Raw genomic sequence first — 113422 nt, 5'->3', positions numbered from 1 at the left:
GCTCATTTGTGCCTCGACCCACTGCGTACCGGCGACCATGTATTGCAGGATGAACGCCACCGACATCACCAGCCCGGCGACAAATCCGCCGCCCGGCTGATTGTGTCCGCGCATGAACAGGTAGAACGACACCACCAGCGCAATCGGCAATAGCAGACGCACCAGCACCGCCGGGACCATCATGAAGCCGAGCGCGGTGTCGCTGGCCGAACGCGGGTTGACCAGGTCGGTGACCACGTCCGGTGCCAGCAAGCGCTGCTGGGCCGGCAGTTGCAGGCTTTCTTTTGGGGGGCGGAAGCGGCGCAGCAGGGCGAACACCGTCAATGCCACAGCGACCAGCACGGTAATTTCACCCAGGGTGTCGAAACCACGGAAGTCCACCAGCATCACGTTGACCACGTTGCTGCCACCGCCCTCAGGCAGGGCGCGACTGAGGTAGAACGAGGAAATGTCATTCGGCGTCTGCCGCGTGAGCATTGCGTAGGACAGCAACGCCATGCCGGCGCCGACCGCAATCGACAGCATCAAGTCGCGCACACGGCGAATGCGTGCCTTGCGCAGCGTGCTCGGCAGTGGCGAAACCTCTTCGATCCGCCGTGGCAACCAGCGCAGCCCCAGCAGGATCAGCACGGTGGTCACCACTTCGACGGCCAATTGCGTCAGCGCCAGATCCGGAGCGGAGAACCAGACGAAGGTCACGCAGGTCATCAAGCCACAGACGCTGACCATGGTCAGCGCGGCGAGACGGTGATACTTGGCCTGCCACGCGGCGCCGAGGGCGCAAGCAATTGCCAGCAGCCACAGGGTCACGAAAACGATCGAGCCCGGAATCTTCGGCCGGTCACCCCAGCTCAGGCTGCTGTGCAGCATCGGAATCAGGCCCGCGAGCACTGCCGCCAAGACCATCAGGAACAACTGCATTTGCAGGCGTCGGGTGCCGAGTCGGCGTTCAACGCGCCGGGCCATGCGCATCATCACTACCAGGCTGCGCTCGAACAGACGCTTGCCGTTGAAGCGTCCCACCAGTGGCGGGTATTTGAAGCGGCCGTGTCTGAACTGATTACGCAGTAACAGGTAAAGCACGATGCCACCGGACATGGCGATCAGGCTCATGATCATCGGTGCGTTCAGGCCGTGCCAGATTGCCAGGCTGTACTCCGGCAAGGTGCCACCCACTACGGGCTGCGCGGCGGCGGCGAGCAGCGGGCCGACCACTTGTGCCGGGAAAATCCCCACGATCAGGCAGGTAAACACCAGCAACTCGACCGGTGCACGCATCCAGCGCGGCGGCTCGTGCGGGGTGTGGGGCAGGTCGGTTGCCGGTGGGCCGAAGAACACATCGACGGTGAAACGCAGGGAATAGGCGACGCTGAATGTACCGGCAATGGTTGCGACAATCGGCAGCGCGGCTTCAACCCACGCCGTGGCATTGATGAACACGGTTTCGGCGAAGAACATCTCTTTCGACAGGAAACCGTTGAGAAGTGGCACGCCGGCCATCGACGCGCTGGCAACCATCGCCAGCGTTGCGGTAAACGGAATCAGCTTGATCAGACCGCTGAGCTTGCGGATGTCGCGGGTGCCGCTCTCGTGGTCGATGATGCCCGCGGCCATGAACAGCGAGGCTTTGAACGTGGCGTGGTTGAGGATATGGAATACCGCGGCAACGGCAGCCAGCGGACTGTTCAGGCCCAGCAGCAACGTGATCAGGCCCAGGTGGCTGATGGTTGAGTAGGCGAGCAAGCCTTTGAGGTCGTTCTGGAACATTGCGCAATACGCGCCGAGCAACAGCGTACACGCGCCAGCGCCGCTGACGATGTAGAACCATTCCTCACTGCCGGACAGCGATGGCCACAGGCGTGCGAGCAGGAAAACCCCGGCCTTGACCATGGTCGCCGAGTGCAGATACGCCGAGACCGGCGTGGGCGCCGCCATAGCGTGGGGCAGCCAGAAGTGGAAGGGAAACTGGGCGCTTTTGCTTAAGGCGCCGATGAGAATGAGGGGTAACAGGATTGGGTAGAGGGCATGTGCGCGAATCAGGTCGCCGGCGGCCAGGACCTTGTCAAGGTCATAGCTGCCGACGACATGGCCGAGGATCATGACCCCCGCCAGCAGGCATAGTCCGCCGGCGCCTGTGACCATCAGCGCCATGTAGGCGCCACGACGGGCATCGGAGCGGTGGTGCCAGTAACCGATCAGCAGGAAAGAGAAGAGGCTGGTCAGCTCCCAGAAAAACACGATCTGGATGAGGTTGCCGGAGATCACCAGGCCAAGCATGGCGCCCATGAACGCCAGGAAAAATGCGAAGAATCGCGGCACCGGGTCGTCCGGTGACATGTAGTAGCGGGCATATAAAGAGACGAGTGAGCCGATCCCGAGTACCAGTATCGAGAACAGCCAGGCGAAACCGTCCATGCGCAGAACGAAGTTCAGCCCGAGACTGGGTAACCACATGAATTCTTCGCGAATGACGCCGCCATTGGCGATCTGCGGGTACAACAAAGCGACCTGGACGACGCCGATCAGAGCGACCAGACCTGCCAACAGGGATTCGGTGTTACGCGCATTGTGTGGCAGCACCGCTGCCAGACAGCTGCCAATGAATGGCAGAAGCAGTAGAACTATCAGGGACATAGGCTTCTAATCTGCGGAAGTTTGTGAAGCATCATACGTGCCAGCTCCCCGATCACCAAACGCCAGGATGTCTCAGAATCCTACAAAGTAGTCTGGATATTTGTGTTTGGCCTTGTTTCAAGGGCGAAAAAAGATCGCAGCCTGCGGCAGCTCCTACAGAAAAACGTATTCCAATGTAGGGGCTGGCGAAGGCTGCGATCTTTTGATCTTCAAGATCCTCAGCGCTCAGTCTCGCGGTCAAAATCCTCCAGCACTTCCTCCGAATGCTTACCCTTGGTCTTCAACTCACTGACGATCACCGCCGCCACAATCAACCCGGCGCCCAACAGAGCAATCGCCGGCAAACGCTCGCCAGCAAGCCGCCCGACAATCCCTGCCCATACCGGCTCACCGGCATAGATCAGCGTCGCTCGCGTCGGCGAAACACTCTTCTGCGCCCAGTTCATCGCTACCTGAATGGCCGCACTCGCCGCGCCCAGGCCCAAAGCTGTTGCGAGCAGCAGCCAGGAAAAATCCGGAAGCGCTTCGCCAGTCGGCACCACCATCAAAAATGACAACACCGAGGTCGTTGCCAGTTGCACCACGGTCACCCGGCGCACATCCACCTGGCCGGCGTAGGTGCTGATCAAAATGATTTCAGCTGCAATGGCTACGGCGCTGATCAGTGTGGCGATTTCACCGGGGCTGAAGTTCAGCGAGGCTCCGGACGGCCCCGACAACAGCATCAATCCGGTAAACGCCAGCATGATGCCAATGCTCGGCATCAAGCCCGGTCGCCGCCCCAGCACCAGCCATTGCAGCAACGGCACGAACGGGACGTACAACGCAGTGATGAACGCCGACTGACTGCTAGGAATTGTCTGCAACCCGACCGTCTGCAGGCCGTAACCGAGCATGATTGCTACGCCAATGAAGGCGCCGGCCTTGAGTTCGAACAAGGTCAGCTCACGCAGGTGTCGCCACGAAAAAAGCGCGACGATGGCCGCTGCGGCGGCAAAGCGCAGGCCGACGAAGAACATCGGGCCGCTGACGGTCATCGCATGCTGCACCAGCAAAAAGGTGCCGCCCCAGATCATGGTGATCACCACCAGCACCCACTCGGCCTTGCTGAAGCGGGAGAAACGAGAGGGGGTGTCGGAGCGATTCACTGACGTCATGTCCTTGCGCGCGGGAGAAAGAGCGACGCACAATGCGCCAAATGTTGCGCAGTATACTGCCCAACCCCACCGAGTGAGCAATATAGTGCACAAAGATTCCAGCCAACGCGCCTCCGTCCTGCAACACGTCAGCCAGAACGTCCGGCGCTTGCGGCACGCTGCCGACATGAGCCAGACCGCGCTGGCGGAAAAGTCCGGAGTGAGTCGGCGGATGCTGGTGGCGATCGAGGCGGGCGAAAAGAACGTCAGCCTGACCACCCTCGATCGCGTCGCCGAAGCACTCGATGTTGCCTTCAGCGATTTGATCCAGGCCCCTGACGCGCGCGATCCGAGCCGCATCAACGAAGTGGCGTGGGCCGGGAGCATGCCCGGCAGCAAAGCCGTGTTGCTGTCCAAAGCCACCGCTACCCGCGAAGTCGAGCAATGGGAATGGTGCCTGCAACCAGGCGAGGTCTATCCGTCGCAACCGGACGCCGATGGCTGGAGTGAACAGATTTATGTATTTGAGGGTTGCCTGACGTTGATGCTTGGCGATCATGCGCAACAGATCGGCACGGGGGAGTTCTTCATGTTTGCCAGTAATCAGCCGCATGCTTATCGCAATGATGGGCCGGTGGCGGCGCGGTTTGTGCGTAATGTGGTGATTTGAATGAACCAGCACGCAGACTTTCTGATCATCGGCGGTGGCCTCAGCGGCACGATGCTGGCGGTGCAGTTGTTGCGTCGGCCAGGCCAGCGGCGGATTCTGGTCATTGAGCCGCGCGCGGAGCTCGGCCGTGGTGAGGCCTATAGTGCGGTGGAGTTGGGCCACACGCTCAATGGCAACGCGGCGCGGATGAGCGTCGATCCGGATAACCCGGATGACCTGACGCAATGGCTGGCCGAGCACATCGCTTCGGGCGGCTGGCCCGAGTCTGCCGAGCAACAGGTGCCGGTCAGTGAATTGTTCCCGCCGCGCGGACTGTTCGGCGTTTACGTGCAGCAGCGTTTAGCCGAAGCACGAGAGGACGGCGCGCAGCAGGGTTCGACCGTCGAGCACATCCTCGCAGAAGCCGTCGATCTGCAAATCGATACGGATTCAGTGCAGCTCACCCTGGACAATGACCAACAATTGCACGGCGCGTACGCAGTACTCGCCACCGGCATGTTCCCGGCCGCGCGCACACCGCAGACGCAATCCAGTGGTCTCAACGCTGCCGCTCTGGACCCTTGGAATGTAGCGACCATGCGTCAGCTCGATGCGCAATCGAGCGTGCTGATCATCGGTTCCGGCCTGACCATGGTCGATGCCGTGGTGTCGCTGGAGCAGGCTGGGCATCGTGGGCCGATCGAGGTGTTTTCCCGTCATGGCTTGCTGCCCCATGTTCGTCGACAACCGCCGGGCTGGCCAGATTTTCTTGCTGAAGACCACGGCATTCGTTCCCCCGGACAGTTACTGCGCGAGTTGCGACGGCATTGCCGCGACGCCATCGCTCAAGGCATCGATTGGCAAGCGCCACTGGACACGGTGCGTGCACACATCGGCCGACTTTGGAGCCAGGCGACTGACGTGCAGCGTCGACAATTCGTACGTCATGTGCGGCCTTGGTGGGAAAGCCATCACCATCGTTCGCCACCGCTGAGTGCACAGTTGGTCGAGCGTCTGCATAGCGAAGGGCGGTTGCGCATTCACGCAGCTTCGTTCAAAGGGCTTGAGCCTTGCGCGGAGGGTGGTGTGAGTATTCGCATCCGTCCGCGGGGTGAAGCGCAAACCTGCGTGGTACATGGCGCAGCGCTGATCAACTCCAGCGGCATCGAATATGACTGGCGTCGTGTGGCGCGACCGTTGCCACAGCAATTGTTGGCGCGGGGTCTGGTGCAGCCTGGGCCTTTGGCGTTAGGGATTGCGGCAGCGACTGACGGAGCTGTTGAGGACGAACACGGGCAAACAGCGAATCGCTTGTTCGCAATGGGCCCGCCGTTGCGCGGGGTGTGGTGGGAGAGTACGGCGGTGACGGATGTGGCGTTGCAGGCGAAGGCGTTGGCGGCGCGGTTGACGGATTTAGAGAGGCTGCGGGGTTGAGGGTGAACGTTCGGCCGTCATCGCTGGCAAGCCAGCTCCCACAGAGTCTTGCGTTGAGCACAAGATCTTTGCCTGACACAAATTCCTGTAGGAGCTGCGGCACGCTGCGATCTTTTGATTTTGACCTTTAAAAACAAGATCAAAAGATCGCAGCGTGCCGCAGCTCCTACAAGGGTCTCGTGCGGCTGAACCTTACGCCACCACTCGATAGCACGGCACATACGCCGCGCCGCCCGGCAGTTTCATCCGGTGCTGGGCGACGAAGGCTTTGAGCAGCGCGTCGAGCGGTTGCATGATCGCGGCGTCACCACGGATCTGGTACGGGCCGTGTTCCTCGATCAGACGAATGCCCTTGTCCTTGACGTTACCGGCCACGATCCCTGAGAACGCCCGGCGCAGGTTGGCCGCGAGTTCATGCGGTGGCTGGTCGCGGTGCAGTTTCAGGTTGGCCATGTTTTCGTGGGTCGGATCGAACGGACGCTGGAAGCCCTCGTCAATCTTCAGCAGCCAGTTGAAGTGGAACGCGTCGTTACGCTCGCGGCGGAACTGCTTCACGGCTTTAAGGCCCTGGGTCATCTGACGCGCGACTTCAGTCGGGTCGTCGATGATGATTTCGTAGTGCTGCTTGGCCGCTTCACCGAGGGTCGCGATGACGAACGCGTCGAGCTGCTCCAGATACGGTGCAGCATGTTTCGGCCCGGTCAGGATGACCGGGAACGGCAGGCCCTCGTTGTCCGGATGCATGAGGATGCCCAGCAGGTAGAGGAACTCTTCCGCCGTACCGGCACCGCCCGGGAAGATGATGATGCCGTGGCCGACACGCACGAACGCTTCCAGACGTTTCTCGATGTCCGGCAGGATCACCAGCTCATTGACGATCGGGTTTGGCGCTTCGGCAGCGATGATGCCCGGCTCGGTCAGACCGAGATAGCGACCGCCGTGAATACGCTGTTTGGCGTGGGCGATGGTCGCGCCTTTCATCGGGCCCTTCATCACGCCGGGGCCGCAGCCGGTGCAGATGTCGAGGCTGCGCAGGCCCAGTTCGTGGCCGACTTTCTTGGTGTATTTGTATTCTTCGGTGTTGATCGAGTGACCGCCCCAGCACACGACGATTTTCGGCTCGACACCCGGGCGCAGGGTGCGGGCATTGCGCAGCAGGTGAAAGACGTAGTCGCTGATGCCTTGCGAGGTGCTGAGATCGATGCGTTGGCTGTCGAGTTCGTTTTCGGTGTAGACGATGTCTCGCAGGGCGCTGAACAGCATTTCCCGGGTGCTGGCGATCATTTCGCCGTCGACGAAGGCATCGGCCGGAGCGTTCAGCAACTCAAGGCGCACACCGCGATCCTGCTGGTGAATGCGGATTTCGAAGTCCTTGTAGGCTTCCAGAATGGTCTTGGCGTTATCGACATGAGCGCCGGTGTTGAGGATGGCCAGGGCGCACTGGCGGAACAGGGTGTAGGTGCTGCCGGATCCGGCTTCGCTCAGTTGCTGCACTTCACGTTGAGAAAGGGTTTCCAGGCTGCCTTTGGGGCTGACCGAAGCATTGATTACGTGTCGTTGGGTCATGCAATGATCCTTAAAACGATGTCATCCCAGAACCAGGCGAATGGCATCCGAATAGTGTGTATCCATGAATGAAGATGGCACGATCTGCGCTATACCGCCATGTCCCCGTTGGACGATGAAAAGATGAAAAGGGGCCCCAGCATAGCTAAATCCGTCGCAGAGGCGATAATGCGCGGGCCCGTTTTTCTGTTGTGCCTCTTTTTCTTGCTCAAGGAAGTCGTTAGTGATGTTCGAGATTCAGTCGATGGACGCCGCCACTTTTCGCCAACAGACCCGCCGCAGCACGCTGATCATCGCCGTGCTGTTCCTGGTGCTGGCGATGTTGCTTTCAACGGTGGCGGTGCAGCTGTTCGGAGAACCGGGCGGCGATAACCTGCGGTTTAATGTCGGCGGGGTTTTTCTGGCATTTCTGCTGACGGCGGCATTGCTGCGCGGGCGCTTCTGGAATCAGAGCTGGATGGCGCCGGCGGTGTATAGCTGGCGGCTCAAGCGCAATTTGATGAGCGTGACCAATGTGATGCATCAGGTGACGGCGGCAGTGGAAAAGAATGACCCGATCGCGATGAAAGTGTTGCGCTTCTATCATCAGGGGCTGACGCAGATGCATGAACTGGATGGCAACTCCAGCGATCATGCGCAGTTGCATCGCGAAGTCGAACAGCACAAAGAGCGGATGCAAGCGCTGGGTCTCGATGTCGACCAGCCACGCCTTGATCCGGCGTGGCTGGAGGCCTTGAAGCCTGCGTCGCGTTAAAGCGAAATACGGCTGGCTCGGCGCAGTTTCCACGAGCGGATCAATCGCCCGTAAACCAGCAGGTTGACCATCAGCACCACGCTGCCTAGCACCAGTTGAATCTGCGGTGTAAGCCCGGCCGGGTAGATGATCGGCCAGATGTAATGTTCGATGAAACCGCCGGCGTACTCGGTTTGCCCGGCGGCGTGGCGCATCAGGTTTTCCCAATAGGTCAGGGGGCAGGTCAGGTGCAACACCTCGACCGCGAAGCCCCACGCGGCGGCCGGCAAGTGCAGCCACATCAGTCGCGGCCACTTGAGCACCAGCAGTCCGCCGAACAGCACGAATAGAATGAACAGCAAATGAAACAGCACCAGCCCGTCGGCTGCGATTCGGTACAGCATGTCGTCTCCCTGACGCATTTGTGATGGGTGCCATGTTACGCCAGCCGCGGCTCACGGACGGCGCGATTTAGCGCATTTGTTAGCCGGACATGGTGTTTGCTGTCAGCGTCGAGTGGTTACAAGTTGCGCGATGAAAACTGTTCTACGCTTTATCGACGATAAATGACTTCTGAAAGCGAGGCGGATATGGCAACTGAGAAAACGCATCTGGATGATGAGGATGAGCCATCAGAAGAAGAGGTCGAGCAACAGAAGAGGAGAGAGGAGCAGACCTGGAAACATGACGACAGCCGAGAGCTATCGGATCGCGATCAGGAACGCCCGCTAAAACCTTGAATGATGAATTGCCAAAGCCCCGAATCAACGGGGCTTTGGCGTTTCAAAGGTCTTCCAGCTGCGAGAAATCGGGGTGTGCCGCCCGGTAACCCAGAGTTCGGTCGATCCAGGCATTGAGCTCGTTGACCATCACCGGCGCCTGGCCGGGATACTCATCCAGAGTGATGCGCAGGATACGTTCGATGTCAGGGACTGAACTCAGGTTTCGTGTCTTGATGTAATGGCCGATAAAACAGTCGAGTTGAAGGCGTTCTGTCGTGGACAGATGAATACACTCCAGGCCTCCGACCTGTTTGATTGCAAAATCGTCGCGCAACTTATTTCTCTGCAAGGCTTGTAGACGTTATGGGGGAATTCTGGCTTGTTGACTTTGCAGTCAACTGGTATACCAATTGGAAATGCGGCGCGCATGCTATCCGTAGCGAATGTAAATGTATGTATGACGATTGAAATGTCAGACAGGCGGTTAGTTCGCTCAAACGACTGTTTTATATACGCTTGTCTCAACTTTGAAACACTATTTGTAAACGCTACGCGTCACCCTGTAGGCGCTGCCGAAGGCTGCGATCTTTTGATCTTGAAAAGCAAAACATCCCAGCCTTCGGCAGCTTCTACATAAGAGAACGTGTAGCGCTGGCAGATTTTCAGGCCACTTCAGCGATCAACTCGGGGCCTTGATTGCGTGAGTTGCCGACGGCTTTGGCGACCTTGTGCCACTCAAACGCCGTTGCGTCTTCACCCTCGAACATCAGCATCTGCTCGGCTCGTTCCACCGGGGTCGCCGGGTCGAGCCATTCGCGAGCCAGTTCGGCGTTGAGCACCACCGGTCGACGGTCGTGGATATCGAGCATGCCGCCCATGCTGTCGGCAGTGATGATGACGAAGCCATCGTCGTCACGAGCATCGGCACCCGGTGTCGGAAATTGCCCAATGGCGGCGCAGAAAACTGGCCCATGATCCACACGACGAATCAGCCATGGTTGTCGGGTTTTGTCCTCGGCATCGACCCATTCGAACCAGTTATCGACCGGCACGATCAAGCGGTGACGCCAGATCGCGCGGAAAAACGGCCCGTGCGCGACTTTCTCCACCCGCGCATTGATCGGTGCTGCGCGGTCCTTTGCCCAGTGCGGACGCCAGCCCCAGCGTAGGTTGTCCGCATACACACGTTGTTCGTGTTGATGCAGGACCGCAAGCGCGGTGGTCGGCGCTGCGTTGTATCGAGCCAGCGGCGCTTCGCCGACATGATTGATCAACGCATCGGGAATGCTCAGCACTGCGACGAAATCGTGAATGCCCCGGTATTGCGAGAGTCTTCCGCACATCGGCTGAATCTCCTGTAGGAAATATCAGCTTAGTCGGCTCTTTGTTTCACTCCTTGGCAGGGTGACCGGTGAACGTGTCGGCTCGTTTCAGCAGTCACTGGCGCACAGAGCGAGCGCTGGAACCAAACCCTGTGTACCTTATCCAACTTCGACCCGCGAAGCCGAGCGCAGGGGTGGATAAGGGCGAGGGAGTTTTGCCAATCGGTACATGAACGCAGTGGTCGGACTGAAGGCAAAACATGACATCCGGATTCAAACTTTTTTGTGCAGCGGTCATCGCTCTGGTGCTGGCCGGCTGCATTGCCGCGCCCGTTGAACTGACCGCGCAAACCGAATCCCGGCTGAAGGCTCAAGCGCCGGTGCGTTTTCTGCTGACGTTCGATGACGGCCCCAGCGCCTCGAGTTTCTGGAATCCGTCAGCGACGGTGCTCGACAGCCTGAAAGACAACCCGGTGCAGGCGGGCATCAAAGCGGTATTTTTCGTCCAGACGCGTGCCCCCCGGGCTGGCAACAGCGAAATTGGTCGCGACATCATGCGGCGCGAGTTCGAAGAGGGGCATGTCCTCGGTTTTCATACAGCGACCCATTGGCACACCAACCATCGCTCGCTCACTCCGCAGGAACTCAAAGAATCGCTGACCAACGGCTCCGCTGACATTGCCGCCCTCACCGGAGCGCCGCCGAAGTTGTTGCGACCGCCATTCTGGAATTACGACAAACGCACGTTCGCCGCCTATCAACAGCATGGCTTGCAGGTGTTGCTCACGGATCTGAGTGCCAATGACGGCAAGATCTGGGGCTTCAACGCCAGCCCGCGCCGACGGGCGAACATGTTGCAGCAGCTGTCGCAAGTGCGTGAGCGCATCGCCCTGGGAGAGTTTCCGACAGTGGACGGTGTGATTCCTGTGGTGGTGACCTTTCATGATCTCAACCGCTATACCGCGCGGCACATGCGCGAATACCTGCAAATCCTGCTCGACAGCGCCGCGACCACCGGCGTGAGATTGGCGCAAAAGCCTTTTTATGACGATCACGCTGAATTGGAGAAGGCTGCGCTGGCGCGTACGGTTCGGCAAAGTTCCGAGTCGGTGCAGTTGCCGGGCATGTGGAACTGGATCTGGGATCACGATTCTCAATGACGGGACGCATGAAAAATGTGATCGGGTTGACGTTTTTTGGGGGGGCGGGGCAGTCATTGCCCATCTATGCTCTACGGATCGATCGATTCAACGCCTGCGAGGCGCCCCGCCATGCTTGCCATTGCCGACATCTGTCGCATCGTCGAATCCGGCTTTCCCACGTTTAAATGCGAGTGCATTTCAACGCCTCAGGGGCTGCTTCAAATCAAAGTCTATGAGCCCGGCAGCGGACGCGTCGAGTTGCTGCTCAACGGCGTTTCCCCGGAACATCTCGTCACGATCCGCGACATTTCCAGCTTTATTGGCGAATTGCGTACAGAAATGAGTGCCGGCCGCAGGGCCTTCGCCGGTTGATGTTTATAAACGCCGTTGAAATGCCCGGACGATGCGAAGCGTTGCTTCGCTGGTATCCAGATTCTGTACCGCGCCTAACGGAAACCAGATGCAATCAGTGATTTCGTTCTGCGGGCGCAGCTCTTCAATGTTTAGCACCGAAGCCTCATAGACATGATGTCGGGTTCCGCCGTATTGCAGTTCCATCAGGTAGAGCACTTCATCGGCATTCAGCCCGGTTTCTTCCTGCAATTCGCGCACGGCAGCGCCCGTCCGGGTTTCTCCAGGTTCGACTTTGCCGCCCGGCAAACTCCAGCGGCAGCGGGGCTTGCGCACCAGGAGGATATGTCGATTCTGCTCGCAGATGACGGTTGCACGTACTTTCATCGTTGCCTGTTACCGCTGTCATAAAAAAGAAATAAAACTGCAATATTCGAGCCGGACCTTTGGTTAAAGGTTCCTTTGACGTTGGAGCGTCGAGTATTGAGAGAAGTGCCAAATGCTGAAACAGGCTTGCGCGGTACGAGCGGATACTGAAAACCCTAAACGCGTGTTCAGGGTCACTAGGCGAGATGACGGGTTTAACAAAAGCAGCCCCGGCTAACGCCAGGGCTTTAGTTTGCAGCGGTAATAAGTGTGTGTCAGTGGACTTTGGTACGACTGATTGCCCGTGCCTTCACTTCCCTGGCGTACAATTGCAGCCGCTCTTCATCGCTTTGCAAGACCTCACAGGATCTCAGTACTGACTGCGCGTCAGCCTCGTTACCAGATTTGCGCAGCTGCTCGGCGATGCGCTTCAGATCGACTGCCGACCAGCGCAGATCCGACGCGACGCTTTGCAAGTCGCGTTGCAGTTCGTGTTCGTATTCGTTGAGACGCATGATCACCTCCGGAACATTCTCGGTAAAAAAGAGTAGTCGCATTTTTCATCCATCGCGCGTGGTTTGTCTGTGATACCGCTCAATAGGTGTAAAAGATTGTCAAATCTCCACAGCGGGCGCGATGCCACGATGGATGTGTTGTCTGTTAGGCGGTACATTCACTTTTTTAGCAAAAGGAAACATCATGCGGATATGGATCGGGAGTCTGGCGTTGGCCATGTTGGCAGGGTGCTCGTTGCCGACATCGTTGGTGCCGGGTGAGCCCAATGTCAGAAAGACCACCAGCAAGGCGCCCAAAGACTATGCCGCTTGCGTATTGCCGTTGTGGCAGAAGGATGTTGCGAAAACCTCGCAGACATCGATCTCCAATGGTTACCGCATCACCGCGCCGAGCATCATCACGGCTGACGAGATCCTCGAAATCGTCAAATACAAGGACGGCAGCAGCGTTTCGTTGTACCAAGGCCCGCCGTGGGCCAAGTCCGGGTCGCTACGCCAATCTGTGCGTGATTGCCTGTAGCAATTGTCGGGTGCAAAAAAGCAGAAACCGGATTCCGGTTTCTGCTTTTTTTTGGCTGTCGATACCAGCGCAGGGCGATCAGTCTGAAATGTCGGTCGTCGCGATGGCGTACTGACTGGCGCAGGAATACTGGCAGTCAGAAGTAATACCCGATGTTCACATACATCTGGTTCTCCCACTGATCCAGGCCCCCTGCACCCAAACTCTGGGTGTAGCTGCTGCCACCGATGTATGGATCGTTCTTGCCGATCAGCCATTCAGCCGCCACCCACAATTTACTCACCGAAAACGAGCTGCCGAGGATCATCCGTTCCGACGTCTTGAAGCCGCTGGCGGATTTGTCGAAGGCACTGTAGTTGGCGTAGAGCTTGATGCCGCTGACTTGGTCGAACAGGTATTTGCCGCCCACGTCATAACTCAGGTCTGCCACGTACAGATTGCCGCGACTGGCGACGTTGAAAGTGCCGTCGTAACCACCAAGGGTTACCAGTTCATCAGTGCCCGGATTGCGCGGTGACATCTGCTGCCGCGCGGCCTGCAACTGCACGCCCCATGGACCGTTCTTGCCCAGGTAATGCACGGCAACGGCATTGCGACGGCCGTTGTTGTCGGTGTCCCTGTTCTGAAGGCTCGACGTCAGGCCGGAGATGCCGACCTCGGACTTCCACGGGCCGAGGTCCAGCGCCTTGGCCACGCGCAGCACGATGGTGTTGCGCTCCTGGTTGTCGCTGCCGTCAGCCACATAGTCGTCGGCCTCGGATACAACGCTTGAGTAGCTCACTCCGTTGCTGGCGCCTTTGCCTTGCCACGCGGGGCGCACGTAGTACCCGGCCTGAATGTTCCATGCGCCGGTTTGCTGGATGTACTTGGCGCCGACCTGTTGCACATCTTCCAGCCCGATAACGTTGCCCAGCGTCTCGTAGAACGTGCTGCCGAAGTACGGCTGCAAACCGAACGGTACGGTGTTCAGGCCTACTTGCACCTGCTGGTCAGGGTTGAATTTGTAGCCCAGCCACGCGAATTTGGCGAATTGGATGTCGCCGTAGTTTTTCGTGTACTGGTAAGGGTAGGAGCGGCCATAGAAACGGTACTGAGCCTCACCGATCCAGCTGTCCGAATTGTATTTTGCGCTGAGGAATACCGTGTCGAGGCCGAACTTCTGAATGTCGCGATCCGGGTCGACATCCCAGCGCGCGCGGATGGCACCGCCCAGATCAAGATTGTCGGTGACCTGCACCGCCATTGCCGGGGCGGCAAAGCTGCAGAACAGAGCGATGGAAGTCGTGCGCAGGCGAAACGAAGAGGGGAAGGGCATGGAGCGGCTCTCGATTGTTTTTATTAGAGATGCCGCGCAGTTTTGCCATCTGCCGATTGTTGAACAAACGATAAAAACGCTGGAGAAACCTGCGTCGAATGCAAGTTACTCGAAAAATCCTGTAGGACAGTCCCACACACTCATGGGATGCTCTGCGCCTTGTCAGCGGTTTTCGAGTGCTTTGATATGAAACGCAAAATGCCTGGCCTGAACGCGCTCAAGGCGTTCGAAGTCGCCGGCAGCACCGGCAGCTTCACCCGCGCCGCCGAGTTGCTCAATGTCACGCAAAGTGCGGTCAGCCGCCAGGTGCGGCAACTGGAGGAACAGCTTGGCGAAAGCCTGCTCGAGCGCCGCCATCATCATTTGGAGCTGACGGGCGCCGGCAAGATTCTGTTGCGGGCGCTGCATCAGTCGTTCGACAAGATCGAGCTGACGGTGCGCAGCATCCAACAGAAAACCCATTCCAATCGCTTGCACATCAACGCGCCGCCGACCTTCACCAGTCGCTGGTTGATGCCGCGCCTGGGGCGTCTGCGCGAGCGGCACCCGGAACTGGAATTGAGCATTACGACGCGCTTGCAGGACAGCCTCGCGGAAACGAGTACCCTCGATTGTGCCATCCGTTTTGGTGATGGGGAGTGGGATGGTCTCGACAGTTCGCTGTTGATCCAGGAGCGGCACATCGCGGTGTGCGCGCCGTCGCTGTATGCCCGCGAGAGTGGCGAGCAGGGCATCGACCTCAATCGCCTTACGTTATTGCATGTGTTGGCCAAGGAAGATCAGCGCTACCTGACCTGGAAACACTGGCTCGATGCGGCACGGATCACTGGCGTGGATACCCAGGGCGGTTATGAGTTCGACCTGCTGGACCTGGCGATTCAGGCCGCGACCGATGGGCTGGGGATCACCATTGCCGACTGGCACATGGTCGCGACGGAGCTGGCCAGCGGGCAGTTGACCCAAGTGCTGAATGTGCATGTCGAAGGGCATCAATCCTATTGGCTGGTGACCCGGCCGGAGCAGACGGAAATGCCGCAGTTGCAGGTGTTCAGTCAGTGGCTGCAAGAAGAAATCTGGCTGGCGCAACGCCAATTGGAGCCTTCGACGGCTGCTTCCTGACACACCCCAAATACCCTTGTGGGAGCGAGCCTGCTCGCGAAAGCGTTGGATCAGCCGCCATCATCTGTGAATGACCCACCTCTTCGCGAGCAGGCTCGCTCCCAAAGGAGTTTGCGGTGGAGCCAGGAGTAACCTGCGTTTTTCGCATGTTTAAACGCCCGATAAATCGTTTGTTCAACCCGCCATCGATGACAAGACTGGCGGCATTGATAAAAACAAACGATGGGCGATGCACATGCGAATCGAGCGAAATTTTGTTAACGGCCAATTCATCGAGCCTGCCAGCGCAGCGCTGATTGCGGTCTACAATCCGGCCACCGAAGCGTTGCTGGGCCATGTGTCGGGCGCCACTGCCGAGGAGGCCACTGCCGCGGTCGACGCTGCGACCATCGCGCAAAAGCTTTGGGGCAAACTCACCAGCATCGAGCGCGCCGAACACCTGCGAGCCTTGGCCGCAGCCCTTGAGGATCGCGCTGAAGCCATTGGCGCCGCACTGGCCGCCGAGTCCGGCAAAAGCCTCAGCGACGCCAGTAATGAAGCGCGCTATGCGGCGCAGATCACTCGTTATCATGCTGAATGGGCACGCCGTATCGAAGGCGAAATCATTCCCAGCGACAGCCCTGATGAAAACCTGTTTTTGCATCGCGAGCCGATCGGCGTCGTCGCCTGCCTGATTCCGTTCAACTACCCGGTCTACACCCTGTTGCGCAAAATCGCCCCGGCGCTGATTACCGGCAACACCGTGGTGGTGCGACCGAGCAACAACACACCGACCTCGGCGTTCGAAATTGCCAAAGCGGTGCAGCAGTCGGGCATGCCGGCGGGTGTCATCAATATTCTGACCATGGATCACGCCACAGCGGCGGCGGTCTGCACGCATAAATCGGTAGGCCTGATTACCCTGACCGGCAGCGTCAACGCCGGGCGCATCGTCCTCGATTACTGCAAGGCCAATATCGCCAAGCCGTCGCTGGAACTGGGCGGCAAGACCCCGGCGATCATCGAGGCGGATGCCGATCTGGAAGCGGCTGCGACGGCGGTGATTGCCTCGAAGACCACGCACTGCGGGCAACTGTGCACTGCGGTCGAGCGTGTCTATGTGCAGGAAAGTATCTACGATCGGTTCCTCGACTTGCTCAAAAGCAAGATCGCCGAGGTCAAATTCGGCGACCGCGCCACCGACGCCAGCCTGATGGGCCCGCTGGCCAACGCCAGCTCACAGAAGAACATTCACGCGATGGTCGAACGTGCCGTGGCCGACGGGGCGACCCTGGAGTGCGGCGGTGTCCTGCCGCAAGGTCGGGGGCATTTTTATCCGCCAACGCTGCTCAGCGGCTGCCGTCAGGACATGGAAATCGTCCAGGAAGAAATCTTCGGCCCGGTGCTGCCGGTGCTCAAGTACCGCGACATCGACGAGGCGCTGGCCATGGCCAACGACCACCAGTTCGGCCTGGCGTCGGTGCTCTACACCGAGAATTACCGCACCGCGCAGAAAGTCGCCAACGCCATCGAGGCTGGCGAGTTGTACGTCAATCGCACCCCGGCCGACCCGTATCAGGGTTACCACGCCGGCTGGAAACGCTCCGGCCTGGGCGGTGATGACGGCAAGCACGGCATGCTCGAATTCACCCAGACCCGACTTGTGGTCATGAAGTACTGATCCACCGCGACACGCCTCACGCTTCATCTATAAAAACAATTATCAGTGGCGCCCGGAGCACGGGGCGCCCGAGGTCACTTCAATGTCCAAGCATGCATCCTCTGCTGCCGCTGTTCAGGGTTCCAACGCGGCTGTGAAAAGCCAAAGTGACAAGGGAAGTCGCTATTTCCAATTGATGTTGCTGGTGCTGGCCGCCGGCGCGATCTATCCGATTCTGTACCTGCGCCAGGTCTATCAAACGACCATGCTCGAGGTGTTCCAGATCAGCCACAGTGAACTGGGCTATCTGTACTCAATCCTCGGCACGATTTTTCTGCTCAGCTACTTGCCGAGCGGTTGGCTGGCCGACCGCATTGCGCCGCGTTTCCTGATTTTCTTTTCGCTGGTGGCCACGGGCGTTTTGGGCCTTTGGTACTCGACCGCGCCGTCGATGACCGAGTTGATGATCATCTTCGGTTGCTGGGGACTGACCACCGGTTTGACCTTCTGGGCCTCGGTGCTCAAGCGCGTGAAAATGATCGCGCATCACACCGAACAGGGGCGTTTCTTCGGCATCCTCGACGGTGGTCGTGGCCTGATTGAAGCCTTATTGGCGACCGTTGCTCTGGGGCTGTTTGCCTTCGCCACCGAAACCCGTGGCGAGTCCACCGCCGAAGGCTTTCGGCACGTGGTCTATCTCTACGCCTTTACCTGTATCGCCATCGGCTGTGTGCTGGTGCTGATCAATGATCCGAAGTCGATGCAGGACACGCCGGCGGTGGAGAAGGGCAAATTCAATCTGCTCATCGACCTGGCGACACTGGTGAAGATTCCCGAGCTATGGCTGGTCACCGCGATTGTGTTCTGCGGTTATCACATCTTCTGGGCCACCTACAGTTTCTCCGATTACCTTCAGGGCAGCGGCATGACGGCCGTCATGGCCGGCACCATCACCACGATCAAACTGTGGATGCGCCCGATTGGCGGCATCGGTGGCGGCTGGCTGGGGGACAGGTTCTCGAATATTTCGGTGCTGATCGTTGCGCTGTTACTGGCGAGTCTGGCCATTGTCGGCCTGATCGTGTTCCCGGCGCTCAACAGTATCGGCCTGCTGATCAGCACGGTGATTTTCATCGGCCTGATGACTTATGCGATTCGCGGGTTGTACTGGGCGATCCTCGATACCTGCAACATTCCGCTGCGCATCACCGGCCTGGCCATCGGCATTATTTCGGTGGTCGGTTACCTGCCGGACGCCTTTATTCCGCTGATCAACGGCTACCTCACCGAGCAGTATCCCGGTGCCCTCGGTTACAAGCTCTACTTCGGCTACATCGCCTTCGTCGGCTTCCTCGGCACCCTGGCTGCCGTGACCCTGCGTGCCCGAATTAATCGCCAATCCTTGAACAAGACAGGTGCCTGAGATGAAAATCGTCGCCCTTGAAACCCATATCGTCGCTGTACCGCCACCGCACGTCGGCGGCATGTACTGGCTGTTCGTCAAGCTCAAGACCGACTGCGGCATTGAAGGCGTTGGCGAGATCTACGCCGCGACCTTCGGCCCCAAAGCCATGTTGCCAATCATCGAGGACGTGTTCGAACGCTACCTGCTCGATCAGGACCCGCACCACATCGAGCGCTTCTTCCGTCAGGCCTATTCCAGTGGCTTCACCCAGCGTCCCGACCTGACCATGATGGGTGTGGTCAGCGGTCTGGAGATGGCCTGCTGGGACATCATCGGCAAAGCGGCGAACAAGCCGGTTTACGAGTTGCTCGGCGGCAAGGTTAACGAGCGCCTGCGTTCCTACACCTATCTGTACCCGGTCAACAGCCGTGGCGAGTACGACTACGACGACCCGGACCTGGCCGCCGAGTGCGCCATCGACAACATGAACAAAGGCTTCACGGCGGTGAAATTCGACCCGGCCGGGCCCTACACCGCGTACTCCGGGCACCAGATTTCGCTGGAAGTGCTGGAACGCTGCGAAACCTTCTGCCGCAAGATCCGCGAGGCGGTGGGCAACAAATGCGACCTGCTGTTCGGCACCCATGGGCAGATGGTGCCGTCCTCGGCGATACGTCTGGCCAAGCGCCTGGAAAAATACGATCCGCTGTGGTTCGAAGAGCCGGTGCCGCCAGGGCAGGAAGAGGCCATGGCCCAGGTTGCGGCCAAGACCAGCATCCCGATTGCTACGGGCGAACGCCTGACCACCAAGTACGAATTCTTCAAGCTGTTGCAGGCCGGCGGTGCATCGATTCTGCAGATGAACGTCGCGCGTTGCGGCGGCCTGCTCGAAGCCAAGAAGATCGCCAGCATGGCCGAGGCCTATTACGCGCAAATTGCCCCGCATCTGTACAACGGGCCGATTGGTGCGGCGGCGAGTTTCCAGTTGGCGACGTGCACACCCAATTTTCTCATTCAGGAAAGCATCGGCACCTGGGGCGGTTTCCATGCCGAGGTGTTGACCAAGCCGTTGCAGTGGGAGGACGGCTACATCATTCCGTCCACCGAGCCGGGCCTGGGCGTGGAGCTGAACATGGACGTGGTGCGCAAGCATTCACCGTACACCGGCGAGCGCTTGCACCTGCAAATGGCCCCGACGCCTGTGGACGTCAAAGACACATCGCCGGCCAGAGGCTGACATCGCTTCTGATTGCCACGCCAACCCCAACAGGTTCGGCGAATTTTGGACAACGACTTACGCGGTAACCGTGCATGACATACGACTACATCATCGCTGGCGCAGGCGCCGCAGGCTGCGTGCTCGCCAACCGGCTCTCGGCCTCGGGCAAACACAGCGTGCTGCTGCTGGAGGCGGGCGGCAAGGACAGCTCTCTGTGGTTCAAGATCCCGGTCGGCTTCGCCAAAATGTATTACAACCCGACCTTCAACTGGATGTATTACAGCCAGCCACAGAAGCAATTGGGCAACCGCGAAATCTACGCGCCACGCGGCAAGGTGCAGGGTGGCTCGGGCTCGATCAACGCAATGATTTACGTGCGCGGGCAGGCCCATGATTTTGACGATTGGGCTGCCAATGGCAACGACGGCTGGGGCTTCAAGGACGTGCTGCCGTACTTCCGCAAACTGGAAAACCATCCGCTGGGCGACAGCGAATACCACGGTAGCAGCGGCCCGATCAGCATCACGCCGATGAAGGGCCAGACCCATCCGATTTGCGACGTGTTTCTTGAGGGCTGCGCCGAGCTCGGCTATCCGCGCAGCGATGATTTCAATGGCGCGAATTTCGAGGGTGCGGGCCTCTACGACGTCAACACCAAAAATGGCCAGCGCTGCTCCAGCAGCTTTGCGCATCTGCATCCGGCGCTGAAACGCCCGAACCTGACGGTCGAGCATTACGCGCTGGTGGACCGAGTCCTGTTCGACGAAACGAAGCGACGTGCGACGGGCATTTCGATTACCCAGCAGGGCGTGGCGCGAACCTTCACCGCACGCAAGGAAGTCATCCTCTGCGCAGGTGCTGTCGATACGCCGAAAATCCTCCAGTTGTCCGGCGTTGCCGATCGCGAACTGCTGGTCAGGCACCAGATTCCTCTGGTCAAACATCTGCCGGCGGTGGGCCAGAATCTGCAGGATCACCTGTGCGCCAGTTATTACTACAAGGCCAATATCCCGACGCTCAACGATGAACTGAGCTCGCTGTTCGGCCAGTTCAAACTCGGCGTGAAATACCTGCTGACGCGCAAGGGGGCGCTGGCCATGAGCGTTAATCAGGCGGGCGGTTTTTTCCGCGGCGAGGCGCATCAGCAGCACCCGAATCTGCAACTGTATTTCAACCCGTTGTCGTATCAGATTCCGAAAAACAACAAGGCCAGTCTCAAGCCGGAGCCGTACTCGGGCTTCCTGTTGTGCTTCAACCCGTGCCGGCCGACCAGTCGCGGACACATAGAGATCGCCTCGAAAAATCCGCGCGACGCAGCGCTGATCGATCCCAACTACCTGAGCACGCAAAAGGACATCGACGAGGTGATTCAGGGCAGTCGCCTGATGCGCAAAATCATGAACGCCCCGGCGCTCAAGAGCATCACAGTTGACGAAGTGTTACCGGGACCGGCGGTGGAGACGGTCGAGCAGATGTTGCAGTACTTCCGCGACAACTGCGGCTCGATCTACCACTTGTGCGGCTCTTGCGCGATGGGCGCGGACGAACAGACTTCGGTGGTCGACAAGCGTTTGAAGGTGCATGGTTTCGAGGGCTTGCGGATTGTCGATGCATCGATCTTTCCGAACGTGACGTCCGGCAATACCCATGCGGCGGTGCTGATGGTGGCGGAGAAGGGGGCGGATCTGATTTTGCAGGATGCGTAGGTTTCAGGTTTGGCGAAATTTGCTGTGACAGTTGCTCAGGAGGGAGTTTTCAGCGTGCGCTAGGCTTTGGAGTGCCGGCCGGTAATCGGGCCGGCATGTCGTTCAAGGAGCCACGGATCATGGATGATCTGGTCAAAGAAGTTATTCCTCTGTTGCAGTACCTGATTCCAGGATTTCTATCGACCTGGATTTTCTATTCCCTCACAGCGTTCAGACGGCCAGATACGTTTGGTCAGATTGTACAAGCGTTGATTTTTACTTTTGTAATTCATGGAGCGGTTACAGGAATTGGTGTGGCCTGTTTGTGGGTGGGCGCGAAGGGGTTTTCTGTAGGAAAGTGGAATGGAGAGGCTGAGGCCGTGTGGGCATTCTTTTCTTCGCTGCTGCTTGGATTGATGGCTTGTCGTTTGGCCACCAATGACAGATTGCATGGATGGTTGCGCAACAGAAACGTAACGAAACAATCTTCTTACCCCAGTGAATGGTTCAGCGCATTTGTTCAGTATGACCGCTTCATCACTCTGCATTTGATCGACGAAAGGCGCGTACTTGGCTGGCCGGTTGAGTGGCCACCGGAGTCAGCCAACGGGCAGTTTGTGATGCAGGACCCGCATTGGCTCGACGAGGATGGCAAGTCGGTGCCTTCTGGTGCCGAATATTTACTGATAGATTCGGCGAAAGTTAAATGGGTTGAGTTCAACCCCACATTAGAGGGTTCATCATGACCGCCAGAGCACCACAACCCATGCCAAAGGAGTACGAACGCCTTTTCAGGGGGGCAGATGGAAAACGGCTAGCGGAACCATTGATCAAAGGGCCGAGCGCGCCACCACCTCTGAAGCGCCAGCCATCCTTGGAAACGTGATGACTGCCCGGCTGTCATCGTGATGCTTCAAAGCGTCTCCACCAACCAGTCCCGGAACGCCTTCAACGACGGCAGCGCTTCATTGCGCGGCGGGTACACCAGGTAATAACTGCGTCGACTGGTAATCGGTTCGCCCAGTTGCAGCAATTCCCCATTCAGCAGTTCATCCTCGACCAGAATCCGCGGCACCAAACCCACGCCAATATTCGCCCGCACCGCCTGAATCAGATGCGCAGTCATTTCGAAGCTCGGGCCGATGCGCATGCTGCGATGCGGCAAGTCGTGCTGGCTGAACCATTCTGTCCACGCTTGAGCGTTGCTGCTGACGTTGAGTAGCAATTGCCCGGCGATGTGTTGCCCGGCGTCGTTGCGTTCGTCTTCGGACAGTTGCGTACTGGCGATGACCACCAGTTCCTCGGTATGCAAGGGCAGGGCGGTCAGCCCCGGCCACTCGCCACCACCCACACAAATCGCGGCGTCGATTTCACTGGTATCAAAATCGATGGCTTCGATGCGTGAGTGCAAGTGCACGGTCATGCCCGGGTGGGCGGTGTAGAAATCCTTGAGTCGCGGCAACAACCATTTCGAGCCGAAGGTCGGCAGCGTTGCCAGCCGCAGGCTATGGATGCCGGAGCCGAATGTCATGGCCTGCAAAGTGGCGCTACGGATCTGCCCGAGTGCCTCGGCGAGTTCGCGTTGATACATGCGCCCGACGTCGGTCAGGACTACTTGCCGGCCTTCGCGGCTGAACAGGCGCATGCCGAGCATCTTCTCGAGGATTTGCACCTGACGGCTGACCGCACTTTGCGTCAGCGACAGTTCATGGGCGGCGCGGGTGTAGCTTTCGTGGCGCGCGGCAGCCTCGAAGGCCAGCAATAACGACATGGAAGGCGTGAGCGTGCGCGGATTCATTCGTAAAAGTCATCAATAGCGGGTCGAATTTACGGTTGTCCCAGCGTTCGTCAGCAATGAATATGGGCAACATGAGATGGCGGAGCCTGACGCAATCATTCGTTGCGTACAACTGTTCACCGCCACACGGCCCGATTTTTACCGAGATTTCCTGACCGATGATTGCCCAGCTGTCGCCCGTAACCGCGCAAACCTCCCATTACCAGCAGTTCCTCAATGCGCTGAAGGCCAGCGGTTTTCGTGGTGAAATCAGCGCCGACTACGCCAGTCGCGTGGTGCTGGCCACTGACAACTCGATCTATCAGCGACTGCCGCAAGCTGCGGTGTTTCCCATGGACGCTGAGGATGTGGCCAAGGTCGCACGACTGATTGCCGACCCGAACTACCAACACGTGGTCATCACCCCGCGCGGCGGTGGCACCGGCACCAATGGCCAGTCGTTGACCGACGGCATCGTCGTCGACTTGTCGCGGCACATGAACCGTATTCTGGAGATCAACGTCGAGCAGCGTTGGGTGCGCGTGCAGGCCGGGGTGGTCAAGGATCAGCTCAACGCTGCGCTGAAATCAGCCGGGCTGTTTTTTGCCCCGGAGCTCTCTACCTCCAACCGCGCCACCGTCGGCGGCATGATCAACACCGACGCCAGCGGCCAAGGCAGTTGCACCTACGGTAAGACCCGCGATCACGTGCTGGAGCTCGATATGATCCTGCGCGGCGGCGAGCGTCTGCACGGTCAGCCGCTTGCGGAGAGCGAACTTCAGGCGCAGTGCGCCCGCGAAGATCGGATCGGCGAAGTCTATCGTTGTGCGCGGCAGATCATTGATGAGCAGGGTGCGCTGATCAAGGCGCGCTTTCCCGATCTCAACCGTTGTCTCACCGGTTACGACCTGGCGCACCTGCGCGAGGCGGACAATCGCTTCAACCTCAACAGCGTGCTGTGTGGCGCCGAAGGTTCGCTCGGCTTTGTGGTTGAGGCGAAGTTGAATGTTCTGCCGATCCCCAAACATACGATGCTGGTGAACATTCGCTACGCCGGGTTCATGGACGCGCTCCGTGATGCCCGGGCGCTGATGGCGCTTAAGCCGCTGTCGATTGAAACCGTCGACTCGAAAGTGCTGTTGCTGGCGATGCAGGACATTGTCTGGCACGGCGTTGCCGAGTATTTCCCACAAAGCCCCGAACGGCCGACGCTGGGGATCAACCTGGTGGAATTTTGCGGTGACGATGCCGAAGATCTGCAGCGCCGTGTCGAAGCGTTCGTTGAGCACTTGAGCAACGACCTTACCGTTGAGCGTCTGGGCCACACGCTGGCGGTAGGTCACGCGGCGGTGAACAAGGTTTACGGCATGCGCAAACGCGCCGTGGGCTTGCTCGGCAACGTTGCCGGTGAAGCGCGGCCGCAGCCGTTTGTCGAAGACACGGCGGTGCCACCGCAGCATCTTGCCGAGTACATCGCCGAGTTGCGCGATCTGCTCGACAGCCACGGTTTGCAGTACGGCATGTTCGGTCATGTCGATGCCGGGGTGCTGCACGTGCGGCCGATTCTCGACATGAAAGATCCGCAACAAGCGGCGCTGGTGCGGCCGGTGTCCGATGGCGTCGCCGCATTGACTCAACACTACGGCGGCCTGCTGTGGGGCGAGCACGGCAAGGGCCTGCGCTCGGAATATGCGCCCGCGTTTTTCGGTGAGCTGTACCCGGCGCTGCAAGCGCTGAAGGCCGCGTTTGACCCGTTCAACCAATTCAACCCGGGCAAAATCGCAACGGCCGCCAACACTGGCGCAGCACTGCTGAAGATCGATGAAGTGACCTTGCGTGGCGAACTGGATCGACAGATCGACGAGAAAGTCTGGCAGGACTACGGTGCAGCGATGCACTGCAATGGCAACGGCGCTTGTTACAACTTCGATCCTGATGACGCGATGTGCCCGTCGTGGAAGGCCACTCGTGAGCGCGCGCAGTCGCCCAAGGGCCGGGCGTCGTTGATCCGCGAATGGCTGCGATTGCAGGGTGAGGCGGGGGTTGATGTGCTGTCTGAGGCTATTCGTCGACCCGCGTTTTTCAGCACATTTTGGCAGCGCTGGCGCAACAGCCGCGCGCAAACGCCGGACTTCTCCCATGAGGTCTACGACGCCATGGCCGGTTGTCTGGCGTGCAAATCCTGCGCGGGCCAATGCCCGGTGAAGGTCAACGTGCCGGAATTTCGTTCGCGGTTCCTCGAGCTGTATCACAGCCGCTACCTGCGTCCGGCGCGGGATTATCTGATCGCGTCGCTTGAATACAGCATCCCCTACATGGCGCGGATTCCGGCGCTGTACAACGGTTTGATGGGCGCGTCGGTGGTTCGACAACTGCTGGAACGCCTGGGCGGCATGGTTGATGTACCGTTGCTGAGCCGTTTCGATTTTCACGCAGCAATGCGCCGTTGGCAGGTGCAGTCGGCGACGGTGCCGACCTTGTCTGCACTGACCCAGACGCAACGCGAGCGCAGCGTGGTGCTGGTGCAGGACGCGTTTACCCGCTACTTCGAAGCGCCGCTGTTGGCGGATCTGGTCGAGCTGATTTCGCGCCTTGGCTATCAGGTCTATCTGGCGCCGTTCAGTGCCAACGGCAAGCCGCTGCATGTGCAGGGTTTTCTGTCGGCGTTCAACCGCGCGGCTCTACGCAATGCGCGACAGTTGCGCGAACTGGCGGATGTCGGCGTGCCGCTGGTGGGGCTGGACCCGGCCATGACCCTGGTTTATCGCCAGGAATATCAGAAAGTCCCCGGTATGCAGGCATGCCCGGAGGTCGCGCTGCTGCAGGAGTGGCTGCTCGACGTGATACCGGAACAGGCACTAGAAGGCACCGCCGAGACCTTCCGTTTGCTGGCGCATTGCACGGAAAAAACCAATGCACCGGCCGCGACCCGGCAGTGGGAGCAAGTGTTCGCGCGCGTGGGATTGAAACTGACCACTCAGGCTACCGGCTGCTGCGGCATGTCCGGCACCTATGGCCACGAAGCGCGCAACCGCGACACTTCGGCAGTGATCTACGAACAGTCGTGGGCGCGCCAGATCGACGCGCCAGCGCAGAAAGGCGAAGCACTGGCCACCGGATATTCGTGCCGCAGCCAGGTCAAGCGCCAGTCGGATCGGGCAGTGCGCCATCCGTTGCAGGTGCTGCTTGAGAGGGTGCGTCGCTGAGCGTTTCGTCGTCCGGCGCGTTGTCCCAGATCAGTCGCGGGTCGAAGCTCATTGCCGAGAGCATGGTGAGCACCACCACCATGCCGAAAAACAGGATGCCCGAACGCGGTTCGATATCGCCCAGCGTCTGGAATTTCACCAGCGCCGCGACCAGGGCAACCACCAGTACGTCGAGCATCGACCAATAGCCGATCAACTCGACGAATCGAAACAGCTTCGAGCGCTCCCGCCGCGCCCAGCCACTGTCGCGCTGCACAGTGATCAGCAACAGCGTCAGGGCCCCGAACTTGACGCCCGGCACGGCAATACTGGCGATGAAGATGATCAGCGCGATATCCCACGCGCCGTGCTGCCAGAACTCCAGCACGCCGCTCATGATCGTGCTGTCGGCGCCGCTGCCCAGCATCGTGGTGTTCATCACCGGCAGCAAATTGGCCGGCACGTAAAACACCAGTGCGGCAAGCAGATAGGCCCAGGTGCGGGTGAGCGAATTGGTCTTGCGCCGATGCAGCGGAGCGTCGCAGCGCGGGCACTCATGCGGTTCGTCGGTCATGTCGCAGGCCAGGCCGCAACTGTGGCACAGGCACAGGTTCAGCTCGCTGGCGGTCGCTGGTCGCTTCATAAGATGTCCCAGAGTTCACGGATGTCGCGGCCGGCAATACGGATCATCATCAGGCTCAGCACGGCCAGGGCGAACAGGCCGATACCGGGCAGCACATCAAGCATCCCGGCCAGTTTGAACACGGCGACCATCGCCCCCAGTAAACACACTTCCAGCATGCTCCACGGGCGCAACGTTTCCAGCCAGCGCATACAGACCTTGAAGCCTGGCGCGCGTCGGGAGGAGAGGGCGAAACTCAGCACCCAGATCAGCAACACCAACTGGAACGCCGGGGCAATAATGATCGAGATTGCGGCCACCATCGCCATGAACGTGATCGGACCCTGGCTCAGGGCGACCACCGAATCCCACAGCGTCGCACTGTTTTTCAAGCCTTTGAGGCTGATGCTCATCACCGGATAGAAATTGGCGAACAGCCACAGCACCGCCGCCGTGAACGACAGGGCCAGACGCTGCTCAACGGTCAGTCCGTTGAAGCGTTCGAGCACCCCGCCGCAGCGTACGCACAGGGTTTTCTGGTGTTTGCCGAGCACGGCTTTTTCATACACACAATCGCAGTGCTCGCAGATGATCAGGCGTTCGGGGGCGATCATGAAAAGCGCTCGATATCGGGCCCCAAAAGCAGGGGGACCTGATCACTATAGAAGGCCCACGGCAATGGGCAACTTGCAGGGCATCGAGCGGCAGCATTTTCTGCAAATGATCAGCGGCGATCCAGCCACACCGTCTGCGCATTGCAGAACTCGCGAACGCCGAAGTGTGACAGCTCACGGCCAAACCCACTCTTCTTCACGCCACCGAAGGTCACGCGCGGGTCGCTGGCGGAATAACCGTTGATGAATACGCCGCCGGTTTCCAGCTCGCTGGTCAGTTGCTGCGCCAGATGCACATTGGCGGTGTAGATCGTAGCGGTCAGGCCGAATTCGCTGTCGTTGGCCAACGCGACGGCATGCGCGCAATCGCGGGCGGTGATGATCGAGGCGACCGGGCCGAACAGTTCCTGTTTGAACGAAGTCATGCGGTCGGTAACGTCGGCCAGCACGGTCGGTTCGTAGTAGTTGCCAGCCCCAGCGGTTTTGCCGCCGCCGAGCAACAGGGTCGCACCTTCCTCGAGGGTGTCGCGCACTTGCTGATCCAGTTCATCACGCAGATCAAAACGCGCCATCGGCCCGATGTAAGTGTCGGCAGACAGCGGATCGCCCACCTTCAGCTTGCGCGTTGCCTCAACGAATTTGCGGGTGAACGCTTCAACGACGCCTTCTTCGATGATCAGTCGTTTGGCCGCCGCGCAGACCTGACCGGAGTTCTGGTAGCGACCGATCACCGCGGCCTGAACGGCTTCGTCGAGATTGGCGTCATTGAGCACGATAAACGGATCAGATCCGCCCAACTCCAGCACGCATTTCTTCAGCGCGGCACCGGTCTGAGCGCCGATGGCCATGCCAGCGCGGACGCTGCCGGTCAGCGTAACGGCAGCAATGCGCGGGTCGGCGATGGCGCTGGAGACGCCTTCTGGAGTGACGTTGATCACTTCAAACACGCCGGGGGCAAAGCCTGCGCGGGTAAACGCATCGCGCAGCAAATAAGCGCTGCCCATCACGTTAGGCGCATGCTTGAGGACGTAGGTATTGCCGGCGATAAGCGCTGGAACGGCACCGCGCAGCACTTGCCAGATCGGGAAGTTCCACGGCATCACGGCGAGGATCGGGCCGAGTGGGCGGTATTCGATGCGCGCCTTGCCGCCTTCAACCTGAGTCGGTTCAGCATCGAGCATGGCCGGGCCATGTTCGGCGTACCACTCGCAGAGCTTGGCGCATTTTTCGATTTCACCGCGGGCCTGGGCAATGGGCTTGCCCATTTCCAGGGTGATCATGGTGGCCATGGCCTCAGCGGTTTCACGCAGCGCGCCGGCGAGGGCGGTCAGAGCGCGAGAGCGGTCTTGCAACGGCTTGCGTTTCCACTTGCCGAAGCCGAAGGCGGCGCGGGTCAGCGCGGCATTGAGGGCTTCTGCGGATTCAAACGCGTAGTGGCCGATCTGCTCGCCAGTGGCAGGGTTGATCGAAATGGCGTGGGTCTGGCTGGAAATCTGGCTCATGGCTTTCGTCCTGCGTGTTCAAAGGATGGAGCTAGAGTAGGGTGGCATTTGTGTTCTGGAAACTGAATAATAAAGATCGTTTCTTTCACGATTAGAGAATGACTATGGATCTGGTGCAGCTGGAAATCTTCAAAGCCGTGGCCGAACACGGCAGCATCAGCGCCGCCGCCGCGCAGATCCATCGCGTGCCGTCGAACCTGACCACGCGAATCAAACAGCTTGAGCAGGATCTGGGCGTCGATCTGTTTATTCGTGAAAAAAGCCGTTTGCGCCTGTCGCCGGCCGGTTGGAGTTTTCTTGAATACGCACGGCGCATTCTCGATCTGGTGCAAGAGGCGCGGGCCACGGTTGCCGGTGAAGAACCGCAGGGCGCGTTTCCTCTGGGTTCGCTGGAAAGTACCGCCGCAGTGCGCATCCCTGAACTGCTGGCGGCGTATAACCAGTTGCACCCGAAAGTCGATCTGGACCTGTCCACCGGTCCGTCCGGGACAATGATCGACGGCGTGCTATCCGGGCGTCTTGCCGCTGCATTTGTCGACGGCCCGGTGTTGCATCCGGCGCTGGAGGGCGTGCCGGCGTTTGAAGAAGAAATGGTCATCATCGCACCGCTCAACCACCCGCCAGTCCAGCGTGCGGCGGATGTGAACGGCGAGAGCATCTATGCGTTTCGCTCTAACTGCTCCTACCGTCACCACTTCGAAAAATGGTTCAGTACCGACGCCGCCGTGCCCGGCAAGATCTTCGAAATGGAGTCCTATCACGGCATGCTCGCTTGCGTCAGCGCCGGCGCAGGCCTGGCGCTGATGCCACGCAAAATGCTGCAAAGCATGCCCGGCAGCGCGACGGTGAGTGTCTGGCCGCTGGCGGCAGATTTTCGCTACCTGACCACTTGGCTGGTGTGGCGGCGGGGCACGGTGTCGCGCAGCTTGAGCATGTTTGTGCGCTTGCTTGAGGAGCGCGGTGTGGTGCGTGCAGAACAGTAATTGACACGGTGTGTGATTGTGGTTTTTGGCACAGGGTGTCGGTGATGGCCACGAAAGTTTCCACGCACACGACCCGTGTCAAACGCCGGATCGGCTCACTGCGCTGCACCGTGTGGGTTGAGGCTGGCGATCAGTTCGTCGGTGCTGGCGATGACATGGGCGAAGGTCGGGCCGTTGAGTTCGTGAGCGGCGTGCATCATTTCCGCTTTGAGCGCGGCAGTGGCATCTCGCACCAAAGTGACGTGATAGCCAAGTTCAGCAGCATAGCGGGCGGTGGCTTCGATGCAGGTGTTGGCCAGCAGACCGGCGATGATCACGTGGGTGATGCCTTTCTGTTTCAGGCGAAAATCCAGGTCGGTGTTGGCGAAACCACTGGAGCCCCAATGTTCTTGAACCACGATGTCGCCGTCCTGCGGCGCGAAGTCCGGATGCCATTCGCCACCCCATTCGCCACGGGCAAAATGGCGCATGTGCATGATCTTGCATTGGGTCGGGGTGGGGTGATCCCAGTTTTCGTAATCGCCTTTTTCCCAGCGATGATGGGGGACGATGACTACCGGAATCTGCAGGCCGCGCACCGCGCGGTCGAGTTTGCGCAGGTTGTCGAGTAAACCGTTCTGGTCGGCCATGGCTTTGATCAGTGGGAAGACCTTGCCGCCCTCCGAGAGAAAATCGTTGTACGGATCGACCAGCAAGTAAGCGGTTCTGTCCAGCGGGTAGCGAGGTGGCAACATGGCTGTTTGCTCCGGCAGAGAGTTTGAACAGTACGCAGGGCTCGTCCCGGCGTTATGTTAATATGATAATCATAGTAAACAGGAAAGAGGCAAGCGCTGATGGCAATAAATGATAGTCCGCCTGCTGACACGCTGTGCCCGGTGGCGCGGGCGGAGGCAATCGTAGGTGACCGCTGGACCGTACTGGTTTTGCGCGAGTTGTTTATGGGCAGCCATCGCTATGACGAGATCCTGGCGCAAACCGCTGGCACCCCGCAGATGGTCGCCGCCCGTCTGAAAAACCTCGAGGCGCACGGGCTGGTCGAGCGTCGTTTGTACAACGAGCGGCCGAAACGCTACGAGTACCACCTCACCGCGAAAGGCGAAGCGTTTTATCCGGTGGTGATTGCGTTGCGGGCGTGGGGAGAAACCTGGTGCAAGGCACCGGAAGAGGGAGTGGCAGTGAACATGAACCACAAAACCTGTCATCACGACGCAGGTTTGGGTCCGCTATGCGACCACTGCGGCGAACCTTTGCGGCGCGCAGACCTGATCAGCCAGCCGCGAGAAGCCTACGCCGCCGAACGGCAGGCGCGGCGTGAGGCGTTCAAGGCGAAATAGCCTTGATCACGGCGTGCCGTTGCGACCGTAAAGCAGATAACCGGGACGTTGGCTCAAGCGCTCGTAGTAGGCATTGACCGCGGGCAGGTGCGGATGAGCGAGCGGCGTCTCCAACCAGCGATTGACTGACAAGCCAATCGGGATATCGGCCAGGGAAAACTGCTCGCCGCTGACGTAAGCGCCGGTTTTCTCCAGCTGCCGGTCGAGGATTTCCATGTTGCGCGACCAGTCCCGGCATCCAGCGGCCAATGCCTCCGGGTCTTGGTAGTCCGGTGATTTGCGCACCAGCGACATGAGCGGATACGACCACGAGCGGTTCAGCTCCGAAGGCTGCCAGTCCAGCCACTGATCGATCCGCGCCCGCTCGCGCGCATCAGCCGGGTAAAGGTGCGAGCCGTCATACCGCGCCACCAGATAACGAATGATCGAATTGGATTCCCACAGGGTGAAATCATCGTCCTGAATCACCGGCACCATGGCGCAGGGGTTGAGCGCCAGGAACTCCGGGGAGTCGGTGGATCGCAAGCCCGAGCCCCAATCTTCACGCTCGAACGGGATCTGCAGTTCGGCGCAGGTCCACAGCACTTTGCGCACATTGATTGATGAAGCCTTGCCCAGAATTCGCAGCATCGGGTTTCCCTCCTTGGTGGTCGTCGGTCGTGACAAATACCATAGTGCAATGCACAAGGCCCACATGACTTGATGCTGTTTCACTCGAGAATGACGCTTGAATTGTGGCGAGGGAGTCTGCTCCCTCGCCACAGGTTAGTGTCAGGTTTGATTGACCAGGGTTATCGGCTGAGAAACGCCAACAAATCTTCATTCAGCGCCTGCGCATGCGTCACCGCAAAACCATGTGGTGCACCGGCATAAACCTTGAGTTCAGCCCCTTTGATCTGCGCGGCAGCCTGTTTGCCGGTGGTTTCGAACGGCACGATCTGGTCGCCGTCGCCATGAATCACCAGCGTCGGCACATCGATCTTCGCCATGTCCGGACGGAAGTCGGTTTCCGAGAAGGCAGTCACGCAGTCCACGGTGCCTTTGAGCGATGCCAGCAGCGCGACGTTCAGGGTTTGCGTCAGCACGCCATCGGAGACGGTCTGCCCCTGATTGGTGCCGTAGAACGGCGCGGCAAAGTCAGCGATGAACTGCGCACGATCTTTCAGCAGACCGGCCTTGATGCCATCGAACACCGACGTATCTACGCCCTGCGGGAAGTCGGCTTTCTTGCCGAACAGCGGCGTCACTGCACCCAGTAAAACCAACCCGGCAACGCGCTGGCTGCCGTGCCGGGCGATGTAGCGGCTGACATCGCCGCCGCCCATGGAGAAACCCACGAGCGTCACTTCACGCAGGTCCAGATGATTGATCAGTTGCGCGATGTCATCGGCAAAGGTGTCGTAGTCGTAACCGGTCCACGGTTGATCGGAACGGCCGAAACCCCGGCGGTCGAAAGCGATGGTGCGATAGCCACGACTGCTCAGGTATTCCATCTGGTATTCCCACATGTCGGCATCCAGCGGCCAGCCGTGGCTGAACAGCACGGGCTTACCGCTGCCCCAGTCCTTGTAATAGATTTCGGTGCCGTCTTGCGTGGTGAGCGTGCTCATGGAAACTCCTTGCGTCAGGGTTCTTCGAAGGGCGTGCATGGATTGCCGAAAAGGCAGCCTTCACTATCCCCGCAATCGCAACCGGTCACTTGTATGCAGGTGCTGGGTTGGATCTCGGCATCAGGGTTGTATGATGCAACCCTGAGCCACAAGGCCGATCACTGGTTTGAGGGAGTACGTTGACGTGAAGCGCAAAAGCCTGCAGGGCAATGCCTGCCCGGTTGCCCGGACACTGGACCTGATCGGTGACTGGTGGTCGTTGCTGATCATCCGCGATGCGCTGGAGGGCATACGCCGGTTCAGCGATTTTCAAAAGAACCTGGATATCGCCAAAAACATGCTCAGCGCCCGCCTCAAGGCGTTGGTGGAGCAGGGCATCCTGCAAACAGTGCCGGCAGCCGATGGTGGCGCCTATAAGGAATATGTGCTGACCGAACGCGGCAAGGCCTTGCAGACCGTGATTGTCGCGCTGTCGCAATGGGGCGGCGAGTTTATGTACGCGCCGGGTGAGGCGGGATCAGTGATGGTCGATGCGAAGAATCGGCAGCCGATCCGCAAGATTGAACTGAAGGCAGCGGACGGTCGCGTGTTGGCGGCGAACGAGGTGGCGACCCGATTCGGCGTCGAGCACTGAAAAACCGTCTTTAACAGCGTCCTAGACGGAGTAGAAGGGGAGCGTTCATCCTGATGAATGATCCCCCGTTTTCAGCTACGGAGTGCGCAACGGTTTTCACCGAAACGCCGGCACCACATGCTCGATAAACAACGCCAACGACTTCTTCTTCTCCTCATGCGGCAAGCTGTTATCACACCAGAAACTGAACTCATCCACCCCCAGCTCCTGGTAGTACTTGATCCGCGGAATAATCTCCTCCGGCGTACCAATCATCGCGGTCTTGTGCAGACTCTCCAGCTCAAACTCCGGACGTCCGGCAAATTTCTCTTCCGGACTCGGCGCAAGAAAGCCCATCACCGGCGTTTCCTTGTTGCCAAACCACGCATCAAACGTGCGGTAGAACCGCGAGATCGCCTTAGCGCCGACTTTCCATCCATCCGGATCATCAACGGTGTGCACGTGGGTATGGCGCAGGACCATCAATTGCGGGCGCGGTACATCTGGGTTGTTGTCCAGAGCAGTCTGGAATTTGTTCTTCAGGTCGAGGACTTCTTCGTCGCCTTTCATCAATGGCGTGACCATCACGTTGCAGCCGTTGGCGACGGCGAAGTTGTGGGAGTCCGGGTCGCGGGCGGCGATCCACATCGGCGGGTTTGGCTGCTGAATCGGTTTCGGCACGCTGGTGGAGGTGGGGAATTTCCAGATGTCGCCGTCGTGGGCGTAGTCGCCTTGCCAGAGGGCGCGGACCACCGGAACCATTTCTCGCAGGGCCTGGCCGCCGCTTGATGCGGGCATGCCGCCGGCCATGCGATCGAATTCGACTTGATAGGCACCACGGGCGAGACCGACTTCCATGCGGCCGTTGCTGATGACGTCGAGCAACGCGCATTCGCCGGCGACCCGCAGCGGGTGCCAGAACGGCGCGATGATGGTGCCGGCGCCGAGGTGGATGGTGGTGGTTTTCGCCGCGAGGTAGGCGAGCAGCGGCATCGGGCTCGGCGAGATGGTGTATTCCATGGCGTGGTGCTCGCCGATCCACACGGTGCTGAAACCACCGGCCTCGGCCATCAGGGTCAGTTCGGTGAGGTCTTCGAACAGTTGGCGGTGGCTGACGCTTTCGTCCCAGCGTTCCATGTGTACGAACAGGGAAAATTTCATGACGCTTCCTCGGATTTTTTGTTGTTGTGGCCGCAAAACTGCGGGAGCGAGCCTGCTCGCGATGGCGTCGTGTCAGTCGCTATCTGCTTGCCTGTAACGCCGCTTTCGCGAGCAGGCTCGCTCCCACATTTGATCTGCATGAGTCTGGAGGTTTTGATCAAGCCAGGACGGGCAGGGCGCCCATTTTGCCGTGGCAGTACACCAGCGGCCCGGCGCACTGTTCGGGCACGATCAGGTTCTTCACCGCACCGACCATGATCGCGTGGTCGCCACCTTCGTATTCGCGCCACAACTCGCACTCGATCACCGCTGTCGCGTTGGCCAGAATCGGATTGCCCAGCTCGCTCAATGTCCACTCGATGCCCTGTGCCTTGTCCTTGCCTTTACGGGCGAAGGCGTAGGCCTCGCTTTGCTGACCACCGGACAGAACATGGATCGCGAAGCGTTTGTTCTTGATCAGTACCGGGTAGGAGTCGGAGCTGTAGTTGGGGCAGAACAGCACCAGCGCCGGGTCCATCGACAGCGAACTGAAGGCGCTGGCGGTCAGACCGACGATCTGGCCGTCGTCATCAAGGGTGGTGATGACGGTAACGCCGGACGGGAACGAGCCCATGACTTGTTTGTAGATGGCGGCATCGATCATTGGGCAGTCCTCGGGTGTTGTGATGCGATTATTATGTATTTGTTGGTCTGATGGTATACCAGTATTTGTTCTTTGCAAGGGCTTTTAAGCGGAGCCGATAAGCGTGGCTTTTGCGTCGAAAAGCCGATGTCCAACGGGGTTTGAATAGTCGCGAAGTGGGTGAATCGAGTACGAACAATGCCCAGCCATTCACCGGCTACTTTTGTTTGCGCATAACAGTGGTCATTCAAATTGGCCATATCGATCCCCTTTTGGCCCATCGCCCACTGTGATCCATCTACGCGGTCAGCAAGAATCAAAGCCACAACGAAACGCCAGACCTTTTTACCCTTGGCTATCTTTAGCCACTGCCGTGTACAGAACATAAAAACCATCGAACTCACGTCGCATTTTGGGAAAACAACCATGGTCACGATGAAACGTATTCTGGGTGCCACCGTCTGTGGACTGACGCTGCTGGCCAGCGCGGTCCAGGCCGAGCAGCGCGAACTGCGGGTGTATAACTGGGCGGATTACATCCTGCCGGCGGTGCCCAAGGATTTCGCAGCGCAAAGCGGCATCAAAGTGACCTGGGACACCTTCGACACTAACGAATCCCTGGAAGCCAAACTGCTGACCGGTAACTCCGGTTACGACCTCGTGGTGCCGTCGAACCAGTTTCTCGAGACCCAGATCAAGGCTGGTGTGTTTCAGAAACTCGACAAGTCGAAGTTGCCCAACTGGAAGCACCAGGATCCGGAGTTGTTGAAGCTGCTGGGCAAGAACGATCCCGGCAACCAGTACGGCGTTCCCTACATGGTCGGTACGGTGCTGATCGGCTTCAACCCGGCCAAGGTCAAGGCGGCGCTGGGCGAGAATGCGCCGGTGGACAGCTGGGATCTGGTGTTCAAGCCCGAGAACATGGAAAAGCTGAAATCCTGCGGTGTGGCGATGCTTGATTCGCCGACGGAAATTCTGCCGCTGGCCTTGCATTATCTGGGCCTCGACCCGAACAGCCAAAACCCCGCCGACTACGAAAAAGCCAAAGAGCTCATGCTCAAGGTTCGCCCCTACGTAACTTACTTCCACTCCGCCAAATACATGACCGACATCGCCAACGGCGACATCTGCGTAGCCATCGGTTACTCCGGCAGCTTCTATCAGTTCGGCAATCGCGCGAAAGAGTCGGGCAATGGTGTCGTGGTCGACTGGCGCTTGCCGAAGGAAGGCGCGCCGATCTGGTTCGATACGTTCGCGATTCCGAAGAGCGCGAAGAACGTCGCCGAGGCTCATGAGTTTCTCAACAACCTGCTTGACCCGAAGGTCATCGCGCCGATCAGTGATTTCCTCGGTTACCCGAATGCGAACAAGGATTCGATGGTGTTGATCAACAAGGACATCACTGGCAACCCGAACCTGACGCCGACCCCCGAGGCGCTGAAAACCCTTTACGTCGTTCAGCCGTTACCGCAAAAAGTCGAGCGTGTACGCACCCGGGTCTGGACCAGCATCAAATCCGGTAATTGACAGTACACAATCCTGTGGGAGCGAGCCTGCTCGCGAATGCGGTGGATCAGCCAACATAATCGTTGGATGACACGACGCCTTCGCGAGCAGGCTCGCTCCCACGGGGTTTCAGGGTGACTGGTTTTCCGGCGCTTTGCCCTTCGTCGTGATCAGGCTCAGCAGCACCGACCCGAAAATCACCCCACCCACTACCGCCAACGACCATTCCACCGGCATGTGGAACCACGGCATCAATGTCATCTTGCCGCCGATAAACACCAGCACGATCGCCAAACCGTACTTGAGCAGGTGGAAGCGGTCGGCCATGTCCGCCAGCAGAAAGTACAGCGCCCGCAGGCCCATGATCGCGAAGATGTTCGAGGTGAAGACGATGAACGGGTCAGTGGTGACGGCGAAGATCGCCGGGATGCTGTCGACCGCGAACATCAAGTCGCTGGCCTCGATCAGTACCAGCACCAGAAACATCGGCGTGGCCCAGCGCACGCCGTTTTGCAGGACAAAAAACCGTTCGCCATGAAAGCCGCTGGTAATCCGCATATGCCCGCGCACCCAGCGCAATAAAGGGTTTTTCTCCAGATCCGGTTGCTGATCGGCAAAGATCAGCATCTTGATACCGGTGATGATCAGGAACACCCCGAACACGTACAGCAGCCACTCGAACTGCGATACCAGCCACACCCCGGCAAAAATCATCACCGCGCGCATCACGATCGCCCCGAGTACGCCGTACAGCAGCACCCGACGCTGCAACTCCGGCGGCACGGCGAAGTAGGTGAAGATCATCACGAAGATGAACATGTTGTCGATCGACAGCGACTGCTCGATCAGATAACCGGTGAGGAATTCCAGGGTTTTCTGTCGGGCGATTTCGCCGCCGAATTCGCCGTTCAGATACCACCACAGCAGCCCGGCGAAGCTCAGCGCCAGCAAGCACCAGGCAATGACCCAAGCCAAGGCTTCCCGCACTGAAACCCGATGTGCCTTGCGCCCGCCGAACACAAAAAGGTCCAGGGCCAACATCGCAAGTACGAAGACGATGAAGGCGCCCCACATCCACGGTTCGCCGATATTGATGTTCGTTTCTGGCATGTCACGCTCCCTTTTTCTGGTTGTATCAGGGTCAGACGAGGCCATGCTAGCGACGTGTTTGGGCGAAAGAAAAATCGTTTATTTCTGGTTTAGAGTTCGGTTTTAACGAAGTGTTGATCCCGTGGATGATCGCGGATCAGCGAAAAAACTCCCCCGGCGTCTCCCCAAACTGCTGGCGGAACGCTGCAATAAACGCTGACGTCGAGTCGTAGCCGCAGGCCAACGCGACGTCGGTGACGCGTTCGCCTTTTCCCAGTGGCGTCAGCGCTCCGAGCAAGCGCAAGCGTTGGCGCCAGGCGCGGAAGGTCAGGCCGGTGTCGCGCAGGAACAGGCGCGTGAGGGTTTTTTCGGTGACACCGAACTTCTCGCTCCAATGGCTTAGCGTGGTCTGCTGTTCGGGATGTTGCTCCAGGCTCTGGTAGATCTGCCGTAAACGCGCGTCTTGCGGTAGCGGCAACATCAGGTCGATTTGTGGCGCTTCGGCGAGTTGATCGAGGATCACCTGGGCCAGCCGTCCGTGTGGGCCGGATTGATCGTATTCGACGGGAACCTGGCTGAATGCGCGGATCAGTTCACGCAGCAAGTCGCTGACACCGAGCACATGACAGTGCTCAACAGCCCAACCGGCAACGCTGCAATCGATATACAGACTGCGCATTTCGGTGTGTGGCGAACTGAATACCCGATGCGGCACGCCGGCCGGAATCCATACAGCACGCTCAGGCGGCGCAACGAAGCGTCCGGCACTGGTCTGGACCTCAAGCACCCCTTGAATGGCGTACGACAATTGCACCCACGGATGGCTGTGGCGGCGGGTCAGTGCGCGATTAGGCAGGGATTCAGTGCGTCCGTACAGCGGACGCGGCAGGCTGGGCAGCCCGGGAATGCTGCGCCGAATACTTTTGATATGTCCTTTAGGCGGCATCTGCAGGCTCTTCGGCGTTAGTCGGTAATTGCCGCTCACGTTAGAGTCGTCGGCACGCACTGGCAACCCCCGGATGAACACACCATGACGCGCCCAAGATTCCTGCCCGACAACTTCACCCTGACGCTGATCGGCGTCGTGCTACTGGCGAGTTTTCTACCTGTTAGCGGTCAGGTCGCTGTCGGTTTCGGCTGGCTGACCAACATCGCCATCGCGCTGCTGTTTTTCCTCCACGGCGCCAAACTCTCCCGTGAATCGATCATCGCCGGTGCGGGTCACTGGCGCCTGCATTTGTTGGTGTTCGGTCTGACCTTCGTGGTGTTCCCGCTGCTGGGGTTTGCCTTGAAACCGCTGCTGTCGCCGCTGATCGGCGACACGTTGTACATGGGCATGCTTTACCTGTGCGCGTTACCCGCAACGGTGCAATCGGCGATTGCCTTCACCTCGCTGGCGCGAGGCAACATTCCTGCGGCGATTTGCAGTGCGGCGGCATCCAGCCTGTTCGGGATTTTCCTCACGCCTTTGCTGGTGACGCTGCTGCTCGACGTTCATGGCGACGGCGGTTCGACCCTCGATGCGATTCTGAAAATCAGCATGCAGTTGCTACTGCCATTCATCGTGGGTCAGATTGCCCGTCGCTGGATCGGCGCGTGGATAGGGCGCAACAAGGACTGGCTGAAGTTTGTCGATCAGGGTTCGATTCTGCTGGTGGTTTACGGCGCGTTCAGCGAGGCAGTCAACGAAGGCATCTGGCATCAGATCCCGCTGATCGAGTTGCTTGGGCTGGTAGTGGTCTGCTGCATTTTGCTGGCACTGGTGCTAGTGGCGGCGACGTTGCTGGGCAAGGCCTTCGGTTTCAGTCAGGAAGACCGCATCACCATTCTGTTCTGCGGCTCAAAAAAGAGCCTGGCCACCGGCGTGCCGATGGCTCAGGTATTGTTTGCCGGCAGCACCATTGGCGTGCTGATCCTGCCGCTGATGCTGTTCCATCAGATTCAATTGATGGTGTGCGCGGTGTTGGCGCAGCGCTATGCGAAACGGCCGGAGTCGGTGCCGGAGTTGATGGCGCAGGTCGATCCATAACCCCACACCGTCACCTGTAGGCGCTACCGAAGGCTGCGATCTTTTGATGTTGGTTTTTAAAGACAAGCTCAAAAAATCGCAGCGTGGCGGCAGCGCCTATAGAGTTCCTGCATATTTCACCGCAGCGGCCGCCCGTGAGGGCACGTTGAGCGTGCGTAGTAAAGAAGACACATGAATGCGCACCGTGAACGGTGAAATATCCAGTTCGCGAGCGATTTCCTTGTTGGTCTTGCCCTGGGCGATCAAGCGCAGGACGTCTTGCTGACGGGGTGTGAGCGGGGTGCCGGTCTCCAGCGGCAACAGCCCTGACGGCGCAAACTTCACCAGCACCTCGCCTTCACGAATCGCCAGAATCGCCTGACCGATTTCGGCCGGGGCAATGTTCTTGCCGATAAAGCCGTCAATGCCGACGGCCATGACGTCATTGATCAACGCTTCATCATCGACCATCGACACCACAATCAGCGTGCTGCGCGGCAAGCGCTGGCGCAGTTCGGCGAGCTGGCTGACGCCGGTCAGTCCGGGAAAGCGCAGATCCAGTATCAGTGTGTCCGGCTCTTCACCCAGTGCCAGCAGCGCCCGCACCGCGTCCATATCGCCGGCTTCGTCGATGATGGCTTCGGGCAGCAGTCGCTGAACCGTGCGCAGCATCGCCTCACGAAACAGCGGATGATCGTCGGCTATGATAATTCGGCATGTCATGGCATGTCCCTCCCTGGGTCAGGCATTGCTCAAGGCTTGCACCTTAGCACCGGGCGCGATCGTTGCCTGTAGGCTGCTTCCGAATCTGACGATTGCTGCACAAGGACGTTTACCATGAAGTTCGAGAAAAATACCGAACTCGACCAGGCCAATCTGCGCATCATCATTGCCAGTATTGCCGTGGTTTACATGCTCATATTGGGTTTTTTGCCGGGCGAGCGCTTCGATACGTATCTACCGGTGATCACCTACATCATCGTGTTTCTGCTGGCCTCGATCGGGTTACGCCAGGCAATTGTGCGCTGGCCGGGGCATTACCCTACACGGCGGATTTTCGCCATGGTCCACGATTACACCGGCACCTGCTTTGGTCTGGTGGTGGGAGGCGAGGCGGCGTTGCCGCTGTATGCGGTCATCATTTGGGTCAACCTCGGCAACGGCATGCGTTATGGCTCGCGCTATCTGGCGATTGCCACGGCCCTGGCGTTGCTGGCGCTGCTGTGTGTCTATCGCCTGACCCCGGTGTGGCAGGCGCAACCGTTCATGGTGTTGATGCTGATGATCACCAGCACGGTGATCCCGTTTTACGCCCATCTGTTGCTGGAGCGCACGCGCAAGGCGTCGGAAGAAGCGGTCGCGGCCAATCTGGAGAAGTCGCGATTCCTCGCTCAGGCCAGCCATGACCTGCGCCAGCCGATTCACTCCATCGGGCTGTTTACCGCGTGTCTGCGCGAGTCGCGGCTGGGTGACGAGGAGCGTCGGCTGGTGGACAACATCGACCGTTCGCTGCTCAACGTGTCGCAGCTGTTTCGGTCCATTCTCGATCTGTACACCCTTGATAACGGACGGGTGTTGCCGAAGCTGCAAACCATCAACTTGCACGAATGGCTGACTGAACTGATTCACCAGAACGCCGAAGCTGCGCGCTGGGCTGGCGTGGACCTGCGCTTGCGCCCCTGTAAATACTGGGTGCGCACCGATCCGGTATTGCTGGCGACCATGGTGCAGAACGTGCTTTCCAATTGCTTCAAATATGGCGCGCATCGGCCGGTCCTGATCGGCGTGCGTCGGCGCGGGGCAGGGCTGGCCATCGTGATTTATGACCGCGGCAATGGTATCGCCGAGGAGCATTTGCCAAAGGTGTTCGAGGAGTTCTATCGGGTGCGGCAAGTGCGCGACAAAGACGTCGAAGGCGTGGGGTTGGGGCTGTCGATCGTCAAGCGACTGGGCCAGTTGATGGGTGTCGAGGTCGTGTTGCGTTCGCGACCCGGTCGCGGCACTGCTGTCACATTGTGCGGTTTGCCAATGGCGGTTGCCGCGCCGTTACCGATCAACCGCGATGAAGCGCGCCAGGTCGGCCTGTTGACCGGATTGAAAGTGTGTCTGGTGGAGGACGATCGCAACGTGCTGCTGGCAACGTCAGCATTGCTGGAGCGCTGGGGCTGTGAAGTACAGGCCGAACTGACGGGGCGGGATGTGATCAGCGATTGCGACATCATTGTTGCCGATTACGATCTCGGAACCCATGCCTCGGGTATTGAGTGCATCGACGATATTCGACGTCAGCGCGGCTGGGCGGTGCCGGCGATGATCATCACCGGGCATGACATCGAAAAAATACAGGCGGCCCTGCAAGACCGCCAAATTGCCATCCTGTCCAAACCCGTGCGCCCGGCCGAGCTGCGCGCGACCTTGCGGGCACTGCGCGACCGGCAACCGGAGTCGCTCGAGCAGGCTTGACTCAGCGCTTGCAGAGATAATCCTGAGTGATAGTGGTTTGCAGGCAGTTGTATTGACCCATGGTGCGGCAGATATTTTTCTCCGAGCCGGTGACCTCGGCGTTTTTGTAGCCCCAGGTCTTGCAGCGTTGCGAGGCGACAGTCAGACCCTGTTCGGCGCTGGTCTGGCCGCTTTCGAACTGGCCCAGTTCATAGGAGACCTGGACGACGCCATCGTTTTTGCTGCCGCCGGTGGCTTCCCATTGTTTCGGGGTGGCGCAGCCGCTGAGGACAAGTGTGGCAACGGCAACAACGCCGAACTTGCTGAGGTGTGCATGCAGTTTCATGGTGTTTCTTCCTTGGTGTTGTTCTGATTTCCACGCGCAATGATCCTGCACACCGCCAAGTGGCAGTATTGAGAAGCATCGGGGGGTGCGAGGAATATAGCGCCGGGGGGCGGAGCGGTCGATTAGCACAAATGTGCTAGTGCGCAGCGGGGATATACAGGGGTTAGGCGTTTCCCTTCCTGCACGTTCTGCGCAAAGCTCAAATCAGTCTAAAAATCCTGCGCCGCCTCCGTAAGCCTTTGCTAGTCTCAAAGATGTAGGTGAAGACGCAGACTGATGCGCAAACGGATAGCAAGGGGACGTGGGGCGCGTTCCGAAGGGTGCACGGTTAGAAAGATCTCCGCGCTGAGATCCAGCCCTTATGCCGTGTGAAGCAGCCGAGGCACTACCTTTTTCAATTTGGCCCGGTACTGTGAGAAGCCTGATAAACCTTGTAAGCCAGAGACCAGCACTGGCCGCCTACTCGAACACCAAAGCCCGCTTCGTGCGGGCTTTGTCGTTCTTGCAGCGCTAGATTTTCGTCAGGGCATACGCCAGATCGGCGCGCAGGTCTTCGACGTCTTCGACGCCCACCGACAGGCGCACCAAGCCATCGCCAATCCCCAGTTTCGCGCGGGTTTCGGGTGGAATGGTGGCGTGCGTCATGATCGCCGGGTGCTCGATCAGGCTTTCAACGCCGCCGAGACTTTCCGCGAGGGCGAAGATTTTCACGTTCTCCAGAAAGCGCCGTGCGCCGGCCAGATCACTGTTCAGGTCCACGGAAATCATCCCGCCGAAACCGCGCATCTGCCGTTTGGCCAATTCATGCTGCGGGTGCGATTCAAGGCCGGGGTAGTAGACGCGTTTGACCTGCGGTTGCTGTTCCAGCCACTGCGCCAGATCCTGCGCGTTGCTGCAATGACGCTCCATGCGCAGCGCCAGGGTTTTCACCCCACGCAAGGTAAGAAACGCATCGAACGGCCCGGATATCGCACCCACCGCGTTTTGCAAAAAGCCCAGACGCTCGGCCAGTTCGGCGTTCTGCCCGACCACGGCGATTCCGCCGATCACGTCGGAGTGACCGTTCAGATATTTGGTGGTCGAGTGGAGCACGATGTCGAAACCCAGCTCCAGCGGGCGCTGGATGTAGGGGCTGGCAAAGGTGTTGTCGGCCACGCTGATGATCCCGCGTGCGCGGCAGATGCGGGCGATGGCGGCCAGGTCCGACAGGCTCAGCAGCGGATTGGTCGGTGTCTCGACCATGACCATGCGCGTGTCGTCCTGTAACGACGCTTCGAATGCCGACAGGTCGGTCAGGTCGACGTAGCTGAAGCGGTGCCCGGCGCTGCGTTGGCGCACCTTGTCGAACAAGCGAAAGGTGCCGCCGTACAAGTCGTTGCCGGAAATCACGTGAGAGCCGGCGTCGATCAACTCGAGAACGGTGGAAATCGTCGCCAGGCCGGAGGCGAACGCAAACCCGCGGGTGCCCCCCTCCAGATCCGCCACGCAGCGCTCAAGGGCAAAACGCGTCGGGTTGTGCGAGCGCCCGTAGTCGAAACCCTTGTGCACGCCGGGGCTGTCTTGCAGATAAGTGGAGTTGGCGTAAATCGGCGGCATCAACGCGCCGGTGGTCGGGTCGGGCTCTTGCCCGGCATGGATTACCCGGGTCGCGAAACCTTGGGAATTGTTGTCCTGCTGACTCATGCGAGGGATCTCCGTAATTGGTTGAGCATGTCGACGCGGGTGATCAGGCCATGGAAGCCCGATGCGTCGGCGATGATGGCGACGAGGCCACGGCTGAGCACCGATTCCAGCTCAGCGAGGGGGGCGTCGGGCGCGAGGGTTTGCAGTTTGTCGGTCATCACGCTGGAGACCGATTGGCTGAAGCGTGCGGCGTCCTCATGCACACCCAGCAAAATGTCCGATTCGTCGATCACCCCGACCAGTTGTTTGCCTTCCACCAGCACGGGCAACTGCGAGACATCCGCCAGGCGCATGCGCTGGAAGGCGGTCAGCAGCGTGTCATCGGGGCCGACGCTGATGACCCGACCGTCTTCAAAACGTCGGGCGATCAAGTCCCGCAGGTCGCCATAGCCTTTGCGCTGCAACAGACCCTGATCGGTCATCCACTGGTCGTTGTAGACCTTCGACAAATAGCGCGTGCCGGTGTCGCAGACGAAACTCACCACGCGTTTGGGCTCGGTCTGTTCGCGGCAATAACGCAACGCGGCAGCGAGCAGGGTGCCGGTCGATGACCCACCGAGAATGCCCTCGGCACGCAGCAACTGACGGGCATGGTCGAAGCTTTCTTCATCGCTGATCGAATAGGCGTGGCGTACGCTGGAGAGGTCGGTGATCGACGGAATAAAGTCCTCGCCAATGCCTTCAACCGCCCATGAACCGGGGGTTGGCAGCGAGCCGTCGCGGCTGTATTGCGCCATCACCGAGCCAACCGGGTCGGCCAGAACCATTTCCAGATCCGGTTGCACCCGTTTGAAAAAACGGGTCAGCCCGGTCAGGGTGCCGGCCGAGCCGACGCCGACCACAATTGCATCCAGATCATGTTCGGTTTGCGCCCAGATTTCCGGCGCGGTACTGCATTCATGGGCCAGTGGGTTGGCCGGGTTGTTGAACTGATCGGCAAAAAATGCGCCCGGGATGTCTTTCGCCAACCGCGCGGCGACGTCCTGGTAATACTCGGGATGACCCTTGCCGACGTCGGAGCGGGTGATGTGCACCTCGGCGCCCATGGCCTTCAAGTGCAGGACTTTTTCCGTGGACATTTTGTCCGGGACCACCAGCACCACGCGATAACCTTTGGCGCGCCCGACCAGTGCCAGGCCCAGGCCAGTATTGCCCGCAGTCGCCTCGACGATGGTGCCACCGGGGGTGAGGCGACCGTCACGTTCGGCGGCGTCGATCATCGCCAGACCGATTCGGTCCTTGATCGAGCCGCCAGGGTTTTGGGATTCGAGTTTGAGAAAGAGTGTGCACGGGCCGGTATCGAAGCGGGTCACTTGCACCAGCGGCGTATTTCCTATCAGCCCGAGTACGGCAGGGCGGGATTCCTTTGACATTCTTCACCTCTTGTTGGTGATTGATCGCGTTCCATTCGCGGGGAAAAGCTCGCCTGCAACATAGGCCGTGAAGGGATCTCCCGCAACCATTCGGTGGGCTGAAAAGTTCAACGATTTTGATCTAACTATAGAACTGAATTTGCCGGAGGGGTCGGGCGTTATGAGGGAGGAGGGTTATGCGGATTTGAACGCTGGACAGAAAAAACTGTAGGCGTGAGGGGATACAAAAAGGCCCGGACACCACCGCTGATCCCTGTGGGAGTTGGCTGCCAGCGATGGCGGTGGGTCAGTTTGCATCAATGCCACATGTGCGCAACATATCGCTGGCAAGCCAGCTCCCACAGGGATCAGCGGTGTTCACACATTTTCAACCCACGCAGATCCCGCTGAAGGAATGCAGGCAAATTGTCGCAAGGTCAGTGCTTGCTCATCAATCCGTGCAGCACACCCAGGCGCAATCCCGGTTCAGATGGCACCATCTGTGAGATGCCGAACGCCTTGAACGCGGCGAGCATCAGCACCAGGCCGCCGGGCAGGATGCTTTGGCGGTGTGGTTGCAGGCCCTGGAGCCTGAGCTGCCGGACGTTAGTCACCTCCAGCAGAAGCAGCGACAGGCGCAACAGCCCCGCGTAGGTGATGCCGTCCTCGCCGAAGTCGTTCAATCGGTTGGCCTTGAGCACTTTGGCGAGCATCCGTGCGGTGCCCGAGGAGCCGATGGTCTGCTGCCAACCCTGAGCCCGGTAGCGTCGAGCGACTGTTTCAAACTGGAGGATGGCGACGCGTTCGGCTTCTTGCAGCGCACCGGGGGAGATCTCGCCGCCGCGAAAGAATCGGGCACTCAATGTTCCGCTGCCGATGGCAATGCTTTCGGTGAGCAGCGGTTGTGAGCCCTGGCCGAGGATCAATTCGGTAGAACCGCCACCGATGTCGACCACCAGGCGCATGTCTTCGACGCCCGGTAACGCGTGGGCCACGCCTGCGTACACCAATCGCGCTTCTTCATGCCCTGAGATGACGTCGATGCGAAAGCCCAGATGCCGCTCCGCACTGGCCAGAAACAGCTGTGCGTTATCGGCCTCACGCACTGCACTGGTTGCCACTGCCCGCACGCGGCCCGGCTCGAATCCGCGCAGTTTCTTGCCGAATCGCGCCAATGCCTGCCAGCCTCGATCAAGGGCGAGGGTGTCAAGCGCACCACCGTCGAGCCCCTCGGCCAGACGCACCGGTTCGCGCAAGGTTTTCACTTCCTGAATCATCAGGCCTTTGCGACTGCGAACCGACTGGCCGATCATCAAGCGAAACGCATTCGAACCCAGGTCGATGGCGGCAAACAGCGAGGCGTCGTCTTTCATGGCAGTCCTTGCAAAGCATCCGTCGCGAGGCTCAAGACGGTTTGCGAGGATTCTGCCGTTATCTTGATGACATCCTGATGACGGGTCAGGGGCCGTTCAGTGAATTGTTGTTTGTCATGACACTGTCATTATTCGATACCCATACTGAGCTCAACACATCGCGTGTTCTTAAAGTTTTTGCTGCCATTTCTGGCAGCTTTTTTTTGCCCGAAATTCAACAGATACAACCCTGTAGGGGCTGCCTGCTGCAGCTCCTACGGGGATTGGTTTAGCAGCCTTGAGGGGTTTCGCCTCGGGCCAGCCGCGCGTTGATGTCGTCGATCACCTCGGGTAATTGTGCAATGGTGTCGATCAGGTAATGCGGGCGCGAAGGGGCAAACATCGTGCTGATGCGCGCGCGCTCCTCGGCGAGTCTGTCCGATGGCAGCGCCTTGTATTGCTCGTAGGTCAGGCCCAGCGCGTTACCGGAGCAGGTCAGCGCCACCGTCCACATCCCCGCACTGCGACCCTCGAGAATTCCCGGCCAGGTGTCGTCAACCTTCACGCACGCAGCCACGTCATTGATGCCCAGCGCTATCACGTTAGCCAGTGCCTGTGCCGGATAAGGGCGACCATTGGGCACTTCATCGGTAGCGACGACGTGGTCAGCGACATAACCGTTTTTCCGTGCCAGCTCGATGACCCTGGCCATGACCACCGCCGGATAACCTGAGCATGAGCCGATCTTCAAACCCTTGTCACGCAACGCCGCAATGGCTTCAAGCGCGCCGGGGATCAACGCAGAGTGGAGGGCGATTTTCTCGATCTGCAGCGGCATGAAGCGCTCGTAGATCGCCGTCACGTCGTCATCGCTCGGCAAGCGACCAAACGCGGCGCGGTAGCGTTCGCCAATCTGATCAAGGTTGCACAAAGTGCGGATATGGTCCCATTTGCCCATGCCCATCGGGCCACGAGCCTCTTCCAGCGACACGGCGACACCGAATTCGGCGAAGGCTTCGACGAAAATCTGCGTCGGCGCGAACGAGCCGAAATCAACAACGGTGCCGGCCCAGTCGAGGATCGCGGCTTGCACGTAAGTAGGTTGCTTGTACTGCATGATCAATCTCCGTTTTCAGGTGAGCGTGTGCCGTCCCTCGATATAGAGGTAGGCCGGTTGGAATAAGTGTTGAATCAGAGCATCGGTGAATTCGAGTCGAACAGCTCCGCGATCACCGGTCGGTTCCTGCGGATGCCGAGGCAGCACAAGTGGTATTCGATGAAGAACGGATGGTCGACAAAGGTGATCGGCTTGGTGCCCGGGGTGTGCGCATACTCGACGGCGGACACCAGGCCGATGCCGATGCCTTTGGCGATCGCATGGACGATCGCCTCGCGGCTGTTCAACTGCATTACGCAATCGAGTCTGACGTTAAGCCGCGTGCAGCTCTCTTCCACCAGTTGCCGGGTGCGTGAACTCTGCTCGCGCAGCACCCATTTCTCATGGCTGATCTGGCTGACGTGAACCTGCTCCTGGCTGGCCCAGGGATGGTCGTCACGCACCACGGCAATGATCGGATAGCGGTGATACAGCCGCGTGTGGAAGCGCTGATCGAATTCCGACAGCGCCAGAATCGCCACATCGATATCAAAATTGAACAGTCGCGCCAGGGTTTCCTTTTCCGAGGAGAACGAGGTCTCCAGTTCGATATCAGGGTGGCGCTGCATCAGTTCGTAAGTCAGGTTCATCGCGATCGGCGGCGACACGGCGCCGAGGCGCAGCATGCCGGATTTGCGTTGCTTGAAGCTCTGCAGCAGTTGCACCGCCTCATCCTCCTGACCAAATAGGCCCTGGGTAATTGCGTACAGCTTGTGCCCGGCCGCGCTCATCTCGATGTAGCGCCCGCGACGATGGAACAGTTCCACCGAGAAGGTTTTCTCCAGCGCGTTGACCTGCTCGCTGACGGTCGGCTGACCGATGCACAGAAACTCGGCGGCGAGGGTGAAACTGCCGGTCTTGGCCACGGCATGAAATGAACGCAACCACTTGTGGTACTGGTACATGCAGGCCCCGTCAGCGTCGGATGAACATTGCCACCGCCGCGCTGCAAAGGCAGGCGCTGGTGACCACGATGAAGATAAGAGACGTATTTGCCGTGGAGTCAAGCAAACGGCCGATCAGCGGTTCGGCCAGTCCGGCGAACAGATAGGACGAGAAGTTCATCACCCCGGTCGCCGTGCCCGCACGCTTGGCGCCGACCAGGTCAGGACACAGTGCCCAGAAACTCGACGCCGGGCCGTAGACGAAGAAGCCGCAAAGGAACAACGCCACCAGACCGACCAGACTGTGCGGCGGCAGGCTCCACATCCACAGACTGGTCGCAGCGCCGAGGACCATATAAAGCATGATCGCCAGATAGCGCCTGGAGCCGAACAGCTTGTCCGACACCCAGCCGTTGCTCAGGGCGCCGACCGCCATGCCGACGGGGAGGGCGACGGTGATCCACTTCGGATCGACCATGCTGTCGCCGCTTTTCCAGTTGGCGCCGAGAAAGTGCACCGGCACCCAGACGATCAATCCGTAGCGCGCGGCGTTCTGGAAACCCAATGCCAGCGCGGCGATCAGCAAGCGTGGATTCTTCAGTACAGCCTTGTAGCGCTGCGCCGAGGACTCGACCTCGCCGTGGGCCGCTTCCTGATGTTTGTCGTCGGTGTTGGCGACGCCAGTATCAGTCAGCGGCTCGAAGCCGAGATCCTGAGGCCGTTCGCGAGCGACCAGATAGAAAATGATCCCGCCGGCCAGCATCAACAACACCGGCAAACGGAAGATCCAGCGCCATTCCAGTTGCAACACTTCCAGAATGACGATGGAGGTGACGTACGACAGAATCGACGCGCAACCCGCGGCGAAGGTGTAGAAGCCATAAACCTTGCCGCGCTCGCCGGCCGCCCACCAATTGGAAAGCAGACGGCTTCCCGGCGCCCAGCCGAGCGCCTGAAAGTAACCGTTAACGCCCCACGGCAGGATCAGGCTGGTGAGTCCACCGGCAAAACTGGTCACCCAATTCGCCCCGCACGACAGCACTGCGCCGAGTGTCATGATGCGCCGACCACCGAATTTGTCGGCGAGGTTGCCGTTGATTGCCTGGCCGATGGCATAGGCCCAGAGCATCGCGGCGGATGCCCAGCCGAGGGTTTCCTTGGTCAAGCCGAATTCGGCCTGGATACCCGGGATAGCGAAACCGAAGGTTTGTCGACCGGTGTAGAAAAACAGGTAGCAGAACATCGCCGCCAGCAACATGCGCCATTGGGCGACCCGGAACGAGGCAGAACGTACGGCGAGACCAGGCAGGGCTTGGGCACGATTCATGATCTTTTCCTTATTGTTGTGGGTTCCCGCCGAATGTCGGCAGCGGGTGCACTCTTTTTTGGTGCGACAGGAAATCACCGCAGCTTTTGGCTGCTGGCTGTGCTTGGGTTATTTAGCAATTGCGACGCGTCAGGCGGCCTGTGAACCGATGAAGTTCTTGCCGCGCGCGCCCTGCATCGCGAGATGGATGATGTCTTCGGCGTCCTTGGCCGAGACGCCATAATCGGCGAACTCGGTCTTCACGCCGAGGCTGTGCAGGAACTCGCGCAACTGCTGTTGGGCTTTGGCCAGGTCTTCGCCGAAGATGCGTTGCAAGGTGCGGTCGCGGGTAGCGTCATGGCCCCAGGCCAAACCCAGCACCAGCGGCAGAGTGAAGGAGCAGGCGATGCCGTGGGGCAGGCCGTGGCGCAGGGTCATTTCGTAGGAGATTGAGTGCGCCAGCGCGGTTTTGGTGTTGGAAAACGCCAGGCCAGCCTTGAGCGCCGCCAGCGCCATGCGCGTGCGCAGCTCCTGGCTGGACAAGTCCTTATGCAGGCGCGGCAGGCATTCGAGAATGTCTTCAATGGCCGAGATTGCGAAGGTGTCGGACACCGGGTTGGCGTTGACATTCCAGATTGATTCCAGCGCATGCGACAGTGCGTCGAGCCCGGTGGAAACGGTGACGCCGGCCGGCACGGTGAGCATCAGTTGCGGGTCGATGATTGCCACGCGCGGCCAGGTGCATTCCAGGTGCAACGAATATTTTTTCTGGCTGGCGCTGTCCCAAATCGTCGCCCACGGCGTGACTTCACTGCCAGTGCCGGCCGTGGTTGGCGCGGCGATCAACTGTTTGCAGCGCGGCGGGGTGAATGGTTTGCCGGTCGCCAGCAGCGTTAGTAATTCATCAAAACGCCCCGAGGCGGTACCGACAATCAACGCCTTGGCCGTGTCGATCGCACTGCCGCCGCCAACCGCCAGCACTACGTCGCACGTGTCGGCACGCTGCCAAAAATCTTCGTAAGTGCTGCGCAGGTGCGCGACATCCGGGTTGGGCTGCACGTCTTCGAAGACGTAGACCAGACGATCACCGAGTAACTCTTGCAGACGATCGACCAGCCCCAGTCCACGCGCTTCGGGGAAGGTGACGAGGGCGACGGTCTGTTGTTCGGTGAGGGCGTCAAGTTCTTGCAGGCTGCCCCAGCCGAAACGGGTATCAACTGGGTTCTGGAAGCGGGCAGTCATGGTGAATCCTTCTTGTTGTTGTCGGTAGTGGCGCCATACTCAGCGCCCGTCGGCAACGGCTCAAATCGATAATTCGCAGGTTTGAATCGGCTGAGGCGATAACAGCGTCCGCAACCGTTCATGGTTGCCAGGCTCTAGTGATTAGAACCGCTCTGGATTGCGGCGCGCAGCCGACTGGATACCGCATCGGCGACGATCACCATGAAGGTGATGACGATGATGCAGGTGGCGGTTTCCTGATATTTGAACAGCTTGAGGCTGCTCACCAGTTCGAATCCGAGGCCACCGGCGCCGACCATGCCGAGCACCGTGGCCGAGCGCAGATTGACTTCGAAACGGTAGAGAATCACCGCGATCCATGCGGTAATGACTTGCGGCAAGACGCCAAACACGATCACTTGCAAGGGCCGGGCGCCGGTTGCCTGCAACGCTTCAATCGGACCTTGATCGATCTCTTCGATGCTCTCGGCAAAGAACTTGCCGAGCATGCCCACACCGTGCAACGCCAGCGCCAGCACACCCGGGAACGGGCCAAGGCCAACTGCCGAGACGAAGATCAGGGCGAGGATCAACTCGTTGATGCTGCGGGTAAAATTGAGTGCCTGGCGGGTGGCGTGAAACACCAGCCGATTACGGCTCAGGTTGCGCGCTGCGAGAAACGACAGCGGAATCGCCAGCAGCACACCGAGCAACGTGCCCCAGATGGCGATCTGCAGGGTTTCCACAGCGGGTGCCAACAAGCGCGGCAGGATACTCAGGTCTGGCGGGAAGGTTCGCGAGAGGAAGTCGCCGATCTGCGGCAGTCCCGCAGCCAGTTCGCCCAGGCTGAGTTGGGCGCCTTGGGCGCTCCAGTTCAGCGTCCACAGCACGATCAGGACGACGGCGCCGACGGTCAGCCAACTGCGTGTGCTGCGGGGCCGGTCGCCCACCCACTGATAGTTGTTCGATTGCATGTTCAGGCCCTCGATGCGGCGCAGTAGGTCAGGTTCGGGGTCGCAGTGTCTGCGGACAATTGCGTGGATGGCTGCGGGTAGATCCGCGCCAGATCGGCATCGGTCATGCTCGAAGCCTTGCCATCGAACACCAGATTGCCGTGAGCGAGGCCGACCACGCGGTCGCCGAATTCGCGGGCATATTCGATCTGATGCAGATTGCACAGCACGGTGATGCCCAGCTCGCGAGTGGCATCGCGCAGGTACTGCAGCACCAGTCGCGCAGTTTTCGGGTCGAGGCTGGCAATCGGTTCATCGGCCAGGATCACTTGCGGTCGTTGCGCCAGGGCACGAGCAATCCCCACTCGTTGCTTCTGCCCGCCGGACAGCGAATCGGTGCGCTCGCCAGCCTTGTGCGCCAGTTCGACGCGCTCCAGGCATTGCATGGCCAACGCCACGTCGTCACGCCGAAACAGCTGAAAAATCGAGGCGAGGGTACCGACCGATCCGAGGCGACCGGTCAGCACGTTCTTCAAGACACTCAGGCGCGGCACGACATTGTGGTGCTGGAAAATCATTGCCACTTCTCGGCGCAAAACGCTGGTGTCGGGGCAGCCGAGGGCGTCGATACCGGCCACGCTCAGCGTCCCGCTATCGGCCTGCGCCAAGCGGTTGATGCATCGCAGCAAGGTCGATTTCCCGGCGCCGGACTGACCGAGTACCACGACGAATTCACCAGCAGCGACCTCAAGATCAATTCCGCGCAAAACCGGGTTGCTGCCGTAGTGTTTGGTCAGTTGGCGGATGCTGATCATTTCATGCTCCGCAAATCGAGATCGAGCACCTTGGCGGTGTCGCGCACCACGTCGTAAGCCGCGTCAGTGGTGGGCTGAAAGCCATTAAGTACGCCCTGATCACCCCACGGTACGTCTTTGATCGATGCCAATGCGTCGGCGATTTTCTTCTTCAATTGCGGATCGAGCGCCTTACGCCAGACCATCGGCGATTCCGGGATCGGCTTGGAACTCCAGACCACTTCGAAGTCATCCTGCTTCACCACACCCTTGGCCACAGCGCTGGCGAAGATGCGGTCGGCGACGGCGGCGGCATCCACCTTTTTGTTCTCGACGGCGAGGATGCTGGCGTCGTGGGAGCCGGAGAAAATTACCCGCTTGAACAAGGTGTCCGGGACAAAACCGGCTTGCTCAAGTCCGGCCTTGGGGAACAGATGCCCAGAGGCGGAGCTTGGATCTACGAAGGCGAAGGTATGGCCTTGCAGATCAGCCAGCGAGTGAATGCCGCTGTCCTTGCGCGCCAGAATCACGCTTTTGTAAGCGCTCTGACCGGTCTTCTTGGTGACCGCCACGGAGAACGCTTCGACATCCGCCACTGAGGTCGCCAGCACATACGAGAACGGGCCGAGATAGGCAACGTCGAGTTTGCCCGAGCGCAGCGCTTCGATGATGCCGTTGTAGTCGGTGGCTACGAACGGCACCACCGGCATGCCGATTTTGCTTTGCAGATCGTCGAGCACTTGTTTGCTCGCCTCGATCATCGCCTGGGAGTCTTCAGACGGGATCAGGCCAATGGTCAGTTTGTCCTTGGCCCAGACCTGGCTGGCGCTCAGGGCGAGTACGGTAAGGCTGACGACACGCAGAAACTGGTTGATTGTTTTCATGGCATTCCACGGTGTGGTTGGGAGTTGCCACAGGCTAGGTCTGTCACGTGACAGTCATTCAATCAATTCAATATGGGAAACAGCAGCTAACTATTGATGGAGTCTATGGATGTCGAGCGCCAAACTGCGGGCTTTTCTGGCCGTCGCCCGTCACGGCAGTTTTAGTGCCGGGGCGCGGGCTTGCGGGCTGACTCAGCCGACCTTGACCACTCAGGTGCAAAGCCTGGAGCGTCAGCACAATGTCGAGCTTTTTCATCGACGCGGACGGCGGATCGAGCTGTCGGATGTCGGCCGGCAATTGCTGCCGATTGCCCAGCGCATCGCCTTGCTGGAACTGGAGGCGCACAACCTGATGCGCGACTCGGGGCGGCTCGACAGCGGCCAGCTCAAGCTGGGGGCAGTGGGGCCGTTTCATGTGATCGAGATGGTCGACACCTACCTGCAACAGCACCCGAACATCGACGTGTCGATCCGCGTGGGCAACTCGGCGCAGGTGTTGTCCGATCTGGAAAACTACGTGACCGACATCGCGGTGTTGGCCGGGCGTCAGGATGACCCGGGGTTGTGTGCGGTGCACTACGCGCGGCACGCGATCATTCTGTTCGCGCACCACGAGCATCCGTTGGCCAACCGTGGCAGCGTGCGCCTGGAGGAGCTCGAAGGTCAGCGCTTGCTGCAACGCGAACCGGGCTCGACCACCCGTTTGGTGCTGGAGCAGGCATTGCACGCGGCGCAGGTCAGACCGCGTATCGCCATGGAAATCGGCAGCCGTGAAGCACTGCGTGAAGCCGTGGTACGCGGCCTGGGCCTGGGGGTGGTGTCGGAGGCGGAATTCATTGCCGACCCGAACATCCGCGTGATTCGCATCGAAGGCGCGGCGCTCTACACCGAGACCTATCTGTATTGCCTGGCCGAGCGGCGTTCGAGTCGGCTGATCTCTTCGTTTTTCGACGCGGCGCTGGCTTGATTTGCAATTCTTGCTGATGCTTAGCTAATATACGAACCATATACACTTCGTATCGGATTTCGCTATGGGCATCGTAAAGATTTCAGAGGACATGCACGAGAACCTGCGCATTTCCAGCAACGCACTCAGCCGCTCGATCAACGCGCAAGCCGAGCACTGGATGCGCATCGGCATGCTCGCCGAACTGCATCCCAACCTCGACCACAGCGCGATCTGCCGTTTGCTGATTCGTGCTGAACAAAACGGCGGGCTGGACCTGCAACAACTGACTCAGGAAGACGTCACGGCATGAGAAACCAGATCAAGATCAACACCCCGACCGACATCGCTCAATCGCGCGCCGCCGGCAAACTCGCCGCGCAAGTGCTGGCGATGCTGGTGCCGCATGTCAAGGCAGGCGTCACCACCGATGAACTGGATCGGTTGTGCAACGACTACATCGTCAATGTGCAAAAAGCCATTCCCGCCAATGTCGGCTATCACGGTTTCCCGAAAACCGTGTGCGCCTCGGTCAACGATGTGGTGTGCCACGGGATCCCGTCGGGCACGCCGCTCAAGGATGGCGACATCGTCAACCTCGACATCGCCGTGATCAAGGATGGCTGGTTTGGCGATACCAGTCGCATGTATGTGGTCGGGGAGGCGACGCCTGAGGCGCAGCACCTGATCAAAACGACGTACGACGCCATGTGCGCGGGCATTCGCGTCGTAAAACCGGGCGCGACTTTGGGCGATATCGGCCACGCGATCCAGAGCCTGGCGGAGAAAGAAGGCTTCAGTGTGGTGCGTGAGTATTGCGGCCATGGCATTGGCAAGGTTTATCACGATGAGCCGCAGATCCTGCATTACGGCTTCCCGAATCAGGGCATGAAGCTCAAGGCCGGGATGATTTTCACGGTTGAGCCGATGCTCAATGCCGGTAAACGTCACGTGAAAAACATGGCGGATGGCTGGACGGTGCTGACCAAGGATGGCTCGTTGTCGGCGCAGTGGGAGCATATGGTGGCGGTGACGGAGACTGGGTTTGAGGTGCTGACGGCGTGGCCGGATCAGATTGAAGGGTTTGCGCCGATCAGGTGATACCCCGTCGCCTGCTCGCCCCTCACCCTAACCCTCTCCCGGAGGGAGAGGGGACTGACCGAGTTGCCCGGCGTCAGATATCGACCTGAAAGATTGGCGGTGAATATGGATTCACTGCAGAACTTTCAGGTCGACGTACTTCTTCAATATCCCCGGATCTGCTCCCTCTACCTCTGGGAGAGGGCTGGGGTGAGGGGGTAAATCCCGCAGACAACACGCTATCAGTGAGCGCCAGCTGCCTTGTTCAGATCGCTTTCAGTCCATTCGGTATAGACGCAGGCGTCGGCGGTGGCCCAACGCACCCGCACCGCATCGCCGGCCTTGAGCGGCATGCCCGCCGCCGACAACGCCTTCACCGTCATCGATGTGCCACCCGAAGTGACCACGCTGCAAGTCTGGCTCTCGCCCAGGAACAGCACTTCCACCACCTTCGCTGAAACTTCATTCCATCCCGCCGCCAACGGTTCATCGCTCGCCTGCTGCACGCTCAGCGCCAGCGCCTTTTCCGGGCGCACCATCAGCAACACATCCTGATCGGTGTGCAAACCGGCCGTCAGCCGAATCGACAACGATTGCCCCTCAAAACTCGCCGCCGCGTTGCCCTGCGCCTTGAGCTTGAGGAAGTTCGAGTTGCCCAGAAACGACGCAACAAACGCATTCGGCGGATTCTGATAAAGGTCATACCCGCTGCCCAAACCGACAATCTTGCCGTGACTGAAAATCGCGATGCGCTGCGACAAACGCATCGCCTCTTCCTGATCGTGGGTGACGTAGACGATGGTGATGCCCAGACGCCGATGCAACTGGCGCAGTTCATCCTGCAAATCTTCACGCAGCTTTTTGTCCAGTGCACCCAGCGGTTCGTCCATCAGCAGAATGCGCGGCTCGTAAACCAGTGCACGAGCAATCGCGACCCTTTGCTGCTGGCCACCGGACAGTTGCGAAGGGCGGCGATGGGCGAACTGTTCGAGTTGCACCAGTTTCAACATCGCATCGACACGCCGTTCGCGTTCGGCAGTCGCGAGTTTGCGGATCGCCAACGGGAACGCAATGTTGTCGCGCACCGACAGATGCGGGAACAGCGAATAACGCTGGAACACCATGCCGATGTCGCGCTTGTGCGGCGGCACGTTGACCAGCGACTGACCGTTGACGAGGATCTCGCCGCTGCTCGGCGTTTCGAAGCCCGCGAGCATCGACAGTGTGGTGCTTTTGCCAGAGCCGCTGGAGCCGAGGAAGGTGAGGAATTCACCGTCCTTGATGTCCAGCGAGATGTTGTCCACGGCAGCAAAGTCGCCGTAGTGCTTGTTCAGGTTGCGCAGGCTGACCAGGGGTTTGTCGTTCTGCTGGGATGCGTCTTTGATCACGGCACTCATGTCGTACTCCTGGGCGCTCAGGCGCTGATTTGATTGCGCCGGCGCAGGGCGGCGGCGATCACCATGACCAATACCGACAGGCCGATCAGCAGCGTCGAAGCGACGGCGATCACCGGTGTCAGGTCTTGACGCAGGGTGGTCCACATTTTTACGGGAAGGGTTTGCAGCGTCGGGCTGGCCATCATCACGCTGAGCACCACTTCGTCCCACGAAACCAGGAAGGCGAAGAGGGCGCCGGCGACCATGCCCGGACGAATCGCCGGGAACGTCACCTTGAACACCGCTTGCAGGCGTGAGGCCCCACAGATCACCGCTGCGTCTTCAATCGACTGATCGAACAGCTTCAACGAGTTGATGATCGAGATGATGGTAAACGGCAGCGCGACGATCACATGGCTGACGACGAAGGCGAACATCGTCCCGGTGTAACCGAGCTTGAGAAACAGCGCGTACACCGCTACCGCGATAATCACCAACGGTACGATCATCGGCAGGGTGAACAGGCCGTAAAGCATTTCGCGGCCGGGGAAGCGCCCGCGCACCAAGGCAAACGCCGTTGGCAAACCGAGGGCCACGGCGCAGATCGTCGTCAGTACCGCGACCTTGAGGCTGGCCGCTGCGGCGTTCATCCAGTCGGGGTTGGAAAAGAACTGGCCGTACCATTTCAGCGTCCAGCCCGGTGGCGGGAACACCAGCCACTGCGATGAACCGAACGACAGCAGCACGATAAAGACGATCGGCAACAGCAGAAACAAACCGATCAGCCCGGTGGTGGCGTAGAGGCCGAAACGCATGCGCCGGCTCATTGCGTTGGGAGTCAGGAGCATGTCGGCTTACCTCGCGTTACTGGCGCCAACCGGGGATTCCGGCTGAAGCTTCAGGTAGAAGTAGAACAGCACCAGCGTGATCGCGATCAGCAACGCGGCGCCGGCACTGGCCAGGCCCCAATTGAGGAACGATTGCACCTGCTGAATGATGAACTCCGGCAGCATCATGTTTTGCGCCCCGCCGAGCAGCGCCGGGGTGACGTAGTAACCGAGCGACATCACGAACACCATCAAGCCGCCGGACGCCAGACCTGGCCGGCACAGCGGCAGGAACACCCGGAAGAAGTTGGTCCAGGGACTGGCGCCGCAGATCGAGCCGGCCTGCAGGATCATCGGATCGATGGCCTGCATGGTCGCCTGCAACGGCAGCACGATGAACGGGATCATGATGTAGCTCATGCCGATCACTACGCCGGTGAGGTTGTGCACCATTTCCAGCGGCTGATCGATGATGCCCATTGCCATCAAGGCTTTGTTGATCACCCCTGAAGCTTGCAGCAGCACCAGCCATGAATAGGTGCGAGCAAGGAGGCTGGTCCACATCGACAGCAGCACGATGTTGAGAATCCAGCGCCCCCAGCCGCGCGGCACCAACGTGATCGCCCAGGCCAGCGGGAAGCCCAGCAGCAGACTGAACACCGTTACCAGCCCGGCCACCGAAAAGGTGTTGAGCAGCACGCGGGCGTACGCCGAGTTGGCGAACAGTTGTTCATAGTTGCCCAGGCCAGGCACGGGTTCCAGAACGCCGCGCAACAGCAGGCCAATCAGCGGCGCAAGAAAGAACAGGCCGAGGAACAGCAGCGCCGGGAGGAGGTTGCCGGCACCGCGCCAGCGTTGTTTGAGGGACTCGGCTTGCGGCATCGCAATCGCCTTTTTGCCTTCGGCCGAGCCGGCAGCGCGGGCGGCGCTCCCGGTGGCAGTGGAGGGACGGGACGCAGTGGCCGCCATTTTCATTTGACCAGCCATTCGTTCCACCGTGTCGCGATGGCCGGACCGTTCTTGGCCCAGTACGCGAAATCAAGAGTGATCTGATCCTTAGCGTAGGCAGTCGGCAGGTTGGGGGCCAGCGTCGAATCCAGACGCTCCACACTGTCGAGGTTGACCGGGGCGTAGGCAGTCAGGTTGGAGAAGTCGGCCTGGCCCTTGGCGCTGCTGGCGTTGGCCAGAAACTTCATCGCCGCGTCCTTGTTTTTCGAGCCTTTGGGAATGACCAGAATGTCGGCCATGACCAGGTTCTGTTTCCAGCTCACGCCAACCGGGGCGCCGTCCTCTTGCAGAGCATGAACGCGGCCGTTCCAGAACTGGCCCATGCTCGCTTCACCGGACGCCAGCAGTTGCTGCGACTGCGCGCCGCCGCCCCACCAGACGATGTTTTTCTTGATGGTGTCGAGTTTTTTGAAGGCGCGATCCAGATCCAGCGGATAGAGCTTGTCGGCAGCTACGCCATCGGCCAGCAGCGCCAGTTCGAGTACGCCGGGGCTTGGCCATTTGTACAGGGCGCGTTTGCCGGGGTAGGTCTTGGTGTCGAACAGGGCGCTCCAGTCCTGCGGCTTGTTGGCGCCGAGTTTGCTCTCGTTGTAGCCGAGAACGAAGGAGAAGAAGAACGAGCCCACGCCGTGATCGCTGACAAAACGCGGGTCGATTTTGTCGCGCTGGATGACGTTGAAATCGAGGGGTTCGAGTAGGCCTTCAGCTGCGGCGCGCAGGGCGAAATCGGCTTCAACATCGACCACGTCCCATTGCACGTTGCCGCTTTCAACCATGGCTTTGAGTTTGCCGTAGTCGGTCGGGCCATCCTGTACGACGGTGATGCCGCTGGCTTTGCTGAACGGATCAGCCCAGGCCTGTTTTTGTGCATCCTGGGTGCTTCCGCCCCAACTGACAAAATTCACGCTCTCGGCGGCCATCGCGGCCTGGCCGGTAACGCTGAGCAGTCCCGCAAAAAAGATCGCGGTTGCAGCTTTGTTCAACACCATTTTCACGCCCTCATTGTTGTGTTTTTGAGCGGGCTTGCGTTGTTGCCCGCCTGTCGGGAGCAGTAGATGGACGTTCGTGGAAGTGTCCGGTCTATGGAATATCATATTATGGTATTCCAAGTTTTGTGCAAGCACTTTGCCTGACCGGTTATCTGGCGAATCTGCTTTTTGTGGCTTGAAATGCGAAACACTGTGGGAGCGAGCCTGCTCGCGAAAGCGGTGGATCAGCCAACATCTCCAGCGACTGAACCCCTGCTTTCGCGAGCAGGCTCGCTCCCACACTGGATTTGCGGAGGTCTCGGGTTATTCGCTGAAGGGGATGCTCTCTACCACCTCCAGGTCATACCCCGTCAAACCCGCATACTTCAACGGCGGCCCCAGATGCCGCAGCTTGCCAACCCCAAGGTTCTGCAAAATCTGCGCTCCGGTCCCCACTTCAGAATAGATCCGCGATTGCGAGCGGCTGAACTGTCGTGGCGGTTGAGTCAGTTGTGGAACCCGCTCCAGCAACGCCTGCGAAGACTCATGATTGGCCAGCACCACCACAACACCATGCCCTTCTGCCGCGACCCGTTGCAGCGCCGCCCACAGCGTCCAGTTGCTTGGCCCGCTGTAGTCGGCGCCGACCAGATCGCGCAGCGGATCGATCACATGCACGCGCACCAGCGTCGGTTCTTCCCGGCGCAAATCACCCATGACCATCGCCATGTGCACGCCGCCCTCGATGCGGTCCTCGAACGTGATCAGGCGGAACGTGCCATGCACCGTCGGCAAATCGCGTTCGCCAATGCGTTCGATGGTGTGCTCGGTGCTCAAACGATGGTGGATCAGGTCGGCAATGGTGCCGATCTTGATCCCGTGCTGGCGCGCAAACACTTCCAGATCCGGGCGACGTGCCATGGTGCCATCGTCATTCATCACTTCGACAATGACCGAGGCCGGAGTAAAACCGGCCAGTCTGGCCAGATCGCACCCCGCCTCTGTATGGCCTGCACGGGTCAGCACGCCACCTTCCTTGGCGCGCAGTGGAAAGATGTGGCCGGGCTGCACCAGGTCTTCGGCGCGGGCGTCCTTGGCCACGGCAGCGGCAACCGTGCAGGCGCGGTCAGCGGCGGAAATACCGGTGGTCACGCCAACCGCCGCTTCAATCGACACGGTAAACGCGGTGCTGAACACGCTGCCATTGCTCGGCACCATTTGTTCAAGCCCTAGCCGCTGGCAATGTTCGTCGGTCAACGTCAGGCAGATCAGACCGCGTGCTTCACGGGCCATGAAGCTGATCGCGTCGGGCGTGCAACAGTCGGCGGCCAGCAACAGGTCGCCTTCGTTTTCCCGATCTTCGTCATCGACCAGCAAGACCATTTTGCCGAGGCGATAATCTGCGATGATTTCTTCGATGCTGTTGAAGGCCATGCTGGACTCTCAGTGTTTGTTGGAAATATTATTGGTATACCATAATACATAATCGAAACAGAGGTCACTATGAAGGCGTACTGGATTGCTCACGTAGACATTGCCGATCCCGACCACTACAGCCAATACACCCAGCGCGCGCCGAAGGCATTCGCCGAGTTTGGCGGGCGGTTTCTGGCCAGAGGTGGTCGCAGCGAGGCGATGGAAGGACGCAAGGCACCGCAGCGCAGCGTGGTGATCGAGTTTGATAGCTATGAACAAGCGGTGGCGTGCTACCACTCGGCGGCGTATCAAGAGGCGAAAAGTTACCGCGAGGAATGGGCGAGGGCGGAAATCATCATCGTTGAAGGCGTTGGCCCGATGTAAGCAACACCACTTCACCCTGTGGGAGCGAGCCTGCTCGCGAAGGCGGTCGTTCATTCAACATTTGTATCGACTGACCCGACGCCTTCGCGAGCAGGCTCGCTCCCACGCGGGGATAGGTGGGGATTAGCGAATGAAATGGATCTTGCCGCTGTCGTCATTGCCCACATAGATCCCGTAAACCCCGGCCTGGCGTTCCTCGATATAGCGTTCGAGGATCTGCCGGATCGCCGGGTAATAGATCTGCTCCCACGGGATGTCCTCGGGGGCGAAGAATTTATAGTCGAGGGTTTCCGGCCCGAACTGGTCGGTGATCTCCAGCGCGATGGCGCGGAAAATGATGTACACCTCACTGATTTTCGGCACGCTGAAAATCGAGTAGGGCGAGAGGATTTCCGCGCGCACGCCGCTTTCTTCCCAGACTTCACGCAGCGCGGCCTGCTCGGTGGTTTCGCCGCTTTCCATGAAGCCTGCGGGCAGCGTCCAGGTGCCCGGGCGCGGGGGAATTGCCCGTTGGCACAAGAGGTATTTGCCGTCCTGCTCAATGATGCAGCCGGCAATGATCTTCGGATTGACGTAGTGGATGAAGCCGCAACCGCGGCACATCAGGCGCTCGTGCGTATCGCCCGGCGGTACCTGCTGACCGAGATCAGGTCCACCGCATTTTGGGCAAAAGCTCGGGCTGAACATGTCAGTGACCTATACGGGGTTCTTTGAGCGGGATGGGCAGGGTGATCGGTGGCGTGCCTTTGACAGCGATGCCGGTTTCTTCCTGCTTGCGCTTGAGGTAGTCCAGAGCAACGGCAGCGGCAGCGCGAACGTGGTCCACGCAAGCCTGATGCGCCAGCAGCGGATCGCCGCTCTTGATCGCCTCGACCATTTTTTCCATTTCCTGGTTACTCGCGCCGCGACGGTTTTCCTGAGACACCGAGGTCGCGCGCAGGTAGCTGATGCGTGCCTGCAACTGACGCAATTGCGTGGCCGCGACGTGGTTGCCCGAACCTTCCAGCAGCACATCGTAGAAACCTTGTACCGAGTCGATCACTTGCTGCAATTCGCCGTCCTTGAGCGCCTTGCGGTTCTCATCGAGGGCTTTCTCCAGCGCTTTGATGTCCTTGGCTTTGGCGCGCAGGGTGAACAGCTGCACGATCAGGCCCTCCAGCACGCAACGCAGTTCGTAGATATCGACGGCATCGGCGAGGGTGATGATGGCGACGCGTGGGCCCTTGGCATCAGCGAACTCCACCAGGCCTTCGGATTCGAGGTGACGCAAGGCCTCGCGTACCGACGTGCGGCTCACGCCCAGACGATCGCACAGATCGCGTTCGACCAGGCGGTCGCCCGGCAGAAGCTGGAAGTTCATGATGGCGCTTCGCAGTTTATCCAGCACGATTTCGCGCAGGGTAACGGGGTTGCGATTGACCTTGAAGCTGTCGTCGAGTGGCAGGCGTTTCATGGGGTCCGCTCTTTACTATGGCTGTCCATGCCAGACGGGCATCAAAACAGCCGGGGGGTTAACTGGAGGCCTCGGCGTCGGCGTCGGCAAAGGCTTCGCGGGCCAGCCGGAAACTGTCCACGGCCGCCGGGACGCCGCAATAAATGCCGACTTGAAGCAGAATTTCGCGTATTTGGTCACGACTCAGGCCGTTACGCAAGGCGCCACGCACATGCAACTTGAGTTCGTGCGGTCGGTTGAGCGCCGAGATCATCGCCAGGTTGATCATGCTGCGTTCCTTGAGCGACAAACCCTCGCGACCCCAGACATGGCCCCAGCAGTATTCGGTGACCATTTCCTGCAAGGGGCGGGTGAAGTCGTCGGCGTTCTCTATTGAGCGTTGCACATAGGCTTCGCCCAATACCTGAGTGCGGATCTTCAGGCCTTTTTCGTATTTCTCATTGTTCATGATGTTCGCCTCAACTCAATCCCTGTGGGAGCTGGCTTGCCAGCGATAGCGGTAGATCACTCAACATTGATATCGAATGTGATGCCGTCATCGCTGGCAAGCCAGCTCCCACAGGGTTTATGTGAATCGGTCAGGTCAGGGCAGGCAACGCGCCCAGCTTGCCCTTGTGATAAATCATCGGCGTCACCGGTTGTGCCGGCAGAATCAGATTCTTCACCGCACCAACGATGATCGCGTGATCGCCACCATCGTATTCGCGCCACAACTCGCACTCGATGATCGCCGTAGCCTTGGCCAGAATCGGGTTGCCCAGTTCGCTCAAATGCCACTCGATGTCTTTGGCCTTGTCCTTGCCTTTACCGGCAAAGGCGTAGGCCTCGGCAGTCTGCTCGGCTGAGAGCAAGTGAATGGCGAAGCGCTTGCTGTCGCGCAAGATCGGGTAGGTGTCGGAGGCGTAATTGGGGCAGAACAACACCAATGCCGGATCAATCGACAGGGCGCTGAAGGCGCTCGCGGTGATGCCGACGATGCCGCCATCCGGGTCGAGGGCGGTGACCACCGTGACGCCGGACGGAAACGAGCTCATCACGTCTTTGTATATGCCGGGTTCGATCATGTCGCAGGTCTCCTAGCGCATCACAAACGGATCAGGCATTGGCGCCTGAGAAAGGTTGATCCACACCGTTTTCAGTTCGGTGTAGGCCAGCACCGAATCGATGCCGCTTTCGCGTCCATAGCCACTGTTCTTGAAGCCGCCAATCGGCGCCATGGCCGACACCGCACGGTAGGTGTTGACCCAGATGATCCCCGATCGCACATCCCGAGCCAGACGATGGGCACGGCCCAGATCACGGGTCCAGATGCCCGCGGCGAGACCGAACTGTGAGTCGTTGGCAATCGCCAGCGCTTGGGCTTCATCTTTAAAGCGAATAACTGATGCGACAGGGCCGAAGACTTCTTCCTGCATGATCTTCATCGAATTGCTGTCGCACTCGAACAGTGTCGGCTCATAGAACCAGCCATCACCGAGCCCCGTCGGGCGCTTGCCACCGGTACGCAAAATCGCACCTTCGGCGAGGGCATCGGCAACCAGACCTTCAACCACCGCAAGCTGCTGCGCGGTGGCCATCGGGCCCATTTCACTGCTGTCTTCCTGCGGATTGCCAATGCGAATGCGCTGGGCGCGCTCCACCAGTCGACTGACGAACTCGTCGTAGATTTCGTCCTGCACCAACAGTCGCGAGCCGGACACACAACTCTGACCGGATGCCGCGTAAATCCCGGCAATTGCCCCGTTGATCGCGCTGTCGAGGTCGGCGTCGGCGAAGATGATGTTCGGCGATTTGCCGCCCAGTTCCAGCGACAGCTTGGCGAAGTTTTCGGCACTGCTGCGCACCACATGCCGTGCCGTGGCCGCGCCGCCGGTGAAGGCGATCTTGCGGATCAGCGGATGACGGGTGAGGGCGGCGCCGGTGCTCGGGCCGTAACCGGTGACGACGTTGACCACGCCCGGCGGGATCCCGGCTTCGAGGGCCAGACGCGCCAATTCAAGAATGGTCGCCGAAGCATGTTCCGATGGTTTGATCACAATCGTGTTGCCGGCGGCGAGGGCCGGGGCGAGTTTGATCGCGGTCAGATAGAGCGGGCTGTTCCAGGGAATGATCGCGGCGACTACACCCATGGCTTCGTGAACCGTGTAGGCGAACAGATCCGGCTTATCCAGCGGCAAGGTGCCGCCTTCGAGCTTGTCGGCAAGCCCTGCGGTGTAGTGGAAAAACTCTGGCAGATAGCTGACCTGACCACGGGTTTCACGGATCAGTTTGCCGTTGTCGCGGCTTTCCAGTTGCGCCAGGTGTTCCTTGTTCTCAGCGATCAAGTCACCGAGACGACGCAGCAATTTGCCGCGTGCCGTGGCGGTCAGGCCACGCCATGCCGGGCTGTCGAACGCGGTTTGCGCCGATTGCACGGCGCGCTCGACATCCGCTTCATCGGCGTCGGGCAGCTCGGCCCAGGCTTGGGCCGTGGCCGGGTTGAGGCTTTCAAAAGTCTTGCCGGAGAGGGCATCGACCCATTCTCCGCCGATGCACATCTGGAAGCGTGCGAGCGTCATGCAACGATCCCCTTTATTTGATTTTGTCGGGAGTGCGCGAATTCGAGAAATTCCAGCAGTGTCTGGTTGACCAGACGCGGCGACTCTACGGGCATCATATGCCGTTGCTCGGGCAGCACGGCAACCTGGGCACCGGGGATGCGCAGGGCCAGTTGTTCGGCCATCTCCGGGGTCGAGCCCGGATCGAGCTCACCGGTGGCAATCAGCGTCGGCGCCTGAATGCTGGCCAGGTCGTCGGCGCGATACATGTCTTGCGTGGCGAACAGCTCGTAAGTGGTCAGGTAACCCTGCGGATCGTTGTTGGCCAGGGTTTGCCGCAACGCGGCGATCTGCGCCGGATTCGCTGCCTGATATTCACGGCTGAACCAGCGTGAAAGCGCCGCTTCGGCATTCGCGTCGGGCCCGTGTTCGGCGGCTTGCGCAGTGCGGGCGATGACACCGGCGCGCTGCTCTTCGCTGCGGTTGAACACGCTGTTGAGCACCACCAGGCTTTGCAGGCGCTGTGGGTAATGCAGGGCAAATGCCCGCGCCACCAGTCCGCCCATGGAAAAACCGATCACCGCCGCCTCAGGCAAGTTCAGGTGATCGAGCAGCTCCAGCAACTGGTCGGCATAACCGAGCAGGTTGGTGCCGCTGGCCGGTCGCGGACTCGCGCCATGGCCAAGCATGTCGTAGGCGATCACCTGATATTGGCTGGCGAGGCCGACAATCTGGCCGCCCCACATTTCTTTGTTCAGGCCCACGCCGTGGATCAAAACCACGGGCTGGCCTTGGCCGGTCGCCAGGTAACTGGTGCCAGCCGGGGTGAGTTCAGCGGTGAGCCGAATCATGGAGCGCTCCTGCTTGCCTTTTTTATTGTGATTACTGGGCTTTTTCGGCGGCCAGTTCTTCCAGATCGATGTAACGGTTACCGATGCGCGGGTGCAGACGACCACCGTCGGCGCAACCCAGCACAACGACGATTTCATCGGCACGCGGCGCGTCTTCGATCTGCATTTCCAGGGTGATGTAGTGCGAACGCTGGCCTTCGTCGTCCTTGTGCATCATCGGGATCTGAATCGAGGTACCCGGGCCGCCGCGCTTGTTGGTGAAGCTCAGGTAGCTCTTGGCCTTGACCGCTTCGCGGTAGTGGTTGCCGAAGCGCAGGGTGTGGATCACGGCGGAGGCGTGCTCGATCTCGCCATCAGCGCCGACCACAGCGGCTTTGCCGTAGGCCTCGATTTTTTCTGCGCCGCCAATGATCCCGACCAGACGCTCGACCATCAACGCGCCGAGATCGGAGCAGTTGGCGCGGATCTGCGGCTTGAGGTCTTCAACAAAGCCGTTGCCCACCCAAGGGTTTTTCATCACCACGGCGAGGCCAACCATGGTCACTGGCTTGTCGGTGGCTTTGCCGCCTTCGATGAAGGTTTCTTCGACATAGCTGACGATCTTGCGAATTTCGAAACTCATGAGCTGCTCCGGTGGGGGATTGAGAGTGTCTTCCCGTCTGATGGTATACCATAATATCTGTCGTGCAAGTCCCTCTCGTAAGATTCGCCTCATCCATCCGGCGAATGGCGCTGTATTCACCCGCCACCCCACATCCCCAATTCGCCTCAGGCCCCTGTGGGAGCGAGCCTGCTCGCGAAAGCGGTGGGTCAGCCAATAAAGAGGGTGACTGTCACCCCGCATTCGCGAGCAGGCTCGCTCCCACAATGGAAATCACTGGCAGCAGAAGCCTGTGTGCGGTTAACAAAAGATAACGTGGCGCCGATTGTCAGACGTTTCCAAAGCCCGATAGGATGAGCCAGCTTCCGAAGGGGCTCTGGATTGCGGGTTTCAGGACTATGCTTCTGACCAGCGATCGCTCGAACACCCTTGCGGCGCCCTTTAAGGCCAAATGGCCTAACAATAATAAATAGGGGAAGGTCTATGAGTCGTTGCCGCCCGCCGGCGTTACGCAACACCGCGTTGCTGGCCACAGCACTCTCGATGCTGGGCTTTGCCATATTGTCGGCACCTGTGATTGCCGCCCAGGCTCCAGCCGATGTGGTTTATGCCACCGAATCAGCCAAAGCCGCGAAAAGCCTCATTCTTGACGTCGTCCACGCTGGCGCCCGCCTGGTAGCCGTCGGGGATCGTGGGCACATTCTGTATTCCGATGACCAGGGCAAGACCTGGACGCAGGCCAAGGTGCCGAGCCGGCAGTTGCTGACGGCCGTGTATTTTGTCGACGACAAACACGGCTGGGCGGTCGGCCATGACGCGCAGATTCTCGCCAGCGAGGACGGCGGCCTGACCTGGACCAAACAATTCGAAGACCTCAAACGCGAATCGCCGCTGCTCGACGTCTGGTTCAAGGACGCCAACAGCGGCTTTGCCGTGGGCGCTTACGGCGCGCTGCTGGAAACCACCGATGGCGGCAAAAACTGGGAAGACGTCAGTGACCGCCTCGACAACGAAGACCAGTTTCACCTCAACGCCATCGCTGCAGTGAAAGACGCCGGGCTGTTTATCGTCGGCGAGTCGGGCAGCATGTTTCGCTCCGCCGACGAAGGCCAGACCTGGGAAAAACTCGAAGGCCCATACGAAGGCTCGCTCTTCGGCGTGATCGGCACTGCTCAACCGCAGACGCTGCTGGCTTACGGCTTGCGCGGCAACCTCTACCGCTCGAGCGATTTCGGCAGCAACTGGGAACAGATCGAGCTCAAAGCCGCGCGCGGAACACTGGAATTCGGCCTTTCCGGCGCTGCCTTGCTCGACGACGGCTCCATCGTCATCGTCGGCAACGGCGGTTCGGTGATCAGCAGCAGCGACAACGGCGAAACCTTCAGCGTGTTCAACCGCCCGGATCGCATATCCCTGTCGTCGGTCACCGCCGCCGGCAATGGCAACCTGATTCTGACCGGGCAGGGTGGCGTCCACACCACGCTGCCGAACGGCGCCGAGATCAATAATAAGAAGGCGGGGCTATGACTTCCTTGAACACACAAAACCAGGAAAAGGCGACGGTCCTCGAACGCCTGATTTTCAACAACCGCCCGGCTGTGATCCTGATCTGCCTGGTGGTGAGCATTTTCCTGTTCTGGCAGGCCACGTTGATCCGGCCATCCACCAGTTTCGAAAAAATGATCCCGCTGCAGCATCCGTTCATCGAGAAGATGATGGAGCATCGCAACGATCTGGCGAACCTGGGCAACACCGTGCGGATTTCGGTGGAAGCCACCGATGGCGACATCTTCTCCAAGGAGTACATGGAGACTCTGCGCCAGATCAACGACGAGGTGTTCTACATCTCGGGCGTTGACCGCTCCGGCCTGAAGTCGCTGTGGAGCCCCAGCGTGCGCTGGACCGAAGTGACCGAGGAGGGTTTCGCCGGCGGTGAGGTGATTCCGCAGAGCTACAACGGCTCGCAGGACAGCCTCGATCTGCTGCGCAACAACGTGCTCAAGTCCGGTCAGGTCGGCCGTCTGGTGGCCAACGACTTCAAGTCGAGCATCGTCGACATCCCGCTGCTGGAGTCCTACCCGGACCCGCAGGATCAGGGCAAGTTGCTGGCGCTGGATTACCGCAAGTTCTCCCATGAGCTCGAAGACAAGATCCGCAACAAGTTCGAAGCGCAGAACCCGAACATCAAGATCCACATCGTCGGTTTCGCCAAGAAGGTCGGCGACCTGATTGACGGTCTGGTGATGGTGGTGCTGTTCTTCGGCATCGCCTTCGTGATCACCCTGATTCTGCTGCTGTGGTTCACCAACTGCGTGCGCAGCACCATCGCCGTATTGAGCACGACGCTGGTGGCGGTGGTCTGGCAACTCGGCTTGATGCACTTCTTCGGCTTCGGACTCGATCCGTATTCGATGCTGGTGCCGTTCCTGATTTTCGCCATCGGCATCTCTCATGGCGTGCAGAAGATCAACGGTATCGCTCTGCAATCCAGCGAGGCGGACAACGCGCTTACGGCTGCACGACGCACGTTCCGGCAACTGTTCCTGCCGGGGATGATCGCGATTCTCGCGGATGCGGTGGGCTTCATCACGCTGCTGATCATCGACATCGGTGTTATCCGTGAACTGGCCATCGGTGCGTCCATCGGTGTGGCGGTGATCGTGTTTACCAACCTGATCCTGTTGCCGGTCGCCATCTCCTATGTCGGCATCAGCAAACGTGCCATCGCCAAGAGCAAAAAGGACGCGAACCGCGAACATCCGTTCTGGCGCCTGCTGTCGAACTTTGCCAGCCCGAAAGTTGCACCGATCTCCGTAGCCCTGGCGCTGGTCGCCTTCGGTGGTGGCCTCTGGTACAGCCAGAACCTGAAAATCGGCGACCTCGACCAAGGCGCGCCGGAGTTGCGTCCTGATTCGCGCTACAACAAGGACAACAACTTCATCATCAGCAACTATTCGACCAGTTCCGACGTGCTGGTGGTGATGGTCAAGACCAAGGCTGAAGGCTGCTCACGCATTGAAGCCATGGCGCCGATCGATGAGCTGATGTGGAAGATGCAGAACACCGAGGGCGTGCAGTCGGCGATCTCGTTGGTGACTGTGTCCAAGCAGATGATCAAAGGCATGAACGAGGGCAACCTGAAATGGGAAACCCTGTCGCGCAATCCGGACGTGCTGAACAACTCGATTGCCCGTGCTGATGGTTTGTACAACAACAGTTGCTCGCTGGCGCCGGTGCTGGTGTTCCTCAACGACCACAAGGCGGAAACCCTTGATCGTGCGGTACATGCGGTGCAGGAATTCGCCAAGGACAACAACAAGGACGGCCTGGAATTCATCCTTGCGGCGGGTAACGCCGGCATCGAAGCGGCCACCAACGAAGTCATCAAACAGGCCGAGTTGACCATCCTGATCCTGGTGTACATCTGTGTGGCGGTGATGTGCATGATCACCTTCCGTTCATGGGCGGCGACCCTGTGCATCGTGCTGCCGCTGGTGCTGACTTCGGTACTCGGCAACGCGCTGATGGCGTTCATGGGCATCGGTGTGAAAGTGGCGACGTTGCCGGTGGTGGCGCTGGGCGTGGGTATCGGCGTCGACTACGGGATCTACATCTACAGCCGTCTGGAAAGTTTCCTGCGTGCCGGTCTGCCGTTGCAGGAAGCCTATTATCAGACCCTGAAATCTACCGGTAAAGCGGTGCTGTTCACCGGTCTGTGCCTGGCCATCGGCGTGTGCACCTGGATCTTCTCGGCGATCAAGTTCCAGGCCGACATGGGCCTGATGCTGACCTTCATGCTGCTGTGGAACATGTTCGGTGCGCTGTGGCTGCTGCCGGCACTGGCGAAGTTCCTGATCAAGCCAGAGAAACTGGCGGGGCAGAAGGGCAATTCGCTGTTTGCGCATTGATCTGAAGGGCTGAAATGAAAAAGCCGCAACCTTAGGGTTGCGGCTTTTTTTGTGGATCAGGATCAAGAGCCCCTCACTAGCCCTCTCCCGGAGGGAGAGGGGACTGACCGAGGGGTGCGTCTTGATACATCGACCTGAGTTACCGAGTCGATTATGGATTCAAAGCAAATCGTTCAAGTCGGCGTAAATCTCAAATATCCCCCCAATCGGTCCCCTCTACCTCTGGGAGAGGGCTAGGGTGAGGGCAAGCGATCTAAAGCCTTAAGAAAGCTCAGCCCCCAACACAACACTCAACGCACTGCGCGCATCATCCAGCTGCACCAACGTTGCATGCCGAGCACCCAGCGCATCGCGATTTTCAATGGCCGTCAGAATCGCCTTGTGCCGCGGCAACGCCAATTCATGCAGATTCGGCCGCTGATTCGAATGCTTCAGCGCCTCGGCAATCGCCACCGACAGCATGTTGCACAGGTTCGCCAACAAATCATTGTGCGTCGCGTCGGCAATCCGGCTGTGAAAGTCCAGGTCCGGTTGCAGCAGTGCTTCCGGCGTCGGCGCCGCTTCCATGCGTTGGTAGGCTTCGCCGATGGCGGCAATGTCGGCTTCGGTTGCATGCTGGGCGGCGAGGGCGGCGGCGGCAGGTTCGATGATGCTGCGCACGCTGGTCAGCACGTTGAAAAACTCATTCTGCGGGCTGCTTTGCATCAGCCAGTGCAGCACGTCCGGGTCGAGCATGTGCCATTCGCGGCGCGCCTTGACCACCGTGCCGACGCGCGGCTTCGAATACACCAGACCCTTGGCCACCAACACCCGCGTGGCTTCGCGCAACACCGGCCGGCTGACCGCGTACTCCTCGCACAACAAGGCTTCGGCGGGCAGTTTGTCATCGGGCAAAAAGCGTCCGGAGACGATCTGCTTGCCCAATTCCTGGACAATGCGCGAGTGCATGCTTTTGCGGTCGGAAGGTTTACGGTAATCCATGGGGGGCGGCGCGATCCTGAGCGATGGAGATGCCGCGCATCATAGCAGGCACGGCACAATCTTGAGGCAGACACAGAAACCAAATGTGGGAGCGAGCCTGCTCGCGAAGGCGGCATATCAGTCAAATAGATGTCGACTGACACTCCCTCTTCGGAGCAGGTTCGCTCCCACAGGGGACGGCGGTGTTAGTGAGAGTGGCGGGGTACTTCCGCCCCACGGCAACCGACCAGGAAGTCAAAGTCACAGCCCTGATCCGCCTGCAACACATGGTCGATGTACAGCTGACGATAACCGCCCACCAGCAACTGTTGCGGTGGTTGCAGATCGGCCATGCGCGCCGCCAGTTCGGCATCCGGAATGTCCAGGTGCAAACGGCCAGTGGCGCAATCGAGTTCGATCCAGTCGCCTTCCTTCACCGCGGCCAACGGCCCACCGGCTGCCGCTTCCGGCGCCACGTGCAAAACCACCGTGCCGTACGCCGTGCCGCTCATCCGCGCATCGGAAATGCGCACCATGTCGGTCACGCCTTGTGCCAACAGCTTGGCCGGTAGGCCCATGTTGCCGACTTCGGCCATGCCCGGATAACCCTTCGGCCCGCAGTTCTTCATTACCAGAATCGAGTTGGCATCAACATCCAGTTCCGGATCATTGATTCGCGCTTTGTACATGTCGAAGTTCTCGAACACCACTGCACGACCGCGATGCTGCATCAGTTCGGCGCTGGCGGCGGACGGCTTGAGCACCGCACCCAGCGGCGCGAGATTACCGCGCAGCACGCAGATACCGCCGTCTGCACGAATCGGATTGTCGAGCGTGCGGATCACTTCGTCTTCGCCATAGATCGGCGCGTCCTTGGTGTTCTCGCCGATGGACTTGCCGTTGACGGTCAGGGCATCGGGATGCGGAATCAGGTTGGCTTCACCGAGGCGACGCAGCACGGCTGGCAAGCCACCGGCGTAGTAAAACTCTTCCATCAGGAAACGTCCGGACGGTTGCAGATCGACGATGGTCGGCATGCCGCGGCCGATGCGGGTCCAGTCGTCCAGATCCAGCTCGACGCCAATGCGTCCAGCGATGGCTTTCAAGTGAATCACGGCGTTGGTCGAACCACCGATGGCAGCGTTGACGCGAATGGCGTTTTCGAAGGCTTCCTTGGTCAGGATTTTCGACAGTTTCAAATCCTCGCGAACCATCTCCACCGCCCGCATGCCGGACATGTGCGCCAGCACATAACGCCGCGCATCCACCGCTGGAATTGCCGCGTTGTGCGGCAGCGAAGTGCCCAGTGCTTCGGCCATGCACGCCATGGTCGACGCCGTGCCCATGGTGTTGCAGGTGCCCGCCGAACGCGACATTCCGCCCTCGGCCGCGAGGAAATCGTCGATGGTGATGGTGCCAGCCTTGACCTGTTCGCTGAGCTGCCAGACCACGGTGCCGGAGCCAATGTCCTTGCCCTTGTGCTTGCCGTTGAGCATCGGCCCGCCAGTGACGACGATGGCCGGCACGTCGCAACTCGCTGCGCCCATGAGCAGCGCCGGAGTGGTTTTGTCGCAACCGGTCAGCAGCACCACGCCGTCAATCGGGTTACCGCGGATCGCTTCCTCAACGTCCATGCTCGCCAGGTTGCGGGTGAGCATGGCGGTCGGGCGCAGGTTGGATTCGCCGTTGGAGAACACCGGGAATTCCACCGGGAAGCCACCGGCCTCGATCACCCCGCGTTTGACGTGCTCCGCGATCTGGCGGAAATGCGCGTTGCACGGGGTCAATTCCGACCAGGTGTTGCAGATGCCGATGATCGGCTTGCCATGAAACTGGTGGTCGGCGATGCCCTGATTCTTCATCCAGCTGCGGTACATGAAGCCGTTCTTGTCGGCCGTGCCAAACCATTGGGCGGAGCGCAGGGTGGGTTTCTTATCAGACATGATCGATTCTCTTATTGTATGACTATAGTGTTCCAGCGATGGCCTAACATAAGCTCAAATTCGACGGTTTGGAAGTGTTGTTGGGTAATTAGTAATACTATATAGTCGTTTTCGACGGAGGGATGGCCCTGGCGGTTTTCCGCGAGAGGCGTCCCCCGAGGTTCTATAAAAACAACAATCGGAGACCGATCTCATGAGCCAGGAATTGCGCCTGATACGGCGCATCACACTGAAACTGATTCCCTTCCTGATCCTGCTGTACCTGATCGCCTATGTGGATCGCTCCGCCGTCGGCTTCGCCAAGCTGCACATGGGCGCCGACATCGGCATCGGCGATGCGGCCTATGGCCTCGGTGCCGGGCTGTTCTTCATTGGTTATTTCCTGTTCGAAATCCCCAGCAACCTGATGCTCGAACGCTTCGGCGCACGGCGTTGGTTCGCGCGGATCATGATCACCTGGGGCGCGATCACCATCGGCATGGCTTTCGTCCAGGGCCCGCACAGCTTCTATGTCATGCGCTTTTTGCTCGGCGCGGCAGAGGCAGGGTTCTTCCCCGGGGTTCTTTACTACATCACCCAATGGTTCCCGGTGCGCCATCGCGGCAAGATCCTCGGGCTGTTCATTCTTTCGCAACCGATCGCCATGATGATCACCGGTCCCGTGTCCGGCGGTTTGCTGGGCATGGACGGCATTCTCGGCCTGCACGGCTGGCAGTGGCTGTTCATCGTCATCGGCACCCCGGCGATCCTGCTGACCTGGCCGGTGCTGCGCTGGTTGCCTGACGGTCCGCAACAGGTGAAGTGGATGGATCAGGCCGAGAAAGACTGGCTGACCGGTGAGCTGAAAAAGGATCTGCAAGCGTACGGCCAGACCCGTCACGGCAATCCTTTACATGCGCTGAAAGACAAACGCGTGTTGCTGCTGGCGCTGTTCTATCTGCCAGTGACCCTGAGCATCTACGGCCTCGGTTTGTGGCTGCCGACGTTGATCAAACAGTTCGGTGGCAGCGATCTGGTGACCGGATTCGTATCGTCGGTGCCGTACATCTTCGGAATCATCGGCCTGCTGATCATCCCGCGCAGTTCCGATCGCATGAACGATCGCTACGGGCATTTGGCAGTGTTGTATGTGCTGGGCGCGATTGGCTTGTTCCTCAGTGCCTGGCTCTCGTCGCCGGTGGCGCAACTGGCGGCGCTGTGTCTGGTGGCGTTTGCACTGTTTTCCTGCACGGCGGTGTTCTGGACCTTGCCGGGGCGATTCTTTGCTGGTGCGAGTGCGGCGGCGGGGATCGCGCTGATCAACTCGGTGGGCAACCTCGGCGGCTACATCGGGCCGTTCGTGATCGGGGCGCTGAAGGAACACACCGGCAATCTGGCTTCGGGGTTGTACTTCCTGTCGGGGGTGATGGTGTTTGGTTTGATTTTGACTGGCGTGGTGTATCGCGTGCTGGAGCGTAAGCACGTGTTGCCGCCCGACCAGTTTGCCGCGAGTGCACGCGGTGCCACACGCACCTGACACGCCCCTGTGGGAGCTGGCTTGCCAGCGATGGCGGCGGCACATCCAACATTGATGTGTCTGACCGATTGCTATCGCTGGCAAGCCAGCTCCCACAGGGATCTGCGGTGTTTTTGAAGGAATAGGAGAAAAACATGCATCTGGTTCAATTCGAATTGAGTAACGGCGAACGCCGCGTCGGCGTGGTCGAAGGCGCTGTGGTGCGCGAAGTGCAGGCCGCCCGCAGCGTGCGTGATCTGGCCCTGGCCGCCATCGAAGCCGGCGGCACTCTGGAGCAACAAGTCAAAACCCTCGGCCTGGGCAGCGGCCACGACTATGCGCAGTTGCTCAAAGACCTGCGCATTCTGCCGCCGCTCGATCACCCGGACCCGGCGCACATGCTCGTCAGCGGCACCGGTCTGACGCATCTGGGCAGCGCCTCGGCCCGCGACAAGATGCACCAGCAGGCCGGTGACGAAACCGCGATGACCGACACCATGAAAATCTTCAAATGGGGCGTCGAGGGCGGTAAGCCGGCGGCGGGGCAGGCCGGTGTTCAGCCGGAATGGTTCTACAAGGGCGACGGCAGCGTCGTCGTGCGTCCCGGCGAAGCCTTCCCGTTACCGCCGTTTGCCGAAGACGCTGGTGAAGAACCGGAAATGGCCGGCCTGTACATCATCGGCCACGACGGCAAGCCGTATCGCCTGGGGTTCGCCGTCGGTAACGAGTTCTCCGATCACGTCATGGAGCGCAAGAACTACCTGTACCTGGCCCACTCGAAATTGCGCAGTTGCAGTTATGGTCCGGAACTTCGCGTCGGTGAGCTACCCCAACACCTTGCGGGCACCAGCCGCATCCTGCGTGACGGTGAAGTGCTGTGGCAGAACGAGTTCCTCAGTGGCGAGGCCAACATGTGCCACAGCCTGGCGAACCTCGAATACCACCACTTCAAGTACAGCCAGTTTCTGCGCCCGGGCGATGTGCACATTCACTTTTTCGGCACCGCGACCTTGTCGTTCGCCGATGGCATTCGCACCCAGCCGGGTGACGTTTTCGAAATCAGCCAGGCCGAATTCGGCGCACCGCTGATCAATGGCATCGCCCCGGTTCAGGGCGTTTTCGAACCGGACAGCATCGGCACCCTTTAAGGAGATCCCATGACTCAGATTCTCGGTCACAACTACATCGGCGGTCAGCGTAGCGCTGCCGGCAACGTCAAACTGCAAAGCGTTGACGCGACGACGGGCGAACAACTGCCTCACGATTTCAGCCAGGCCACGGCCGAAGAAGTTGACGCCGCCGCCAAAGCCGCCGCTGTCGCCTACCCGGCCTATCGCAGCCTCAGCGCTGAGCGTCGTGCGCAGTTTCTCGACGCGATTGCCGACGAACTGGACGCGCTCGGTGATGATTTCGTCGCCGTGGTCTGCCGCGAAACCGCGTTGCCGGCTGGGCGCATTCAGGGCGAACGCGGTCGCACCAGCGGCCAGATGCGTTTGTTCGCCAAAGTGCTGCGCCGTGGCGATTTCTATGGCGCGCGGATCGACCTGCCGTTGCCGGATCGCCAGCCATTGCCGCGCCCGGATCTGCGTCAGTACCGCATCGGCCTCGGTCCAGTCGCCGTGTTCGGCGCGAGCAATTTTCCGCTGGCGTTTTCGACTGCCGGTGGCGACACCGCATCGGCACTCGCGGCCGGTTGCCCGGTGGTGTTCAAGGCGCACAGCGGTCACATGGCCACGGCCGAGCTGGTGGCTGATGCACTGATTCGCGCGGCGGAAAAAACCGAGATGCCAGCGGGTGTGTTCAACATGATCTATGGCGGTGGCGTCGGCGAGTGGCTGGTCAAGCATCCGGCGATTCAGGCTGTTGGCTTCACCGGTTCGCTCAAGGGTGGACGTGCGTTGTGCGACATGGCTGCGGCACGCCCGCAACCAATCCCGGTGTTTGCCGAGATGTCGAGCATCAACCCGGTCATCATCTTGCCGCAGGCGCTGGCCACTCGCTCGGAAAGCGTCGCTCGCGACCTCACCGCGTCGGTCGTGCAGGGCTGCGGTCAGTTCTGTACCAATCCGGGGTTGGTCATCGGTATTCGCTCGCCTGAGTTCAGCGCATTCGTGCAACAGGTTGCAGGGCTGATCGGCGACCAACCGGCGCAAACCATGCTCAATGCCGGCACCCTTGGCAGTTACGGCAACGGCTTGCAGAAGCTGCTCGCGCACCAGGGCATCGAACATCTGGCCGGCAATTCGCAGCAGGGCAATCAAGCGCAGCCGCAGCTGTTCAAAGCGGATGTCAGCCTGCTGATCAACGGCGATGAAGTGCTGCAGGAAGAAGTCTTCGGCCCAACCACGGTGATTGTCGAGGTGGCTGATCAGGCGCAACTCAGTGCCGCACTGAACGGTTTGCACGGGCAGCTCACGGCGACGATCATCGGCGAGCCGGCGGACTTCCAAGCGTTCGCGGAGTTGACGCCGCTGCTGGAACAGAAGGTCGGGCGCATCCTGCTCAACGGCTATCCGACCGGTGTCGAGGTGTGTGATTCGATGGTCCATGGCGGCCCGTACCCTGCGACGTCCGATGCCCGTGGCACTTCGGTCGGCACACTGGCCATTGATCGGTTCCTGCGTCCGGTGTGTTTCCAGAACTACCCCGACAGCTTGCTGCCGGAACCGCTGAAAAACGCCAACCCGTTGCGTATCCAGCGCCTGGTGGATGGCAAGCCTTCGCGCGAAGCGTTGTAAGGCAACACGCATGACCTGTGGGAGCTGGCTTGCCAGCGATGACTGCGGCACATCCAACATTGATGTGTCAGACAGATTGCTATCGCTGGCAAGCCAGCTCCCACAGGGATCTGCATCGACAATAAGCTATCATTCGCTCTTTCCCCCCTAGAAAGACTGTTCACCATGACTGCCCAAACCCTTCTCAACGCCCTCGAACACTGCGGTATGGTCGAAATCGACGGCCTGCACGCTTTCGAATTCGCCCTCGATGAAGACGACAATCTGCACATCGAATGCATTGATGGCCGAGCGGCCAAGCATTGGGAATTCACGCCGGCGCAGGTCGCTGCAGCCACCTTCGATGATTCTCTGCAGAGCTGGTTGATCGTCGGTTATTTCAATGAGACCAAAGCTATCGGCGAACACCGCCTGGTCTGCCACGGCGACGTCGTCAGCAGCAGCGACGACGAGGATGAAACTGATGAAAATGCGTAAATTCTGGCCGTTGCTGATGGCCGGCAGCGTCGGTGCGATGGGCCTTTCCAGTGCATCCGCTGAAAGCTTCCAGCTGCTGGTCGGCTCTTACACTGCCGGCGCCAGCCAAGGCATCTATCGGATGAGCTTCGATAGCGCCACCGGTCAGATCGAAGCCAAACCACTGCAAGTGGTGAAAAGCGAAAACCCGTCGTGGCTCACTCTGTCCAAAGACCAGAAACGCTTGTTTGTGGTCAACGAAAACGGTCCAGGCCAGACCGATCCGGTCGGTCGCGTCAGCAGTTATGCGATTGATCCGAAAACCCATGCGCTTAGCCTGATCAATCAAGTCCAAAGCCTGGGCAACGAGCCGACCCATTCAAGCCTCAGCCATGACGCCAGCCATTTGTTCGTCAGCAACTATTCGGTGATGGAAGACCCGGGCGGCACCCTGGCGGTGTTGCCGGTAGGCGCAGACGGCAAACTCAAACCGGTGGTGCAGATGAGCGCGCACCCGGCGAGCCGGGTCAACCCCGAGCGTCAGGCGTCGAACCATGTGCACTCGACGGTCTCTTCGCCGGACGGCCGTTACGTGTTCTCCAATGATCTGGGCGCGGACAAGGTCTTCATCTACCAGTTCGACCCGAAGGCCAACCCGGAGCTGCCACTGACACCGGCGAAAACCGCTGCCGTGCCTATGCCAGCGGGCAGTGGTCCGCGTCACCTGCTGTTCAGCGCTGATGGCAAACACGCCTGGCTGACCATGGAAATGAGCGCTCAAGTCGCCGTATTCGATTACAACGATGGTGTGCTGACCCAGACGCAATTGGTTGATCTGGCGGCTGGCCAGCCGACCTCGGACAAGGCAGCCGCTGCTTTGCATGCCAGCGCTGATGGTAAATTCCTCTACGTCAGCAACCGTGGCACCGCCAATCAGTTGGTCGTGTTCAGCATTGATCCGGCCACCGGCCAGCTCAAGGAACTGCAAAAACGCTCGGTGGACGGTGATCACCCGCGCGAATTCAGTCTCGACCCGAGTGGCAAATTCCTGCTGATTGCCAACCAGAAGAGCAATGAGATTGTCGTCGTTGAACGCGATGGCAAGACCGGCCTGCTCGGTAAAACCGTGCAGAAACTGCCGATGGATGCGCCCAGCGATCTCAAGTTTGTAGTGCGACAATAAGCCACAGGCCCCGATTCACGGGGCCTGTCTCTATGTATTAATCGCGCTGATAACTGCTACTGTTACAAAGCATTTCAAGCGATCAACCCTCGAGCGTTAAGTTGGCTCCACAGCCCAACCGGGCAAGCAAGCCAACCGAACACGAGGGTTACCGCCATGAACTTCAATCTCTTCTCCGTCATCGCCGCGTCCGCCATCTCCGCCACCGTGGTTCTGCCAGCCAGTGCCAACGTCGAGATCAACGGCAAAAAATCCCACGCCCAGAGCTACACCCAGAAATATCTGCAACAAAGCGCCAACTTCTACGCTGCGCTGGATCACAAAGCCCAACACTGAGCACACAGGCAAAACTCCCCTGTAGGAGCTGCCGAAGGCTGCGATCTTTTGATCCTCAACGTCAAAAGATCGCAGCCTTCGGCAGCTCCTACACGCTTGTGTGTGCGAAAAATCCTTGTGTCATAGGTTTTATTCAACGCCGAAATAGACTGGCTTAATGATCAACGAAGCTGATGTTCACTATGGGAAACCCTGAGTGGTTGCCACAGCTTTTTTGATCGATTCTGTGGGCATCGAAACATGCCCACGGGAGAACACCATGGCCAGCACAATCATCTCTTCTGCCAAATTCGGCGCCTACCTGGCCATCGGCCTTTACCTGGCGCTGGTGCTGATCGTCAGCATCTCATCGCAGATGGAACACAGCTTCGACGCACCGATTCAGGTCGCAAGTCCCGGTATTCAGTTCGAACACCGCTCGCAAAGCGTGATGGTCGACCCGGCGGAACTCGCAGGAGTCGGCGGCGCATGAAAGGCTACAGGCTTTGGGTTATCGCCAGTCTCGCATTGATGACTAACGGCGCATCGTTGCTGGGTATTGGTCAAGGCTCGGTGGGAGCGCTGGCGCGGGCCATCGAGGCCAATCACAACATCGCCCACGACATTGAGCGGGCGAATACGCTGGGGCTGCTGGCCGGCAATCCGCCGAGCAAGGCCGCAGCGAACTTCCTCGGGCCGTTCGAAGTGGATTGCTCGGCCCTCGGCATGTGCCAGGTTTTGGCCTGACCCCGTGGTTATTTCTTCATGATCGAGGTAAAGAGCTCGGATTCGAGGAATCGCTGAAGCCACGCCTGCAAACGAACGTACGGTGTTTGCGCGAACCACTCCCGATCGACATGGGCGAACTGGCGTACGAACGGCATTAACGCCACATCTGCCAAGCTCGGATGATCCGTCAGCAAGTAATCGCGCCCTTCAAGCAACTCTTCGAGCCTGCGCAAAAACATCTCCCCCTCGGCCCGATAAACTTCCATCGGCTGCTCGGGATAGCGCTCGGCATATTTGTAGCGATTCAAATGGACCTTGAACACCTGATCATTGGCTTCGATCAACTCGGCAACCCGAGCATCACCGCTGAGCAACCAATCCTCCGGATCATTCTGTGCCAGCGCCCAGCGCATGATTTCCAGGCTTTCATCGATCACCCGACCGTCCGCATTCAGCACCGGCACCGTGCCTTTGGGCGAGATCGCGAGCATCTCGGCGGGTTTGGCCTTGAGGCTGACCTCGACAATCTCCACCGGTACGCCGCAATAACGCAGGGCCATTCGCGTGCGCATGGCGTAGGGGCAGCGGCGGAATGAATACAGCGTATTCATTTCACCTCCAGCGTGCTCAGTCCGTTGCCCTGGCGCAGCACTTGAATCTGCACCGGGATCCGCTCGTGCATCTCCTGCACGTGGGAAATCACCGCGACCTTGCGGCCCTGCGCCTGCAAGCCGTCGAGGGCATCCATCGCCAGTTGCAGGGATTCCGGATCAAGACTGCCAAAGCCTTCGTCGATAAACAGCGATTCGATTTTCAGCGTACTCGACGCCATTGATGCCAGGCCCAGCGCAAGGGCCAGCGAGACCAGGAACGTCTCGCCGCCGGACAACGAATGCACCGAGCGCAATTCGTCGCCCATCTCCGTGTCCATCACCAACAGACCGAGCATGCTGCCGCCGCGTTTCAGGCGATAGCGTTTGACCAGTTGGCGCAACTGCACGTTGGCGTGGTGCACGAGCAAATCGAGGTTGTAGGCCTGGGCGATCTTGCGGAAAGTGTCGCCCGTCGCCGAACCGATCAGCGCACTCAGACGTGCCCAGCGCTGGTACTCGGCGTAGGCGTCGGCGATTTGCTGCGCCAGTGCCTGATTGGCGTTCTGTCGTCGCTGGTCTTCAGCCTGTTCGGCGCGCAATTCGGCGCATTGCTGCTCGCTGACGTTGAACTGGTTCTGCAGGTCAACGAGGGCGCTGGCGAGTTGTTCGGCATCGAGATTGCCGTTGTGCTGCGCCTGATGATCGAGCAAACGCTGATCGCGTTCCTGCAACAGCACTTTGGCCTGTTCGATGGCTTTTTCGTTGCGCTGCAAGTGTTGGCGCAATTCAGCCAGTTGCGCGTCATCGACCCGCAGCAGATCTTCGAGACCGCCGTCGTCCAGCTCGGGATGGCGGGCGCGCCAGTCGGCAATCTTGCCGGCGAGATCCTTGTCTTCACTTTCCAGCGTTTGCAAACGTTCACGCTGGGCCTTGAGTTCGGCGGCGATCTGCACGAGTTGCGTGCCGATACTTTGCAGTTCTTGAGCCGTGCCGGTTTCGGCGTTGCGCGCCTGTTCAACGGCGTGTTCGAGTTGCTGCTGCCAGTGCTCGGCGCTGCTGTGCTCACCGAGCAGTTGCGTGAGTTTTTGCTGGCAAGCCTGTTGTTGCTCGGCCAGCGCATTGAATTGCTGTTCGGCGGCTTGCGATTGCTGCACGCGGGTCTGCTGGCGATCCTGTTCCTTCTCCAGCGTTTGCTGACGTTGTTGCTGCTCGGCCAGTTCTTCCTTCTGCTGCTCGACTTGCGCCAGGCGCTCGGCAATCTGCTGGTCGAGCTGCATGAACGTCGCAGCCGGTTCCAGGCGCAAGGCTTCGAGAGTGTCCGCCGGCAGCAGGCTGCCAAACGCGGTGAGTTCTTCATCAAGGCGCTGGCGATCACTGCTCAACTCGCGCTGCTGGTTACTCAAGTGCTGCGCCGCTTGTTGATGCGCGGTTTCGGCCTGACGCAGTTGCTGGGTCAGGCGCGCGGCGTCCTGTTGCAGGGTGAGCAGGGCGCCTTGGCGTTGTTCGTCCTGAGCGATGCTCTGATTCAGTTGCTCGTTTTGGCGGGTGAGCCAGGCGTCGCGTTTCTCGGCGTCCTGATTATGCAACTGCGCGGACAGCGGATGAGCGTCGAGGCTCGGCGCCAGCGCCTGTTGCTGAGCGGCCAATTGTTCCTGTTGTTGCAGCAGCTCTTTTTGCTGAGCAATGACACCGCCAACTTCGGCGCGCAGTTCAACCAGCTTTTCCTTGAGCTGATCGACCACTTGCTGGGCGTTGGCCTGTTCGCTTTCATCGTGGCGACCAAGGCTTTGCAGCAGCGCTTCGGGCTGATGATACGGGTGCTCGTTGCTGCCGCAGACCGGGCAGGGCTGATCGTCCTGCAACTGCGCGCGCAGCTCTTCGACACTGGCACTGCGGGCCAGACGCTGACGCTCCAGCAGTTCGCGGGTGACGTTGAGGGTTTGTTCGGCGACGGTCAGTTCAGCCTTGGTTTTTACGCCGTCCTGGGTCAGCCGCTCACGTTCCTGCTGGGCGCTGAGCTGGCGTTGTTGCAGCTCGCCGCTGCGCTTGTGCAGCTCCTGTTGGCTGGCCCACAGGCGCGACAGGTCTTCGAAGGCGCGCAGTTGCTTGCGATTGTCCTGCAACAGATTGCCGAGAATGCCGATCTGCTCGGCGACGGCATCGGGTTCGGCGCCGGCCTCCTTGAACAGCACTTCGAGCTGCTGCTTTTGTGCGGCAAATGCCTCAGCGTTGCGCGCGGCGCTCTCTTCGAGCGAGGCCAGTTCGGCCTGACCCTTGTTCAAGCGGTTGCCGATCAGCATCAGCTGTTGCAGACGATCGCGGTAGGCATTCCACGCATCGCTCAATGGCGCCAGATGCGCGCTTTTCTCAAGTCCTGCGGCGATGTGTTGCAGGCGTTCAGCGACCTGGCCCTGCTTTTCCAACAAGGCTTGTATGTCACTCTGGCCTTGGGTGCAGGCGTGCTGTGCACGCTGTTTGGCATCGGCGCTGCTGGCTGCTTCTTTGGCCAGACGGGTGAGGGTGCTTTGCTCTTCAAAGGCCTGCCGCAACAGCGGGGTATTCTCGCTTTGGCGCTGTTGTGCCTCGCTCAGGGCGACTTTCGCCGCCGCCAGATTTTGCTCCAGCAGCGTCTGCTGCTTGCTCAGTTCTGCGTGTTGCTGATTATGCGCGGTAATCTGTGCAGCCAGCGGTGTCAGCAGCGCATCCAGTTCGGTTTTGCGCGCGAACTGGTGACGTTGCGGGCCGAGCTGCTCCAGGCGCGTCAGTTTCACGCGCTCGCCGGCCAGACTTTCCCATTGTTGTCGCGCGCTGTGCAGTTGCTCGGCGGCGGCCTGCTGCGATTCCTGCAACAGGCGCAACTCCTTGAGCCAGCCGTGCTGCTGTTCAAGCTGCTTGAGCTGCGTCTGCTGCACTTTCAGTTGTTGCTGTGCGGCATTGAAACGCTCATCCAGTTCCGCCCGCGCTTCGGGCGCAAGCGGGGTGACGCCGGTGGCCTGATCCTGCAACAGCTTGTGCGCTTCGCGGGCCTCCTTGGTCTTGTCGAAGGCGCGGCGCCCGAGCTGGGTGTACAGCGCGGTGTCGGTGAGTTTTTCCAGCAGTTCGCTGCGATCGTTGTCGTCAGCCTTGAGGAAGGCACTGAACTCGCTCTGGGCCAGCAGCACGGCGCGGGTGAACTGTTCGAAGTTCAGGCCCAGCGCGGCCTCCAGTTGAGTCTTGTATTCGCCTTTCTGGCTGGCGAGCAGTTGATCCTGATCGATGTCGCGCAAGCTTTGCCTGCTGGCCTGTAACTTGCCGCCAGCCTTTTCCCGTGCACGATTGGCTTCCCAGCGCGCACGGTAGCGACGGCCATCAATACCGACAAAATCCACCTCGGCGTAGCCTTCACCGGTGCCGCGACGCAGCAACGTGCGCGGGTCGCCGGTGGCGATTTCGCCGTCGGCATCCGGGACTTTGGCGTCACGGCCGGTGTTGTTCAAACGCGGCACGGCGCCGAACAGCGCCAGGCACAAGGCGTCGAGCAGGGTGCTTTTACCGGCGCCAGTCGGACCGGTGATCGCAAACAGACCGGCGCTGGCCAGCGGCTCAGCGGTGAAGTCGATTTCAAACGGCCCGGCCAGCGAGGCGAGGTTTTTCAAACGAATGGCGAGAATCTTCATGGCTGCTCGCCCTCCATTTGCACGTCTTGCAACAGTTCGGCGAAGTCCTTGAGCGTTTGCTCATCGACCTCGTTGCCGTAGTTGTCGAGCCACGCGCGGCTGAACAATTCCTGGGGCGTGAGCTGGTCAAGTTCGATCAACGCGGTGCCGTCCTCCACGCCATCGGCGCCCCGGTTGCCGGCGTACTCGGCGGCGATGCGCACCAGACGCACGGCTTTGCCTTGCAGGGCGGTTTCTACCTGATGGCGCAGATCCGGTTGCGGCTCGTCAAGGCGCACGCGCACTTCCAGCCACGGTTGGCGCTGGGTTTCGGCCAGCAGATCGACGTTCGGCAAGTCCGCCAGTTGCACGAGGATTTCCGCCAACGGCGCCGGACCGATGCGCTGCAAGTTGACAGCGCGGGGGATCAGTTTCGGTTCGACGCTGACCAGCGTTTCGCCATCCAGCGTGATATCGAGAATCTGGTGCTGATAACCAATCTCGGAGAACGACAACGGAATCGGCGAGCCGCTGTAGCGAATGCGCTCTTCACCGTTGACCTTCTGCGGTTTGTGCAAGTGGCCGAGGGCGACGTAGCTGATGCTCGGCCCAAACAGACTGGCGGGCAGGGCTTCGGCGTTACCGATGATCAGGCTGCGCTCCGAGTCTTCCGAAACCGAACCACCGGCCATGTGCGCATGGCTGATGGCGATCAGCGCCTGGCCCGGCTTGCGCTTGGCGTTGGCCGCTTCGATCAGCCATTCATGCACTTGGCCGATGCCACGCAAATAGTTGTCACCCAGATGCGCGCCGGTCACCTCCGCCGGGCGCAGGAACGGCAGCGCCAGGCACCACGCGGCGACTTCGCCGGTTTTATCCGGCAACGGCAGCAGCAGGCGTTCGGCATCCAGTTGCCCATCATCCAGCCACAGCACCCGCCCCAAAGCGTGGGTGCGTAAACGGCGCATCAACGGCGCGGGCAGTTCGATCCGTGAGCCGGAGTCGTGGTTGCCGGCGATCATCACGATGGTCAGCAACGGTTGCTGCTCGTGGGCGCTGACGATGAAATCGTAGAGGCGTTCCTGGGCTTTGACCGGCGGATTGACCGTGTCGAAGATGTCACCGGCAATCAACAGCACATCCGGCTGTGCCAGTTTCAGCTGGCGCAGCAGCCATTCGAGGAAGCACGCATGCTCGAAATCGCGCTCCTGGCCGTGCAGGTTTTGCCCAAGGTGCCAGTCGGAGGTGTGAAACAGACGCAAGGTGGACTCCGCAACAGATAAAAGAGGTGATGGCCGCGGGGAAATGAGGGGCGGCGAAAGAGGGGAGAGTTTACTGGCAAAAGCGCAGACTTGCCCAAAGGCTTGATGGATCTGGAGTTCGCAGCCCGCAGGGTGGCCGTTCACACCGAAATGGCGGGGTGAACAATGATGTCCTGCAGGCGCTGCCGAAGGCTACGATCCTCTGATTTTTACTTCGGATAAAGCGGCGGCAGCCCGCTGTCACCCACCGGATCCTGCACCCGTTCAGCCGCCGGAATCGTGCGAATCGCCCGCCACAAATCCTCGCCTTGCCAGTGCTGCCCCGTCTCGCTGTACAGCGCACCATTGAGCCCATCCAGCGCATCCGACAACGGCACAAACCGCGCCGCCATGTCCGCCAGCGTCTCCGGTTGCTGACGGGCCCAGGCATCCAGTGCCTGGCGGGTTGCGTGGGGGTCGTTGGCCTGGCTCGCACGCTTGATGTCGTCCATCAATGTGCGCGGGCTCGGGCCGGTTTGTGTGGCGCGCAGGATCGCCGGTTGCCAGCGCGCACGCCACCAAAGACCGAAGCCGAGCAGGGTGGTGCAGGCCAGGATCAGCGTGCTGAGTTTCCACCACCACAACACATCATTGTCGACCGCGCTTGGTTGCAGGCTGCCGGTCGGGGTGTCGACTTGCAGGCTCGGGTTGTTGGCCACTTGCAGGGTGCGGGCCGGCAAGCTTGTGTGTTCCAGGTGATCCTCGAAGGTGTTCCACCACACCACGTCCACTGTTGGCAGGTCGATTAAACCGCTGCGGCTCGGGACCAGCGCTTCGCGCTCTTCACGGCTGCCGATCAGGCCACGGTCGCTGCTCTGGTTGCTCAGCACCGGTTGATCCGGGTAGCGCCGCAGGCCGTTGACTTCGGTGGCGGGCATGGCGGGCAATTGAGAGCTGGCCAGACCTTCGACCTTCAGGGTCAGGCTGCGTGTCAGCGAGTCGCCGACCTGAGTGTGTTCTGGCTCAGGGTTCCAGCTTTCGCTCAGGCTCAAGCTGCGGGCTGGAAGCCATGGCGCATCGATCGGGTAGGTCAGCGGCTTGGGTTTGACCGTGAGGGGGATTTGCGCAGAGCTGACTCGCATCAGCTTGCCGGGTTTTGGCCCTTGTGCGGTCGAGTCCTGGGCGGGCTGAGTCTCGACCAGCGTTGCGCTGAACGTCTGCGGCGCAATGGTCAACAAGCCGCTGTGCTGCGGGTAGATCGCATAGCGCATTTCGATCACGCCATGGCGCACGCCGTTGATGTCTTTCTCGTAGGTGCGCGTGTCACCCAGTTGCTCGACGCGCGCGTCGGCGATTTGCAGCGGGGTCAGGCTGCTGTCGTCGTACAGCGACACCGAATGGTAGATGCGCAGGGTCAGGATCGCCTGGGCCTGCACGTAGACGCTGGACTGATCGAGACTGGCCTCGATGAACACCGGATCAAGGCTGTTCTTGTCCTCGCGAACATCGCTTTCGACCACTTGCACGGTGATCGGCTGGCTCTGGACATCGCCCACTTGCAGCGGCGGTATCAGCACGCTGCCGTTTTCCTTTGGCAACAGGGTGATGATCCAGCGCGTGGTGGCGCGGTTGTCGCCATTGAGTGTGTTCAACTGGTTGACCTGCCGCGTGCCGCGTACTTCGAACAGCGGCTCGAGCGGTGTCAGGTCGGGTTTGCCGAATTGGGTGACGTCGTTGGTTTCGAGGGTGAGTTCGACCGTCTCGCCGGAATTCAGGCGACTGCGATCCACGCTGGCGGTCAACTCGGCCGCGTGCGCGGTGGCCGTGCAGATCAGCAGGGGCAGCAAGAGAACGGTGAAGCGGGTCATCGAATGTTTTCCTGATCCTGATGTTGTTGCTGTTCGTACCAGAATTTGCGTCGCAGCAATTCGCCGGGGTCATCCGGGATCTTGCCCAGCCATTGTTCCAGTGCCTGACGTTGCTCGCCTTCGAGGTTGTCCTCGCTGGGACGCAGCGTCGGCACGGTGTTCGTTTCTTCTTCCTCGTCACTGCCGGGCAATTCGTCGGGGCCTGGCAGCGGCGGGGCGGTCGGTGGTGGTTCGCTGGCCGACTCGGGGGGCTGAGACTCGCTGCGGGTTTCACTTTGTACCGCAGGTGGCGGCGCGGTCGCTGGCGGCGGTTCATCGCCGGGCAGGTTTTGCTCCGTCGGTTTGGGCTCCGGTTCAGCGGGCGGTGGTGTTTTTTGCAGCTTCAGCAGATTTTCCACCAGCGCCTTGTTGGTCTGCGCCGGACGCAAGTCCGGTTGCAACTCCAGGGCCTGTTCATAGGCATCGATGGCGGCGTCCAGCTCACCGCTTTTCGCCAGCGCGTTGCCTCGATTGTAGTGGGCGCGGGCATCGCTGCCTTCGGCGAAACGCTGGGCGGCGCCACTGTAGTCGCCGGCCTCGTACAAAGCCACCCCTTGCCATTGATGATCGGCAAAATGTTGCGCCGCTTCGGCGGGGCGTTTCTGCTTCAGCAGGTGCAGCCCGCGCTGGTCGGGGCGCAGCCACAGGTCTTCGAAGTCAAAAGCGTAGCTGGGCTGCGGCAGGCAGAACAGCAGCGGCAGACAGAACAACCAGCCGCGACGCCCGGCACACGCCGCCAGCAATAACAGCGGCAACAGCAGCCAGTAACCCTGATCAGCCCAGGTGTCGAGGCGCACGGTCTGACCGTCGTCGCGCAAACTGCGCGGGCCATTGAGCAAACCGAGGGCGCCCAGATCGCCTTCGTCCAGCCGTGCGACGTGATAGTCGCCGCCGACGCTGTTGAGGAAAGCGCTGAGGCCCGGACTGTCGAGTTGCGGCACGCGGATCGCGCCTTGTTCGTCCTTGAGGAAACTGCCGTCCTCTTGGGCAATCGGTGCGCCTTCAGCGGTGCCGACGCCGAGCATCAACAGGCGCGCCGACTCACCGCTCAGGGCACGGCGAATACCTTGGCGCTCTTCTTCATTCAGGGATGAGCTGATCAACAGAATCCGGCCCTGGCCGAGCGCACCTTGTTTCAGCAATGCCAGCGCCTTGCTCACCGCAAGGTCAGCGCGATGACCGCTTTGCGGCATCAGCGAAGGCTTGAGGGCGTCGAGCAGGTTGCGACTGGTCGCCAAATCATCCGACAGCGGCACCAGCGTGTGCGCACTGCCGGCGTAGACGACAATGGCGGTCTGCGCATCGCTGCGTGCCTGCAACAGATCGAAGAGTTTGCGTCGCGCCTGTTCCAGTCGCGTCGGCGGCGAATCGGTGGCGAGCATTTCCGGGGTCAGTTCCAGCACTACCACCAATGGATCGGCAGGTTTCTGACTGGTCTGCTCTACCCGCTCCCAACTCGGCCCGAGCAGCGCCAGAATCGTCAGCAGCCATGCCACGCCCAGAGCGACCCACGGCAGCTTGCTGTCGCGACCACTACCGCCGCTGAGCAGGGTGGCGTGGAATGCCGGCGGCAAAATCATCTGCCAGCGACCAGCGCGTTTTTGCCGATGCCAGAGTTGCCAGATCAGCCAGCCCAACAGCGGCAGCAACAGCAACCACCACGGACGGAACCAGTGCGGCCAGAGGGCGATCATCGGCGCCTCCGCAGACGCAAGCGTTTGAGGCGCTCACGCCAGTCAGGCAGCGGACTTTGCAGGTACAGCTCCTTGTTGAACAGGCGTTGCAGCGGGTTGTCCGGCCACAATTCACGCGCGACTAACAGCAGGCTCAGCCACAGGGTCAATGCCAGAGGCCAGTGATACAAGGCTTGCGCCGGTCGTGCCTGGGTCGGTTGCTGGGTCACCGGCTCGAGTTGGTCGAGGGTGTCCTTGATTGCTTGCAGTTCTTTGCCGTCGTGGGCGCGGAAATACTGGCCGCCGGTGACTTCAGCGATCGCTTTAAGCGCCGGCTCGTCGAGGTCCAGGCTCGGATTGACCCCGAGCAACGCGGTGGATCCGCTGTCTTCCGGATTAGCGCCGATGCCGATCGGGTAGATCTTCACGCCTTCGCTGGCCGCCAGTTTCGCCGCGGTCAGCGGGTCGATTTCGCCGCCATTGTTGGCGCCGTCCGTGACCAGAATCAGCACACGACTTTGCGCCGGACGCAGGCGCAGGCGTTTCAGGGCCAGACCGATGGCGTCGCCGATGGCGGTGTTCTTGCCAGCGATGCCGATCCGCGCTTCGTCGAGCCAGACACGCACGGTGTGGCGATCGAAGGTCAGCGGTGCTTGCAGATAGGCCTGGCTGCCGAACAGGATCAGGCCAACGCGATCGCCGTCGCGACTTTCGAGGAAGTCACCCAGCAAGTGTTGCACCAGAGTCAGGCGGCTGACGTCCTCGTCCTGCCATTGCATGTCGGGGAAGTCCATTGATCCGGACACGTCCACCGCGACCAGAAGATCACGGCCGCTGGCAGCAATCGGGAGTGGTTCGCCAAGCCATTGCGGGCGTGCAGCGGCGCTCAACAGCAGCAGCCACAGCAAAATGAACGGTGCCTGTTGGCGCCACGCCGGCAGATTGGCCCGAGCTCGACGACGCGCAAGGCCTTCAAGGTCGGAGAGGAAACTGACTTTCAATGCCGGCTCGCCACTGTCGGCCACCGGCAGCACAAGGCGCATCAGCCACGGCAGCGGCAACAGGACGAAGATCCACGGCCAGGCGAATTCAAACATGCTTGCGAATCCAGGTGTCGACCGCTTGGGTCAGTCCGGCGATGGCTTTGTCGTCGAGTTTGCATTCCGGTTTGTAGGCGCCTTCAACCAGCACCATCCAGCGCGTCAGCCCGGCGGCCGGGCAACGGTTGTCGAGAAAGGCCAGCCATTTGCGGCCATTGAGCGTGTGGCTCTGGCTATAAGGGTAATGGTTGCGACACAGGCGTTTGAGCAGGCCGTTGAGCTGTTGCAGCCAGGCCCCGGCCGGAGCGCCGTCGTAGGGCTTGGGCATTTGTGCCAGTTCGGCGAGGGCGGCGATGCGCACCGGGTCGAGCGGCTGTTCGGCGCGCACGACCGGACGTTTTTTCATCGGGATGAAACGGCGTAGGCGCCACACGGCGAAGCCGAGCAGAGGCAACAACAAAAGCAGCAACCACCAGCCCGGCGCCGGCGGCCAGAAGGCAATCGGGGGCGGGGAGATCAGCGGTTGCAGTTGTTCGAGGCCGTTCATCGACCTTTCCCCGGTCGCTGCGGATTGAGGAACTCGCGCATCTGCTCGACCATCTCGCTTTGGGTGCTCAGCGGCATCAGCAACACCCGCAGCTTTTGCGCGAGCAATTCCCAACGGGCGATACGTGCTTCGGCCTGGGCGCGATAGGTCTGGCGCAAGTCAAAATTGAGCGTGTCGAGTTCCAGTTGCGCGCCTCTTTCAGCGAATCGCAAAAGACCGGCGGCGGGCAAGGCGTGATCGAGCGGATCGGACAGCGGCAGCATCAGCAGGTCGCAATGCCGCGAGAGCAGACTCAGTTGCTGCTCGGCGCTGTCGGAGAGCGCACGCTCATCGCAAATCACGATCACCAGACTGCCCGGACGCAATACCTCACGGGCGCGGCGCAGGGCCACGCCGAGCGTGTCGCGATCCGGTTCGCGCTCGGTGTGCAGCGACTGGTTGACCTTCACCAGACGGTTGAGCAGTTGCAGCAGGCTCTGTTTGCTCCGTCGTGGCTTGATTTCGTAGTGCTCGTTGTCGCCGAACACCAGGCCGCCGACCCGGTCGTTATGGCCCAGCGCGGCCCAGCCGATCAACGCCGCCACTTGCGCCGCCAGCACGGACTTGAACATCAGCCCCGAGCCGAAAAACAGCCGCGTGCTTTGCTCGACCATGATGAAGATCGGCCGTTCGCGTTCTTCATGGAACAGCTTGGTGTGCGGCTCCTGGGTGCGAGCGGTGACGCGCCAGTCGATGGTGCGCACGTCGTCGCCGGCCTGATAAACCCGCACTTGATCGAAGTCGACGCCACGCCCGCGGAATTTCGAGTGATGCAAGCCGATCAACGGGCTGCGCTGGCTCGGCGTGGAAAACAGCTGCACTTCGCGCACACGGTGGCGCATCTCGATCAGTTCGGCGAGGCTGACGCGGATGCCCGGTTCGGACGGCAGAGGGGCGTTCATGGGGGTCAAGCGACGGCTACGACGTCGAGAATCCGCTGCACCACCCGATCCTGATCGATGCCGGCGGCTTCGGCCTCAAACGACAGAATGATGCGATGACGCAACACGTCGAACAGTACGGCTTGAATGTCTTCAGGGCTGACGAAGTCGCGTCCGGCCAGCCAAGCGTGGGCCCGGGCGCAGCGGTCGAGGGCGATCGAACCCCGCGGGCTGGCGCCATAGGCGATCCACTCGGCCATTTCCGGGTCGAACTTGGCCGGTGTGCGCGTGGCCATGACCAGTTGCACGAGGTATTCCTCCACGGCGTCAGCCATGTACAGGCCAAGGATTTCCTTGCGGGCGGCGAAGATCGCCTGCTGGCTGACCCGGCGCTCGGGTTTGGTCTCGCCGTTCAGCGCTTCGCCACGGGCTTGCTGGAGGATGCGCCGTTCGACGGCGGCGTCGGGGAAACCGATTTTTACGTGCATCAGGAAGCGGTCGAGTTGCGCTTCGGGCAACGGATAGGTGCCTTCCTGCTCGATCGGGTTCTGCGTGGCCATCACCAGAAACAGCGGCGACAGCTCATAGGTGCTGCGCCCGACGCTGACCTGGCGCTCGGCCATCGCTTCAAGCAGCGCCGATTGCACCTTGGCCGGGGCCCGGTTGATTTCGTCCGCCAGCACCAGGTTGTGGAAGATCGGCCCCTGCTGAAACACGAAACTGCCGGTTTCCGGGCGATAGATCTCGGTGCCGGTGATGTCGGCAGGCAGCAGGTCGGGGGTGAACTGGATGCGATGGAACTGGGCTTCGATGCCCTCGGCGAGTTCTTTGATCGCTTTGGTCTTGGCCAGACCCGGAGCGCCCTCGACCAGCATGTGGCCGTCGGCGAGCAGGGCGATGAGCAAACGCTCGATAAGTTTTTCCTGGCCGAGAATCTGCGTTGAAAGAAAGGTTCGCAGCGCCAGCAGCGCTTCACGATGTTCCATCGGTGACTGTTCCTGGAAAGGGGTGGCCACAGGCGCAAGGATAACGCCGGGGCTGGGGGCGTTACTTTAATCCATCGCGGGGGGTGGCGACTAACGGCATTTTGTAGAAAAGCGCAAAAGATCACAGCCTGCGGCAGCTCCTGCATTGCAATGCGATCCCGTGTAGGAGCTGCCGAAGGCTGCGATCTTTTGACGTTTTTACTCCTCAACCATCTGAAGATCAGTTAACAGAAGTTTAATTGCGACTGTATCGACCAATTCCTGCCAGGAACCATCTTCAATGATCGCGCCGTTCTGCATGACGATGACCCGATCAAAGCGGTACAGGTGGTCGACATCATGGGTGACACAGATCAATCCGCGAGTCGCAAACGTATCGAACAAAAGATCCCAAACCGGTGCGGCCAACTTCGGTTCAATGGAGGCGCTGGGTTCGTCGAACAGATTGAACCGCCCCGGCCTGTTTATCAGGCGAAGCAAAGACAGGCGTTTCGCTTCACCACCGGAAATATTTGAGGCGTTCTCGGTGAGTTTGCGTAGCGAAACAATGTCCTCAAGATTTAAACGTTTAATCGCCAGGTGCAGGTCTGGCGATAGATCCATGCCAAACAGAACTGACTTGGCAAAACTGCCCTCTAGAAACTGCGGCGACTGAGGGCAATACCTCAACACCTGCAGATGTGTCTGGGCGTTCAGATCGCAGAGTTGCACCTCATCGATACTCACATGAGTTCTCACTGAGGCGTTGAGCCCGGCCAGCGTTTCAAGCAAGGTGGATTTGCCGGCCCCACTGGGGCCAGTAATCGCAACCGACTGCCCTTGGTAAAACGTCATGGTTTGGCTGATGGTCAACTGAACAGCGTTGTTAACGCTGACGGTGCAGGGCTGAAGGACGAGCGTCGACTCATTCTGCGACGTGATATCGGCTTGTCGACTGTCATCATCAAAGTCTGGCAGTGACAGCAGGTTGCGTAGTCTTCGCTGATCCGCCAGAAACTGATCGAGCACTCGATAACCTTCAGTCAGCGCTGAGATGTTGAGCAAAAAGCTTCCGGCAATGGCGAATACGGCTACCAGTTGGCCAACGCTAATACTTGGCTCGCCTGACAACTGGTCAATGACTCCCCAACCCAGCAACCCTCCAGTAGACAAGCTGACAAAGAGGATTTTCGCTGCACTCAAGAACCCTCCGGAACTGGCCACCGTCACTGCCGCTTTGGCGTACTGCCGGAAGGCATGGTTCAAGGGTTGAGTTGCCGTGTGCTCGGCGCTTTCCAGCTTTATCGATTTGCCGGTATTCAGGGTGCTGAAAAGCAGCGCACTTAGTTCGTCCTCCTGCTCATTAACTGCATCAATGTGCTTTCTGCGCCATTTGATGATTCGGTGGGCGGCAAGCAAGTAAAGGATCGCCATGCCAGTCATTGCCAAAAAAATACCTGCCCCACCCATGTAATAAAAAGCCAGCCCGACGATGATGAACTCCAGACACAGCGGCAAACCGGTGGTGATGAAAAACGTCAGCAATTGCTCATGAGCGGTAATTCCACGCTCTACTGACTTAATGAAATGGCCAATACGCCAAGTGTTGAATTGCTGGAACTCTTTGCGCATCAACTGTGCCATCCAGTCGATTGAGGCATCCATCACTACCTGTTGCACCAACTTGGAAAGGAAATAGATTTGCAACGGATTGATTGCAGCTTGAATGCATCCGGCTAGGGTTATCGCCACCGTCAATAATAACAGTGGGTTGAGCGCTGTTGGGGTTTGACTGTTTAGTGCGTCAATTACTTTGCCTAGGAGCAGTGGCGGTGCTAGTGCAAGGACTTTCAGCGCTATTACTGTTGTGATGGTTGAGATCAATAGCCATGCGTGTTTTTTGCAAGCGGTTCTGATGAGCGTCTGCATTGAATGTCTTCTGTGGTGTAGCGCTAACATTATTTTGCGGGTAATTGACGCAAGATGGTTTGTGGTGCTACCAGGCATCCATTTCTTATAATGTTAAAGCGTTCAAGGCCAGGTATATAGCTTTGGCAAACAATGCCGTTTCCGGGAAAGTCGGTAATGACTCTATAGTAAAGTTTCCGGCCTGAGTCTGTGATGTTGTTGTTCAGGGTTTTTAGTTGTAACGGAACACTTGGGGTAAGGTGGGTGGTGGTTCATCGATTGGCGGAAGCTTTAAAGCCCTAATGGGCTCGAAATCTATCAGGTGGCGGAGAGATTTAGAGTTGGCAAGAAAAGCGAATGTTTTTCTGTCAATTTTTTCTTGTGGAGCATCATAAAGCGCACTTGCTTGAATTTGTTCCGTGACTGCCCGTTGGATCGCAATTTGTATATCTAGAGAGTTTCCTGAGCCGATTGGGGATAGATGGAAATCACCTGGGCCAGATTTTGGAAGCGCAATAGAAAAATAACTATTCATTGAGCTGCGTACAACGATGATTTGTAGTTTTTCTGCAAGCCCTAGTGCGTGGGGTGCGTTCTGTAAAGACCTTGCTAGCAGAGCGCTCGACGGCCTGTACAAGGTAATGGAAGGGCCCAAACTACAAATTGCCAGAAATAATTTTGATAAAACATGTCTCTCGATGAGTTCGTTTGCGCCGTGCAGTAGTGCCTCAGCTTGAGTGCAGCCGAAAGCAGAACCTGAGTTGGAGGAGTAGCGGCTCAAAAAAAGATGGGCTTCGCCTGCTTCGCTACGTGGTTGATCATGGAGCTTTGGGCGAAGCAGGACGCTTGGAATGAAGAGGTCCTCCGTTCTATCCAGTGTTGTTAGTTTGAAACAATCTATTGCTTCATTTTTGAATCGCAAGTTCGTCAGGAATCCATCGTGGCTGGCAGCGTGCTGATTCGAGATAAAGGCACATTGCTGGATGCTCGATTCTGCAGGGCTCAATTGAAGTGCACAGTAATGTTCGACGCTTTCAGCAAGTGCTCCAACAAGCGAATTTGGCCCTTTGCCTGCTCCAGCTTCAACTGCGGCATTGGACTTGTCAAAAAGCTCGGCAACTGCTACCAGTTTGTGGTTGTCGGTATAGCGTGTAATCGCCTCTAGATCTAAGGAACGTATTATTTTCTCAATTTTTGATTGCGCTACAAAAGGGCAAAACTCCCGCTCAGACATAATAGTCTCCTATAGTATAAATGCCGGAGGGTTTCTCCGGCACTTTCCTGCAGTGTCGGTCAGTTAGTTAGTGAGGCAAAGAAGCTCACTTCAGAAGCCAGAAAACTATCTGATGTATACAACATCTCTTGAAGACTATCCCAAGGGCCGATCTCGGTACGTTTTTTACCCATGACATTAACTCCTTGTTATTGATGTGGCGCTAACCGGTAGTTGGCGCACTTGCAATGATAGGAATGCAAGTGATTTATTAATAACAGTGGGCTATTTGGTTTTCAATTGAGATCGGCAACGATATTTCCCAAGCTTCTGTGGGATTGTTCTTGCTGCTGAGTAGGGGGTTGCTTACGGTTTTTTCGGTTTTAAGAGGTGGGGGTTTTTAACTTTTCACTTCAATGAGTCGCAACGTTTAATAATGTTTCGCGCAAAGTGGGGGAAATGCTTCGGGGGATTATTGGATTTTTGTAGCAGGGGACTATCGAGCTTGCCGTTCTGGCCTCATCGCTGGCAAGCCAGCTCCCACAGGGATCGCTGTGTTGCATAAATCGCATGCACACCGCTGATGCCTGTGGGAGCTGGCTTGCCAGCGATGGGGCCCGTCCAGACACCATCAAATTTCGCTAACGAAGGTCCCGGTGCCATCAAGGATGTTCTTCAGGGTTTCCACAACCTCATCCATATCCACCATGTCCGGGTTGAAGCTGATCTCCAGCACATCATCCCCGTTCAACGCATCGGCATCCGCCGCCGCAATCTCGATCTTCAGCAGGGTCGAGGTCAGGGTGACTTTGACGCCGTCGAGCGTCGAAGGCTCGCCATCCAGCGTAATCTCCAGCTCATCCTCGTCCGGATAGCGGCTCATCAGGAACATGTCGCCCTTGTCGCTGTGGCAGCAGAGCATGGCCATGTTGTCTTCTTCGTCGTCGCACGGGTTGACGATGAGTAGGGCGGTAGTCATTTGCATGGGGGAATTCCTGCCTCAAAAGGGCGTCTTGGTCGCAATTGGGCGCGATTCTGCCAGCCCTCGGGAATTTCTGCATGTGAGAGTGTCAGAGGATGTGTCGTGAACGCGACATGGGTCAATGGTCATTTCTGGCACGGATGTACCGTAAAACCGGGCATTCAGACCGACGTTCTGCGCCATGAATGCTAGTGTTTAACCCAGTCAGAGCCTTGGTTTACGTGCCAATGACCGAATATGTCGCAGCACCGCAAGCAGACACATTGTCGCACCCATTAAGCTGCGCAACGGATGAGCACCCGTAAAGGCATTGCCGGCAGCCCCGGACAGTCGCTTTTGCAGATGCTCATTCATGGAAGGTGAATGTGACCTGAGTGTCCCGTCCAGCTTCACCCACCTGTCCCCCTGTTTCCTCTGCCCGAGAATCAGGAACAGGGCGACACAAGCCCCGAAAGGGGTGTTGCACGCGACGCTTTCCATCAATAACAAGCTTAAGCGGAGTACCACAGATGGCGTTCTTCACCGCAGCCAGCAAAGCCGACTTCCAGCACCAACTGCAAGCGGCACTGGCGCAGCACATCAGTGAACAGGCACTGCCACAAGTGGCGCTGTTCGCTGAACAATTCTTCGGCATCATTTCCCTGGACGAGCTGACCCAGCGTCGCCTCTCCGACCTCGCTGGCTGTACTCTCTCTGCGTGGCGCCTGCTTGAGCGCTTCGATCACGCGCAACCGCAAGTGCGCGTCTACAACCCCGATTACGAGCGTCATGGCTGGCAGTCGACCCACACCGCGGTCGAAGTCCTGCACCATGACCTGCCATTTCTGGTCGACTCGGTCCGTACCGAGCTGAACCGCCGCGGCTACAGCATCCACACCCTGCAAACCACCGTGCTCAGCGTGCGTCGTGGCAGCAAGGGCGAGTTGCTGGAAATCCTGCCAAAAGGCAGCACCGGCGACGGCGTACTGCACGAATCGCTGATGTACCTTGAAATCGACCGCTGCGCCAACGCGGCCGAATTGAATGTGCTGAGCAAAGAGCTGGAGCAGGTTCTCGGTGAAGTCCGCGTTGCGGTCGCCGATTTCGAACCGATGAAAGCCAAGGTGCAGGAACTCCTCGCCAAGCTCGACACCAGCGCATTCGTCGTCGATGCCGACGAGAAGAACGAAATCAAGAGCTTCCTGGAATGGCTGGTGGGTAACCACTTCACCTTCCTGGGCTACGAAGAGTTCGTGGTCACCAATCAGGCCGACGGCGGCCACATTGAGTACGACCAGAACTCCTTCCTCGGCCTGACCAAGCTGCTGCGCACCGGCCTGACCTACGATGACCTGCGCATCGAAGACTACGCCGTGAGCTACCTGCGCGAACCGACCCTGCTGTCGTTCGCCAAAGCTGCGCACCCAAGCCGTGTGCACCGTCCGGCCTACCCGGACTACGTGTCGATCCGTGAAATCGACGCCGACGGCAAAGTCATCAAGGAACACCGTTTCATGGGCCTGTACACCTCTTCGGTGTATGGCGAGAGCGTGCGGGTCATCCCGTTCATCCGCCGCAAGGTCGAAGAAATCGAACACCGCTCCGGCTTCCAGTCCAAGGCTCACCTGGGCAAGGAACTGGCGCAGGTGCTCGAAGTGCTGCCGCGTGATGATCTGTTCCAGACCCCGGTCGACGAACTGTTCACTACCGTGATGTCGATCGTGCAGATCCAGGAACGCAACAAGATCCGCGTGTTCCTGCGCAAAGACCCGTACGGTCGTTTCTGCTACTGCCTGGCCTACGTGCCGCGTGACATCTATTCCACCGAAGTTCGCCAGAAGATCCAGCAAGTATTGATGGAACGTCTGAAGGCATCCGACTGCGAGTTCTGGACGTTTTTCTCCGAGTCCGTGCTGGCTCGCGTACAGCTGATCCTGCGTGTCGATCCGAAAAACCGTCTCGACATCGACACGGTGCTGCTGGAAAAAGAAGTGGTTCAGGCCTGCCGCAGCTGGCAGGACGACTACGCCGCACTGACCGTCGAAAGTTTCGGCGAAGCCCATGGCACCAACGTGCTGGCTGACTTCCCGAAAGGCTTCCCGGCCGGCTACCGCGAGCGTTTCGCTGCGCATTCGGCCGTGGTCGACATGCAGCACCTGCTGAGCCTGAACGAAAAAAATCCGCTGGTGATGAGTTTCTATCAGCCGCTGGGTCAGGTTTCCGGCCAGCGCGAGCTGCATTGCAAGCTGTATCACGCCGACACGCCGCTGGCACTGTCCGACGTGCTGCCGATTCTGGAAAACCTTGGCCTGCGCGTTCTGGGTGAGTTCCCGTATCGCCTGCGTCACACCAATGGCCGCGAGTTCTGGATTCACGATTTCGCGTTCACGGCCGCTGAAGGTCTGGACCTCGACATCCAGCAACTCAACGACACCCTGCAGGACGCCTTCGTCCACATCGTGCGTGGCGAAGCCGAGAACGATGCGTTCAACCGTCTGGTACTGACCGCCGGCCTGCCGTGGCGCGACGTGGCGCTGCTGCGTGCCTACGCCCGTTACCTGAAGCAGATTCGTCTGGGCTTCGATCTGGGTTACATCGCCAGCACCCTGAACAACCACACCGACATCGCTCGCGAACTGACCCGGTTGTTCAAGACCCGCTTCTATCTGGCGCGCAAGCTCAGCGAAGACGATCTGGAAGACAAGCAACAGCGTCTGGAACAAGCGATTCTGACGGCACTGGACGACGTTCAGGTGCTCAACGAAGACCGCATCCTGCGTCGTTACCTCGACCTGATCAAAGCCACCCTGCGTACCAACTTCTACCAGACTGACGCCAACGGCCAGAACAAGTCGTACTTCAGCTTCAAGTTCAACCCGCACGCAATTCCAGAGCTGCCGAAGCCAGTACCGAAATTCGAAATCTTCGTTTACTCGCCACGCGTTGAAGGCGTGCACCTGCGCTTCGGCAACGTTGCTCGCGGTGGTCTGCGCTGGTCCGACCGTGAAGAAGACTTCCGCACTGAAGTCCTCGGCCTGGTAAAAGCCCAGCAAGTGAAGAACTCGGTCATCGTGCCGGTGGGTGCGAAGGGCGGTTTCCTGCCGCGTCGTCTGCCACTGGGCGGCAGCCGTGACGAGATCGCGGCCGAAGGTATCGCCTGCTACCGCATCTTCATTTCCGGTCTGTTGGACATCACCGACAACCTGAAAGACGGCACGCTGGTTCCGCCATTGAACGTGGTTCGCCACGACGATGACGACCCGTACCTGGTCGTCGCCGCGGACAAGGGCACTGCAACCTTCTCCGACATCGCCAACGGCATCGCCATCGACTACGGCTTCTGGCTGGGTGATGCGTTTGCCTCTGGTGGTTCTGCGGGTTACGACCACAAGAAAATGGGCATCACCGCTAAAGGCGCGTGGGTTGGCGTACAGCGCCACTTCCGCGAGCGCGGCATCAATGTTCAGGAAGACAGCATCACTGTGGTTGGCGTCGGCGACATGGCCGGTGACGTGTTCGGTAATGGTCTGTTGATGTCGGACAAGCTGCAACTGGTTGCTGCGTTCAACCACCTGCACATCTTCATCGACCCGAATCCGAATCCGGCGACCAGCTTCGTCGAGCGTCAGCGCCTGTTCGACCTGCCGCGTTCGGCCTGGACCGATTACGACACCAGCATCATGTCCGAAGGTGGCGGTATCTTCTCGCGTAGCGCGAAGAGCATCGCTATCTCCCCGCAGATGCAGGAACGTTTCGACATCAAGGCTGACAAGCTGACCCCGACCGAGCTGCTGAACGCCTTGCTCAAGGCGCCGGTGGATCTGCTGTGGAACGGCGGCATCGGTACTTACGTCAAGGCAAGCACCGAAAGCCACGCCGATGTCGGCGACAAGGCCAACGATGCGCTGCGCGTGAATGGTAACGAGCTGCGCTGCAAAGTCGTGGGCGAGGGCGGTAACCTCGGCATGACCCAGCTGGGTCGTGTGGAATTCGGCCTCAATGGCGGCGGCTCCAACACCGACTTCATCGACAACGCCGGTGGTGTGGACTGCTCCGACCACGAAGTGAACATCAAGATCCTGCTGAACGAAGTGGTTCAGGCCGGTGACATGACCGACAAGCAACGCAACCAGTTGCTGGCGAGCATGACCGACGAAGTCGGCAATCTGGTGCTGGGCAACAACTACAAGCAGACTCAGGCCTTGTCCCTGGCGGCGCGTCGTGCGTATGAGCGCATCGCTGAGTACAAGCGTCTGATGGGCGATCTGGAAGGTCGTGGCAAGCTGGACCGTGCCATCGAGTTCCTGCCGACCGAAGAGCAACTGGCTGAGCGTATCGCTGAAGGCCACGGCCTGACGCGTCCTGAGCTGTCGGTGCTGATCTCCTACAGCAAGATCGACCTCAAGGAGCAGCTGCTGGGCTCCCAGGTGCCGGACGACGATTACCTGACCCGCGACATGGAAACGGCGTTCCCGCCGACCCTGGTCAGCAAGTTCTCCGAAGCCATGCGTCGTCACCGCCTGAAGCGCGAGATCGTCAGCACCCAGATCGCCAACGATCTGGTCAACCACATGGGCATCACCTTCGTTCAACGACTCAAAGAGTCGACCGGCATGAGCCCGGCGAACGTGGCTGGCGCTTATGTGATCGTGCGCGACATCTTCCACCTCCCGCACTGGTTCCGTCAGATCGAAGCGCTGGACTACCAGGTTTCCGCTGACGTACAGCTGGAGCTGATGGACGAGCTGATGCGTCTGGGTCGCCGTGCCACTCGCTGGTTCCTGCGTGCCCGTCGTAACGAGCAGAACGCTGCCCGTGACGTCGCGCATTTCGGTCCGCACCTCAAAGAGCTGGGTCTGAAACTCGACGAACTGCTCAGCGGCGAAATCCGTGAAAACTGGCAGGCGCGTTATCAGGCATACGTCGCAGCCGGTGTACCGGAGTTGCTGGCGCGTATGGTTGCGGGCACCTCGCACCTGTACACCCTGCTGCCGATCATCGAAGCGTCCGACGTGACTGGCCAGAACCCTGCCGAAGTGGCCAAGGCCTACTTCGCCGTGGGCAGTGCGCTGGACATCACCTGGTACCTGCAACAGATCAGTGCTCTGCCGGTTGAAAACAACTGGCAGGCGCTGGCCCGTGAAGCGTTCCGTGATGATGTGGACTGGCAGCAACGTGCGATCACCATCTCTGTCCTGCAACAGGGCGACGGCACTCAGGACGTGGAAACGCGTCTGGCGCTGTGGATGGCGCAGCACGAAAGCATGATCTCGCGCTGGCGCGCCATGCTGGTGGAAATCCGTGCCGCGAGCGGCACTGACTACGCCATGTATGCAGTCGCCAACCGTGAACTGCTGGATCTGGCGTTGAGCGGCCAGGCAGTCGTTCCTGCACCGACAACGACCTCGGCCAACGCCGAGCTCGAGCCGGCTGTCTGATCGGCAACTGAATGAAAAAGCCCCGCATCGTGAGATGCGGGGCTTTTTTGTTTATGCGGGCTCAACAAATGCAGCCGCGGAAATCTCTCGGATACAGTCGATGCTATTACGCGTCGACTGCTCCTTCATTCGAAATACCCGAACTTTAATTCGAATCCAGTCTCAGGAATTGTTGCGCGGAGCGCGAGAATCCGTAATTTTCCAAGTCATCAAAACCGCGTTCGACGATTTCAATGTTGAGTTTGACCAGAGTCCCCTGTTGCCCGCTAAAAGTGTAGACCTTATCGTCGAGCACTTGCCTTTTAATGAAATTCCCCTGATCCAATTTCAAATAAACGCTGGCATTGTTTGTTGTAATGTCATCCAGGGTGACGACATTCAAATTGGCATCGAACAGTGCGAAAGAACCTGTGGTGTTCGATTCCGTGAAGGCTCCGAGAGGATAGCCGATTTTGACACCGGCACCGAGATACAACGCATGGTTCGTGCCGCTACGGAATTGTATCTTGTACGTGTAATCGTCGTGGCCAATAAAGTAAGCGTAGTCCGGGCCATCCCACCTGGCTGGAGAGTAGCTGGCCAGGGCGTCACCGGATTTTTCGGGGCCGTGGGATGTAGTGATATGACTCTTGCGGAATTCGTAGTTTTTACCGAAAGGATGTTTGTCGAAGAATACGATGTCAGCATCATCGAATTTGATTTTTGCCAGAAAAGATCGGCTATTCGAAATACCCATGGGTTCGTCCTTGTTTGGTTGGGTTTAAGTTCTGTGTTGCATCGACAGTATGCAATTCATCGGGTTTTTTAAAAGCCTGGAACGGTTACTTGTTATTGCGCGAGTGAAGATTACGTTAGCGGTTTGGCATAACTAGTAAAGAAGTAACCTGGTGCATTCGGATTGCGGATTGTGTTGTGATGTTGCGCGCGTTAAAAAGCATCGCCTCTGCTTATCATCCAGGCAGAGGCGTTGCCTGTTAACGGTGGCGTTAATTGTTTTTTAGCATTGATACGGTATTTGCAGCGGGTTTCAATACGTTGTTTAGCGATTGGTCGAATTTTTTCAGAGCGCTTGTTTGCACATCCTGCTGCTGATTAATATCCGCAACAATTTCTTCCGAACGTTTGAAGTCCGCCCAGAGGGGTGTCAGTTCTCTTGCCGCGGAGCCCTTTGCCGTTGCGATATAGCTCAACTGGGCGTCATAAAAATCGACGCTGATGTCGGCCTTGATGTCGGAACTGCGTGACGTGATCAATTGGCTATGGGTATCGACGATGGCTACCACATCAGGCTTGGCCGCACGCAGGCTCTGCATGTCCGGATACACCGTCACCGAGCCGAACTGACGCTGCAGGGAGGCGTTGACCCAGTCCACCGCCATGTCCGGTTTCGAACTGGCGACGTAGGCGTCATGGATCGATTGCACCAGCAGGCTTTGGCCGAACCCGGTGCCGGCGTTGGCCTGATAGTCGCGCAGGTATTCGCGGTTGGTCTGGGTGCTGGGGCTGTAGACCACGCCGAGCGAAACGCCGGGGCCACTTTTTACCAGGGTGGCGCTGCTGCGGCCGGTTGGATGAGGAAGCAGAGTGTCCAGTGATGAAACCGCTCTGGGGGCGGTGGGAATCGAACAGGCTGACAGGGCTAGAACCGATATCGCTAATACACTGGTGAGCGCAAGTTTCATGGTGTTTCTCCCGTGAAACAACATCAGTCGGAAAGTTTTCAATGTCGTTCATGGCGACAGTTGATCCAGACTAAACCCACCGAGCTGACCCTTTGCCGGGTTAAAACGACTTGAATAGTTTCATTTGCTGTAACCCGTTGCGGGTAATTACTGCGGGAAATAAAAAGGCGCCGATTGTCGATTTGCGCCTTTTTATTTATGGCTGACTAAACAGCCATCAGTTTTTCAGCGGGATCAACACTTGCTCATCCGGGGCCAGCACCATGAACACCAGCAACTTCGCCGATTTGCTTTGGCTGGCATTTTTCGACAGCAGATGTTCGGAGCCGGCCGGTTCGTACCAGAACTGACCCTTCTTGTAAGTGACCGCTTCTTCGCCCTTGACCTGGGAAATCACTTCGCCCTCCAGCACATAGGCCATGGCAGTGCCCTCGTGTTTGTGGGCGATGGACGACTGGCCCGGTTTGTAATCGACTTCGATCATCATGGCTTTTTTGCCGGGGACGTTTTTTAGCATCTGGTCTTGCAGGACGGTGATTTTCTCGGACGGGTCATGAGCGAAAGCGGCAGAAGCGCAAAGGCTCAGGGTGAGGGCAGCGGTGAGCAAGGGCAGGGCTTTCATGGCGGGTTACCTGTGATGATTGGGGGCGTGCAATCACAGTAGTCCGCAGGACGGGGCATGCAAACGGCCAATATTCGGGAAGATTGGGTGACCAATCTGTGGATTTTCAGCGCTTCCAGATAAGCCATCGCTGGCAAGCCAGGCTCCCACAGGTTTTTGTGTCGTTCATATGATTAATGAACGGCAAGAAACCCTGTGGGAGCTGGCTTGCCAGCGATGGCGTCAGATCAGACGATGGGGAAACTATTGAAATCCACGCTGTTGGCCAATCGACTGTCGATCAGGTCGATAAACCCCTGCGCCTCGGGCCGGTTGAAATGCGCCTGCATTGCCGCCTCCGACTGCCATCGCGCACTGACCGTCCAGCGGTGGTTGTCTTCGGGGCAGCGGTCGACCAGATAGGAATCGCAGCCCGGCGTTTCGCGCAGGGTGTCGACGATCTTCTGCAGTTGCCTGCCCAGCTCATCCGAGCGGCCGGCCGCAGCCTGCAGTTGCACCGTGTTGATCACTTCGTTGGACATTACTCACACTCCTGAATCAGGCCGGACGAATCCTGCTCATTGAGGGATAACGCCTGTGCAGAATAGGCCTGCCCCTGTCGATCACCAATAACCAATCGGCGGTTAATCGCCGAGACCAATCATTCAGGCAACTTGTTGCAGAATGTCGCGCAGGCGATCCAGGGCGATATCGATGTCGAGGGTCTCGATGGCGCCGAAGCCGAAATACAAACCGCTGCGCACGGGCTGCTGGTAATAGAAACCGTCGATGGAATACAGCCCGACCTCGACTTTTTTCGCCAGTTCGATCACCAGCGGCAGGTCGATCGGCACCTTGCATAATGCGGCCATATGAAACCCGGCACTGGGCGGCACGGCCTCAAGCCACGGCGAAAGATCGCTGGCCATGCGCGCCAGAATCCGTTCGCGCCGCTGGGCGTAAATCGTGTGGCAGCGGCGGATGTGTTTGAGCAGGCAGCCCTCGGCGATGAACTTGGCCAGCGCCCATTGCGGCAGGGTCGAGGCATGCAAATCGGTGAGTTGCTTGGCGCGGATCACCGCTTCGAGGATCGATGGTGGCAGGATCGCGTAACCCAGGCGCAGCTCCGGCAGCAGGGTCTTGGAGAAGGTGCCGACGTAGGCGACGATGCCGCGCTGGTCGAGGCTATACAGTGAATCGGTCGGACGCCCTTCATAGCGAAATTCGCTGTCGTAGTCGTCCTCGATGATGATCGCCCCCAGTTCATGCGCGCGAGCCAGCAAGGCTTCGCGGCGCGCCGGGCTCATTGGCATGCTCAGCGGAAACTGGTGCGACGGCGTGACATAAATCAGCCGCGTGCCATCAGGGATGTGTTCGACCTGTATCCCCTCGGCATCCACGGGAATACCGACCACCTCGGCGCCATGGGTGCCGAACAACAGACGTGCCGGCGGATAACCGGGATCTTCCATCGCCACCAGGCTGCCGGGGCTGATCAACACGCGAGTGATCAGGTCCAGCGCCTGTTGCGCGCCGTTGCACACCACGATGTCTTCGTCCTGACAGTAGACCCCGCGAGAAAACGCGATGTGTCGGGCAATCGCATTGCGCAGCGCCGGCAGGCCTTCGGGCACGCTGTAGAAACCTTTGGACGCGGCCATCTGGCGCATCGCGTGGGAGACGCAGCGGCGCCAGTCGTCATGGGGGAACTGGCCCTTGCCGGTGGCGCCACCGATGAAGTCGTAGCGCAGCGAACCTTGCAGCGTCGGATGGCGCAGGAACACCGGCAAGTTGCGCCAACTCTCGATCACCTCTGCACCTGCCAGCTCGGTGTGGCTTTGCTTGCGCTGGACTTGCGCCGGGCGCGCATTGACGTAGGTGCCTTTGCCGATCACGCCGGTGAGGAAGTTTTCGTACGTCAGCTGCGCGTAGGTGTCGGAAATGGTCTTGCGCGAGATGCCCAGTTGCTCGGCCAGCAGACGGCTGGGCGGCAATTGCGTGCCTGCGGCAAGGCGCCCGGATTCGATGGCCTCGCGCAGTTGCTGATACAACTGACCGGCAAGATCCTTGCGGCCGTTGATCACGACGTGAAGTTCCATACCGACGAGGCTCCGGGGGGCTATTTGGTGTGCCGGCCAGATTACCGCTGTTGCGTGGTCGGCAATAGTTGCGCACCACAAAAACCCGAAATTGGCCTAGATCCCTGTGGGAGCGGGCTTGCCCGCGATAGAGGTACATAAGGCGACATTTTCGTAGGATGTGCCGACGTCATCGCGGGCAAGCCCGCTCCCACAGGGATCTGCTGTGTCTGCAATTTTTGTGTGAAACACCATTGCTCCAATTAGTGGTGTAGCCAATTTTCGTGGAATTGGGGCTGTAACGCCGCTGTGGCAGCGCATACCTTGAGGTCACTATTGCGCTTCCCGAGATCATCCCATGTCCCCGCGCCTGGATTACTACAACGCTTCGCCCAAGGCCATGAAAGCCATGATTGCCATGGAGGCACTGACCGGCAACTTGAGCATCGAGCAGCCGTTGCTGCAACTGATCCGGATCCGCGCATCGCAGCTCAACGGCTGCGCGTTCTGCACAGACATGCATTCAGTGGACGCACGGCGGGCTGGGGAGAGTGATCGGCGGTTGTATGCGATTGCGGTGTGGCGCGACAGCGACTTCTTCAACCCCCGCGAACGCGCGGCGCTGGCGTGGGCCGAGGCGGTGACGTTGCTCTCGGAAAGCCATGTGCCGGACGACGTCTATCAACTGGCACGCGAGCAATTCAACGAAGGCGAACTGGTCGACCTGACGGTGGCCGTGACCACCATCAACAGCTGGAATCGGCTGGCAGTGAGCTTTCGCCAAACCCCAAGTGAATGAAGATCAAAAGATCGCAGCCTTCGGCAGCTCCTACAGTTGATCCCATGTAGGAGCTGCCGAAGGCTGCGATCATTTCCCTAATTCGATGGGCGCTGCGGTTTCACCGACGTTCCAAACGTATTGCCCATCCGCGTGCTGGTCGCCGCCGGTGTTGCCAGGCCAACCTGATTCGGCGGCCGTTTGTTCACTGGCACATTCAGCGCTTCTTGATTCTTTTGCGCCGCCACAGCGCCTTCCGGGTTCTTGCCCATCTGCTGACTCAGGCAGTCGTAATTCGGTGCCTTGTAGCCACCGACGGTCACATCCACGCAACCCAGTCGCTGCTCGGCGTGGGCACTGGCGAACAGGCGAACAGGCTCAGCAACAGCCCACCGAAGGTGATTTTTCACAATGATTTCATGCAGGCCTCCTGGCCGCCCCTAAGGGGCCGCGCTATGGAATGAATCTAGTGCACGCCGTGCGCAATTCCCGTGATGGTTTTTTTGCACCGCCCGTCACACCAGATTCATAAACAGCCCTCAGGATGACGATTTTCAGGGATATGTCGGCCGTGCAGCGAGGCAGTTCCAGGGACGGTCTTCAGCGTTCAACGACACTTGTGCGCCAGATCACGCCGGGGCTGCTGATTGGCTTGCTGGCGGACAATGCGACAGCGGCGCCCGTGCCGGCGGACCTGCGCATGACGCTGCATATTCCCGCGCAGGATCTGGCCGGGGCGCTGGATCAGTACAGCCGCGCCACGGGGGTTGCGGTGCTGGTCGACAGCCAATTGAGTCGCGGCAGGCGTTCCTTGGCGGTGGATGGCGAATACACCGCGGCGGACGCTCTGCGCCGGTTGCTCGGTGGCAGTGGCTTGATGGCGCGCTATGCCCGTGACGATGCATTCACCTTGCAAGTGGCGCAGGTCGAGGATGTGCCGGCGACGCTGGAAAAACCGACCCCCGCCAGCATCGCGGTCAACCGCAGTTACGCCACGGCAGTGCAAACCGCCATCGAGCGCAACCTGTGTCGTTCGCCGCTGACCCGACCGGGCAATTACCGCGCAGTGTTGCAGGTGTGGGTGGGGCGCGACGGCGTGGTGCAACACAACCGGTTGCTCACCTCGACCGGAGATATACGGCGCGATACCGCGCTGGTGGAAAGCTTTCGCAATCTCAGGATCGACCGGCCGACGCCCAGCGCCTTGCGTCAGCCGGTCACGTTGCTGTTGTTACTGGAGTCGTCAGGAAAACGCATGGAATGCACTAAATGGAAAGGAGTTTCCGGGGGATGAAAGATACCGGACAAGGTTCGATGGTCCAACTGTTCCTGACGTCCTACGAGGACTTTCGGGTGCGCCTGCGCAGGCGTCTCGCTTCGGAGGATCTGGCCAACGACGTGCTGCACGAAACCTACCTGCGGGTCGACCGCATGGAGACGCCGCCGAACCTGCTGCGGCCGAACGCCTACCTCTATCGCATGGCCCTGAACATCGCCGCAGACCGGCGTCAGGCCGATGCGCGCCTGCTCACCGGCGAGGAAGTCGAGGAGCTGCTGCAAATCGGCGACGAAGCGCTCGACCCTGCGCGGGTGGTGGGCGGGCAGAAGGAAATCCAGTCGCTGCTCAGTGCGTTGTACGAACTGCCGGCACGGCGCCGGAAGATCTTCATCGCGGCGCGTCTGGAAGAGGCGCCGCACCTGGAAATCTCCCAGCGCTTCGGCATTTCCACGCGCATGGTCGAGAAGGAAATCAAGGCCGCTTTGGGCTTCTGCGCAGCGAAACTGGAAAGAAAAGTGTTTCAGCGGTTCGGTCGCGGGGCCGGAAAACCGTCTTCTGAACAGTGCCCGATCAATTCGTTGAGAGTCTGCGCGTTTGAACATCTTTCGACTGACACCTGCCGAGCCATCGGTGGCCGACAATCTGCAAAGTGAAGCCCGTGATTGGCTGGTCCTGCTGACCTCCGGCCGCGCCACCGTGGCCGATGCCCGTGCACTGCGCGAATGGTGCGCGCAAAGCGCCGAACATGCCCGCGCCTTTGAGGACGCCAAAGCGCTGTGGCATTTGTTGCAACCGGCGGCGCAAGGTTTGCAGGCACCACGTGGGTTTGGGCGACGCGCCTTTCTCGGCGGCGCGATTGCCGCATCGGCGGCGTTTTTGCTGGTGCGCGGGACAATTCCCGGTGGCTTCGAAGGGCTCGGTGCCGGCTACATCACTGAAGTCGGCCAACAGCGCCGCTTCGAACCGGCGCAGGGTGTGAGCCTGGAGCTGAATACCCAGACGCGGATCAATCAACGTGCAGTGTCTGACGGTGTGCAGGGTTTTGAACTGGTCAGCGGCGAAGTCGAGGTGCAGACGGCGCGCTTGCCCCTGGCGATGCAGGCAGGAGGAGGGTGGTTGCGCGCCAGTCAGGCACGTTTCAACCTGCGCAACACTGATCAGCAAGTTTGCGTGACCTGCCTTGATGGCGCGGTTGAAGTCGACGTAGAAGGTCGAAGCCTGCGCCTCGAACCGGGGCAGCAAGTGACTTATGACGCGCGGCGGGTTGGCAGTGTGCAGAGCGTTGATACGGCGGCTGTGATGAATTGGCGGCAGCAGGTGTTGGTGTTCAACGGTGCGACGCTGAGCGAGATGATTGATGAGATTAATCGGTATCGGCCGGGGATGTTGCTGCTGCTCAACCGCGAGCTTGGCCAGCGCCGGGTTCAGGCGCGGTTCAGTCTTGATCAACTCGCTGGCGTCGCGATGCTGATTCGCGATGCTTATTGCGTTAAATGCACCGAGCTGCCGGGCGGTGTCGTTGTTTTGAGCTAGTGGGTTTGATTGGGTACATATCCGTTGCTGCGGTAACGGCGGCCTAGGGTTCCGCCCTTACGGCAGGTCACTTTTGACAAACGCCCGGAATGCCGGCCCAGCCAAAAGTAACCAAAAAGGCTTGCTCCAACGTCCGGCCCGCTCGCTAAAGCTCGGGGTTCCTTCGCTCCGGAATACATCCGGGGCATCGATTCCGTTTTGCTTCGCTGCACCTCCTTTCGATGTCCTCCCCGGATGAATCCCTCCACTCAGCCTCCCGACGTCGCCCGTGAATCAAGATCAACAGCGGCAGCCGAGCTTGCGCTCATCCTGTTGAGTGGTTAGAAGCGGGTCGGTGTGTTGCTTTGATTTCTGTGGGAGCGAGCCTGCTCGCGAAGACGGCCTGCCAGCCAACCCATCTCCCGCACATGCACCCAATCCCTGTGGGAGTTGGCTTGCCAACGATGGCGACCTGTCAGCCAACCAATCTCCAACTGACCTCACCCAATCCCACTGTGGGAGCGAGCCTGCTCGCGAAGACGGCCTGCCAGCCACCAGTCTTTGGCAGGTGCACCCGATCCCAATGTAGGAGCTGCCGAAGGCTGCGATCTTTTGATCTTGCTTCTGAAAAACAAAATCAAAAGATCGCAGCGTTCGGCACCATCTACAGGGATCTCCGGCGGTAACGGGGATAATCTGCAGAGCAGGCGCGTGTCAGTCCAACGGCCCAATCACCTGCCGATATTTCTCCACCCCCTGCGGCGTCTGCCGAGTCAACCGAATCTCCAACCCCGCCGGATCCTCACGCCGATTACCACTCAACTGCCGCCACCCGTTATCCACCTCCCAAACCCGCACCTGCGCATCGCTAACGTCGTTCAACACCGCTACCCCATTCCCAGGCGCCGGCAACGGATACCGACTCCGCGCCTCAGCCACCGCCCGATACAACGTGCCGCCCTTGAGCCACCAGCGAACCCGCTGCAAAGCCCCCGGCTGATCAGCCGCCGTACGAATGATGTCGAGCCGAAACCCCGTACGGTCACTGCTACGCACGGTGAGGGCGGGGGGCGCGGTCGGTGGCTCATCATCCACGCCGACCTTCTTCGGCTCGGTCAACTCAATCCCCGCGCGCATCTCCACATCCCGCTGCAACTGATTCAGCGCCCGCAACAGGCTGTCGCTCTGCTCACTGCTGGCCTGCAAATGACTGTCCGCCCGCGTCACACTGTCCAACCCCCGCCAGGCAATCAAACTCACCACCGCCATCAGCAGAATCGCGACCATCACCTCGATCAGGGTAAAACCTTGTTGGTTTCTCATTGCACACTGATCCGGCCGGCGCCGTCGCGCAGCACGCTGAGGCGATTGAGACCGTCGGACAAAGTCAGTTGCAGCGGCGGATTGATCCACTCGGCATTGAGCACAACTTTCTGTCTGGGCTCCACGCGCACTTCCAGTTTCGGGCTCTGCCACTGCCGTGGGCGCAATTGCGGGTCCTGCGCGAAATGATCAAACCCCTTACCACTGTCACTGCGCCGACGAAACCGAAACCCCTTGGCATCACTCACCCACACAATCGGCCGACCATCGGCGCGGGCCTCGGCCTGTGCAACCTGCAGCAACTGCGCCACACGCTCGGCATCCTTGCGCAGCAACTGCAACGGATCGGGCTTGATACTCAGGCTGATCGCCGCACTGGCGATACCGATGATCACCAGCACCACCATCAACTCGATCAGCGTAAAACCCTGTTGCTTGACCACGTTCATCGATTGCGCGCTCCTTTGCGTCGGAAGTCATCGT

104 protein-coding genes and 1 pseudogene (1 of these 105 only partly in view) are annotated in these 113422 nt (G+C 59.5%); 39 read left to right on the top strand and 66 right to left on the bottom strand.

Features of this window, described 5'->3' with window-relative positions:
• Both H8B20_RS14425 and H8B20_RS14420 read right to left on the bottom strand, forming a co-directional pair.
• On the bottom strand, positions 1-2634 hold the 5' portion of the coding sequence (locus tag H8B20_RS14425) for a monovalent cation/H+ antiporter subunit A (RefSeq protein ID WP_210623607.1). 285 nt of this gene lie to the left of the window's left edge; 2634 of the gene's 2919 nt are visible here — the first part of the coding sequence; the start codon lies at positions 2632-2634; its stop codon lies off the left edge, out of view.
• A 218-nt stretch (positions 2635-2852) separates the two neighbouring features.
• A complete protein-coding gene (locus tag H8B20_RS14420) occupies positions 2853-3791 on the bottom strand; it encodes a DMT family transporter (protein WP_210623605.1) in 939 nt (312 codons plus the stop codon).
• Positions 3792-3876: 85 nt separating this feature from the next.
• Between H8B20_RS14420 and H8B20_RS14415 the strand changes: the two genes are divergently transcribed.
• A complete protein-coding gene (locus tag H8B20_RS14415; protein ID WP_210623603.1) occupies positions 3877-4440 on the top strand; it encodes a helix-turn-helix domain-containing protein in 564 nt (187 codons plus the stop codon).
• Complete coding sequence (locus H8B20_RS14410) at positions 4441-5853, top strand: FAD/NAD(P)-binding protein (protein WP_210623601.1); 1413 nt, start codon at positions 4441-4443, stop codon at positions 5851-5853.
• A 192-nt stretch (positions 5854-6045) separates the two neighbouring features.
• On the opposite strand, the gene ppnN is transcribed toward H8B20_RS14410, so the two are convergent.
• Positions 6046-7419, bottom strand: coding sequence for a nucleotide 5'-monophosphate nucleosidase PpnN (gene ppnN / locus H8B20_RS14405; RefSeq protein WP_042559566.1), 1374 nt, complete (start codon positions 7417-7419; stop codon positions 6046-6048).
• A gap of 226 nt (positions 7420-7645) precedes the next feature.
• Between ppnN and H8B20_RS14400 the strand changes: the two genes are divergently transcribed.
• Positions 7646-8173, top strand: a complete 528-nt coding sequence (locus H8B20_RS14400; protein WP_210623600.1) for a DUF3087 family protein — start codon at positions 7646-7648, stop codon at positions 8171-8173.
• On the opposite strand, the gene H8B20_RS14395 is transcribed toward H8B20_RS14400, so the two are convergent.
• Complete coding sequence (locus H8B20_RS14395) at positions 8170-8556, bottom strand: DUF2784 domain-containing protein (protein ID WP_042559565.1); 387 nt, start codon at positions 8554-8556, stop codon at positions 8170-8172. The two genes, H8B20_RS14400 and H8B20_RS14395, sit on opposite strands and share 4 nt — an antisense overlap.
• A gap of 162 nt (positions 8557-8718) precedes the next feature.
• On the opposite strand from H8B20_RS14395, the gene H8B20_RS14390 reads away from it, so the two are divergent.
• Entirely contained in the window at positions 8719-8892 is a 174-nt protein-coding gene (locus H8B20_RS14390; RefSeq protein ID WP_155401132.1) for a hypothetical protein, read from the top strand.
• 43 nt (positions 8893-8935) lie between these two features.
• Here the strand turns inward: H8B20_RS14390 and H8B20_RS14385 are convergent, their stop codons facing one another.
• The gene (locus H8B20_RS14385) at positions 8936-9208 is read right to left on the bottom strand and encodes a hypothetical protein (RefSeq protein ID WP_042559564.1); all 273 of its coding nucleotides are present in this window, start codon (positions 9206-9208) and stop codon (positions 8936-8938) included.
• A gap of 328 nt (positions 9209-9536) precedes the next feature.
• Positions 9537-10217, bottom strand: a complete 681-nt coding sequence (locus tag H8B20_RS14380) for an SOS response-associated peptidase (protein ID WP_210623598.1) — start codon at positions 10215-10217, stop codon at positions 9537-9539.
• Between the two features lie 239 nt (positions 10218-10456).
• On the opposite strand from H8B20_RS14380, the gene H8B20_RS14375 reads away from it, so the two are divergent.
• Both H8B20_RS14375 and H8B20_RS14370 read left to right on the top strand, forming a co-directional pair.
• Positions 10457-11356, top strand: coding sequence for a polysaccharide deacetylase family protein (locus H8B20_RS14375; protein WP_210623597.1), 900 nt, complete (start codon positions 10457-10459; stop codon positions 11354-11356).
• 111 nt (positions 11357-11467) lie between these two features.
• The gene (locus H8B20_RS14370; protein ID WP_210623595.1) at positions 11468-11710 is read left to right on the top strand and encodes a DUF1652 domain-containing protein; all 243 of its coding nucleotides are present in this window, start codon (positions 11468-11470) and stop codon (positions 11708-11710) included.
• A gap of 3 nt (positions 11711-11713) precedes the next feature.
• Here H8B20_RS14370 and H8B20_RS14365 read toward each other — a convergent pair whose 3' ends face one another.
• Positions 11714-12076, bottom strand: a complete 363-nt coding sequence (locus H8B20_RS14365) for an NUDIX hydrolase (protein ID WP_200616633.1) — start codon at positions 12074-12076, stop codon at positions 11714-11716.
• A gap of 254 nt (positions 12077-12330) precedes the next feature.
• Positions 12331-12570: a hypothetical protein gene (locus tag H8B20_RS14360; protein ID WP_007910805.1), complete on the bottom strand. Its 240-nt coding sequence runs from the start codon at positions 12568-12570 to the stop codon at positions 12331-12333.
• A gap of 184 nt (positions 12571-12754) precedes the next feature.
• Here H8B20_RS14360 and H8B20_RS14355 point away from each other — a divergent pair, with 184 nt between their 5' ends.
• A complete protein-coding gene (locus H8B20_RS14355; protein ID WP_210623593.1) occupies positions 12755-13090 on the top strand; it encodes a hypothetical protein in 336 nt (111 codons plus the stop codon).
• Between the two features lie 136 nt (positions 13091-13226).
• Here H8B20_RS14355 and H8B20_RS14350 read toward each other — a convergent pair whose 3' ends face one another.
• The gene (locus H8B20_RS14350; RefSeq protein WP_210623591.1) at positions 13227-14405 is read right to left on the bottom strand and encodes a hypothetical protein; all 1179 of its coding nucleotides are present in this window, start codon (positions 14403-14405) and stop codon (positions 13227-13229) included.
• 186 nt (positions 14406-14591) lie between these two features.
• Between H8B20_RS14350 and H8B20_RS14345 the strand changes: the two genes are divergently transcribed.
• The 6 genes from H8B20_RS14345 to H8B20_RS14320 all read left to right on the top strand — a co-directional run bounded on the left by H8B20_RS14345 (position 14592) and on the right by H8B20_RS14320 (position 22218).
• Positions 14592-15524: a LysR substrate-binding domain-containing protein gene (locus tag H8B20_RS14345; protein ID WP_210623589.1), complete on the top strand. Its 933-nt coding sequence runs from the start codon at positions 14592-14594 to the stop codon at positions 15522-15524.
• Positions 15525-15759: 235 nt separating this feature from the next.
• Positions 15760-17184, top strand: coding sequence for an aldehyde dehydrogenase (gene aldA / locus H8B20_RS14340; RefSeq protein WP_210623929.1), 1425 nt, complete (start codon positions 15760-15762; stop codon positions 17182-17184).
• 82 nt (positions 17185-17266) lie between these two features.
• A complete protein-coding gene (locus H8B20_RS14335) occupies positions 17267-18586 on the top strand; it encodes an MFS transporter (protein WP_210623588.1) in 1320 nt (439 codons plus the stop codon).
• 1 nt (position 18587) lies between these two features.
• On the top strand, positions 18588-19805 hold the full coding sequence (locus H8B20_RS14330; RefSeq protein WP_042559555.1) for a mandelate racemase/muconate lactonizing enzyme family protein: 1218 nt from the start codon (positions 18588-18590) through the stop codon (positions 19803-19805).
• A gap of 74 nt (positions 19806-19879) precedes the next feature.
• Positions 19880-21493, top strand: coding sequence for a GMC family oxidoreductase (locus H8B20_RS14325; protein WP_210623586.1), 1614 nt, complete (start codon positions 19880-19882; stop codon positions 21491-21493).
• Between the two features lie 119 nt (positions 21494-21612).
• Entirely contained in the window at positions 21613-22218 is a 606-nt protein-coding gene (locus tag H8B20_RS14320; RefSeq protein WP_042559553.1) for a DUF6338 family protein, read from the top strand.
• Positions 22219-22385: 167 nt separating this feature from the next.
• Here H8B20_RS14320 and H8B20_RS14315 read toward each other — a convergent pair whose 3' ends face one another.
• A complete protein-coding gene (locus H8B20_RS14315; protein ID WP_210623584.1) occupies positions 22386-23270 on the bottom strand; it encodes a LysR substrate-binding domain-containing protein in 885 nt (294 codons plus the stop codon).
• Positions 23271-23428: 158 nt separating this feature from the next.
• Between H8B20_RS14315 and ydiJ the strand changes: the two genes are divergently transcribed.
• Positions 23429-26455 (top strand): D-2-hydroxyglutarate dehydrogenase YdiJ, encoded by a 3027-nt coding sequence (gene ydiJ / locus H8B20_RS14310; RefSeq protein ID WP_210623583.1) that lies wholly within the window; start codon positions 23429-23431, stop codon positions 26453-26455.
• Here ydiJ and H8B20_RS14305 read toward each other — a convergent pair.
• The 3 genes from H8B20_RS14305 to H8B20_RS14295 all read right to left on the bottom strand — a co-directional run bounded on the left by H8B20_RS14305 (position 26388) and on the right by H8B20_RS14295 (position 29172).
• Positions 26388-27077, bottom strand: coding sequence for a paraquat-inducible protein A (locus tag H8B20_RS14305; protein WP_210623581.1), 690 nt, complete (start codon positions 27075-27077; stop codon positions 26388-26390). The two genes, ydiJ and H8B20_RS14305, sit on opposite strands and share 68 nt — an antisense overlap.
• Positions 27074-27670 (bottom strand): paraquat-inducible protein A, encoded by a 597-nt coding sequence (locus tag H8B20_RS14300; RefSeq protein WP_042559549.1) that lies wholly within the window; start codon positions 27668-27670, stop codon positions 27074-27076. The genes H8B20_RS14305 and H8B20_RS14300 overlap by 4 nt, the downstream gene beginning before the upstream one ends.
• Positions 27671-27780: 110 nt before the next feature.
• Positions 27781-29172, bottom strand: coding sequence for an aldehyde dehydrogenase family protein (locus tag H8B20_RS14295; RefSeq protein ID WP_210623579.1), 1392 nt, complete (start codon positions 29170-29172; stop codon positions 27781-27783).
• Between the two features lie 104 nt (positions 29173-29276).
• On the opposite strand from H8B20_RS14295, the gene ptrR reads away from it, so the two are divergent.
• Positions 29277-30155: a putrescine utilization regulator PtrR gene (gene ptrR, locus H8B20_RS14290; protein ID WP_210623928.1), complete on the top strand. Its 879-nt coding sequence runs from the start codon at positions 29277-29279 to the stop codon at positions 30153-30155.
• Between the two features lie 95 nt (positions 30156-30250).
• On the opposite strand, the gene H8B20_RS14285 is transcribed toward ptrR, so the two are convergent.
• On the bottom strand, positions 30251-30889 hold the full coding sequence (locus tag H8B20_RS14285) for a cysteine hydrolase family protein (protein WP_210623577.1): 639 nt from the start codon (positions 30887-30889) through the stop codon (positions 30251-30253).
• Positions 30890-30988: 99 nt separating this feature from the next.
• Here H8B20_RS14285 and H8B20_RS14280 point away from each other — a divergent pair, with 99 nt between their 5' ends.
• Positions 30989-31489 carry a winged helix-turn-helix transcriptional regulator gene (locus H8B20_RS14280; RefSeq protein WP_210623576.1) on the top strand — a complete coding sequence of 167 codons (501 nt, stop codon included), beginning with the start codon at positions 30989-30991 and terminating at the stop codon, positions 31487-31489.
• Between the two features lie 6 nt (positions 31490-31495).
• Here H8B20_RS14280 and H8B20_RS14275 read toward each other — a convergent pair whose 3' ends face one another.
• Both H8B20_RS14275 and H8B20_RS14270 read right to left on the bottom strand, forming a co-directional pair.
• Positions 31496-32119, bottom strand: a complete 624-nt coding sequence (locus H8B20_RS14275; protein WP_210623575.1) for a glutathione S-transferase family protein — start codon at positions 32117-32119, stop codon at positions 31496-31498.
• Between the two features lie 161 nt (positions 32120-32280).
• Complete coding sequence (locus tag H8B20_RS14270; protein WP_210623573.1) at positions 32281-33099, bottom strand: alpha/beta fold hydrolase; 819 nt, start codon at positions 33097-33099, stop codon at positions 32281-32283.
• A 184-nt stretch (positions 33100-33283) separates the two neighbouring features.
• Here H8B20_RS14270 and H8B20_RS14265 point away from each other — a divergent pair, with 184 nt between their 5' ends.
• Positions 33284-33733 (top strand): winged helix-turn-helix transcriptional regulator, encoded by a 450-nt coding sequence (locus H8B20_RS14265; protein WP_210623571.1) that lies wholly within the window; start codon positions 33284-33286, stop codon positions 33731-33733.
• A 96-nt stretch (positions 33734-33829) separates the two neighbouring features.
• Here the strand turns inward: H8B20_RS14265 and H8B20_RS14260 are convergent, their stop codons facing one another.
• Entirely contained in the window at positions 33830-34873 is a 1044-nt protein-coding gene (locus H8B20_RS14260; RefSeq protein WP_210623569.1) for an LLM class flavin-dependent oxidoreductase, read from the bottom strand.
• Between the two features lie 157 nt (positions 34874-35030).
• Positions 35031-35516: a flavin reductase family protein gene (locus H8B20_RS14255; protein ID WP_042559540.1), complete on the bottom strand. Its 486-nt coding sequence runs from the start codon at positions 35514-35516 to the stop codon at positions 35031-35033.
• Positions 35517-35921: 405 nt separating this feature from the next.
• On the opposite strand from H8B20_RS14255, the gene H8B20_RS14250 reads away from it, so the two are divergent.
• Positions 35922-37022, top strand: coding sequence for a polyamine ABC transporter substrate-binding protein (locus tag H8B20_RS14250; RefSeq protein WP_210623567.1), 1101 nt, complete (start codon positions 35922-35924; stop codon positions 37020-37022).
• Between the two features lie 108 nt (positions 37023-37130).
• Here H8B20_RS14250 and H8B20_RS14245 read toward each other — a convergent pair whose 3' ends face one another.
• Positions 37131-38111, bottom strand: a complete 981-nt coding sequence (locus H8B20_RS14245; protein ID WP_210623565.1) for a TerC family protein — start codon at positions 38109-38111, stop codon at positions 37131-37133.
• Positions 38112-38247: 136 nt separating this feature from the next.
• A complete protein-coding gene (locus H8B20_RS14240; protein ID WP_210623563.1) occupies positions 38248-39036 on the bottom strand; it encodes an AraC family transcriptional regulator in 789 nt (262 codons plus the stop codon).
• Between the two features lie 84 nt (positions 39037-39120).
• Between H8B20_RS14240 and H8B20_RS14235 the strand changes: the two genes are divergently transcribed.
• On the top strand, positions 39121-40119 hold the full coding sequence (locus H8B20_RS14235; protein ID WP_210623562.1) for a bile acid:sodium symporter family protein: 999 nt from the start codon (positions 39121-39123) through the stop codon (positions 40117-40119).
• A gap of 96 nt (positions 40120-40215) precedes the next feature.
• Here the strand turns inward: H8B20_RS14235 and H8B20_RS14230 are convergent, their stop codons facing one another.
• The gene (locus tag H8B20_RS14230; RefSeq protein WP_210623561.1) at positions 40216-40821 is read right to left on the bottom strand and encodes a LuxR C-terminal-related transcriptional regulator; all 606 of its coding nucleotides are present in this window, start codon (positions 40819-40821) and stop codon (positions 40216-40218) included.
• Positions 40822-40935: 114 nt separating this feature from the next.
• Between H8B20_RS14230 and H8B20_RS14225 the strand changes: the two genes are divergently transcribed.
• Positions 40936-42561, top strand: coding sequence for an ATP-binding response regulator (locus H8B20_RS14225; protein WP_210623559.1), 1626 nt, complete (start codon positions 40936-40938; stop codon positions 42559-42561).
• A 1-nt stretch (position 42562) separates the two neighbouring features.
• Here the strand turns inward: H8B20_RS14225 and yecR are convergent, their stop codons facing one another.
• From yecR to phnD, 11 genes are all read right to left on the bottom strand, one after another.
• Positions 42563-42886, bottom strand: coding sequence for a YecR family lipoprotein (gene yecR / locus H8B20_RS14220; protein WP_200616617.1), 324 nt, complete (start codon positions 42884-42886; stop codon positions 42563-42565).
• Between the two features lie 510 nt (positions 42887-43396).
• Positions 43397-44569: a cystathionine gamma-synthase gene (locus tag H8B20_RS14215; RefSeq protein WP_047301695.1), complete on the bottom strand. Its 1173-nt coding sequence runs from the start codon at positions 44567-44569 to the stop codon at positions 43397-43399.
• Positions 44566-45942 (bottom strand): pyridoxal-phosphate dependent enzyme, encoded by a 1377-nt coding sequence (locus H8B20_RS14210; protein ID WP_115147322.1) that lies wholly within the window; start codon positions 45940-45942, stop codon positions 44566-44568. Before H8B20_RS14210 ends, H8B20_RS14215 begins: the two co-directional genes overlap by 4 nt.
• Before the next feature lie 416 nt (positions 45943-46358).
• Complete coding sequence (locus H8B20_RS14205; RefSeq protein ID WP_042559529.1) at positions 46359-47294, bottom strand: Ppx/GppA family phosphatase; 936 nt, start codon at positions 47292-47294, stop codon at positions 46359-46361.
• Between the two features lie 268 nt (positions 47295-47562).
• On the bottom strand, positions 47563-48390 hold the full coding sequence (phnX, locus tag H8B20_RS14200; RefSeq protein ID WP_210623557.1) for a phosphonoacetaldehyde hydrolase: 828 nt from the start codon (positions 48388-48390) through the stop codon (positions 47563-47565).
• A gap of 74 nt (positions 48391-48464) precedes the next feature.
• Entirely contained in the window at positions 48465-49334 is an 870-nt protein-coding gene (locus H8B20_RS14195; RefSeq protein ID WP_210623556.1) for a LysR substrate-binding domain-containing protein, read from the bottom strand.
• Positions 49335-49344: 10 nt separating this feature from the next.
• Complete coding sequence (locus tag H8B20_RS14190; protein WP_210623554.1) at positions 49345-50640, bottom strand: MFS transporter; 1296 nt, start codon at positions 50638-50640, stop codon at positions 49345-49347.
• A 129-nt stretch (positions 50641-50769) separates the two neighbouring features.
• Positions 50770-51861 (bottom strand): iron-containing alcohol dehydrogenase PsrA, encoded by a 1092-nt coding sequence (gene psrA, locus H8B20_RS14185; protein ID WP_210623552.1) that lies wholly within the window; start codon positions 51859-51861, stop codon positions 50770-50772.
• Positions 51862-51995: 134 nt separating this feature from the next.
• Positions 51996-52814, bottom strand: a complete 819-nt coding sequence (gene phnE / locus H8B20_RS14180) for a phosphonate ABC transporter, permease protein PhnE (RefSeq protein ID WP_047301684.1) — start codon at positions 52812-52814, stop codon at positions 51996-51998.
• Between the two features lie 2 nt (positions 52815-52816).
• A complete protein-coding gene (gene phnC, locus H8B20_RS14175) occupies positions 52817-53608 on the bottom strand; it encodes a phosphonate ABC transporter ATP-binding protein (protein WP_042559523.1) in 792 nt (263 codons plus the stop codon).
• On the bottom strand, positions 53605-54471 hold the full coding sequence (gene phnD, locus H8B20_RS14170; RefSeq protein ID WP_080963929.1) for a phosphonate ABC transporter substrate-binding protein: 867 nt from the start codon (positions 54469-54471) through the stop codon (positions 53605-53607). Before phnD ends, phnC begins: the two co-directional genes overlap by 4 nt.
• A 109-nt stretch (positions 54472-54580) precedes the next feature.
• Between phnD and H8B20_RS14165 the strand changes: the two genes are divergently transcribed.
• The 3 genes from H8B20_RS14165 (at position 54581) to map (ending at position 56518) form a co-directional block, all read left to right on the top strand.
• Positions 54581-55438 carry a LysR substrate-binding domain-containing protein gene (locus H8B20_RS14165; RefSeq protein ID WP_210623550.1) on the top strand — a complete coding sequence of 286 codons (858 nt, stop codon included), beginning with the start codon at positions 54581-54583 and terminating at the stop codon, positions 55436-55438.
• Positions 55439-55502: 64 nt separating this feature from the next.
• Positions 55503-55730, top strand: coding sequence for a ParD-like family protein (locus H8B20_RS14160; RefSeq protein WP_042559521.1), 228 nt, complete (start codon positions 55503-55505; stop codon positions 55728-55730).
• Positions 55727-56518: a type I methionyl aminopeptidase gene (map, locus tag H8B20_RS14155; RefSeq protein ID WP_210623548.1), complete on the top strand. Its 792-nt coding sequence runs from the start codon at positions 55727-55729 to the stop codon at positions 56516-56518. The genes H8B20_RS14160 and map overlap by 4 nt, the downstream gene beginning before the upstream one ends.
• 221 nt (positions 56519-56739) lie before the next feature.
• On the opposite strand, the gene H8B20_RS14150 is transcribed toward map, so the two are convergent.
• The 5 genes from H8B20_RS14150 to ribBA form a co-directional block, all read right to left on the bottom strand.
• The gene (locus tag H8B20_RS14150) at positions 56740-57894 is read right to left on the bottom strand and encodes an ABC transporter ATP-binding protein (RefSeq protein WP_210623546.1); all 1155 of its coding nucleotides are present in this window, start codon (positions 57892-57894) and stop codon (positions 56740-56742) included.
• Positions 57895-57911: 17 nt separating this feature from the next.
• Positions 57912-58721 carry an ABC transporter permease gene (locus tag H8B20_RS14145; RefSeq protein ID WP_047301679.1) on the bottom strand — a complete coding sequence of 270 codons (810 nt, stop codon included), beginning with the start codon at positions 58719-58721 and terminating at the stop codon, positions 57912-57914.
• Between the two features lie 6 nt (positions 58722-58727).
• Positions 58728-59675: an ABC transporter permease gene (locus H8B20_RS14140; protein WP_042559517.1), complete on the bottom strand. Its 948-nt coding sequence runs from the start codon at positions 59673-59675 to the stop codon at positions 58728-58730.
• Complete coding sequence (locus H8B20_RS14135) at positions 59672-60697, bottom strand: ABC transporter substrate-binding protein (protein ID WP_042559516.1); 1026 nt, start codon at positions 60695-60697, stop codon at positions 59672-59674. The genes H8B20_RS14140 and H8B20_RS14135 overlap by 4 nt, the downstream gene beginning before the upstream one ends.
• 303 nt (positions 60698-61000) lie before the next feature.
• A complete protein-coding gene (gene ribBA / locus H8B20_RS14130) occupies positions 61001-62110 on the bottom strand; it encodes a bifunctional 3,4-dihydroxy-2-butanone-4-phosphate synthase/GTP cyclohydrolase II (RefSeq protein WP_210623544.1) in 1110 nt (369 codons plus the stop codon).
• A gap of 69 nt (positions 62111-62179) precedes the next feature.
• Here ribBA and H8B20_RS14125 point away from each other — a divergent pair, with 69 nt between their 5' ends.
• The gene (locus tag H8B20_RS14125; RefSeq protein WP_210623543.1) at positions 62180-62476 is read left to right on the top strand and encodes a DUF1330 domain-containing protein; all 297 of its coding nucleotides are present in this window, start codon (positions 62180-62182) and stop codon (positions 62474-62476) included.
• Between the two features lie 123 nt (positions 62477-62599).
• Here the strand turns inward: H8B20_RS14125 and H8B20_RS14120 are convergent, their stop codons facing one another.
• The 7 genes from H8B20_RS14120 to H8B20_RS14090 all read right to left on the bottom strand — a co-directional run bounded on the left by H8B20_RS14120 (position 62600) and on the right by H8B20_RS14090 (position 67939).
• Positions 62600-63163 (bottom strand): NUDIX hydrolase, encoded by a 564-nt coding sequence (locus tag H8B20_RS14120; RefSeq protein WP_210623541.1) that lies wholly within the window; start codon positions 63161-63163, stop codon positions 62600-62602.
• A 1-nt stretch (position 63164) separates the two neighbouring features.
• Entirely contained in the window at positions 63165-63929 is a 765-nt protein-coding gene (locus H8B20_RS14115) for a GntR family transcriptional regulator (RefSeq protein ID WP_042559512.1), read from the bottom strand.
• Between the two features lie 58 nt (positions 63930-63987).
• Positions 63988-64377, bottom strand: a complete 390-nt coding sequence (locus H8B20_RS14110) for a carboxymuconolactone decarboxylase family protein (protein WP_210623539.1) — start codon at positions 64375-64377, stop codon at positions 63988-63990.
• A 130-nt stretch (positions 64378-64507) separates the two neighbouring features.
• The gene (locus tag H8B20_RS14105) at positions 64508-64993 is read right to left on the bottom strand and encodes a flavin reductase family protein (protein ID WP_115147070.1); all 486 of its coding nucleotides are present in this window, start codon (positions 64991-64993) and stop codon (positions 64508-64510) included.
• A 12-nt stretch (positions 64994-65005) separates the two neighbouring features.
• Positions 65006-66487, bottom strand: coding sequence for an aldehyde dehydrogenase (locus tag H8B20_RS14100; RefSeq protein WP_047301669.1), 1482 nt, complete (start codon positions 66485-66487; stop codon positions 65006-65008).
• Entirely contained in the window at positions 66484-67317 is an 834-nt protein-coding gene (locus H8B20_RS14095) for an alpha/beta fold hydrolase (protein WP_210623537.1), read from the bottom strand. The genes H8B20_RS14100 and H8B20_RS14095 overlap by 4 nt, the downstream gene beginning before the upstream one ends.
• A 31-nt stretch (positions 67318-67348) precedes the next feature.
• Positions 67349-67939 carry an amino acid synthesis family protein gene (locus H8B20_RS14090; RefSeq protein ID WP_098964278.1) on the bottom strand — a complete coding sequence of 197 codons (591 nt, stop codon included), beginning with the start codon at positions 67937-67939 and terminating at the stop codon, positions 67349-67351.
• A gap of 462 nt (positions 67940-68401) precedes the next feature.
• On the opposite strand from H8B20_RS14090, the gene H8B20_RS14085 reads away from it, so the two are divergent.
• Positions 68402-69445, top strand: coding sequence for a WD40/YVTN/BNR-like repeat-containing protein (locus H8B20_RS14085; protein ID WP_042559507.1), 1044 nt, complete (start codon positions 68402-68404; stop codon positions 69443-69445).
• Complete coding sequence (locus H8B20_RS14080; protein WP_042559506.1) at positions 69442-71826, top strand: efflux RND transporter permease subunit; 2385 nt, start codon at positions 69442-69444, stop codon at positions 71824-71826. The genes H8B20_RS14085 and H8B20_RS14080 overlap by 4 nt, the downstream gene beginning before the upstream one ends.
• A 261-nt stretch (positions 71827-72087) precedes the next feature.
• Here H8B20_RS14080 and H8B20_RS14075 read toward each other — a convergent pair whose 3' ends face one another.
• Complete coding sequence (locus H8B20_RS14075) at positions 72088-72807, bottom strand: FadR/GntR family transcriptional regulator (RefSeq protein WP_210623535.1); 720 nt, start codon at positions 72805-72807, stop codon at positions 72088-72090.
• A gap of 185 nt (positions 72808-72992) precedes the next feature.
• The gene (locus H8B20_RS14070) at positions 72993-74729 is read right to left on the bottom strand and encodes an IlvD/Edd family dehydratase (RefSeq protein WP_210623533.1); all 1737 of its coding nucleotides are present in this window, start codon (positions 74727-74729) and stop codon (positions 72993-72995) included.
• 193 nt (positions 74730-74922) lie between these two features.
• On the opposite strand from H8B20_RS14070, the gene H8B20_RS14065 reads away from it, so the two are divergent.
• From H8B20_RS14065 to H8B20_RS14030, 8 genes are all read left to right on the top strand, one after another.
• Entirely contained in the window at positions 74923-76245 is a 1323-nt protein-coding gene (locus tag H8B20_RS14065) for an MFS transporter (RefSeq protein WP_210623531.1), read from the top strand.
• A 134-nt stretch (positions 76246-76379) separates the two neighbouring features.
• Entirely contained in the window at positions 76380-77372 is a 993-nt protein-coding gene (araD1, locus tag H8B20_RS14060) for an AraD1 family protein (RefSeq protein WP_210623529.1), read from the top strand.
• Positions 77373-77381: 9 nt separating this feature from the next.
• Positions 77382-78962: an aldehyde dehydrogenase (NADP(+)) gene (locus H8B20_RS14055; protein ID WP_210623527.1), complete on the top strand. Its 1581-nt coding sequence runs from the start codon at positions 77382-77384 to the stop codon at positions 78960-78962.
• 165 nt (positions 78963-79127) lie between these two features.
• Positions 79128-79439, top strand: coding sequence for a DUF5629 family protein (locus H8B20_RS14050; RefSeq protein WP_038368119.1), 312 nt, complete (start codon positions 79128-79130; stop codon positions 79437-79439).
• A complete protein-coding gene (locus H8B20_RS14045; protein ID WP_210623525.1) occupies positions 79426-80601 on the top strand; it encodes a lactonase family protein in 1176 nt (391 codons plus the stop codon). The genes H8B20_RS14050 and H8B20_RS14045 overlap by 14 nt, the downstream gene beginning before the upstream one ends.
• Positions 80602-80757: 156 nt before the next feature.
• Positions 80758-80937 (top strand): hypothetical protein, encoded by a 180-nt coding sequence (locus H8B20_RS14040; RefSeq protein ID WP_042559499.1) that lies wholly within the window; start codon positions 80758-80760, stop codon positions 80935-80937.
• A gap of 259 nt (positions 80938-81196) precedes the next feature.
• A complete protein-coding gene (locus tag H8B20_RS14035; protein WP_042559498.1) occupies positions 81197-81409 on the top strand; it encodes a hypothetical protein in 213 nt (70 codons plus the stop codon).
• The gene (locus H8B20_RS14030; RefSeq protein WP_042559497.1) at positions 81406-81663 is read left to right on the top strand and encodes a hypothetical protein; all 258 of its coding nucleotides are present in this window, start codon (positions 81406-81408) and stop codon (positions 81661-81663) included. Before H8B20_RS14035 ends, H8B20_RS14030 begins: the two co-directional genes overlap by 4 nt.
• A gap of 8 nt (positions 81664-81671) precedes the next feature.
• On the opposite strand, the gene H8B20_RS14025 is transcribed toward H8B20_RS14030, so the two are convergent.
• The 12 genes from H8B20_RS14025 to H8B20_RS13970 form a co-directional block, all read right to left on the bottom strand.
• Positions 81672-82256 (bottom strand): glutathione S-transferase, encoded by a 585-nt coding sequence (locus H8B20_RS14025; RefSeq protein ID WP_210623524.1) that lies wholly within the window; start codon positions 82254-82256, stop codon positions 81672-81674.
• Positions 82253-85894 carry an AAA family ATPase gene (locus tag H8B20_RS14020; RefSeq protein ID WP_210623522.1) on the bottom strand — a complete coding sequence of 1214 codons (3642 nt, stop codon included), beginning with the start codon at positions 85892-85894 and terminating at the stop codon, positions 82253-82255. Before H8B20_RS14020 ends, H8B20_RS14025 begins: the two co-directional genes overlap by 4 nt.
• Entirely contained in the window at positions 85891-87135 is a 1245-nt protein-coding gene (locus tag H8B20_RS14015; RefSeq protein ID WP_115147062.1) for an exonuclease SbcCD subunit D C-terminal domain-containing protein, read from the bottom strand. The genes H8B20_RS14020 and H8B20_RS14015 overlap by 4 nt, the downstream gene beginning before the upstream one ends.
• Before the next feature lie 209 nt (positions 87136-87344).
• Complete coding sequence (locus tag H8B20_RS14010; RefSeq protein WP_210623520.1) at positions 87345-88982, bottom strand: BatD family protein; 1638 nt, start codon at positions 88980-88982, stop codon at positions 87345-87347.
• Entirely contained in the window at positions 88979-90715 is a 1737-nt protein-coding gene (locus H8B20_RS14005) for a tetratricopeptide repeat protein (protein ID WP_210623518.1), read from the bottom strand. Before H8B20_RS14005 ends, H8B20_RS14010 begins: the two co-directional genes overlap by 4 nt.
• Positions 90712-91791 carry a vWA domain-containing protein gene (locus H8B20_RS14000; protein WP_042559489.1) on the bottom strand — a complete coding sequence of 360 codons (1080 nt, stop codon included), beginning with the start codon at positions 91789-91791 and terminating at the stop codon, positions 90712-90714. The genes H8B20_RS14005 and H8B20_RS14000 overlap by 4 nt, the downstream gene beginning before the upstream one ends.
• Positions 91784-92281 carry a DUF4381 domain-containing protein gene (locus H8B20_RS13995; protein ID WP_042559488.1) on the bottom strand — a complete coding sequence of 166 codons (498 nt, stop codon included), beginning with the start codon at positions 92279-92281 and terminating at the stop codon, positions 91784-91786. Before H8B20_RS13995 ends, H8B20_RS14000 begins: the two co-directional genes overlap by 8 nt.
• Complete coding sequence (locus H8B20_RS13990; RefSeq protein WP_042559487.1) at positions 92278-93222, bottom strand: DUF58 domain-containing protein; 945 nt, start codon at positions 93220-93222, stop codon at positions 92278-92280. Before H8B20_RS13990 ends, H8B20_RS13995 begins: the two co-directional genes overlap by 4 nt.
• Before the next feature lie 5 nt (positions 93223-93227).
• Entirely contained in the window at positions 93228-94187 is a 960-nt protein-coding gene (locus H8B20_RS13985) for an AAA family ATPase (protein ID WP_003218556.1), read from the bottom strand.
• 198 nt (positions 94188-94385) lie between these two features.
• A complete protein-coding gene (locus tag H8B20_RS13980) occupies positions 94386-96095 on the bottom strand; it encodes an ATP-binding cassette domain-containing protein (RefSeq protein ID WP_210623517.1) in 1710 nt (569 codons plus the stop codon).
• Positions 96096-96306: 211 nt separating this feature from the next.
• The gene (locus H8B20_RS13975) at positions 96307-97308 is read right to left on the bottom strand and encodes a YcaO-like family protein (protein ID WP_228732688.1); all 1002 of its coding nucleotides are present in this window, start codon (positions 97306-97308) and stop codon (positions 96307-96309) included.
• A gap of 610 nt (positions 97309-97918) precedes the next feature.
• Positions 97919-98272 carry a hypothetical protein gene (locus H8B20_RS13970; protein ID WP_200615498.1) on the bottom strand — a complete coding sequence of 118 codons (354 nt, stop codon included), beginning with the start codon at positions 98270-98272 and terminating at the stop codon, positions 97919-97921.
• A 506-nt stretch (positions 98273-98778) separates the two neighbouring features.
• Between H8B20_RS13970 and H8B20_RS13965 the strand changes: the two genes are divergently transcribed.
• Positions 98779-103686 carry an NAD-glutamate dehydrogenase gene (locus tag H8B20_RS13965; RefSeq protein ID WP_210623515.1) on the top strand — a complete coding sequence of 1636 codons (4908 nt, stop codon included), beginning with the start codon at positions 98779-98781 and terminating at the stop codon, positions 103684-103686.
• Positions 103687-103831: 145 nt separating this feature from the next.
• Here H8B20_RS13965 and H8B20_RS13960 read toward each other — a convergent pair whose 3' ends face one another.
• From H8B20_RS13960 to pdxR, 5 genes are all read right to left on the bottom strand, one after another.
• A complete protein-coding gene (locus H8B20_RS13960; protein ID WP_210623513.1) occupies positions 103832-104422 on the bottom strand; it encodes a hypothetical protein in 591 nt (196 codons plus the stop codon).
• A 250-nt stretch (positions 104423-104672) separates the two neighbouring features.
• Positions 104673-105368 (bottom strand): substrate-binding domain-containing protein, encoded by a 696-nt coding sequence (locus H8B20_RS13955; protein WP_210623512.1) that lies wholly within the window; start codon positions 105366-105368, stop codon positions 104673-104675.
• A 217-nt stretch (positions 105369-105585) separates the two neighbouring features.
• Complete coding sequence (locus tag H8B20_RS13950; protein ID WP_210623510.1) at positions 105586-105990, bottom strand: cupin domain-containing protein; 405 nt, start codon at positions 105988-105990, stop codon at positions 105586-105588.
• A gap of 227 nt (positions 105991-106217) precedes the next feature.
• Entirely contained in the window at positions 106218-106511 is a 294-nt protein-coding gene (locus tag H8B20_RS13945; RefSeq protein WP_042559480.1) for a putative quinol monooxygenase, read from the bottom strand.
• 123 nt (positions 106512-106634) lie between these two features.
• Positions 106635-108068: a MocR-like pyridoxine biosynthesis transcription factor PdxR gene (gene pdxR, locus H8B20_RS13940; RefSeq protein WP_210623508.1), complete on the bottom strand. Its 1434-nt coding sequence runs from the start codon at positions 108066-108068 to the stop codon at positions 106635-106637.
• Between the two features lie 337 nt (positions 108069-108405).
• Between pdxR and H8B20_RS13935 the strand changes: the two genes are divergently transcribed.
• Positions 108406-108846 (top strand): carboxymuconolactone decarboxylase family protein, encoded by a 441-nt coding sequence (locus tag H8B20_RS13935; RefSeq protein WP_210623506.1) that lies wholly within the window; start codon positions 108406-108408, stop codon positions 108844-108846.
• A 77-nt stretch (positions 108847-108923) separates the two neighbouring features.
• On the opposite strand, the gene H8B20_RS13930 is transcribed toward H8B20_RS13935, so the two are convergent.
• Entirely contained in the window at positions 108924-109235 is a 312-nt protein-coding gene (locus H8B20_RS13930; RefSeq protein WP_414704599.1) for a hypothetical protein, read from the bottom strand.
• A gap of 161 nt (positions 109236-109396) precedes the next feature.
• Here H8B20_RS13930 and H8B20_RS13925 point away from each other — a divergent pair, with 161 nt between their 5' ends.
• The 3 genes and pseudogenes from H8B20_RS13925 to H8B20_RS13915 all read left to right on the top strand — a co-directional run bounded on the left by H8B20_RS13925 (position 109397) and on the right by H8B20_RS13915 (position 111637).
• Positions 109397-110119, top strand: a complete 723-nt coding sequence (locus tag H8B20_RS13925; RefSeq protein WP_210623504.1) for a secretin and TonB N-terminal domain-containing protein — start codon at positions 109397-109399, stop codon at positions 110117-110119.
• Positions 110116-110658, top strand: a pseudogene (locus H8B20_RS13920) (RNA polymerase sigma factor); the annotation flags it as partial. The gene H8B20_RS13925 and the pseudogene H8B20_RS13920, both read left to right, overlap by 4 nt.
• Before the next feature lie 40 nt (positions 110659-110698).
• Positions 110699-111637, top strand: a complete 939-nt coding sequence (locus H8B20_RS13915) for a FecR family protein (RefSeq protein ID WP_210623502.1) — start codon at positions 110699-110701, stop codon at positions 111635-111637.
• 693 nt (positions 111638-112330) lie between these two features.
• On the opposite strand, the gene H8B20_RS13910 is transcribed toward H8B20_RS13915, so the two are convergent.
• Complete coding sequence (locus H8B20_RS13910) at positions 112331-112939, bottom strand: prepilin-type N-terminal cleavage/methylation domain-containing protein (RefSeq protein WP_210623500.1); 609 nt, start codon at positions 112937-112939, stop codon at positions 112331-112333.
• On the bottom strand, positions 112936-113388 hold the full coding sequence (gspH, locus tag H8B20_RS13905; protein ID WP_210623499.1) for a type II secretion system minor pseudopilin GspH: 453 nt from the start codon (positions 113386-113388) through the stop codon (positions 112936-112938). The genes H8B20_RS13910 and gspH overlap by 4 nt, the downstream gene beginning before the upstream one ends.
• Positions 113389-113422 lie beyond the last annotated feature (34 nt).

It is taken from the genome of Pseudomonas sp. P42, assembly GCF_017973755.1.
GTDB classification, from domain to species: domain Bacteria; phylum Pseudomonadota; class Gammaproteobacteria; order Pseudomonadales; family Pseudomonadaceae; genus Aquipseudomonas; species Aquipseudomonas iridis.
The sequence above is the reverse complement of the archived record's forward strand: the minus strand, read 5'-3'. Positions and strand labels throughout refer to the sequence as shown.

Excerpts from the sequence above, each read along its gene's own strand:
- H8B20_RS14420 (WP_210623605.1), bottom strand. The coding sequence starts at position 3,791 with ATGACGTCAGTGAATCGCTCCGACACCCCCTCTCGTTTCTCCCGCTTC.
- H8B20_RS14410 (WP_210623601.1), top strand. The coding sequence starts at position 4,441 with ATGAACCAGCACGCAGACTTTCTGATCATCGGCGGTGGCCTCAGCGGC.
- ppnN (WP_042559566.1), bottom strand. The coding sequence starts at position 7,419 with ATGACCCAACGACACGTAATCAATGCTTCGGTCAGCCCCAAAGGCAGC.
- H8B20_RS14400 (WP_210623600.1), top strand. The coding sequence starts at position 7,646 with ATGTTCGAGATTCAGTCGATGGACGCCGCCACTTTTCGCCAACAGACC.
- H8B20_RS14395 (WP_042559565.1), bottom strand. The coding sequence starts at position 8,556 with ATGCTGTACCGAATCGCAGCCGACGGGCTGGTGCTGTTTCATTTGCTG.
- H8B20_RS14390 (WP_155401132.1), top strand. The coding sequence starts at position 8,719 with ATGACTTCTGAAAGCGAGGCGGATATGGCAACTGAGAAAACGCATCTG.
- H8B20_RS14380 (WP_210623598.1), bottom strand. The coding sequence starts at position 10,217 with ATGTGCGGAAGACTCTCGCAATACCGGGGCATTCACGATTTCGTCGCA.
- H8B20_RS14375 (WP_210623597.1), top strand. The coding sequence starts at position 10,457 with ATGACATCCGGATTCAAACTTTTTTGTGCAGCGGTCATCGCTCTGGTG.
- H8B20_RS14370 (WP_210623595.1), top strand. The coding sequence starts at position 11,468 with ATGCTTGCCATTGCCGACATCTGTCGCATCGTCGAATCCGGCTTTCCC.
- H8B20_RS14365 (WP_200616633.1), bottom strand. The coding sequence starts at position 12,076 with ATGAAAGTACGTGCAACCGTCATCTGCGAGCAGAATCGACATATCCTC.
- H8B20_RS14360 (WP_007910805.1), bottom strand. The coding sequence starts at position 12,570 with ATGCGTCTCAACGAATACGAACACGAACTGCAACGCGACTTGCAAAGC.
- H8B20_RS14355 (WP_210623593.1), top strand. The coding sequence starts at position 12,755 with ATGCGGATATGGATCGGGAGTCTGGCGTTGGCCATGTTGGCAGGGTGC.
- H8B20_RS14350 (WP_210623591.1), bottom strand. The coding sequence starts at position 14,405 with ATGCCCTTCCCCTCTTCGTTTCGCCTGCGCACGACTTCCATCGCTCTG.
- H8B20_RS14345 (WP_210623589.1), top strand. The coding sequence starts at position 14,592 with ATGAAACGCAAAATGCCTGGCCTGAACGCGCTCAAGGCGTTCGAAGTC.
- aldA (WP_210623929.1), top strand. The coding sequence starts at position 15,760 with ATGCGAATCGAGCGAAATTTTGTTAACGGCCAATTCATCGAGCCTGCC.
- H8B20_RS14335 (WP_210623588.1), top strand. The coding sequence starts at position 17,267 with ATGTCCAAGCATGCATCCTCTGCTGCCGCTGTTCAGGGTTCCAACGCG.
- H8B20_RS14330 (WP_042559555.1), top strand. The coding sequence starts at position 18,588 with ATGAAAATCGTCGCCCTTGAAACCCATATCGTCGCTGTACCGCCACCG.
- H8B20_RS14325 (WP_210623586.1), top strand. The coding sequence starts at position 19,880 with ATGACATACGACTACATCATCGCTGGCGCAGGCGCCGCAGGCTGCGTG.
- H8B20_RS14320 (WP_042559553.1), top strand. The coding sequence starts at position 21,613 with ATGGATGATCTGGTCAAAGAAGTTATTCCTCTGTTGCAGTACCTGATT.
- H8B20_RS14315 (WP_210623584.1), bottom strand. The coding sequence starts at position 23,270 with ATGAATCCGCGCACGCTCACGCCTTCCATGTCGTTATTGCTGGCCTTC.
- ydiJ (WP_210623583.1), top strand. The coding sequence starts at position 23,429 with ATGATTGCCCAGCTGTCGCCCGTAACCGCGCAAACCTCCCATTACCAG.
- H8B20_RS14305 (WP_210623581.1), bottom strand. The coding sequence starts at position 27,077 with ATGAAGCGACCAGCGACCGCCAGCGAGCTGAACCTGTGCCTGTGCCAC.
- H8B20_RS14300 (WP_042559549.1), bottom strand. The coding sequence starts at position 27,670 with ATGATCGCCCCCGAACGCCTGATCATCTGCGAGCACTGCGATTGTGTG.
- H8B20_RS14295 (WP_210623579.1), bottom strand. The coding sequence starts at position 29,172 with ATGAGCCAGATTTCCAGCCAGACCCACGCCATTTCGATCAACCCTGCC.
- ptrR (WP_210623928.1), top strand. The coding sequence starts at position 29,277 with ATGGATCTGGTGCAGCTGGAAATCTTCAAAGCCGTGGCCGAACACGGC.
- H8B20_RS14285 (WP_210623577.1), bottom strand. The coding sequence starts at position 30,889 with ATGTTGCCACCTCGCTACCCGCTGGACAGAACCGCTTACTTGCTGGTC.
- H8B20_RS14280 (WP_210623576.1), top strand. The coding sequence starts at position 30,989 with ATGGCAATAAATGATAGTCCGCCTGCTGACACGCTGTGCCCGGTGGCG.
- H8B20_RS14275 (WP_210623575.1), bottom strand. The coding sequence starts at position 32,119 with ATGCTGCGAATTCTGGGCAAGGCTTCATCAATCAATGTGCGCAAAGTG.
- H8B20_RS14270 (WP_210623573.1), bottom strand. The coding sequence starts at position 33,099 with ATGAGCACGCTCACCACGCAAGACGGCACCGAAATCTATTACAAGGAC.
- H8B20_RS14260 (WP_210623569.1), bottom strand. The coding sequence starts at position 34,873 with ATGAAATTTTCCCTGTTCGTACACATGGAACGCTGGGACGAAAGCGTC.
- H8B20_RS14255 (WP_042559540.1), bottom strand. The coding sequence starts at position 35,516 with ATGATCGATGCCGCCATCTACAAACAAGTCATGGGCTCGTTCCCGTCC.
- H8B20_RS14250 (WP_210623567.1), top strand. The coding sequence starts at position 35,922 with ATGGTCACGATGAAACGTATTCTGGGTGCCACCGTCTGTGGACTGACG.
- H8B20_RS14245 (WP_210623565.1), bottom strand. The coding sequence starts at position 38,111 with ATGCCAGAAACGAACATCAATATCGGCGAACCGTGGATGTGGGGCGCC.
- H8B20_RS14240 (WP_210623563.1), bottom strand. The coding sequence starts at position 39,036 with ATGCCGCCTAAAGGACATATCAAAAGTATTCGGCGCAGCATTCCCGGG.
- H8B20_RS14235 (WP_210623562.1), top strand. The coding sequence starts at position 39,121 with ATGACGCGCCCAAGATTCCTGCCCGACAACTTCACCCTGACGCTGATC.
- H8B20_RS14230 (WP_210623561.1), bottom strand. The coding sequence starts at position 40,821 with ATGACATGCCGAATTATCATAGCCGACGATCATCCGCTGTTTCGTGAG.
- H8B20_RS14225 (WP_210623559.1), top strand. The coding sequence starts at position 40,936 with ATGAAGTTCGAGAAAAATACCGAACTCGACCAGGCCAATCTGCGCATC.
- yecR (WP_200616617.1), bottom strand. The coding sequence starts at position 42,886 with ATGAAACTGCATGCACACCTCAGCAAGTTCGGCGTTGTTGCCGTTGCC.
- H8B20_RS14215 (WP_047301695.1), bottom strand. The coding sequence starts at position 44,569 with ATGAGTCAGCAGGACAACAATTCCCAAGGTTTCGCGACCCGGGTAATC.
- H8B20_RS14210 (WP_115147322.1), bottom strand. The coding sequence starts at position 45,942 with ATGTCAAAGGAATCCCGCCCTGCCGTACTCGGGCTGATAGGAAATACG.
- H8B20_RS14205 (WP_042559529.1), bottom strand. The coding sequence starts at position 47,294 with ATGAAAGACGACGCCTCGCTGTTTGCCGCCATCGACCTGGGTTCGAAT.
- phnX (WP_210623557.1), bottom strand. The coding sequence starts at position 48,390 with ATGCAGTACAAGCAACCTACTTACGTGCAAGCCGCGATCCTCGACTGG.
- H8B20_RS14195 (WP_210623556.1), bottom strand. The coding sequence starts at position 49,334 with ATGTACCAGTACCACAAGTGGTTGCGTTCATTTCATGCCGTGGCCAAG.
- H8B20_RS14190 (WP_210623554.1), bottom strand. The coding sequence starts at position 50,640 with ATGAATCGTGCCCAAGCCCTGCCTGGTCTCGCCGTACGTTCTGCCTCG.
- psrA (WP_210623552.1), bottom strand. The coding sequence starts at position 51,861 with ATGACTGCCCGCTTCCAGAACCCAGTTGATACCCGTTTCGGCTGGGGC.
- phnE (WP_047301684.1), bottom strand. The coding sequence starts at position 52,814 with ATGCAATCGAACAACTATCAGTGGGTGGGCGACCGGCCCCGCAGCACA.
- phnC (WP_042559523.1), bottom strand. The coding sequence starts at position 53,608 with ATGATCAGCATCCGCCAACTGACCAAACACTACGGCAGCAACCCGGTT.
- phnD (WP_080963929.1), bottom strand. The coding sequence starts at position 54,471 with ATGAAAACAATCAACCAGTTTCTGCGTGTCGTCAGCCTTACCGTACTC.
- H8B20_RS14165 (WP_210623550.1), top strand. The coding sequence starts at position 54,581 with ATGTCGAGCGCCAAACTGCGGGCTTTTCTGGCCGTCGCCCGTCACGGC.
- H8B20_RS14160 (WP_042559521.1), top strand. The coding sequence starts at position 55,503 with ATGGGCATCGTAAAGATTTCAGAGGACATGCACGAGAACCTGCGCATT.
- map (WP_210623548.1), top strand. The coding sequence starts at position 55,727 with ATGAGAAACCAGATCAAGATCAACACCCCGACCGACATCGCTCAATCG.
- H8B20_RS14150 (WP_210623546.1), bottom strand. The coding sequence starts at position 57,894 with ATGAGTGCCGTGATCAAAGACGCATCCCAGCAGAACGACAAACCCCTG.
- H8B20_RS14145 (WP_047301679.1), bottom strand. The coding sequence starts at position 58,721 with ATGCTCCTGACTCCCAACGCAATGAGCCGGCGCATGCGTTTCGGCCTC.
- H8B20_RS14140 (WP_042559517.1), bottom strand. The coding sequence starts at position 59,675 with ATGAAAATGGCGGCCACTGCGTCCCGTCCCTCCACTGCCACCGGGAGC.
- H8B20_RS14135 (WP_042559516.1), bottom strand. The coding sequence starts at position 60,697 with ATGGTGTTGAACAAAGCTGCAACCGCGATCTTTTTTGCGGGACTGCTC.
- ribBA (WP_210623544.1), bottom strand. The coding sequence starts at position 62,110 with ATGGCCTTCAACAGCATCGAAGAAATCATCGCAGATTATCGCCTCGGC.
- H8B20_RS14125 (WP_210623543.1), top strand. The coding sequence starts at position 62,180 with ATGAAGGCGTACTGGATTGCTCACGTAGACATTGCCGATCCCGACCAC.
- H8B20_RS14120 (WP_210623541.1), bottom strand. The coding sequence starts at position 63,163 with ATGTTCAGCCCGAGCTTTTGCCCAAAATGCGGTGGACCTGATCTCGGT.
- H8B20_RS14115 (WP_042559512.1), bottom strand. The coding sequence starts at position 63,929 with ATGAAACGCCTGCCACTCGACGACAGCTTCAAGGTCAATCGCAACCCC.
- H8B20_RS14110 (WP_210623539.1), bottom strand. The coding sequence starts at position 64,377 with ATGAACAATGAGAAATACGAAAAAGGCCTGAAGATCCGCACTCAGGTA.
- H8B20_RS14105 (WP_115147070.1), bottom strand. The coding sequence starts at position 64,993 with ATGATCGAACCCGGCATATACAAAGACGTGATGAGCTCGTTTCCGTCC.
- H8B20_RS14100 (WP_047301669.1), bottom strand. The coding sequence starts at position 66,487 with ATGACGCTCGCACGCTTCCAGATGTGCATCGGCGGAGAATGGGTCGAT.
- H8B20_RS14095 (WP_210623537.1), bottom strand. The coding sequence starts at position 67,317 with ATGATTCGGCTCACCGCTGAACTCACCCCGGCTGGCACCAGTTACCTG.
- H8B20_RS14090 (WP_098964278.1), bottom strand. The coding sequence starts at position 67,939 with ATGAGTTTCGAAATTCGCAAGATCGTCAGCTATGTCGAAGAAACCTTC.
- H8B20_RS14085 (WP_042559507.1), top strand. The coding sequence starts at position 68,402 with ATGAGTCGTTGCCGCCCGCCGGCGTTACGCAACACCGCGTTGCTGGCC.
- H8B20_RS14080 (WP_042559506.1), top strand. The coding sequence starts at position 69,442 with ATGACTTCCTTGAACACACAAAACCAGGAAAAGGCGACGGTCCTCGAA.
- H8B20_RS14075 (WP_210623535.1), bottom strand. The coding sequence starts at position 72,807 with ATGGATTACCGTAAACCTTCCGACCGCAAAAGCATGCACTCGCGCATT.
- H8B20_RS14070 (WP_210623533.1), bottom strand. The coding sequence starts at position 74,729 with ATGTCTGATAAGAAACCCACCCTGCGCTCCGCCCAATGGTTTGGCACG.
- H8B20_RS14065 (WP_210623531.1), top strand. The coding sequence starts at position 74,923 with ATGAGCCAGGAATTGCGCCTGATACGGCGCATCACACTGAAACTGATT.
- araD1 (WP_210623529.1), top strand. The coding sequence starts at position 76,380 with ATGCATCTGGTTCAATTCGAATTGAGTAACGGCGAACGCCGCGTCGGC.
- H8B20_RS14055 (WP_210623527.1), top strand. The coding sequence starts at position 77,382 with ATGACTCAGATTCTCGGTCACAACTACATCGGCGGTCAGCGTAGCGCT.
- H8B20_RS14050 (WP_038368119.1), top strand. The coding sequence starts at position 79,128 with ATGACTGCCCAAACCCTTCTCAACGCCCTCGAACACTGCGGTATGGTC.
- H8B20_RS14045 (WP_210623525.1), top strand. The coding sequence starts at position 79,426 with ATGAAAATGCGTAAATTCTGGCCGTTGCTGATGGCCGGCAGCGTCGGT.
- H8B20_RS14040 (WP_042559499.1), top strand. The coding sequence starts at position 80,758 with ATGAACTTCAATCTCTTCTCCGTCATCGCCGCGTCCGCCATCTCCGCC.
- H8B20_RS14035 (WP_042559498.1), top strand. The coding sequence starts at position 81,197 with ATGGCCAGCACAATCATCTCTTCTGCCAAATTCGGCGCCTACCTGGCC.
- H8B20_RS14030 (WP_042559497.1), top strand. The coding sequence starts at position 81,406 with ATGAAAGGCTACAGGCTTTGGGTTATCGCCAGTCTCGCATTGATGACT.
- H8B20_RS14025 (WP_210623524.1), bottom strand. The coding sequence starts at position 82,256 with ATGAATACGCTGTATTCATTCCGCCGCTGCCCCTACGCCATGCGCACG.
- H8B20_RS14020 (WP_210623522.1), bottom strand. The coding sequence starts at position 85,894 with ATGAAGATTCTCGCCATTCGTTTGAAAAACCTCGCCTCGCTGGCCGGG.
- H8B20_RS14010 (WP_210623520.1), bottom strand. The coding sequence starts at position 88,982 with ATGACCCGCTTCACCGTTCTCTTGCTGCCCCTGCTGATCTGCACGGCC.
- H8B20_RS14005 (WP_210623518.1), bottom strand. The coding sequence starts at position 90,715 with ATGATCGCCCTCTGGCCGCACTGGTTCCGTCCGTGGTGGTTGCTGTTG.
- H8B20_RS14000 (WP_042559489.1), bottom strand. The coding sequence starts at position 91,791 with ATGTTTGAATTCGCCTGGCCGTGGATCTTCGTCCTGTTGCCGCTGCCG.
- H8B20_RS13995 (WP_042559488.1), bottom strand. The coding sequence starts at position 92,281 with ATGAACGGCCTCGAACAACTGCAACCGCTGATCTCCCCGCCCCCGATT.
- H8B20_RS13990 (WP_042559487.1), bottom strand. The coding sequence starts at position 93,222 with ATGAACGCCCCTCTGCCGTCCGAACCGGGCATCCGCGTCAGCCTCGCC.
- H8B20_RS13985 (WP_003218556.1), bottom strand. The coding sequence starts at position 94,187 with ATGGAACATCGTGAAGCGCTGCTGGCGCTGCGAACCTTTCTTTCAACG.
- H8B20_RS13980 (WP_210623517.1), bottom strand. The coding sequence starts at position 96,095 with ATGCAGACGCTCATCAGAACCGCTTGCAAAAAACACGCATGGCTATTG.
- H8B20_RS13975 (WP_228732688.1), bottom strand. The coding sequence starts at position 97,308 with ATGTCTGAGCGGGAGTTTTGCCCTTTTGTAGCGCAATCAAAAATTGAG.
- H8B20_RS13970 (WP_200615498.1), bottom strand. The coding sequence starts at position 98,272 with ATGCAAATGACTACCGCCCTACTCATCGTCAACCCGTGCGACGACGAA.
- H8B20_RS13965 (WP_210623515.1), top strand. The coding sequence starts at position 98,779 with ATGGCGTTCTTCACCGCAGCCAGCAAAGCCGACTTCCAGCACCAACTG.
- H8B20_RS13960 (WP_210623513.1), bottom strand. The coding sequence starts at position 104,422 with ATGGGTATTTCGAATAGCCGATCTTTTCTGGCAAAAATCAAATTCGAT.
- H8B20_RS13955 (WP_210623512.1), bottom strand. The coding sequence starts at position 105,368 with ATGAAACTTGCGCTCACCAGTGTATTAGCGATATCGGTTCTAGCCCTG.
- H8B20_RS13950 (WP_210623510.1), bottom strand. The coding sequence starts at position 105,990 with ATGAAAGCCCTGCCCTTGCTCACCGCTGCCCTCACCCTGAGCCTTTGC.
- H8B20_RS13945 (WP_042559480.1), bottom strand. The coding sequence starts at position 106,511 with ATGTCCAACGAAGTGATCAACACGGTGCAACTGCAGGCTGCGGCCGGC.
- pdxR (WP_210623508.1), bottom strand. The coding sequence starts at position 108,068 with ATGGAACTTCACGTCGTGATCAACGGCCGCAAGGATCTTGCCGGTCAG.
- H8B20_RS13935 (WP_210623506.1), top strand. The coding sequence starts at position 108,406 with ATGTCCCCGCGCCTGGATTACTACAACGCTTCGCCCAAGGCCATGAAA.
- H8B20_RS13910 (WP_210623500.1), bottom strand. The coding sequence starts at position 112,939 with ATGAGAAACCAACAAGGTTTTACCCTGATCGAGGTGATGGTCGCGATT.
- gspH (WP_210623499.1), bottom strand. The coding sequence starts at position 113,388 with ATGAACGTGGTCAAGCAACAGGGTTTTACGCTGATCGAGTTGATGGTG.